Source organism: Rhizobium aouanii (assembly GCF_037002925.1).
In the GTDB taxonomy this organism is placed as follows: domain Bacteria; phylum Pseudomonadota; class Alphaproteobacteria; order Rhizobiales; family Rhizobiaceae; genus Rhizobium; species Rhizobium aouanii.
Map to the genome: position 1 here is coordinate 1 of NZ_JBAMYD010000020.1, position 115343 is coordinate 115343.

Sequence of the window (115343 nt, forward strand, 5' to 3'; positions counted from 1 at the left end):
CCAAACCTTAAATCGTCACCACGACCTAAAGCATGTCGCGCAAAAGTGTGCGGCGGTTTTGCGACAACGACATGCGTAAAAACAAAGACCTAAAGCGCGAGGAGCGAATCTGAAAGATCGCGACGCGCTTTAGAAGAAATCGAAGTCGCCGGCTGCCTTGCTCAACGGCTGGGAATGGCCGTGGCGTGTGGCGCCGCCCAATGCCTTCTGCATCTCCGCCAGCTTGACGAGGCTGAGCGCGGTTGCGACGTCGACTGCCCAGCCGTGCGGGATTTCGCCGGTGATGGTGTCGATGAATTCGGCAAGGCCGCGTGATTTCTGCACGGCCAGATCGATGCCCTGCATGACCTTCATGGCATCCGGCGAATTCAGGATTTCGGCGCCGCCGATTTCGAGAAGCTGCGGCTCGATGCGCTCGATGAGATAGGCGACATCGTGCAGTTCGGACACGATGCGCATCAGGATGTCGCTCAGCGCTTCGATAGGCGCGGGCGGCTCCGTCATCTGGGTAAATGTCATATGAAAATCCTCGCCATCAAAAAAATTCGATACTGGTTTCGACGGGCTTCTGCGGAGCGGCGGGACGCTGCTCGAGAGCGACGGTTCTCTGCGTTTCGGCGCCGGTCAGGGGGTATTGCCGGGCACGACCGGAGACCGGCCAATATTCAAGCTTGCGTCCATGCTCTCCGCCGGTCGAGGAACCGACCACCGGAATGCCTTCATCCCTCAGGAACTGCACGGCGAAGGCCGCGTTCTGCTCACCGACATTGGAGAATGTCGAGATCGTCTTCGCGCCGCCGAAGATCTTTGCCTCCAGCCGGTCGCGCCGGGCGCCCTGCTTCAGGAGACCGTTGATCAGCAGTTCCATCAGATGCACGCCGTACCGCGTGGCATCGCCGCCTGATGTCGGCGACGTCGCCGAACCGGGCAGCAGAAAGTGGTTCATGCCGCCGACACCGGCGACAGGATCTCTGAGGCACGCAGCCACGCACGAACCGAGAATGGTCGAGAGGACCGCATTCGGATCGTTCAGAACCTTGTACTCGCCCTGAATGATATGTACGCGGCGGGCTGCCCCCTCAGTGATCATTTCAGGGCTCCAAACACGGCTTCGATGGCCGCTTTCATCTTCTCGATCGTGAACGGCTTGGCGAGCACGTTGTTGGCGCCGAGCTGGGCCGCCTTCTGCACCAGTGCGCGGTCGCCCTGGGCGGTCAGGATGATGAAGGCCGCTTTCTTGGTGTTGGGGTTGGTGCGCACCGCCTGAAGGAAGCCGATGCCATCCATCTTCGGCATGTTGAAGTCCGAGATCACCAGGTGGTGCGGCTGCTCGGACATGATCTTCATGCCCTGCTCACCGTCGCCGGCCGACGTGATCTGCTTGAAACCGAGCTGCGTCAGCGCGTCGCTGAGCAGCAACCGGCTCGTTACCTGATCGTCGACGATCAGAACTTTGATTTTCTCCGCGATCGACATTTATTCGGTCCCTTCCTTTCGGGCGGCTGTCATTTTCAATATTTCTTCACCGATGGCAGACAGCGGCAGCTGCTGCTCAACGGCGCCAAGTTCATGAGCAACCCTTGGCATTCCGTAAACGACACAGGTTTTTTCGTTCTGGCCGAGCGTTCTGGCGCCGGCGTGGCGCATTTTCAACAATCCGGCGGCGCCATCGCGGCCCATTCCGGTCAAAATCACGCCGACAGCGTTGCGGCCCGCCAGTTCCGCGACCGAATCGAACAGCACGTCCACCGAGGGGCGGTGACCGTTGACCGGCGCGCGGTCAATGAGACGGCAGCACGGTGCCGAGGCACCGCTGACCTGCAGGTGACGCTCGCCGCCGGGCGCCAGATAGATCTTGCCGATTTCGAGTCGGGCGCCGTCGGTCGCTTCCTGCACCACCGGCGCACAGAGGCGGTTCAGCCGTTCGGCGAAGCTTTTGGTGAAGGTGGGCGGCATATGCTGGGTGATGACGGTCGGCGGGCAATTCGCCGGAAATTTCTGCAGTACGGCAATGAGTGCCTCGACGCCGCCGGTCGACGAGCCGATCGCGACGATCTTGCGGCCGACGCGGAAGTCGGCGACCGAGGGTGGGGGCGCGACGGCGGCGGCGGGCTGGGAATACTGGCGTTGCGTGCGCGCGGCGGCCTTGACCTTCTCGGCGAGGTCGCCGAAAGGCCTGAGCTCGCCCGGCGCGGGCTTGCCGACGCAGTCGAACGCGCCGATCTCCAGCGCCGCAAGCGTCGCCTCGGCGCCGCGATGGGTCATCGTGGATACCATGATCACCGGCATCGGACGCAGCGTCATGATCTTTTCGAGGAAATCGAGGCCGTTCATGTTTGGCATCTCGATGTCGAGCGTCAGGACGTCGGGGTTCAGCCGCTTGATCGCCTCGCGCGCTTCCAGAGCGTCGCCGGCCTGGCCGATGACGTTGACCTCGGGATCGGAACTCAAGACGGCGGTGATCAGCCCCCGCATCGTCGGCGAGTCGTCAACAACGAGAACCCTTGCCGGAGCGCTCATGCCTTCCTCCCGAGACCTTTGGCCGTATAGCGATAGGTCGTGATCCCGATATTGTCGAAGACGTGTTTTGCCTCGCCCGAAACACGTTCGGAATGGCCGATATAGAGATGACCACCCTCCGGCAGCAGACCAGCGAAGCGCTGCCAGATCTTCATCTGCGTCGGCTCGTCGAAATAGATGACGACGTTGCGGCAGAAGATGACGTCGAACTTGCCCTTGAACGGCCATTGCGCCATCAGGTTCAGCTCGTTGTAGGTGATCAGCCGCTTCACGCGGTCGTCGACCTGGAACTTCCGGCGGCCCTGCACCTCGACTTCGCTGAACCATTGCTTGCGCATGGCGGGCGATACTGTTTCGAGCGCGCTCTCGTCATAGGCGCCGGCCCGGGCGATCGCGAGGATCTTCGGATCGATGTCGGTTGCCAGGATCTTGAAGTCATAATCCGCGACATTCGGCATCAGCGACAGCACCGTCAGCGCGATCGAATAGGGTTCCTGCCCGTCGGAAGAGGCGGCCGACCAGATGCGCACCCTGCCGCCCGATCTCGCCCGCTGCAGAAGCTCCGGCAGGACATGGTCGCGCAGATGGTCGAAATGATGGTTTTCGCGGAAGAAGCGGGTAAAATTGGTCGTCAGATGCGAGAGCATCTCGCGGCGCGGCGCAGCACCCGCCGGCGAAGCGACGAGGTCGCAATACTCCCGGAAGCCGGACAGGCCGAGATTGCGGATATGCTTCGACAGGCGCGAATAGACGAGCGACGCCTTCGTCTCGTTGAGGAAGATGCCGGCATCCGAATAGATCATCGCGGCGATCTCGGTGAGGTCGCGGCGCGTCAGCGGATATTCTCCGCTCGCCAGGACCTCGTCGGATCCCTGCCTCTGATCTTTTGCGCCCATTACACTCATGCAGCTTCGCTTTCGGTCTCTGGAAAGAGGGATTCGAGTTCGATCAGGCAGATCATGCGCTTCTCGATGGCGAGAACGCCGCGGGCAAATTGACGCTCGAGTTCGGAGGAGATCTCAGGCGTCGGCTGGATGGTTTCTTCGGTCACCGTCAGGATATCGGAAACGGCATCGACCAGCAGGCCGACGACCTTACGCCGGACCTGGGCGACGATGATGACATGACGGGCAGTCGGATCGGCCGGCTTCATGCCGAGCCGGGCCGCAAGATCGATGATCGGCAGCACCGCGCCGCGCAGGTTGATGACACCCAGCATATAGCCAGGCGAATGCGGCATGGCGGTTGCCGGGGTCCAGCCGCGGATTTCGCGAACCGACATGATGTTCACGCAAAATTCCTGATCCCCGATGCGGAACGCGATCAGCTCGCGATCCCCTTCGTTCAGATTTTTTACAGTGTACGACATTCCCTTATCCCACCGCTGCTAACGACATTTCCGCTTTGAGCGACTGGCCGCGCGAGGCACCGACGACCGCGTCGACATCGAGGATGAGAGCGACGCGCCCGTCACCGAGGATGGTGGCGGCGGCAATGCCCGGCACATGGGTGTAGTTCGCTTCCAGGCTCTTGATGACCACCTGGCGCTGACCCTGGATGGCATCGACCATCAGGGCGCGCTGTCCGCCGCCTTCGGATTCCACCAGAAGCGCCACGCCCTCGACCGGATTGGCCTGGGTGGCGCGGAAGTTCAGGATGCGGCCGACATCGACCAGCGGGCAGAAGCTGTTGCGGATCGAGATCAGTCGGTGGTTCGCACCGAAGGAGTGGATCGCGGCCGCTTCCGGCTGCAGGGTTTCGACGATCGCCGTCAATGGCACGACCAGCGTCTGGCCGGCGACGGTGACCACCATGCCGTCGAGGACGGCGAGCGTCAGCGGCAGGCTCATGGTGAAGACCGAGCCGTGACCCGGTTTCGAAGTGATGTTGATGCGGCCGCCGAGCGCCTGGATCGAACGCTTGACGACGTCCATGCCGACGCCGCGGCCGGAGATGTCGGAGATCTTGTCGGCCGTCGAGAAGCCCGGCAGGAAGATCAGGTTGTCGATTTCTTCGTCCGACAGGTTTGAATCGGCCGGGATGAGGTCGTTGTCGATCGCCTTCTGGCGGACCTTCTCGCGGTTGATGCCGGCGCCGTCGTCGGCAAGCTCGATCAGGATGCGTCCCGAACGATGCTTGGCGGTCAGGCGGACCGTGCCTTCGGTATTCTTGCCGGCGGCGGCACGCTTTTCGGGCGTTTCGATGCCGTGGTCGACGGCATTGCGGATCATGTGGGTCAGCGGTTCGGCGAGCTTGTCGATCACCGTCTTGTCGACTTCGGTGTTTTCCCCCTCGGTGATCAGGCGGATCGACTTGCCGGTCATGTCGGCGATTTCGCGGACGATACGCGACATGCGCTGGAAGACCGGCTTTACCGGCTGCGCACGGATGGCCATGACCGAGTCCTGGATCTCTCGGGTGAGCTGCTGCAGCTCCTCGAGGCCCATATTGATCGAGGAGGTGCCGGTCGTGTCGTTCTCGATGACGCTCTGCGACAGCATCGCCTGGTTGATGACCAATTCGCCGACGAGGTTGATGAGGCGGTCGACACGGTCGAGATCGACGCGGATCGTCTGGCCGGCGCCGGCGGCATTGTTCTGGGCGGCGGCACTTGCTGCGGCCGCTGCGGCGGCTGCCGATTCCTTCTTTTCGACGCGGGCGGCGACCATCTGCGTGACGTTGGAGGCGGTCTCGGCGGCGGCAACGGCTGCGGCCGTCTCTTCGGCGCGCGCGTCCGAGGCGGAAAACTCTTCCATTGCGCCCGTTTCGTCCAGGATCGACAGATCGAAGGGAACCGGCACCATCGGCAGTTCGTCGTTGCTGGTCGCGTCAGCCCTTGCTTCTTCGACCGGCTTCACTGTCAGTTCGCAATCCCACTCGGCGAATTCGAAGACAGTGCGGATGGCGTCCTCACCCTTGTCCGTCTTGATCGTGACGTTCCAGAAGAAATAAGCGCCTTCCGGATCGAGTTCCTCGAGGCCCGGCAGGTCATCCGTATTGCAATAGATCGTCATTTCACCCAGGCGCGAGAGATCACGCAGCAGCAGGGTGGCGTCATTGCCCTTGGAATAGAGTTCGTAGCGCGGCTTGAAGATGACTTCATAGGTCGGCATGCCGCCCGCATCGTCTTCGCCGCCAAAATCGTCGAAGGAAAAGGGGACCGGCTGGAAGCCGCTGTCGTCAGTCGGCTTGGGGGTCGGCGCCGGAACGGCCGGAGCAGCCTTTGCGGCGGTCTTCGGCGCAGGCGCCTCGGCTGACGCAGAGGGAGACGGCAATTCGCCGTTGGCCAGCGCCTCGAGCTCCTTGACGAGGCCGCGGCTGCGGCTTTCATCGACGCTGCCGCCGTCGCGCGCAGCATTCGTCAGGTCGGCGAGCACGTCGGCCGACTTCAGCATCACCTTCAGGACGTCCTGATTCGGCTCAAGCTTGTTGGATCGAACGCAATCGAGAGTGGTCTCGAAGACATGGGCGAAGGCGACCAGATCGTCAAGGCCGAAGGCGCCGGCGCCACCCTTGATCGAATGCACGGCACGGAACACCGCATTGACGGTTTCCGGATCGCGATCGCCATCATTCAATTTCAGAAGACCGGATTCCAACTCGGCGAGCTGTTCCTCGCACTCCTGGAAAAAGATCTCTTTGATTTCGTTCATATCCATAGGAGCAAATCCTGGGTTTAAGCGGTTACACGCTCAATGGCATCGATCAGCTTGGCCGGGTCGAAAGGCTTGACGATCCAGCCCGTGGCACCAGCCTGGCGGGCGCGGTTCTTCTTTTCCGCGTCGCTTTCGGTGGTCAGGACCAGGATCGGGATCGCCCGATATTTCTCGTTGCGGCGGACACCTTCGATGAAGCCGAAACCATCGAGGCGCGGCATGTTGATGTCGGTCACGATGACGTCAGGATTGGACTCTTCGAGGATCTCGAGGCCCTCGATGCCGTCTTCCGCCTGGATCGTCTCGAAGCCGGCATTGTTCAGCGTCACGAGAAGCATGTTTCGGATGGTGCGGGAATCATCCACGGTCAGCACTTTTTTCTTCATTGCCGAATCTCCTTGGCAAGCAGGTGGTCAATATTGACGCCAACCAGCTGCATGGTTTTCTGAAATGCGTCGGACACCTTGGAGAAGGTGAACGGCTGCTTGTCCTGCTCCCAGGTCTTCTCGGCGGACATCAGAACCTGGGCGCAAAGAGCACCGATCCGTTCGACGCCGGAAGCGTCTATCGAAAGACCGCTACCCCGGAGAGAGAGGAGTTTATCGCGCAAGGCGGAAGCCTCGTTGAGGTCGAGCACCGCTGTCAAATCCAGCGTCTTGCCACTCTTCTTTGCTGCCATCAGCTTTTCCTTGTCCCCTTGTCCCCGGCCCGAAAAGACGAGCTGAGGTAATCATCCGATAGGTTAGTAAACATTCCGCCCACCTCCGACGCTTGCGAACGCCTGCGGAAGGCCAAAATCGTCATTTTCGTATTCGTCGACGACCGGTGCCGGGCGGGTAGTGCCCTCAAGGGCGCGCGGCGGTGTCACGCGCACCGGCGCCGGGCGACCGGCAGTGGCGTTTTCCCGGGCGATGCGGAATTCGCGAATCGTCTGGCCGAGCTCGAGAATGACGGTGTGGAGGTGGTCGGCGCCTTCGGCCGAGCGCTCCGCAAGGCCGGCGCTATCGGCCACCTCATGACCCAGGCCCTTGACGTCTGATGTCACGCTGTCGAGGCTTGCGGCATGTTCGCCGGTTCGGATGGCGATGCCGGATATGGCGGCGTTGATGTCGGTGACCTGGCGCACGATGCTGCCGATCGAATCCTGTGTGCGGCCGACCATCTGCACGCCGGCATCGACCTGCGCCTTGGTCGTCGTCACCAGGGTCTTGATCTCGCGGGCGGCTTCGGCCGAACGCTGGGCAAGGGCGCGGACTTCCTGGGCGACGACGGCAAAACCGCGGCCGGAATCGCCGGCGCGAGCGGCCTCGATGCCGGCATTCAGCGCCAGAAGATTGGTCTGGAAGGCGATCTCGTCGATCGCACCGATGATCTGGCCGATCTTTTCGGCCGACTGCTCGATATCGGCCATGGCGCTGATCGCGCGGCCGACCACCTCGCCGCTTTCCTCGACGGCGGCGCGCGTCGTGGCGGCCGCCTGTTCGGCAGCGCGGCTGTCGGCGGCGCCATCGCGAACACTGCCGGCGATACCGGCAAGGGCAGCGGCGGAAAGCTGGAGCCGGTCGGCCTGTCCGGAAGCCGTGCCGGCGAACTGCCGCGACAGGCCGGCAAGCGAGCCTGTCGCCGCTTCGGCCTTGACCGTGCGCTCGGTAATAGCGGTGAACTCGGCCTGGAGGCCGTCCAGCGCGCCGTTCAGCGCGACGGCGACGCCGCCATATGCGCCGTCGCCGTCAACCGGCGCGCGGCGCGTCAGGTCGCGTGCGGACAGGCTTTCGATGACATCGCCGAAGATCCTGATGATCTCGGCCTCATTGTCGGCGCGCTGATCGGCAAGCGCGCGGCTCTGGGCGGCGCGCAGCGCATTGAAGCGGAGCGAGACGGCAATTTCCACGTCGACCATGACGATGCGGATGATCGCCGTCATCAGATCGGAGATTTCGCGGGCGCGGCGCTTGGCCGACGGCAACAGCGGACGGCCGGCGATCTCCTCGGCGAGGCCGGAAACGACATGCTCCAGCATGACGCCATGGCCGGCCACGTGCCAGCGCGGGTCGAGGCCCATCTTGCTTTCGGTATCGGAGAGGACCTTGACGCGCTCGGCATAGAGGCTGTCGAACCGCGCATCCGTCAGCACGTCCCAATGCGAGGACTGCAGATCATGCAGGCGCTCGACCTGGCGCTCGCTCTCGAAATTGCGCGAGGCGTCGGGGAATGACTGGAACCTGTGGAAGAGATCCCTGAGGCCTGCCTTCAGATGCGCTTCGAGCGCCGGCCGGTTACGGCGCACCAGCTCGCACTGGTCGCCATCGAGACCGGCAAAGCGCAGGCGGTCACGCAAGCTGCCTGCCTGCGCTCCACGAGCCTGATCTGATGGCATGTCCTGCCTCAACGCCTGTCCCCAACCACTTTCCGGGCGAAGGCCCGGCCAAAAACTTGCGCAGCATCCGTTGAACGCGAAGCGTGGAGACGGTCCTCACCACCGGTTACAACCGGCGGATCGAAACCCCCTGATCAGCTATGTTTCGGAGCTGTCTGAAGAGATGGATACCGGATCAACCCGGTACGGCGGGACGGCGTCATGCCTGGTGGGAACGAGTGCATCTTCCCATTCCGACGTGTACACCAATGTTTATGGTTAATTCCTTGCTTGAAGGTTAATAAGCCTTTCGGAGGACAGGCTTTTGAAGCAATTCAAGACCCTTCGCAGCAAATACTGTTGCGGAGTTGCATGGCTGCTACAAGGCACACGCAAGCTCCGTGTTATATGCCGGTCGATAACCAAGACATGACGTCGACAAGGACAGAGCAATGATTGTTCTCGGATTGGGTGCCTGCTTGATTGCAATGACGCTGCTTGCAGCCGTCGCCCGCCTCGATTCCCTCGCCGCAAACCGCGACATCCGCGCCCTTCGGGTGTTCTAAAACCCATCCTTCCCCGTTGGCAGTCCGGCGCCTTTGGTGTATCGCACTCGCGCCTTTCATGTCAGCGGAACTATCGGTTCATGTCCCCCAGATCTGGTCTCCTCATCGTTCTTGGCTTCACGCTCTGGCGCGTGGTCATGCTCAATTTCGATGCGACGGACCTTTTCGTCGACGAGGCGCAGTATTGGTTCTGGTCGCAAAACCTCGACCTCGGCTATTATTCCAAGCCGCCGATGATTGCGTGGGTGATCCGGGCGATGACCGAGCTTTCCGGCTCCAACGCCATCTATTGGATCAGGCTGCTCGGACCGCTGATCCACATGGCAGCGGCACTGGTATTGATGAAGACGGCAAAACGTTTCGTCGGGCCGGAGATCGAAGGCTGGACGGGCGCCACCTATATCACGCTCCCCGGTGTGGCGCTTTCTTCGGTGTTCTTCTCGACCGACGTGATCCTGCTGTTCTTCATCGCGATCGCCTTGCTTGCCTATTTCGGCTTGACGCAGCGGCGCTCGGTCGGGCTGGCGCTGGTCATGGGCCTTGGCGTCGGCCTCGCCTTCCTGACGAAATATGCCGTGCTGTTCGTCGTTCCGGGCGGCGCGATTGCCCTCCTCCTCATTCCGGCGGCGCGCATCGCCATTCGCGATTTCATCATCGCGGTCGCGGTCGCGGCGGTCGTCGCCCTGCCGAACCTCTGGTGGAACCTGCAGCACGACAACACGACGGTGCGGCATACGCAGGACATCGCCCATTGGAGCGAACTTGGCATCAATCTCCGTCGCGGGCTTGAATTCTTCGCCGCCCAATTCGGCGTCGTCGGGCCGATCATCTTCTTTGCGATGCTCTGGGCGGTCTATCGCATGATCAAGGGTAGGAGCGACGATCGCGAGAAGATGCTGGTCTGGCTGTCGATGCCGGTGGTGGTTCTCATCACGCTGCAGGCAACGGTCGCCAAGGCCTATGCCAACTGGGCGGTGACTGCCTATGTCGCAGGCACCATCCTTGCCGTCTGGCTGCTTTACCGGATGTGGCCGAAGGGGATCAGGCTGTCGCTGACCATCAACGGCATTGCCAGCCTGCTCTTTCCGCTGGCGACGATCTTTCCGCATCAGCTGCTGCTGCCGAACGGCGACGCGCTGATGAAGCGCTATCTCGGCCGCGCCGAGGTCAGCCGCGAGGCCGCCGCGCTCGCAGCGCAAGCCGGCACCGATATCATCGTCACCGACAATCGCGATATGGTCGCCGATCTTTTCTATACGCTCCGCGATGCATCCTACAGGATCTACGCGCGGGCGCCCGCCGGCCTTCCGGAAAGCTATTACGAGCAGGAATTCGCTCTGCCCGCAGACATCAGCGGCAAGGTGCTTTTCTTGACGGACGGGGCCTTCACCTGCGCCACCGAGACGCCGGAAGTGCTGAAGAGCTGGCAGCCGACGGAGGGCAATTACAAGGGCAAGACGCTTTCCATCTACAAGGTCTCTGCCACCTGCCTGGCGCCCTGAGCGTGTTCAGCCTGCCCGACGACAGCGCCAAACCTCTTTTCAGAGGTGCGGCGCGGTAACACTTTGAATGGCTGCATCATTTTATGCAGTGGGCAGGCAGAGGCCGGTGCCCGTCCCTTCGATCTCCACGAATTTGACGCCGCCTTTCTCGAAGGCGAGGCGCAGCTGCGCCTCCGTCGCGCGATGGATGTCGTGGTGCCGGCCTTCGTAATCGCGGATGGTGCTGCGCGAGACGGCGGCCTTTTCGGCAAGGTCCGTCTGGGTCCAGTCCAGCAGGCCGCGCGCCGCGCGGCAGAGAGCGGGAGTGAGAGTTGTTTCCCTTGCGCCTTGACCCATGATTTCAAATTGCCCATATTGGTCGATATAGACCATATATGTCATATTACGAACAGGATTTCCAGAGCGGGAGACAAAGATGCCACACGATAGGCCCTTGATTTCGACAATCGTCGGCGGCCTCGTGCTGGCTTTCATCTTCGGCGCCTTCGCCCATCGGCTGCAGATGCCGCCGCTCGTCGGTTATCTGATCGCCGGCGTGCTCGTGGGGCCACATACGCCGGGTTATGTGGCGGATCAGAGCCTTGCGCCGCAGCTTGCCGAAATCGGCGTCATCCTGCTGATGTTCGGCGTCGGGCTGCATTTCTCCCTGAAAGACCTGCTGTCGGTGCGCGGCATCGCCGTGCCCGGCGCGATCGTGCAGATCGCTTTCGCGACATTGCTCGGCTGGGGGCTCGGCGCCTTCATGGGCTGGCCGACCGGCGGCAGCCTGGTCTTCGGCCTGGCGCTTTCGGTCGCCTCCACCGTTGTGCTGTTGAAAGCGCTGCAGGAGCGGCGCTTGGTCGAAACCGAGCGCGGCAGGATCGCTGTCGGCTGGCTGATCGTCGAGGATCTCGCCATGGTGCTGGCGCTGGTGCTGATCCCGGCCGCAGCCAGCATCGGCGGTGAGGGTCACGCTCCTGTCGAGCCGCTCTCGGCCGCGCTGAGCCGCCTGTTCGGCCTCGATCTCGGCATCGGTGGCATGATCGCCATGACGCTGGTGAAGGTGGCATTGTTCGTGGCGCTGATGCTGGTTTTCGGCCGCAAGCTCATTCCCTGGACGATGCACCGCATCGCCCATACCGGTTCGCGCGAACTCTTCCGGCTCGGCGTGCTGGCGATCGCGCTCGGCGTCGCCTTCGGCGCGGCGAAGCTCTTCGGCGTGTCGCTGGCGCTCGGCGCCTTCTTTGCCGGCATGGTGCTTGCCGAAAGCGAACTCAGCCATCGCGCCGCGCAGGAAAGCCTGCCGCTGCGCGACGCCTTTGCCGTGCTGTTCTTCGTCTCGGTCGGCATGCTGTTCGATCCGAACATCCTGATCGACAAGCCGCTGCCGATCCTCGCCACCATCTTCATCATCGTCATCGGCAAGTCCGTCGCCGCCTTCCTGATCGTGCTCGCCTTCAAGAAGCCGCTCGGCACGGCGCTGACGATTTCGGCAAGCCTCGGCCAGATCGGCGAATTCTCCTTCATCCTCGCCGCCCTCGGCGTCGAACTCGGGCTGCTGCCGGAGGAGGGCCGCGATCTGATCCTTGCCGGCGCCATCATCTCGATCATCCTCAATCCGCTGCTGTTCTTCCTCTGCGACCGCATGCGGCCGCTGCTGGATGGTGCAAAGCGCGAAGACGTCGTGGCAGACCCTGCTCCCGCTGCGGATGCGATAGCAGCGCAGGAGGAGATACCGCCCGAAGACGACGAGGTGCACCCGACCGCCCTCAGCGGCCACGCCATTCTCGTCGGCTACGGGCGGGTTGGCAGCATCGTCGGACAGAATCTCAAGTCGTCAGCCACACCTTTTCTCGTCATCGAGGACTCCGACAAGCGCATCGGCGAACTGAAAGCGCAGGGCATCGAAACTCTGGCGGGCAATGCGGTGATGCGGGAAACGCTCGACCTTGCCAATCTCTCTGGCGCCCGCAGCATTGCCATCGCCATCCCGAACGCCTTCGAAGCCTGCCGCATCGCCGAGCAGGCGCGCAGCGTCAATCCATCTATCCTCATCGTCGCCCGCGCCCATTCCGACGCCGAGGTCGATGAGCTGAAGCAATATGGCGCCGACACAGTCATCATGGGCGAGCGTGAAATCGCGCTGGGCATGGTTGACCGGCTCGCCCAAGTGCATCATGAGAGTGTGCCCTATGAAGACGGGCATGGGCCTGATACAATTATGCCGACGGATGACCCTCCGCCGGAAAGAGAATGAGAGATTGGCGCGCTTTTGAGCCGATACGGGAGTGACATCGCCGGGACGGAGAAGATGGAGCTGGACCAGCGCCGTCTGACGAGCCGTATCGCCGCTTCCCTCCTCGTCGCCGTCCTTGCCTATCTCGGCCTGCTTTTTGGCGGCAATCTGGTGATCTCGCCGGCCGCCGTCAATACGCTTTCCTCTTCCGATCGGGATTCGCAGCCGCCGCAGCTGACTGCGCGCGATGCCGTGCGCGGGCTGCTTGCTACTGAACGCAAGCTTGCGCCGAAGCAGGCGGCGCATGACGCCGGACCGCTTGCCCTTGCCGCCGCCCCGGCTGTCGATTTTTCCGGCTGGACCACGGCCGCCCCTTTTCCGGCATTTGAAGCGTCGCTTCATGCCGCAGTCTCCAGGACCCATCAGCCGCGCGCACCGCCGGTCGCTGCCTGACGCTCGCGCCGATCGGCGCTTCCGACCATTGACGACATGCCGCCAGCGCCCGAGCGCCGGCCCTCGATATCAAGGAATACAACATGCGTACTTCACGATGGCTGGTGGTCACCTACACGGTGATCATCCTAATCGGCCTATTGATCGCCCTGCCGAACGTCCTACCGCAATCCGTCCTCCAGCGCCTGCCGGCCTGGCTGCCGCATGAGCAGGTGTCGCTCGGCCTCGACCTTCGCGGCGGTTCGCACCTCGTTCTGGAAGTCGACGAAGCCGACCTTACCAAGGAGCGGCTGCAATCGCTGCTTCAGGACGCGCGCCGCGTGCTGCGCGAAAAGGGCATCCAGCCGAGAGCCGTGGTCCGCAGCCAGAACCAGATCGTCGTGACGCTCGCCGATGCCTCACAGAGCGATGCTGCCGTCACCGAACTCAAGACGCTTGCCAACCCGATCAGCACCGGCCTCAGCGCCGGCCAGGCGGATCTTGATGTCACGGCGAACGGAGCGACCATCACTGTCGGCTTCTCGCGGGCCGGCATCTCCGCCAATGTCGACAACGCCGTCCAGCAGAGCCTTGAAGTCATTCGCCAGCGTGTCGACCAGGTCGGCGTATCCGAGCCGACCATTCAGCGCATCGGAGCCAACCGCGTGCTCGTCCAGCTTCCGGGCGCGCAGGATCCGTCGCGCCTGCGCGAACTTCTCGGCTCCACCGCCAAGATGTCGTTCCATATGCTGGCGCCGAACAATGCGCCCGGACCCGGCGTGACCATGCTGAAGGACGATGAGGGCAGGTCCTATCCGGTTCTCGACCGCGTCGAAATCTCCGGCGACCGCCTTTCGGATGCCCGCGTCAGCTTCGATCCGAATACGCGCGAGCCGATCGTCAGCTTCCGCTTCGACAGCGCCGGCGCCACCCGCTTTGCCGAGATCACCCGCCAGAACGTCGGCAATCCCTTCGCCATCGTCCTCGACAACAAGGTGCTGAGCGCGCCCGTCATCCGCGAGCCGATCACCGGCGGTTCCGGCCAGATCTCCGGCAGTTTCTCGGCCGATAGCGCCACGACGCTGGCCGCCATGCTGCGCGCCGGCGCCCTGCCCGCCAAGCTGACGGTCATCGAAGAGCGCACCGTCGGCGCTGACCTCGGCGCCGACGCCATCAAGATGGGCATTTATTCCGGCATAGTCGGTTTTGCCCTCGTCGCCATCTTCATCTTCGTTCTCTATGGCTCCTGGGGCTTTCTGGCGAATATCGCGCTGTTGATCCACACGATCCTGACCTTATCGGCGCTAACGCTGGTTGGTGCGACGCTGACGCTGCCGGGCATTGCCGGTGTCGTTCTCGGTATCGGCCTTGCGGTCGACGCCAACGTTCTCATCAACGAGCGCATCCGCGAAGAAACGCGCAAGGGCAAGAGCGCCTTCGCCGCCATCGACACCGGCTTCCGCCGTGCCTATTCGACCATTATCGACGGCAACATGACGGCCCTGATCGCTGCGGCCATCCTGTTCTTTTTCGGCTCCGGACCGGTTCGCGGCTTTGCCGTGACCATGGCGCTCGGCCTGATCATCTCGATGTTCACATCGGTTGCCTTCGTGCGTGTGGCGATGATCGAGATCACCCGCCGCAGCAAGCTCAAGGTGCTGAACATCCGGCCGTTGATCCCGTTCAGCCCCTATGACAAGCACATCCAGTTCATGAAGGCGCGCTTCTTCGGCATCACCGTTTCGGCGCTGCTGTCGATCGCCTCCGTGGTGCTGTTCATCTATCCCGGCCTCAATTACGGCGTCGACTTCCGCGGCGGCATTCAGATGTCGGTCAAGACGAAAGACGCGGCCGATCTTTCGAAATTCCGCGAGGGTCTCGATAGTCTCGGCCTTGGCGAAATCACGCTGCAGACCTTCGGCGACAACAACAGCATTCTCGTTCGAGCTCAGCGGCAGGAAGGCGGCGAAGAGGCGCAAACGGCGGCGGTGACCAAGCTGAAGGCCGAAGTGGTCAAGATCGACCCGGGCGCCACCGTCGAAGGCACCGACGTCATCGGTCCGAAGGTTAGCGGCGAGCTTGCCTGGGCCGGCATCCTGTCGGTGGTGATTGCAAGCTTCGCGATGCTGCTCTACATCTGGGCGCGGTTCGAATGGCCATTTGCCGTCGGCGCCATCGTCACACTGGTGCTCGACGTCACCAAGGCGATCGGCTTCTTCGCGATCACCGGCCTCGACTTCAACCTGACAGCGATCGCCGCCATCCTGACGCTCGTCGGCTACTCGGTGAACGACAAAGTCGTCGTCTATGACCGCATGCGCGAAAACATGCGGCTCTATAAGTCGATGCCGCTGCGCGAGATCATCGACAAGTCGATCAACGAGACCTTGGCGCGAAGCCTTTACACCAATGCGACGGCCTTCCTCGCGCTGGTGCCTATGGCGATCTGGGGCGGTAGTGCTGTCTCGAGCTTCGCGATCCCGATGGTCTTCGGCATTCTCGTGGCCGGCGCCTCGTCGATCTTCATCGCGGCACCCATCCTGCTCTTCCTCGGCGACTGGCGCCGCCGCCATGCCAAGGCCGCACCGGCAACCGATGAGGCAGTCGAGATCATTCCGCCGGAACAGGGTCGCCCGCGCAAATCCGCGAGCTAAAATCCCGTTAACGCATCCTTGATAGGGCGCCGGTTGCAGAGCCGGCGCCCTCTTTCTATTGTCGGCTACTGCATTATTTGCCATTTCAAGGAGTTACAGCGTTCCTTCGCGCGTCCGAAAAGATGCGCGGCGCTGTAAAAGATCGGGGAAACCACCAGATGTCATCTTACCCGACGAAACCCACTTTTGCCGGAGACAGCGAGGAGCGCATCAAGCGTTTTCTCGCGACCGCTTCGCACGACCTGCAATCGCCGCTTCGCCATATCGCCATGTATGCCGAGCTACTGCTCGACGATCTCGAGGAGACGCTCGACGGTGAACAGCTTCAGAGCCTGCGGATGATCATGGAAAAGGCGCAGACGGCGCAGCGCCTCACCAAGGCATTGATGAGCCTTGCCGGTGGCACACCCCAGGTGACGCCTGAAGAGGTCGATCTGCAAGCGCTCGCCGAAAATGTCTGGGGCGAACTGACCGACGAGACGGCGGTCGGCGAGGCGACGCTCGAAAGCAACGGCCTGCCCTCCATCCGGACCGACCCTGCCCTCTTTGGTCTGGTGCTGCGGCACTTGTTGACCAATGCCCTCATGTATCGCAGCGAAGCGGCGCCGCATGTGGCCATTGCCGCAGAGCGCGAGGGAACGGACTGGTTCATCCGGATTTCCGACAACGGGGCGGGCATCGATCCCGCCTATCGGGAGCAGATATTCGAGCCTTTCTGGAAATTGCCGAAGCCGGGAACGGTCCAGGGCGCCGGTCTCGGGTTGACCACGGCGCGGGAGTTTCTGACGGCGCTCGGCGGCGATATCAGCCTCGAACATTCGGATGAAAGCGGCAGCCGCTTCATCATCCGCCTTCCGATTGCCTGAGACTGGAGCAACTCCAGCAAAAGTGTGCAGCGGTTTTGCGTCCGGAATTGCGAAAATACAAAGACTAAAGCGCGACAAGCGAATCCGAAAGATCGCGACGCGCTTTAGATGCTGTAATCGTCCTTCCAGAAATCCGGGACGTCATAGGTCACATATTCGCGGATGATGTGCTGCAGTGCCTGGGCATCGATTTCGTCCTTGCCGATGCGGAAATCGACGCCGTAATCCGGGAATTCCTGGAAATAGCCGCCCGATATATCGCTCGAGACGACGCCGATCGGACCGGTGTAACCGATGCCGCGCAGCTCCGGCACCGTGTCGCGGAAATCGGCATTGGGCAAAAGGCGATTGTCGAGCAGGATGAGATCGAAGCGCGCCGAGCGGATCTTTTCCAGCGCGTCACCGATCGATTGCGAATATTCAACCTCGACAGCCGGCTCGGAGAGATCGGCGATCTTCTTCTTGAGCGCGCGGAATTCGATGAATTCGTCGTCGACAAAGAGGACCTTTACGGCATTTCTTCGGCTCGTTTCGGTGATCATCGTCTCATTTCCCCAATCCGAAACCATCTTCACGAAACCAAACCATTCCTCAAGGCGATCGCCACCATATGAACGCGGTTCACAGCGTCAAGTTTGCGCGCGGCCGCGGTGATGTGCGAATTGACCGTATGTTCGGAAAGACCGAGAATGATCGCGATTTCCGCCGACGTCTTGCCTTCGCTCGTCCATTTGACAATTTCCGATTCGCGCTGGGTCAGCCGTCCGGACATTTCCGGCGTCAGGATTTCCTCGTAGAGCTTGTCGAAAATACGCATGGCGTCGAGAAGCATGTCGGCGATCTCACTCTGATCCGGCTCCTGGCGCTCGCCGCTGAGGACGAGGCAATATCGCCGCCCTTCCGGCGTGAACAGCGGGATGAAGAGAAAGACGCCGCTCAGGAACTCGTTGAAAACAAGATCGGACGGATAATCTGCCGGCTGTGCGTTCCGGCCATGGACCGGCGTTGCCAGGAACTGGGCAGTCTTTGCCCGAACGGTGCCCAGCGCTTCCTTCAACGTCGTGATGAAAAGGCCGACACGCCGCTCGGCAACATTGGTGATGACGATATCGCGTTCGCCGAAAGGAGCCGAAGCCTCGGAAATGCGGGCAAGCGCGAAATTGTCGAAGTTGTAATGCTGCGCCGCCGATTTCAGCAGACGGAAAAAATCGGTGCGGTTGATCGCCCGGCTCAGCTCCGGTCCGGCATGAAAGGGAATTGCCTGGGCATTGTTCATTCCCACTCTTCCTCTCCTCCCGCCAATGCCTCTAATCCCGAAATCTTGGGATATACGTCTTAAACGCGAAGAGCTACAAAAATTGCGAGACAGGTTGATGAGAGATATCGAAAACGGGGACTTTCGATATGTAAGGCGGAAATCATCAATTATCTCAACTAAAGGTGATGCACGGGCAGATTTTACTGAGGGGCAGTAGTTCTTACCTGGGTATCGTATTCTTCCTGCATTCAACATCCATGAATGCGAGAAGGCAGTGCCAGACGTAAGCGCGAGAGAGCCGATAGACCCATTCAGCTAAGGGGTTGGCTGATGTTCGTGGCGGCGAACGCGGGTTGATCGGTTCTCTCAGCGCTTATTTTGCGTTCCATATTCTTCGCTTCGGTTGCATCTTGTGATGCGTCCTCGCCCTTGTCAATTGCGGTTTGTCATATGGTTGGGACGAATGAGGAGGAACAGGTCATGCGGCTTTCGCCGTTTTCTACATCTCAAGATTGAGAATGACCGTGGCAAGGTCAAGTGGCTTTTCCAGATAGACATCGGCGCCCGCATCGAGTGAGCGCGCGCGGTCCTCGGCAGCATCCGATCCGCTGCAGATAGCAAGCCGCATCGCCTTGAAACGATCATCCAGGCGCAACCGAGTGATCAGGCCGATGCCGCTATCGAGCGGCATGTAGAGATCGGCGACCAGCAGATCAGGCGAGGTCTTGCCTTCCGCCGCGCGCGTCTCCAGTGCCTCCAGCGCCATTTCGGCGGTCGAAAAACAGAATAGATCGACGTCTATCTGCTGCTTTTTGCTCATATAGTCGACATAGAAGAGGTCATCCTTGCTGTCGTCGACATAAAATAGGGTGGTCATCTAGCACCGTGATTTGGATATTGTTCGAATGAACCTCGCTGTCCTTCGACATCACGATACCGCGGTTCCACTAAAATTCGATATACCTCATCGCGGATCATTTCGCAAAAAGCGCGGCACCGCCCTGCCTTTGCCTATTGAGTATTCCTCGATTTCGGAAAAGATGGCCGCGCAAACTGAGGGAGGACACACGGGTGCGGGATCAGGGCAACGTGGACCTGCAGGACCAGCCAAGACGGCACTACCGAGCCTTTGCGATTGCCGTCGGCTGCCTGATGTTCCTTCTCGGCGTGACGGCGCTTACCGGCTGGCTGCTGCAGGTCGAGATTGTCATTTCGCTGGTTCCCGGCTTTCCGTCGATGGCCTTCAATACCGCGCTCTGCTTCGTGCTTTCCGGCGTAGGGCTTGCCGCTTCGACACTCGCCGCCCGCCGTTTTCGAGCAACGGCGGCGATCATGGCAGGGCTTGCGGCGGCGATCGCCGCGGCCCGGCTCGTGGAAATCGTCATGATCGGGCGGAGTTTTCACAATGTCGACGTGTTGATCTCGCGCTTCCTGGTTTCGCCGGATTTCATCACTGAGATCGGCGGTGGCATGGGGCCGAACACGGCGCTGGTCTTCCTGATCGCCAACCTTTCGCTGCTGCTCTCGCTCCAGGTGGAGAGGTCGAGAAGCCAGGTGGTACAGGAATTGACGAGCTATGTCGTTATCACGCTCGGCATGATCGCACTGGCCAGCTATGTCACTGATGCCGAACAGGGCTACCGCTGGGGGCCCTATGCGGCGATGGCGCTGCATACGGCGGTCGGCATGGTGATCTTCGGCTCCGGGCTTCTCGCCCGCTCCTGGTGGATGCAGCCGGCAAACCGGGCGCAGATCCCACTCTGGATCCCGGCTGCGGTCTGCTTCACCGGCCTTCTCGTCGATCTCTATACGCCGCTGGGTGTCGCCAACGGCATTCTCTATGTACCGCTGGTGCTGACGGCGCTCTGGTTCGGCAACAGAAATGCGCCGCTTTTTTTTGCCTTTGCCTGCACCGTGCTGTTGATGCTCGGCTTCTTCGCCGTCAAGCACGACGAGGCAACATTCTGGCAGGAGATCGCCAACCGCACTATTACGGCTGCCACGCTTTGGCTGATCGCGCTCCTCGTCTTCTATTTCATGCGCAACAATTATAACCTCGAAAGCGAGCGCGTCCGCTTCGGCGCGTTGGTGCGCGGCACGCCTGATGCCGTCATCGTCATCGACGAGCGTGGAACGATCAGGAATTTCAATCCGGCGGCTGAAAGCATGTTCGGCTACTCCCCGCAGGAGACGATCGGCAAAAACATCAAGATGCTGATGCCCGAACCCTACCATTCCGAGCACGACGGCTATCTCGCCCATTACCGACAGACTGGCGAGGAGCGCATCATCGGCACGACACGCATGGTCTCCGGGCGACGCAAGAACGGCATCGTCTTTCCAATCGATGTTTCCATCAGCGCCGTCGTCACCGGCCATACGAAGACCTTTGTCGGTATCGTGCGCGACATCAGCGAGCGCGTCCGGCAGGAAGAACGGATGAAAACGACGCTTTCCCAGCTCGAAGCCTATACGGCCGAGCTCGAGCGCAGCAACCACGACCTCGATGAATTCGCCTATATCGCCTCGCATGATCTCAAGGAACCGCTGCGCGGCCTGCACAACCACTCCCGCTTCCTGTTGGAGGATTATGAAGACAAGCTCGATGCGGACGGCGTGCGCCGGCTGAACCGGCTCGTGCGTCTCAGCCAGCGCATGGAGAAGCTCGTCAACGAACTTCTTTATTTTTCCCGGCTCGGACGTCAGCAGCTGGCGGTCAAACGCACCGATATCGGCCTGATCGTCAAGGATGTCGTCGCGACGATGGAGTTGCTGCTGGAGGAACGGCACGCCAAGGTCATCATCGACGGCCGGCTGCCGGAGGTGGTCTGCGATGCGCCGCGGCTGACCGAAGTGTTCCGCAATCTCATTACCAACGCAATCAAATATAACGACAAGCCGGCTCCGCTCGTCTCGATCGGCTATCTTGACCGGTTCGTCGGCAAGGACGGCACGGTTGCCCGCAACGTGTTTTTCGTTAAGGATAACGGCAAGGGTATCCCGCAGGAATTCCACGAGGATATTTTCCGCATTTTCAAACGGCTGGAAAAGTCGCAGGATTCCGACGACGGGACCGGAGCAGGCCTCACCTTCGTTCGCAAGATCATCGCGCGGCACAATGGCGATATCTGGCTGGAATCCGAGGTCGGCACCGGCACGACATTCTACTTCACTCTGGGAAAAAAGCGCGAGGGGCAGAATGCAGCAGCGTGATACGCAACCGATCCTGATCGTCGAGGACAGCGAAGACGATTTCGAAGCGACGATGCGCGCCTTCAAGCGCACCAACCTGCGCAACTCGATCCGCTGGGCGGCCTCCGGTCAGGAAGCGCTCGACATGCTCGCCGAGATGGCGCCGAAACCGGGGCTGATCCTGCTCGACCTCAACATGCCGGGTCTTGACGGCCGCAAGACGCTGGAGGCGATCAAGTCGAACGCCGGCTTGCGCAAGATCCCGGTGGTGATCCTCACGACCTCCGACGACGAACGTGACATCGAAGGCTGCTATGCGCTCGGCGCCAATACCTATGTGCAGAAGCCGGTGGATCTCGACGGGCTCTTCGCTGCGATCCAGCGGCTGAAGGAATACTGGTTCGAAATCGCGATCCTGCCGCTCGAGGACTGACAGATTGGCGGAACACTGCTCTATTCTCATCATCGACGACAACATCGACGATCTCGAAGTCTATCGCCGCATATTGGGCCGTGTTTCCAGCACTGCCTATACCGTCGTGGAGGCGGAGACGGGCGAAGAGGGTCGTGCGCTGAACGGCCGGAAACGGCCGGACTGCATCCTGCTCGACTATTCGCTGCCGGGGCGCGACGGGCTCGGCGTACTTGCCGATATCCTGGAGGATGATCCCGCCGCCAACGTCATCATGCTGACCGGCCAGGGCAACGAAACCGTGGCCGTCGAGGTGATGAAGAGCGGCGCGCGCGACTATCTCACAAAGGATTCGCTATCGCCCGAGACACTGCATCGCTGCATTCAGAATGCCATCATGCACGGCATGCTGGAAGCAAAGCTGGAGCAGAAGCGACAATCGCTTGAGATTTTCACCCGCGCCATGGCCCATGATTTGAAGGAGCCGCTCCGGACGATCAAATCCTTCAGCCGAATCCTGCACGGGTCTGCAGCGCTTCCGGCCGAAGACCGGGAATTGCTCGATTACGTGCTCAGCGCCGCCGACCATATGGAAGACCTGATCGTCAAGGTCTCGGGCTTCACCAAGCTCGAGGCCTCCGGCGGGCTGGAGCTCAAGCCGGTCTCGCTCTCCGATGTGCTCGACCAGGTGGAGGACAATCTGCGCCAGCAGATCGAAAGCCGCGGCGCTGTCATCATCCGCGGGGCGCTGCCGGAGGTCATGGGCGACGCGACGCTGCTGACCCAGCTCCTGCAGAACCTGGTGTCGAATGCCATTCGCTATTGCGAGCAGAAGGTTCCGGAGATCAGCATCACAGGCGAAGCGCAGGGCGATACCTGCCGCCTCACGGTGCATGATAACGGGCCCGGCATCGACCCCGAGCACCGCGAGCTGATCTTCCAGCCGTTCAAGCGTCTCGTCGGGCGCGGCATCGAAGGCACCGGGCTCGGCCTTGCCATCTGCCGCCGCATCGCGCAGATGCATGGCGGCTCGATCTGGTGCGAGGCAGAAAATGGGCCGGGCGCCACCTTCATTCTCGAAGTGCCGCTCGCCGAGGCGAGGCCCGCGCCATCAGCCGCATCGGCCGTGCCGCACAGCTCAAGGCCGGCGGAGCAGCCAGGCGAAGGTTCGGGCAGGCTCGCCGAAGTGCTGCTGGTCGAAGACAGCCCGGCCGACATCCAGCTTCTGAAGATCAAGCTGATGCGGCGGGACAAGGTCAATTTCAACCTGCATGTCGCCACCAACGGACGCGAGGCGATGCGGCTGCTCGAAGACCGCGCCGGCATCGCAAATGTGCCACAGATTGACCTGATGCTGCTCGACATCAACATGCCGATCATGGACGGCTTCGAGGTGCTGCATGCGCTTTCCGTCGATGCCCGCCTCAAGCGAATCCCCGTCTGCATCCTCAGCACATCGAGCGACGAGACCGACATGCGCCGGGCCAAAAACCTCGGCGCACGCGCCTATATGGTCAAGCCGCCGACCCTGCAGCAATTGGAAGAGGCGCTCGAAGATGTCGAACATTTGGAGTTGTTGCAGCGCGGCGATTCGCTTGCGCTTTGTGCGGAACAAAATTAAGCGATGGTCATTGGCAACGGTATGACCTTCGCAGCTCTCATACTCGCGCTCCTGACGACGCCGCTTCAATCAGGACTGCTCTCGATGGTATCAGGCATACATCACGTTACGGCCATCACCCGAAAGGTGCAGGCGAACGTGGACTTCTACGCCGGATTTCTCGGCATGCGGCTCGTCAAGCAGACGGCCGGTTACGAGGACGCGACGCAACTTCATCTCTTCTACGGCGATGCGGCGGGAACGCCGGGATCCCTCCTCACCTTCCTCGCTTGGGAAGATGGCGCGCCCGGCCGGGCCGGCTATGGCCAGATCAGCGAAATTTCGTTGGCGATCGACCCCGCCAGCATCGGCTATTGGCTGACGCGGGCCATGAGCTTCGGTCTGAGATCCGAGGGACCGGCCGACGAATTCGGCGAGCCCGTCCTGCGGCTGAAAGACCCTGACAACATCATCCTCAAGCTCGCAGGCGCAAAGAACCTGACATCGCCGTCCGCCTGGGACGGCGCCTCGATCCCGGCCGAGCACACCATCCAGCGCGTGCGCGGCGCCACCATGCTGACGGAAAAACCCGCCGAAAGCCGCAGCTTCATCGAGAGCCATTTCGGCTACCGCTTCCAGACCAACCGCGGCACAATCGACAGGCTGGTTTCGGAATCGGGCGACGTCATCGACGTGCGTGATGCACGCGGCTTCTGGTCCGGTGCGCCAGGCACCGGCACGGTCGATCACGTCGCCTTCCGGGCCCCTGATGAGGACGCGCTGCGTTCGGTATCCAAGGCGCTGGAGACGATCGATGCGTCGCCGACCAACATGCACGACCGCAAGTATTTCCGCTCGCTCTATGCCCGCGAGCCGGGCGGCACGTTGGTGGAGCTTGCAACCGACAAGCCCGGCATGACTGTTGACGAAGAGCATGCATCCCTCGGCACCAAGCTCTTCGCGCCGCCGGAAACAATCACCAATCTCGACGATCTGAAGGTGATTCTGCCGCAGTTTTCGATGCCCGGCCAGCCCCGCATCAACTACCGCGAACTGCCGTTCGTCCATCGCTTCTATACGCCGCCGAATCCCGACGGCAGTGTCTTCGTGCTCCTCCACGGCTCGGGCGGCAATGAGACGACGTTGATGCCGCTCCTGAACAAGGCGGCGCCTCGAGCAACCCTGATGGGCGTGCGAGGGCGCGCGACGGAAGAGGGTTTTCCGCGCTGGTACAAGCGCATTACACCCTTCTCCTTCGATCAGAACGACATCAAGACTGAGGCCGAAGCCTTCGCGGCCTTCATCGAAGGCGCTGTCAAATCCTACGGCCTCGATCCCAAGAAGGTGGTCTATGTCGGCTATTCCAACGGCGCCAACCTCTTGAACTCGCTGCTCTACCTGCACCCGAACCTTGTTCACAAGGCGGTGCTGCTGCGCTCCATGCCGGTGCTCAGCGCCTATCCGCATGCCGATCTCAAGGGCACCGACCTGCTCGTCATCAGCGGCAAGACGGATGCCTACGGGAAATATGCGAGCGACTTGGAAGAGAGGCTGAAAAGTTCGGGTGCCACCGTCGATTCCGACGTCATCCCCGGTGGTCATGACCTCGGCGATGCCGATGTACCGATCATCCAGAAGTGGCTGCTGCAGAGGATGGGTGATGATCCACAGCCGCTGGAGCAGCAAGCGGTTAAGCCGGCGCGCGAGACGTCCGGGCAACCATGATGCCGGCGAGCACCACCGCGGCGCCCAGCGCCTGCATCATCCCGATCGCCTCATTGAGCAGCGCCCAGGCAAGGATTGCCGCAACGACCGGCTGCAGCAGCAGCGTCAGCGATGAAAAGGCCGCCGGCAGATAGGCGAGCGCATAGGTGATCGCCACCTGTCCGCCGGCATGGCTGATAAAGGCGAGGCCGAAGACGATCGACCAGCCATAGACGGTCACGGGCAGCATATGGCCCTCATAGATCAGGCCGATCGGAAAGATGCAGACGGCGGCGCAGGCCGTGCTCCACAGCATGATGCGGATCGTATCGAAGCGGCTGCGCAGCCTGCCGATCGCCAGAATGTAGCAGGCATAGAAGAAGGCGGCGATCATCGCGAGGCCGTCGCCGCGGAGGTCGCCATTGCCGATGGCTGCTGGTCCACCCTTCAGGATGACGACGCCTGACAGCGCCAGGACAAGCCCAAGCAGGAAGATGCGGCTGATCCTCGCGCTGAAAAAGACGAAGGCGATCAGCGTGACGAAAACAGGCGCGAGGTTGGCAAGCAGCGTCGCATTGGCGACCGACGTCATGGTGAGCGAAAGGTGCCAGGCGGCGAGGTCGAGCGCCAGCATCACGCCTGGCAGAATGAGCATGACATAGTCGGAAAGGCTTTGCGGCTTCGGCCCTCTTTCCTTCTTCATGAGCGAGACGATGACGATCGGGATCAGCGCTAGCGCCACGCGCCAGAAGGCCGTCGCCATCGGACCGACTTCGGACAGCCTGACGAAGATCGGCGAGCCGCCGATTGCCGCCCCGCCGAGAAGGAGCGCCGCAAGGGCGAAACGGTTGGAAGGCGAGGCTTCGGAAAGGGTGGGAGCGGCCTGCGACATGATCTCGATATTTCTGGTCGCCCAAATGCCGGGCTGGCGGGATATTACAGCGCCGCGCGTCTTTTCAGACGCGCAAAGGACGCTGTAACACTTTAAATTGCTGCATAATTTTATCCTTAAATCGATTTGGATTTAAGGAATTATGCAGTGATGGCCGAGGGACTATCAGAAGTCGATCACCGGGGACAGTCGAAGAGCGACATATTGGTGGAAAATCAGGCAGAACGCTTATTCGTCGCGCTGGTCCGCAGCTTTTCGGCGATCTCGGTCGCGACGAAGAAGGCATGCTCGGTTACCTGCGGCAGTCCCATCAGTTCGCCGAAGGTGCCGCGCGCCAGCGGCCCGGAGATCAGCAGCGAGGGATCTGCCTTTCCTGACAGGCCGATCGCCTCCGAACGCTGGTTACAGGCAAGGCCGAGGCCGGTCGGGTCGAGCGACAGGTGGCCGCTTGCCGCGAGTGCGGCGAGCCAGGGCTGGGTTTCGAGAATGCCGCCATGCGCCGGGCCGGTGGTGATAACGACGGCGTCATAGCTTCGCTCCAATGGCTGGCGCTGATGACGCGGCTGTAGTGTGCAAAGAATGAACTCCCCTTCGATGCGCGCATCGGCGACCGAGCCGGCCAGGATATCGAGGCGGCCCGAGGCAATCGCCGCGTCGAGCACGGCGTCGACCTGCGGGGCGATCCGGAAACGATGCACATCCCAATAGGGACGCAGATGGCGGACGAGACGGCGTCGCTCGGCAACCGGCAGCGCCTGCCAGAGATCGTATCCCTGCGCCCGCACCTGGTCGATCACCCCGTGCCAGCTTATGCCCTCTTCCTTCGCCGTACCTATGGCGGCGCGGATCCCTCTTAGCAGCGAGACGGCAGAATGGGCCGGATCCGAGACGAAATCGCCGAAGAGCTCCTGCGGTACCGGCGCATGGCCGCGAGATCGCAGACCGCGGCGCGAGATCGCGGTCACTGGACCGTCATGCCCGCGCTCAGCAAGCGAGGCGATGACATCGGCGGCCGTCAGGCCGTTGCCGATGACCAGCAACCGGTCCTGCGGGCGGATCACGTCGAGCGCGCCCAGTTTGGTGCTATCGGCGACGAAACGCGGATGGGCGGCAAGCCGGGTCGCAAGCCGGCCGGGGGCTGCCGGCGGCGGATGACTGGTGGCGATCGCGATGATATCGGCCTCCGTCACGCCGCCTCTGTCGTCGAGGATCGACCAGCGGCCGGCACGGGCTTCGACAGCCGTCACCGCAGCGCGGCAATGACGCACGGTACCGTCTTCCAGCAGCGGCTTCAGCAGCGAGGCGACATAATCGCCGAACAGCCTGCGCCGGGGGAAGAGCGAGCCATCGGGCTGCCTGGCCTCAGGGTCGCCGGCGACGGCGTCGCGGGCTTCGATCCAGGCCAGGAATTCGCCCAGGTCATCGGGCTGCAGGCTCATCTTGGCGGCTGGAACATTGATGCGGTGGGCCGGATCGGCCGTGTCATAGGCAAGGCCGTGGCCGAGTTCGGCGCGCGGCTCGAAGACCACGATGGCAGGGCGCTCGCCGCAGTCGGCTCTGGCGAGATGATAGGCGACGCCGGCGCCGGAGACACCGCCGCCGATGATGGCGACGACGGGCTGTTCAGACGTCGGGAGAGGCTTGGGCTGCATGGTGGCCGGGATCATTGCTTTCGATGCCCGAGCATAGAAGCAGGGCAGTAGTCACGCAATCCTCCACTTTCGATTGTCTATAATTATTATGTAGATTTAGCCTTACCCCGATATCGTCGTCGAGAACTCGGGATTGCCGCGGATGGTGTTGCTCACCGTGCAGATCTCGTCTTCGGCGGCATGGGCGATTTTCTGTCGGGTTTCTTCGTCGATATCGCCCTTGATCGAAAACGCGATATTGAACTTTGCAACGCGCGAAAGGCCTTCCGTCGCCTTCTCGCCGGTGACCTCGGCAGTGATCTCGCTGATCTTGTCGAGAACGCCCATCTGGCTGGCGGCGATACGGGCGCTGAGCACCAGACAGGCCGAGAGCGAGGAATAGAGCAGATCGAGCGGATTGAAACCCGGCTGCGACGGCGCGGTGACGATATCGATCTCGCCTTTGGTGGCGGAGGTGACGTGCGGAAAACCGGTACGGCCGAGAACGGCGGTGGCGCCGGTCGGGCGGGGACGAGCCTTGAGATCGGCCATGTTGAAATCCTCTCACGAACATCTTGCAGATGGTGATTTCCGCCTGAGGCGGCAATGGCAAACGCCGCCCATGGGTTTCGGAACCTTTCCATCCGTCATCAGTTGAATACACCTGAACGAAATCAGTGACAAAGGTGGATTGCGATGCCTGACGTCCGCAGCATGGATGACCAAGGCCGGCGGATGGATGCTCGCGATCGGCTGATCGTTGCGCTCTATGCGCAGCTGAAGGCCGAGCGGGAAACCCGCGAAACGCTGGAATGGGCGATCCGAAATGGCGCCGTCTCACAGGAGGTGCTGGAAGCCATCGCTGCCGATCCGGTTCCGGTCGTCACTAGCGAGGATATCGCGTCGCTAGAAAAGATCATTGCGCTCGATGAACGGCGCAAACCAAATCGGAACTAGCCGACGACATCATGCACCCTATTTGAGTGAGAAGAGGAGATCCGAAATGGCCGATATCACCTATCAGGTCGTGCCGCATGACAATGGCTGGGCCTATAAGCTCGGCGATACGCTTTCGGAAACCTATGCGACAGCGGATGAAGCGATCATCCATGCCAAGGATGCTGCATCGCGCCAGAAGATCGGCGATGGCGATGCGCTGCTCGCCTATCCCGCGCCCGACGGCCGCGGCTGGGCATTTCAGGAACTCGAAACCGACAAGAGCGGCAGCCGGCTCTGATTTGCGACGGAGGATGGAATGGCCGCTCGGGCAAGCTGGAAGGGTCATCTGAAGGTGGGCGACCTTGCCTGCGCCGTCGGGCTCTACACCGCCGTTTCCTCCTCCGATCGCGTCTCCTTCAACATCATCAACCGCAGGACCGGCCACCGGGTGGAACGGCAATTCGTCGACAGCGAGACCGGCAAACCGGTCGAGCGGGGCGACCAGGTCAAGGGCTACCAGATGGAGAATGGCGACTACATCGTCATCGAGGGTGAGGAGATTGCCGAAATCATGCCGGAAAGCGACAAGATCCTCAATATCAAGGCTTTCATCGCCTATGACGATATCGACAAGCTTTATTTCGACCGCCCTTACTATCTCGCGCCCGTCGACGAACATGACGAGGAGGCGCTGTCGCTGATCGCCAGGGGCATGCGTGACGGCAAGGTCGCGGCTCTGGCCGAAGCCGTGCTTTTCCGGCGCAACCGGACGCTGCTGATCCGTCCGCATGACGACTACATCGTCGCGACGATGCTGAATTTCGACTACGAGGTGCGCTCGGCCGATACGGTTTTCAAGGACATTCCCGACATCAAGTTCGACAAGGAAATGATCGCGCTTGCAGGCCATATCATCGGCACCAAGCAAGGCAGCTTCGAACCGAGCGAATACGAAGATCGCTACGAGGCTGCCCTCGTCGAGCTGGTGAAGGCGAAGATCGAGGGCCGGGCGCCACCGAAGAAGAAACCGGCCCAGGAACGCAAGGTCGTCGACCTGATGGAAGCGCTGCGCCAGAGCGCCAAGATGAGCGGCAACGCTCCAGCAAAGAAGGCCATGGCGAAGAAGAAGGCACCGGCGCGCAGCGACAGCCGCAGCAAGAAGGCAAGCTGAGATGGCCTCGCCCCCGGCGGGCGATGGGCAATCTCAAGCGCACCCGACCTCGCGCGAATGTATCGGTTTATCGCGCCGACGAAGCCGGCTGGACCTGAAGCGCGTCAAAGTGGATTCCCGCGGTGCGCTTTAAGTCTTTGATTTATGTATGTCGTTTCCCAAAATCGCTGGCCACTTTTTCATTGGCGCGGCTTCTCGCCACCTTCGGCCGCCAGGCTCTTTTTCAGCGCATCCATGATATTGATGACGTTGCCGGTCGATTTCACCGGTGCAGGTTTTTGCGCGGGCGCCGCCTTCTTCAGGCTCTTCTGCTTGCCGCTGATCATCGACTTCAGGCGTTTCTGGATCGGATCCTGCACCATGGCCGGGCTCCAATTCTTCGTCTCTTCCTTCACCAGTTGCGTCATCAGCGTCAGCAGCTTGCTGTCGATTTCAGTTTTGCTGTCGAGTTCGGCCACGGGATCACGCACCTCGTCGCCATAGCGCAGGGTCCAGAGAACGATGCCTTTGCCCAGCGGTTCCAGCAACACCGCACGCTCGCGGCGATAGAGAACTAGGCGGGCGATGCCGACGACGTCATTTGCCTTCATCGCCTCGCGGATGACGCAGAAGGCTTCCACCCCCACCTTGTCCTCGGGCGCCAGAAAATGCGGTTTGTCGTACCAGATCCAATCGATCGAGCCGCGCGGCACGAAAGTGTCGATCTCGATGGTGCGGGTGCTTTCGAGCCCGACCTCCTCGATCTCCTCGTCCTCGAGAAGCACATAGTCGTCCTCGCCGCGCGGATAGCCCTTTACCTGGTCCCTCTCGGCCACCGGCTTGTGGGTGACGCTGTCGACATAGCGGCTTTCGACGCGGTTCTTCGTCTGGCGATTGAGGACGTGGAAACGGACCTTGTTGCTTTCGGTCGTCGCCGGCGTCAGCGAGACGGCGGCGGTGACGAGCGAGAGCTTGAGATAACCTTTCCAGAATGTCTGACGTGCCATGTCTGTCCTGTCTCCCCGACACGGTTGGGCATGGCAATCAACGGTGGGTTCGGTCTTTGGTTCCGGCAATTGAAGATTTCGTTGATCAGATACGGTCGGTGCATTTCCATTTCATGGATCCGCTGCCATAGGCCCGAGCATTGCGGGCGGAGAGACCAGAGCCACTCTTTCCTTGCCACCGCCATTTTCCTCTTCAATAATGAAAGCCCCAAGACGTCAGGATATCGGTAATCTGAATGTTGCGACTTTTCGCCAACCTCGTCATCGTCCTCGCATGCTCTTTCTTTCTCATCGTCGGCAATGCTGGCCCGTCCTTCGCACAGGAATGCCCTGACCCGACACAAGCGACGAATGCCTCGGTCCAACCAAAACAGGCAAGCAAGCGATTTAATCGCGCTCTTCCCAGTTATCGCGCCAGATCGGACCGATACAATCTGGCTCTTGTCGGCGATTCGCTCGTCGAGCTCTGGCAGCCCTGGATCAAGGACAGCTTTCCCACCCGCCCGGTGATGAACCTCGCGGTCGCCGGCGACACCACGCAAAATACATTGTACCGCCTCGAGGGTTTAGACCTCCCGGATTTCCATCCCGCGGATGTCGTCGTGCTGATCGGCACGAACAACCTGGGTGCGAAAACTGCGCCATGCGCAGTGGCAGCTGGCGTCGTGGCTGTTGTCAGCAAGGTTCGCGCTCTTTGGCCGGGCGCCCATATTTATGCGTTGTCCATACCGCCTCGGGGCAAGCGCTATGCCTTCTACGAGGATGTCAGAATTCCGGCCAACCAACTTGTCGCATCGTCATTGGCTGAAATGCCGGGTGTCACCTTCGTTCAAATGAACGATGATATGTTGCGGTGCGGTAAGCCAAGCGATAAGGATTGTTCCAACTACAAGCCTGACCATCTTCATTTCAATGAAGGGGCATATAAGCTGATCACGAGCTTCCTCGCCGCAGCGGGTCTACAGCTTTGATTTTTGCCGCTCAGGTGGTTACCAAAACGTAAGGCGGAATGTCATGAGCACCTCATTTGACAGCTACCAACCGATTGGCCTGCAAAGACATAGACCCAGAGCTCGCGCGCAATATCGCATTCGGCGTGAAACCCTCGTTCGGATCGTCCTTTCGGCAATATTTTATATTTCCCTCTGGAGAGCGACCGGCATGTGGTACGGGCTGCCCGCCGACTTCCAGGAGGGTGTCGGCAAAGATCCCATGCCAATGCGACTGTTGCTTATATCGCTCGTTCCACTCATTGGCCTCTACTGCTTGCTGGAGCCCAGGCGAGTCGTTGAATTGCTCCGCAGCGCCTCGCCGCTGCTCGGCATAGTCTGCTTATGCGTCTTTCTCTCGATCGCTTTTTCCGTCAGCGTTACAGCCTCGATCCGAGCTCTCGTGGCCGTCGCATTGCTGACAGCTGGACCCCTTCTTTACAGAGCCCGTTATGGAGCCGTTGACACATTTGAAAGCCTGGCGAAATTTGCCATCGCGACGGCTTTCATCAATATTCTTTACACGGCAGCCTTTCCCCGGTTTGCGGTGATGAGAGGCAGCTATGCCGGGATGGTGAAAGGGGCGTTCTACCACAAAAACATGCTCGGCCAGTTTTCGGCAATAAACTTCATCTTGCTGCTTCCAGCCCTGCCGATGTGGCGTCTGCGCTATTATGATCTCCTGCGATGGGCGGCAATGCTGCTCTACCTCGTGCTCATCGTGCTGGCGAAATCATCAACGGCGATCATCCTGCTTTCAATTGGAATAGCTGTATACTACGGAATGAGCTGGATTCAGCGCTTTCCAGGCCGCATCTTCAGATCCTTCGTCGTTCTTCTTGCATTCGCTCTGCTGGGCTTCGTCGTCTCCGTCGCGTTGATGGGTGTGGCACAGGCGATTGCCGAGTCATTCGGGAAAGACCTTACGCTCAGCGGACGTACCAATGTCTGGGAACAGCTGCTGCCGCTGATCTACGAGCGGCCGCTTACAGGCTGGGGATTTGCCTTGTTCCGACAGCCAGATATCATGGAGCAATATGTTCGCCTTACGTGGGACGCTCAATCCACCCACAACACCTATATCGAACTTGCGCTGAACATAGGCATACCCGCAACCATAATCTGGACGTCGTTCGTCGTAGTGCGGCTCGTGGCGAAGATGACGTCGTCGCCCCTCAATCGAGCGCTCGCCATCACCAAGAGAAAGGAGGTTGTCATTATTCTCCTGATCCTGATCGGCGCATTCACCGAAGCCGGAATGATGCTCGCTCCCTTCATCTTATGGCCCCATACCGTGATCGCACTTTCGAGCCTTGGCCCGGAGTTCCTGTCCCGCTTCCGCAAACCGACCCAGGCAGGCGCGCAACATGCATCAGGCTAAAAAGATGACTTCAAATAATCGTAGACTGGTTGGCCTCGATGGGATTCGTGGCTTGGCGGCTATTTGTGTGGCCGTGCATCACACCGAAGGTTTTGTCGGATTTGATGCAGCACCTGCTGCCTATCTCGCCGTCGACCTGTTTTTTTGTCTCAGCGGCTTCGTGATCGGCCACGCCTATGAGAGGAAACTCATTCAAGAGTCTTCGCTTTCTGCCAATGATTTCGCCATCAAGCGTCTCATCCGCTTATATCCCCTCTATCTGCTCGGTTTGCTGCTCGGCGTCCTCGCCTATGCAGGCATGTCGCTCAGCAGAAATCAGCAAATGGACCCGATGCTGTTTGCCACCTCGTTGATTGCCTCGATGTTCTTCCTGCCGGCGATCGGGGGAACATCGCTGAAGGCGCCGAACCTGTTCCCCTTCAACGGTCCGTCATGGTCCCTATTCCTGGAGATCGTGATCAACCTCGCCTACGGCTATACGGCGAGATTGCTGTCCAACGGTGTGCTCGCTGTCATCCTGCTTGCGTCATGGGTTTGGCTGGCGGCGCAAACGCTGGCCCATGGAAGCGCAGACCTGATCCCGCTCGACGGCGCCTTGCTCTCCGGATTTCCCCGCGTTCTCTTTTCTTTCAGCCTCGGTATCCTGATGTACCGCTACCGTCAGCGGCTTTCCCCTTCAGGCATCGGAAAAGCAGCCGCAGTGACAACAATCGTCGTCGCGACTGCTCTTCTCGTCTTCCAGGCGCCAGCCGCCCTGGTTGGCATAAAGGACCTGATTGTCATCACTGCTTTATTTCCTCTCGCCGTGCTTGTCCTTTACACAGCCAACTTCGACGGAGTGCTGCGGCAGCCCCTTCTTATTGCGGGAGAGGCGTCCTACGCGCTCTATGCAATTCATGTTCCGCTGCTGGGATTGCTGTTGGGAGCCTGGAAAGCCGCTGGCCTGGGACAACCGCCGGCCTGGGCGATCTTTGCCATCGTTCTTCCGCTGATCGTCGTATTGGCCATTGTCGTCACCCGCCTCTACGATGAACCGGTTCGCAAAGCGCTCAGCGCAGGAAAGGCCATGAGGCTTCGCTGGCGTCGATCCTGATTTTGGCGCGATCCTCGTCCCCGTCGCACCGCTTAAATCGAGAGATAACGCTTGCGCCACGGCAGCATGTGTTCCTGCCATGCGCGCGGCGTGAAATCGTCATAGGCAGTCTCAGCGATCGCCAGCATCCAGTTCTGCGCCTTGCGGGCCAGCAGGACGCATGACAATTCCATGCCAGGCTCGACCGCGATCGAGGGCCGATTGGCGCCTGGGATATCGATGCCCTTGTTACGCCACTGGATGCGGATTTCGTCGGGCTCGGATGTCCATTCGCCGGAGGCAACGGACGCGTTACCATCGGGCTTGAAGCGAAGCGGCGGCGGGGTGACATTCAGAAAGCTGCCATCGTTGCGATAGTTGCCATCGATATCACCCGCAGTCGCTTTGCCGTTTCCCTTGAGAACGATGTCCTGTTCGCACCGCAGAAATATGTTGCGCCGAAAGCTGCCGGACCACCGACGATTGACGAAGAACGCGATGTCGCATTGGCTAATGACGTTGTCGTGGATATCGATGTCTTTGCGAAATGCCAGCTCTTTATCCGAAAAACCGCTCAGGCTGACGCCACGATTGGTGTTCTCGATCCAGTTGTCATAAATGTGATGGCCGGCGTGGTCGGCCTTGTCGCCAATGCCGTAGCCGAAGGAATAATCATTCATCCTGCCATCGCGCATGATGTTGCTGCGTACCACGGCGTCATCCCCCAACGACGAAAAGGAGAAATTCTTGCCGCCGATGAAATTGTACTCGACCAGGTATTTTCGCGTTTTGTCGCAGACCAGCGCGCCCTTGTTCGATGCGCTCGCCGGCGACTGCAGGAAGAGGTTGCCGCGGATCACGATATCGGAGCTGATATTGTCGTCGCTGTTTTGATAGGCGAACTGGCAGCAGTCTGCTCCCTCGCCCGGCGCCGCACCGATGCGATTATTCTCCAGCAACACGTGCGTCGTCTTCGTCAGGTAGATGCCGTCGCCGTTCACATTCTCCGTTTCACAGCGCCTGACGGTGAGATTCCTGCCATTGTGAAATTTGAAGCCTCGAGGAGAATTCTTGACGATAACGTCTTCGATTACCGTATCGGAAAACACTTGATAGGCGACGCCGACATCGGGCGCACCATCGATGACCTGTCCGCGTGTAGACGCGCCGTGAACTTTCTTTCGCAGGATGGCGGTCATTACATTTCCTTCGATACCGGTGCCGCGGGGAATTAAGCAGAGGGCATGTGGCGGATGTTTGAATATTTGGAAATTCAGCTTGTAAACCGCCCATCTTTCAGAAACGACAGGGTCTGGCTCCACATAATCCTGTTGACGGGCAAGAAAGTGTGGTTTGCAGGAATGACGATATGCGCCGCCGCGCCGTCGAGACGCGTGCTCTCCACCGAAACCTTTCCATCATTCGGAACCCTGAGGCCAATGATAAGGGAGGAGACCGGATCGATGGTCCGATTCCCGGCGATGATGCCAAGTTCATAATCCACAGTGCCGAACAGCTCGGTCATGACGGTTCGATCGGTAATCAGCTGCTGTCCTGCCGGTCCATAGACCTTCCTGTATAAGGGCCAGTTCTTGAGGAAATCGGCAATCTGACTGCCGTTGTTCGGCGTTCCGACCATCACAACTCTCCCCAGGTTGGCTGGGCGATAACGCGCGAGAAAAGCACGGATGATCAGCCCACCCATCGAATAACCGACGAAATGGACCCGGCCGTCGCCTGCCTCCTTCGCAGCGTCATCGACCTCCGGCCGAACGAGGTCGACGAGGTCGCTGATCGAAAATTTGGTGGAGGGGTAACCGACGTTCACAACTCGATAACCGTGGTCGGACAGGAAGCCGGCGAGCTTCGCCATGCTTTTCTTCGTCCGGGCAATGCCGTGAAAAAGGAGGACAGTGTCGTTCATCTTGTGTCCGCTCAACGGGCTGCTATCGATCAGGTGCCTATCCTCTAGCTCTCCAGGTGAAGCTTGTCACGACGGCCGGCGTTCTCGAATAGCGGCGCGCTTGATGCGGCGTCCCGCTAGTGATCTAGTGGATGATGAAATGAAAGTGAACTTCAGCAGCCCGTCTCATGATGTTCGACCGCTCCTATGCTAGCGTCCTTTGCGCGTCCGAAAAGACGCCGGCGCTGTAGAGAAAGAAATGCGTGCACGTGACGACCAGCATCAGACATATCGCTAAACTTGCAGGAACATCGGTCTCTTCGGTCTCGCGCGTGCTCAACAACAGCGGTTATGCCTCACCTGAGCTCAGGGATCGCGTCGAGGCGGCTATCAGAACGCTGAACTACACACCCAGCAAGGGTGCCCGTATGCTGCGCGGCGCACCAAGCCGGATGATCGGACTGATGCTGCCGTCGATTGAAGTGCCTTTCTTCGGCATCCTCGCCCATGCGATCGAACAGGAATTGTTCCAGCACGGCTATCAGACGCTGATCTGCAGCACGGCGGAAAATATGGACCACGAGGTGCGCTATATCTCCATGCTGCTCGCTCAGCGCGTCGATGGTGTGATCGTGGCAAGCGCCTTCGGCAGCATCGAGCATTTCGCGGTGCTGCGGGACGCTGGCATTCCGATCATTGCCATTGACCGCGAGCTGAGCGGCATTGCCGACGACGCTGTCATGGCCGATCACGAGGAAGGCGGGCGGCTGATGGCGCGCCATCTGATCGATCTCGGCCACCGGGCAATCGCCATCGTCGGCGCGCCAGCCCACAGCCAGCCGATCCAGCTTCGCCTTCAGGGCATCACGGCGGAGATGGCGAAAGATGGCATCGCGCCCGCCATCGTGGCGATGGCGGAAGAGCACAGCTTTGCAGAGACCTACCGGCTGGCGCAAGAGCTGCTGGCGTCTCGACCTGAGGTCACGGCGATCATCGGCACGACCGACATTTCGGCGATTGCCGCAATCCATGCCATCCAGGATCGCGGATTTTCCGTTCCGAACGACTATTCGGTCGTGGGCTTCGACGATCTGCCGGAGGCCGCTTACGTCTTTCCACGGCTGACAACGGTCGCACAGCCGATCCGCGATGTCGGACAGCAGGCAGCACGGCTGCTGGAAGCGCTGATCGAGGAGCACCAAACAGGAGACGAATCTCGGCAAGGCGCGATCGTAAAAGTGCCGGTCACCCTGATCGAGCGCGATTCCACCGGTCTCGTCCGCAACTGAGGTGGGACCCCGAAGCTAGGGCCGGACGATGACCTTGATCTCGCCTGGCAATGGCGCGTTGCCCACCACGTCGGCGACCTCCTCGAGACTTACGGTTTTGGTGACCAATGCGTCCAGCTCCAACACTCCGCTCGCGACCATTGCCGCAGCGCGCGAATGGGTGAAGGGGTTGAGGTAGGCCGGCCTGATACCGACTTCGTTTACGAGCAGATCGAAAGGCAGAACCGGCACCTCGACACCCGCCGGTGTGACCCCAAAAAGCACGAAGCTACCGCCGCGCCGCGCCATCTTCAGACCGCTTTGAAGCGTGTCGCTGACGCCGGCGCACTCGATGACCACGTCGGCGCCGCCTTTGGTGACCTCTCGAACGGAAGCGATTGTGTCTGAACCGGCCGGGTCGAAGGCGTGCGTCGCCCCTAGGCGCAGAGCGGTTTGGCGTCTCGATTGCTGCCGCGTGATCAAAATAATCTCGCCTGCCCCAGCCAGGCGGGCCAGTTGCACCATGAGCAGGCCGATCACTCCCCCGCCGAGGATAGCGACGCTGTCGCCCGGACGGATCTTTGCCTTGTCGATGGCGTGGATACAGCAGGCCAGCGGTTCACTGAAGGCGCCGTGAACGGGATCGAGGTCAGCCGGCAGGACGAAGGCCTGGGCCTGTGGCACCGCCACATATTCGGCAAAGCCGCCATCCCGTGTCACACCGATGGCAGTCAAGCTCTCGCACAAGTTCGGCCGCGCCTGCGTGCACGCCCGACAGGTGCCGCAGGCAATATTCGGGTCCACCGTCACAAGCTCACCACCGGTAAAGCGGGTAACGGTATCGCCGATCGCTTCGACTATGCCGCAGAATTCGTGGCCCAGCGTCACGGGGATAGCCGTCGGATACTCACCCTTGTACATGTGGCGATCGGAACCGCAGATGCCGGCCACGGCGACCCGGACAAGCAACTCGCCTGGCCCGGCAACCGGCTTCTCGACACTGCGCATGGTCAAAGACCCGATCGACTCCAAACGTACAGCTCTCATTCCACTCCTCCAGACATCAAGTTCGATTGCCTATTCCGGCTGATGAAGCCAAGCGCTCAGCTCATGACATTGCCGCCGTCGACATTGTAGCACTGCGCCACGATGTATGCTGCATCGGGCCCGGCCAGGAAGGCCGCCATGGCAGCTTGTTCTTGGGGGGCGCCAAATCGTCCGGCGGGCACGGCGGCGGCCACGCGGCGCTTGACGTCGCCGGGTTTCAAACCTTCCCGGCTGCCGAGTTTTGCATCGACGACGTCCCACATCGGCGTATCGACGATGCCGGGAGCGATGGCGTTGACGTTGATCCCGTAACGGATCAGCTCCAGAGCGCAGCTTTGGGTGATGCTGATGACGGCCGCCTTGGAAGCGCAGTAAGCCACTGCCGGTCCTTCGCCCCGACGCCCAGCCTGGGACGAGAAGTTGATGATGCGGCCACCTTCCCCTCTTTCCACCATGTGGCGGGCAACGGCCTGCGTCATGAAGATCAGGCCTTCGATATTGACCTGAAATACCCTAGCGGTCCGTTCCCGGGATATTTCCAGGATGGACTCGACGTCGTAAATGCCTGCGGCGTTGACCAGGATGTCGATCTGACCGGCGGTTGATATAGTGAAGCGTACAGCTTCTTCGATGCTGTCCTGGCTGGTCACGTCAAGCGCCACACCCCAGACATCAAGGCCGATCGCTTCGGCCACCCGTGCGCATCGTTCACCGTCGAGGTCCGCCACGACAACCCTGGCGCCTTCGGCGGCAAAGCGTTCGCAGACCGCCTTGCCGATGCCGCTCGCTCCTCCCGTAACCAATGCCACCTTGCCGGAGAGCCGCGCCGTTTCCGTATGGGTCATCGCACTGCCTCCCCGGTCGCGCCTAAATCGGCAAAGGCGCCGTGCGCGGCTGCCATAATGAATAGCTTCATGTTTGCTCCTCCCCTTTTGACTGAACGATAATCGGAGCCGCCCTCCTGAGGCGGCGCCAATGGGCTAAGCGGATTCCGGCTTCGTCTCCTTCGCCTCGTGAAGAAGGACGGACATGTCGGGGATGCCATCGGTGGCCGTCGCCCCCTTGAGGCAACGCGCAGCTGCGGCATGGGCGACGGCGCAGATATGCTCGACCGGCCAGTTCTCATGCAGCCCGTAGAGCACGGCCGCACAGAAAGCGTCTCCTGCGCCGACGGTACTGACGATGTCATCGGGATCGACGGGTCGTGAACGCGTCATGATCGGAGAAGCGCCGGGCGAAAACCAGAAGCAGGTTTCCGGCGCATGGATGATCGCGCCCTTGGCGACACCAGCCGCAAGCAGGCGCTCGCCCGCTTCCAAAAGCCCCGGCTCGATCAAATCTCCCTCCGCATCGCGAACGATAACGCCGGTTGCCCGCCCTGCCTCCATCTCGTTGATGATCAGGAAATCACAGAAGGGCAGAGCGACGCCGACCTTGGCCGCAAATTCCGGGTCTTCGCTCGATACGAAATCCACGCAGGTCGTCAGGCCGGCGCGGCGCGCGGCTTCCAGCAGGCGCGACGCTCCCGAACGGCCGTCGGGACCTATTCGGTCGAGACCCGGCAACAGCATGAGATAACCGAGATAGAACAGCCGATAGCCGGCCGTGGCGAAGACCGCGGGTGAGACAAGCTCATCCGTGACGGCATCGTTGGCGCCGCCATGATAGAAGAAGGTCCGGTTCTGGCCGGGCACATTCATGACATGCGTATGCGCCGTCACCCGGTCGGCAAGCGCGGTCAGCCCCCCGACATCGACGCCGGCAACCGCAAGGCGCGCCTTGACGATCTCTCCGTCCTGATCGGCGCCGATGCATCCCGCTGCCGCCAGATTTCCGGGAAATCCGAGCGAGGCCAGATCGGTGACGACATTGGCGGCCCCACCCCCCACGCCCAGATCCTGGTGCAGAATATGCGCGAGATTGCCCTGTTCTGGCCAATAGGACAGGGTGTGGACGCGATCGACGATGAAGTTTCCGGCGCAGACGATGCCGCCCTGTTTCCGAATGTCGCGATCATGAACCTCCTCCCCGGCTCGCATCAGCTGACTCCTTCGTTCCACAATGGTCTGAGCGGCGGCTCGTCTTCTTCGATCGCGGCAAAACGTGCGATCGGCTCCAGAAAGAAATTATCGCTGTTGTCGTCGTTGACCTGACTGACCTCGCCGACAAGCACAGGTCCGCCGCCTTTCCTGCCGTAAAAGCGGTGGTAAAGCCCGGTGCGGATCGTTACGCTCTGGCCAGGCTGGAGGATCAACGGCTCCCATGCCGCGAGCCGGTGCGGCAGCCCGTCTACCGGCACCGTCACATCCTCCGCCAGCACATTGCCATCGGCATCGGTTGCGGCGAATTCGATGACGAGATCGCCGCCGGCGCGATTGATGATGTCTTCTATCTTCGCCGCATGACGGTGCGTCGGCGTGACCTGCCCTTCGCCAACGAAGAGCAGCTTTTCGGCATAGGTCCGTTCACCCCTGATATCAACGATGCCATTGCGCAAGCAGAAGAGCACGAGACCGCATTCAGCGAAGCGGTCCGAGCCGAAATCGGTGACATCCCAACCCAGCTGATGAGCGTGCAAATAGGCCGATGCCTCGGGATGAGAGGCAAAATCCGCCGCCGTCCACAAGCCCCATGCCGGCAGCGACCAGTGCCAGCGCTCGAGGGTCTCGGTTGCCCTGAGCAACGCGGCGTTGATCTCGGAGCGCTTCATCAGGCCGACGCCTCGTCATACTCGACCGGTACAACGATGTCCTCGCGGCCGGATTTGAGGGCTGCCGTCAGGACCGCATGATGCGCCTGCGCCTCGGCCGGTGTCGCGCAGCCGAAACCGTTGGCATTGCCGCCGGCAAGCTCATCGACGAAGGCCGCCCACATCTGCTGAATGGCGTCGGCAAAACCGAACTCGAAAATCTTGCCTGTTATGGCTGGAAACAGGGAGCCATAGCCGAGATCCTCGGTGCTCCAGGCCTGGGCACCGCCATTATAGTCCATCCACTGCCATTGGCGCGGCGACTTCGTGCTGAAGAACGCGCTCTTCTTCATGCCCAGAATGCGGATGTACCAGGTGTTGGATTCGCCGGGCGCGATGCGCCAGGTTTTCAGCACCATCGGGAAATCCTGATCGCCAGTGCGCACGCGGCTGCTGATCGTGGCATTGTCCCAAGTGGTGCAGGGCAGCATGCCGCCCTTGCCGTCAGGACGTTCGGTGACCTTCTTGACCAATTGCGCATGCAGGGTGGTCGGGCGCCAGCCGAGACGCAGCGGCACGTGCAGCACATGCATGCCGAGATCACCCATGCAGCCATAGTCGCCATTGATATCGGCCATGCGCTTCCAGTTGATCGGCTTCTGCCGGTCGATATCCGAAGAATGCAGGAAACCCGCCTCGACTTCGATTATATCCCCCATCTGGCCGCTTTTTGCGAGCGCGATGACCTTTTGCGCGCCGGGGAAGAAAGGCATTTCCGACGAGCAGCGGACCAGAAGTTCGGGATGCTCGGCGAGAACCGCCATGATCTCCCGGTTCTGCGCGGCGTCCATGCCGAAGGGCTTTTCGCCGAGATGGTGTTTTCCGGCCTCCAGGATGTCGATGTAGAATTGCTGGTGCAGCACATGCGGGACAGCGCAATAGACCGCATCGATCTCGGGATTGGCCAGAAGCTCCTTATAATCGGCGGTGAACTGCCGGACGGTCGGCACATGATCCCTGAACCAGTCGAGCAGCGTCGCGTTGGTGTCACAGACGGCGACGATTTCCGGTCGCGCCTTCACATCGGCCAGATGCAGCCAGCGCGCCGCAGCACTCGCGAACTCGCGCCCCATCAGACCGCAACCGATGACGCCGAAGCGGAATATTTTCGTCATGACATCTCCTCCCAGACGCGCGTCAGCCAATATGCAGCAAGGCTTGCTCGACGGAAGCCTTGTCATGGACGATCGCCATCAAGGCCCGCGTCATGCCGGCGGGATTTTGATGCTGGATGACGTTGCGGCCATAGACGATGCCACGGGCGCCCTGCTCCATCAACTGCTTGGTGCGGATCAGGATTTCCTGATCCGAAACGCGACCGCCGCCGCGCACGAGCACCGGCAGGCCTTGGGCGATCTCGACCACGCGGTGATATTCCTCGACATTGTCGCAGGGGTCGGCCTTGATGATATCGGCGCCGAGTTCGGCCGCCTGGCGCACAAGCGGCAGGATCTTGTCGATCGCGCCGTCGACCATATAGGCGCCCTTGCTATTGTCCTGCATGACGAGCGGCTCGACCATCAGCGGCATGCCATAGATCTCGCATTCGCGTTTCAAGCTGTTCACATTGCGCACGCAGGCGCGGTAGACCTCCGGCTGGTCCGGCAGCATCAAAAGGTTGGCGACGACACAGGCGGCATCCAATGCAACGCCCTGTTCCACCGCCCTGTCGATCATTTCGGAGAACAGCTGAGACGGCAGGGGATTGCCATAGATGTTGGCGATGTCGGTGCGCAGCACCAGTGCCGGACGCTGCTTGCCGGGGATCGCCTGTAGAAGGGGTGCGGTCCCCGGCGGCAGCTGAATGGCATCCGGCGCCGCTTGCGCGATCACCTCGATGGCCGTCTTCATGTTTTCGATGCCGGCGAGGAAGGTTCGTTCGTTGAACATGCCGTGATCGATAGCAACGTCAAAACAATTTCCAGACACGCCGAAAAGTCGGTTCAACCGCGCGGATTTCATCAAGCTTCCTCCCAATATGGCAACGTTTCCACATTTGGATAAACACAGCCGGAATGCGAGTCAAGATAATGTGGTAACGTTTCCATACTGGCCTTTCCGATACGGACGAAGCGCCGCTCGCGCCTCGTCCGGGACCGACTACCAGCAGGTAAATCCTGCATCGACGTTGACGATTGCCCCGGTCATGAGGCTGGCCGCGTCCGAGGCGAGGAAGAGGACCGCGCTGGCAACCTCCTCCGGCGTTCCCATTCTTCCCATCGGCGTATCGGCGAGCCAGAGCGGAATACGCTCGCGATTGGCTTCGACGGCCACCACCATCGGTGTCTCGATATAGGTGGGTGCGACGGCATTTACCCTGATGCCGTGCTGCGCCCACTCGGCGGCCAACGAACGCGTGAGGTGATGGACCGCCGCCTTGGAGACGTTATAGGCCGTCTGAGGCTGAGGCCGGTTGCAGATCGTCCCCGACATCGAGCCGAGGTTGACGATGGCGCCCCTTTTCATTGAAATCATCGGACGACCAAAGGCGCGCGAGCACCAGAAGACGCCGTTGAGATTGACGTCCATCATGCGCAGCCAATCGGCGTCGGTGAGATCCTCCGCCGGAATGCCGCTCTGGCCAATTCCGGCATTGTTCACCAGGACGGTCGCCGGCCGGCCGCCATCGGCGAGCTCAGCCGCGATCGCCTCCATTCGGGCCGCGTCGGTGACGTCGCCCACCCGGACTTCGATGTCGTAGCCTCTGTCGCAGAGAGCAAGCGCTTGCTCGGCGTCGGCCTCGCTGCGTTCGATGACGACGACGGCGGCGCCCGCCTCCGCCAGTGCCTCGGTGCAGCAGAGACCGATCGCACGCCCTCCGCCTGTGACCACCGCCCGTTCGCCGTCGAGGCGAAATTTCTGCTGGTAGCTCATCTCACGTCTCCTCAAATGTCAAAGGCGCTTGGCAGCACGACGATATCGCGGATGGTGACGTTGCGCGGCCGGGTCAGCATGAAGATGATCGCGTCGGCGACTTCCTTCGGCTCGATCAAGGCTCCGGCCTCCTTGGCCTTGCGAAGGTTTTCCTCCGGCCAATCTGCAAGCAAAGCGCTGATCACCGGCCCTGGAGAAACCGACCCCACGCGAATGCCACTTTTCAGAAGCTGGCGTCGCATCGTCTGGACGAAGCAGGTCATCGCCCATTTCGACGACGAATAGACCGGTTCCCATGGAATCGCCGAGTGTCCGGCGACAGAACTCGTGACGACAATGTCGCCGGTGCCGCGTTCGATCATGTGCGGAATGACGTTTCGAACGTTCTTGATGACGACATTGACATTGAGATTGAGCATCCGGTCGATGGTATCGAGATCGGTCTCCATCAGGTCGCCGCCGATATAGGTGCCTGCATTGGCATGCAGGATATCGAGTTTGCCCGTCTTCGACAGGATGCCCTCGAGCAATCCCGCGCATTGGTGCGAATCCAGCAAGTTGATCACCAGCGGAATAGCGCGCTCGCCAAGCCGGGCACAAACCTTCTCAAGGGCCTTCTCATCGCGGTCGACCAGCACGACCGTCGCGCCTGCGGCGAGCATTGCCTCCGTCGAAGCGAGTCCTATTCCGGACGCAGCACCCGTGACCGCCGCGATCTTCCCATTCAATTCCGTCATCGATTTTTCCTCCTGTCTTGATGCTGATTGTTAATTCTTCCCGACGCCGCAGGCGGCGTGATAGTCCGAGAGACTCTTCGTCACTCTCCAGATCAAAAGCTGTTCCGGATCGAGCGGCGCATCTGCGAAATCCTGTGCGGCCGGCAGGTGCTGCCACAGCAATGGCAGCGGTACGATTTGCCCTCGAAGGGCCTCGCACAGCTGCCGGACGGCATCTTGTGCTTCAGCCGACGCCCAATAATAGCGGATGCGGTCAGACAGCGAGTAATGCCGCAGCCAGCGCATCTCGGCGTTTGTGCCGTGGTAGTGGCGGCTCCAGTTGCCCGGCTGATCGAGCATCAGCGCCTCCATCGCCTGGTAGAGAGGACGCTGGCCGTAATCGGGCAAGAGGTCCGACGCGATCGCATCCAGTGCGTAGAGCGCCTCGCGCAGGACGAAGGTCAGTTCGGGACCGACCTTCAGAATGGGAAAGCCGTCCTCGACCAGTGCGGTCAACGGCCGGGTCCCCTGATAGTCCGTCGAGTGCGCCTCGAAGACGAACTGCGGCTCCTTGGTGAGCACCGATTTCAGCGCGTCTATCTTGCTCCGGTCGTACAGGATGACATTCTGATTGCCGAACTCGACGCCCGGCTGAACGACCAGCCCGATGGCCCGTCCAAACGCTTGCCCGAGTCCGGCCTCCGCAAAGATCCGGCGGTGGACTTCGATCGTCTCCAGCGCCGCTGCGGCCGCCGTCGGTTCGATCGTTGTCAGGGCGTGGTCGGCCCCTCCCGGCGGCGGCACTTCAGTGCCGATGACGTAAACCGGCATTGCGCCGCCGGTCTTCTTCGCTGAGGCCTCGGCGACCGCCGCAAGCCGGGCGGCGCGATGGGCGGTGGTTTCGTCGTCGAGCGCCACCGGCTCGCCCTTGCAGCCCATCGAGGCATCGAGGTGAATCTTGCGAAACCCCGCCTCGACATAGGCGGCGACCATCTTCTCCGCCTCGGCCATGGCCTCTTCTGCCGAGCGGTCGCGCCAGGGATTGGGGCCGAGGTGATCGCCACCGAGAACGATCAGATTTTCGGGGCACCCCTCCTCGACTGCTATTTTGCCGACGAGGGACGCGAAGTCGCTTGGCGTCATTCCGGTGTAGCCGCCGAGGTGGTTGACCTGGTTGCAAGTCGCTTCGATCAGGACGGTGCTTGCCTGTTGCCGCCCGTGTCGGAGCGCGGCCCGAAGCACGATCGGGTGGGCCGAGCATACGGAGGTCACGCCTCTCGGGTGGCCTTCGATCCTCAGCCTGGCCAGTTCGTTGAGATGCACCTGCATCACGGGTGCCTTTCCGTTGAAGCGATAAACGCATCAAGTTCTTGCTGAGTGCCGGCGCCCTCCATCGGACCGAGAACCGTCACGTTGCGGGCGCCGGCGGCCGAGGCATAGGTCAGAGCTTGCTGCGGAGACATTCCAAGCCGCCGGCAGGTGAGATAGGCACCGCCGAAGCAGTCGCCGGCGCCGGTGGGGTCGACCTCTTGAACGACAAATGCCGGAGCGTCGATGCGGTCTCCGCCCCTGCCGAAATAGGTCGCGCCCTCGGCTCCGCGCTTCAGCACGATCTCCTTGACGCCCACCTCGAACAAGCGGCGGATCGCTTCTGCCTCCCCTTCGACACCGGCGGCACGCTCAAGCTCCTCTCCGGACGGCAGAAGCAGATCGGCGGCAGCGACAAGCTTGGAAAAGCGACGCTCGGTGTCCTCGTCCAGCTTCAATTCCTTGCGAATGTTCGGATCCACCGAGAGCGTTCCCCCGCGTGCCTTGACGATGTCGACCGCCTTGTCGATCACCTCGCGCGCGCTGGGGACCGACAGGGCCGAACCCATCACGTGAAGATGCCCGCTCCGATTGATGAGATCACCGACCGCTTGAGACCAGCCGAAACGCGCAGCTGCTGATGTGGCGATGTTGTAGACGAAATCCCGGGAGCCATCCTTGCGGTAGCGGACAAAAGCGCTTCCTGTAGGATAGTCCGGATCGATCGAGATCGTCGAAACATCGACGCCGTCGCGTTTGAGGCGATCCGTATTGACACGACCGAAATCGTCATCGCCGACGGCGCCGACCATTGCGGCCTTGCCGCCGAGGCGCCCGCATTGCGAGATGAAGATCGCCGGCGCTCCGCTCGCGAACGGACCGACGAGCGGCTGGGCTTTAAGAAAACCGTCTCCAACCGTCGTAGCGACGATCTCGACGAGGATCTCCCCTACGCAAACGGTGGGACCAAGCGGGTCCGGAGCCAGTACTGAAGTCATTTGCAATCCTGCTTTCGATCGTTCTTGTCTTCAACTCGTCGCCGACTGGACCGGCGCACCGTCCTCGCCGCCGAACTCCTCGCTCTCCAATGACAGAAAGCGCTGGTGCAACATGCACGCCGCCCCGAAGGCGGAACCGAACTCCGCATCATCGTCCACAACGATCTCCGGCGTGGGGAAAGCGATGTTCTGGCCCTCCGACATGTGGACCGCCACGCGGGCCGCCACCATCGGGTAGAGGGTTGCCACGGAGCCGCCCAGCACGATCCTGTCGGGGTCAAGCAGACGACAGGCCTGCAGCAATGCGTATGCGAGATGGCGCGACCAGGTTTCGGCGATATTGACCGCGGCCGGGACACGGTCATGAACGTCGCCAACGAACTCCTGCAGATCGACGTGCTTACGTCCAATAGCCTCGCGATACTGCCTGATCAGCACTTCGCGACCGATCAGCTGCTCAAACTTCTGACCGCCGCTTCCCGGCACCAGGGTGTGGCCGATTTCTCCCGCCAGGCCGTGGCCGCCCCGGAACAGCTTGCCATCGATCATGATGCCGCCGCCGACGCCGGTTTCCATCAGCAGGAACAGGGTCACGCCTGAGACGCCGTGACGATAGCTGTCGCCAATCGCAAACGCGTTGGCGTCGTTTTCAACCGCGATCGGGACGGCGGCCGGGAAGGCGGATCGGCCAATCTCCTTCAACGACACCTCTCGCCAGCCGATGATGGGTGCGAGGGTGACAGTTCCGTCCGGCCGGATGTGGGCCGGCGCCGATATGCCGAGACCTTTGCACCGTCCGATCATCCCCTTCGTCATCGCGCCGACAATGAGCTCGACACCCCGCGCCACGGCCGCCTCCACGGTCGAAGACATGGTGTCGAACGCGATTTTCCGACATGCCCGGACTTCGGCGGAGAGATCGACAACTGCAGCCGATATATGCTCGACGCCAATCTCGATCCCGACGAAGAATGCGGCATCGGGGACCAGTTCGAGCATGATACCAGGACGCCCGGCACGGGAATGCTCCAGGCGCTGCTTGCCGCTCTCATCCGACTCCTGAACGAACCCACCTTCCGTCAGTTCGGCGACGATCTCTCCCGAGGATGAGCGATTCATCCCGAGCTTGCGGGCGAGATCCGCCCGGCTGAGGCTTCGGTGGGCATAGATCGTCTGCAAGGCGGCGACGATATTGTTCTGCCGTATCCTGCGCGGCGAACTTCCGATGGAGACGGTGTCGTTCATATTTCAATTCCCTTCAGTCGGCCCAACCCTTACACGACTGGAACAGGCTGTCAGAAGGATAATCAGGGCCGCGCGTTTGTAGCGCGGCGGCGCTTGGCCTCGTCATATTTCAGCTCGATATAGCGCTTCGCGTGCGCCGCAAGCGGATCATTATCCTCCCAGGTGTCGCGCCAGATCGCGCAGGCGAGCGACAGACCTTCGTCCACGACCGTCGTCGAGAAGCTTTCGAACACGATGTCGCGCTTGTAGTCGATGTCGAGCAGAGCGTCGAAGATCAGATCGAAGTTGATGACGCCGTCGCCGAGGTAACCGCGGTTGCTCTCGCCGATGTGGAAGTAGCCGATCTTGTCGCCGGCCAGGCGGATCGCCGCGGCCGGATTGGCTTCCTCGATATTCATGTGGAACGTGTCGAGGTGGAGACGGACATGCTCCGATCCGGTCTCGGCGATGAACTTCAGTCCCTGCGCCGCCGTATTCAAGAGGTTCGTCTCGAACCGGTTGACAACCTCCAGCACGAGGTCGACGTTCGCTTGTCTCGCGACTTCCGCAGTTGCGGCAATCGCGGCGACGCTGTTGTCCCAGCCCTTCTTCGTCGGCTGGCGATTGTACTTGGTGTGCGCGGAATAGAGAATTCCGCCGAGCTTGTTGCCGCCGATATCACGGACCGCACGAACGGCGTCGGCCAGCGTCTGCTTGCCGGAAGACACCGCAGACATGTCCTCGCTCGATACGTCCCTGTCGAGTGGCAGGCCCATCGTCACGCCAATCTCCACGTCAAGCGACTGCGCAAGCTTTGCCAATCGATCGAGATTGAATTTCTCGGGGCGCAGATAGGCAAATTCGATGGTGCGATATCCGTGTTCGGCCGTCTTGTTGAGGGCCATTTCCAGCCCTTCCTGCGTTTGGCCGCCTGTCCATACAAATGAATGGATACCCAATCGACGCATAGCCTTTTCCTCCAAAAATGCCTTTGGCTGCGGACAGTGCTATGCCATTTAGTTTGGCAAGACAACAAATAATTTTGGCTGTAATTTTTTTGCTGCTTTGCAAAATTACCTTGCAATGCAATATATTATACCTCTCACCATTGCATTCCGTCCTCCGCCGGAAATTACTTTCTGCAAAAATCAATGGGATAGATCCCCCATTTGCATGTTTAGACAACAAATGTTGCGCCGGTGGATTTTTTGGCCTACACAAAGGACCGGCGAAATGATCTCGCTGCATTTTGGGAGGATTGAAAATGAACTATGCTTTGAAGGCTAGCGCGCTTGCGCTGACGCTCGGCCTCGCCACGACTGCTTCGCCGGCCTGGGCTGATTTCTGGTCCGACGCCGGCGCCAAATTCAAGGGCGTGACACTGCACGGCGTCACCGAAAGCACCCCGCCATCGAACTACATCAGGAACGTGCTGGCTCCGGAATTCGAAAAGAAGACCGGCATCAAGGTCGACATCGAGACGACGTCCTGGGATCAGATGTACGACAAGGCCATCAAGGACATGGAAGCCAAGACCGGCATCTATGACATGGTCTACATCGAGCAGGACATCATCTACTCCTATCTCGCCAGGAATTTCCTCGTCGACATCACGAAGACGCTGAAAGACCAACCGGATCTGAAGGCGCCGACCTATGACGACGCCAACTTCACCAGCTTTGCCGACTACTTCAAGGACTCGAGCGGCGATCTCTTCGGCGTTCCGATGGAAGCCTTCCTGAAGGCGTATCTCTATCGCAAGGACCTCTTCGACGATCCGAAGATCAAGGAAGCCTTCAAGAAGGAAACCGGCAAGGACCTGAAGCCGGCGGCCACACACGCGGAATACACCGAGATCGCCGAATTCTTCACGAAGTACGGCAAGGACAACGGCATGGAGCTCTGGGGCACCACCGCTCAGGCACATACAGGCCATCCGGCGTCCTGGTATGAATTCTTCGAGTCCATCGCGCCGACCTTCGGCGTCTACAATTGGGGCATCGACGCGAAGAACAACTATGCGGCGACGGTCGAACATGGCGGCGCGATGAACGGCGACAAGGCAAAGGCCGCGTTGAAGTACTGGCTGCACCTGCGCGACATCGCTCCTCCGGAATCGACGCAGTCGACCTGGACGGAAACTGCAACGACCTTCGCCGCCGGCCGCGTCGCCCAGGGACTGATCTACGGTGAGAATGCCGCGTGGATCGCAAGCGATCCGGCGCAGTCGAAAGTGGTCGGCCAGGTCGGTTTCGCTCTGCCGCCGCTCGAGCCGGGCGTATTGGACGACGCGAAAGCCGGAAAGGGCTATATCGGCTACTACGATGGCGGCGCCTTCGGCGTGCCGGTCACGTCCAAGAACAAGGAAGCGTCACTGCTGTTCCTCGAATTCATCGGCCAGAACGAAGTGCAGCCCGATTGGGCCATCGCCGCACCACGCATCACCAATACGGCGACGTTCGACGATCCGAAAGTGAAGGAGATGGACGTCAAGCTCGGCGGCTTCTACACGATGCTGAAGGACGACGGCAAGCTCTTCGCCGGCGCTCCCCCCTACCCCTTCCATGCGCAGGTGCGTGAAGCGACCGCTCCCATCTTCTACGACATCCTGACCGGCAACATCGGGCCTGATGAAGGCCTCGACCAGATGGCGGCCAAAGCCGAAGAAGAGCTCACCTCGCTCGGTTATCGCAAATAAAGCATCCTCCCCAACTGACGGGTCGTTCCGACGACCCGTCATCTTTCGCTCCTGATGGAGCGGACGTCCACATAGTGTTCAATGGGGGATAGGCGATGCATTCGCAGAAGCTCGGGTGGCTGTTGCTGTCACCGACCATAGTGATCCTCGGACTGTTCGGGATATTTCCGTTCATTTACGTCCTCTGGGTCTCTTTCCATTCATGGAACCCGTTCGCTGCCAATCCGGGCATGATCTTCAACTGGGCTGAGAACTATCGGCGGCTCGTCTTCGACCCGCAGTTCCTGGCATCGCTCGGCATAACCCTGGCATTCGTCTTCTTCGCGGTCGTGTCGGAGTTGGTCCTCGGCTACATCCTCGCCCAGGCGCTGCTTAAGGACTTTCCCGGAAAAGCAGTGTTTCGCACGATCCATACTCTGCCGCTGATCATGGCGCCGATCATCGTCGGCTCCGTCTGGAAGCTGATGACCACGCCGTCGATCGGCATCATTCCCTATCTTCTCAGGAGCTGGTTCGGCTACGATCTGAATATCGGCCAGAGCGCCGTTGCGGCCTTCACCGTCACTGTCATCATGGATATCTGGCACTGGACGCCGCTCGTCACCCTCTCGCTGATCGCCGCACTTGTCTCGCTTCCATCAGACCCGTTCGAGCAGGCGCAGATCGACGGCGCCGGCAAGAGCCAGATCTTCTGGCACATCACGCTCCCCCTGATCCGCCCGGCCCTGCTCGCCACGGTGTTCATCAGGCTGATGGACGCGCTGCGCACCGTCGACGAAGTCCTGATGCTGACCGGCGGCGGCCCGGGCTCATCGACCCGCTACATCGGCGTCCATATCTTCAGGGAAGTCTTTCCCAAGACGAATTACGGCTACGGTTCGGCGATCTCCGTCATCGTTCTCTATCTCACCATCGTCGTCTGCTGGCTGCTCTATGTCGGCCTGATTGCACCCCGCGTGAAGAGAGGTTGAAGCGATGAAGACCAAAAATCCCTGGCTTCCGGTCCTCCTGTGGACCTTGATTAGCTTCGTCACCCTATTCCCGATCTATTGGCTCTTCGTCATATCGGTGAAACAGCCCTTCGACCTGTTTTCGACGCCCGACGTCATTCTCCGGAGCTTCTTCTGGAAGAACTACCAGGACGTGCTGACCAATCCGACCTTGCGCGGATACATGCTCAACTCGCTGATCATTTCGTCGGGCAACGCGCTGCTCGTCACCACGCTCGGCTTCCTTGCCTGCTACGCCCTGACGCGCTTCGACCTCGCCGGCAAGGAAAGCATCTTCTTCTGGACGATTACCAACCGCATGGCGCCGCCGGCGGTCTTCCTCCTGCCGCTTTTCCTGCTTTTGACGCAGGTCTACAAGATCGGCGACTTCTCGCTCGCCGATTCCAAGCTGGGCATGATCCTGGTCTATTGCTCCTTCAACCTTCCCTTCGCCATCTGGACGCTGCGCCCGACCGTGGAAGGCATTCCGAAGGAATTGGACGAGGCGGCCTACATGGACGGCGCGAGCCCATGGACCGTGCTCTATGATATCATCTTTCCTTTGGCACGGCCCGGACTTGCGGTGACGCTGATCCTGACCTGGGTGTTTGCGTGGAACGAATATCTGCTGGCGGCGACGCTCACCAACTTCCATGCCCGCACTCTGACCACCGGCCTGTCGGAATATGTGACGACGACGGGGACGGCCTGGGGCATCATGGCTGCGATCTCCATGCTGACCTTGGTTCCGGCGCTCATCGTCTTTTCGGTGGTGCAGCGTCACATCGTCGCCGGCCTGACCTTCGGCGCCGTGAAAGGATGAAACGATGACGTCTCAATCAGGAAATAACGAACCCAAGCCGGGGTTTCTGCCGATCGAAACGAACTGGTTCGACCGGCTCTTCATCTCGATCGTGATCTGGGTCGCGCTCTCACTGTTCTGGATGCGGTTCATCGAACCGATCGGGCTTTCGGTATGGTTCGCGGCGGCAATCTCGGCAGTGCTTGGCGCCTATATCGTCTGGAAGGGATGAGAGATGATGAATGCCGTCAACAACATCAAAACAAAAACTGCGCTGCTTTAGGGGGAACGACATTGGCAAACGTACAGGTTAGCGACGTCACCAAGAAATATGGCTCTCTTCAGGTCATGCACGGCGTCAGCGTCGACATCGAGGACGGCGAGTTCGTCGTGCTGGTCGGTCCATCCGGTTGCGGCAAATCCACCCTGCTCCGGATGATCGCCGGGCTGGAGACGGTCAGCAGCGGAGATATCCGGATCGGCAGCCGTGTCGTCACCAACGCTCCCCCCAAGGAGCGTGATATCGCGATGGTGTTTCAGAGCTACGCTCTCTATCCCCACAAGACGGTCGCCGAGAATATGGGCTTTCCGCTGAAGATGGCCAAACGCCCCAAGGCGGAGATCGCCGAGAAGGTCGGCAGGGCAGCCGAGATCCTCGATCTGACGCGTTATCTCGACCGCTATCCGAAGCAACTGTCGGGCGGACAGCGTCAACGCGTGGCGATGGGCCGTGCCATCGTTCGCGATCCGCAGGTCTTCCTGTTCGACGAGCCGTTGTCGAACCTCGACGCCAAACTCCGCGTCACCATGCGCGTCGAGATCAAGGAGCTTCACCAGCGGCTGAAGACCACCACCGTCTACGTCACGCACGATCAGATCGAGGCGATGACGATGGCCAACAAGATCGTGGTAATGCGCGATGGCAGGGTCGAGCAGATCGGCAAGCCTCTCGATCTCTACGACTTCCCCGTCAACCTCTTCGTCGCCGGCTTCATCGGCAGCCCATCGATGAACTTCCTTCAGGGCCGCATAGCCACCCAGGACGGCAGGAAGATCGTCGTCACTGACCAGGGCATCACCCTTCCGATGGCGGATACAAATGCGGATGACGGACGAGCCGTTACCTACGGCATCCGGCCGGAGCACATCACGATCGGCGAAGAAGGCGTTCCAGTCGAAGTATCGGTGTTCGAGCCGACGGGTTCGGAGACATTGATCTTCGGCCGCACGGGAGGCGTGCCGATCGACGCCCTGATCCGCGAGCGTATCGAGGTCGACCCCGGACGGACGATGTACTTCCACATCGACCCTCGGCGTGCGCATATCTTCGATCGCGAAACAGGCCAGAGACTGTAGGAGGACGACCCATGGAGTTCAAAGGAAAGACTGTCATCGTGACCGGCGCCGGCAAAGGCATCGGACGCGAAATTGTAAGGATGCTCGTCGAACGGGGTGCGCAGGTCGTCGCCCTGACCCGCAGCGGCGCCGACGTCGAAGCGCTGCGAGGGGAATTCGGCTGCCGGGCAATCCAGGTCGATCTCGCGGATGCCGATGCGACCAAAGAGGCGGCGATCGCTGCCCTTCCCGCAGATTTCCTTATCAACTGCGCCGGCACGACCGAGCTTCAGCCGTTCCTGGAGACAACCGTCGAAGCATTCGACCGTCTTGTCGCGGTCAATACGCGCGCTCCGATGATCGTCGCCCAGGAATATGCCCGTTCGCTGATCAAGGAAGGCCGTCCAGGCGCCATCGTCAATGTCTCGTCGGTCGCATCCTTCGTCGGCATCCCCGATCACGCCGCTTATTGCGCGTCCAAGGGTGGATTGGATGGCTTGACGCGGGTCATGGCAAAAGAGCTCGCGCCTCACGGCATCCGCGCGAACGGCGTCCACCCGACGGTGACGTTGACACCAATGGCGGTGAAGGCATGGAGCGATCCCGAAAAGGCCGCGGGGATGATGAAGCGAATTCCGGTCGGACGCTTCGCTGAGCCGGCAGACATTGCCGAGGTTGTTCTTTTCCTGCTGTCCGACCAGGCTGCCATGGTGAACGGCATATCGATGCCGGTGGACGGCGGTTACATGATCGCTTGAGGTTCTGTAGCGCCGGGCCTTTTTCAGACACGCGCCCGAGTCAACGGTTTGAGCTGTATTGATCGCGAATATATGTGTTGTAATAGGTGCCGGCCGATGAAGCACGAAGAAGGCCATGATAGATGGCTTCGGGTACTCCATAGAAATCGTATGGCCCTCCGCTTTCGACGAACCAAATCGTCAAGGTGCGGCTGCCGGGATTGTATTCCGCCCGGCTAATGGCGGACGAATGAAGAAGTGGCATCGCTACTTCTTCTTGTTAGGACGCTGCGTAAGAGCCGAACCTGCCGCCGTCTTCGAATTCTTGCCCGTGCTTTCGGATTTTAGAACCTTCGAAGCGGCGCTGCCCGCCTTCTTTGACGTTGTCTCGCTCTTTGCCATTGGACACTCCTCGAATCACAATTTAGGCAAATAAGATATAAACCTATGTTGTGCTTCGCTGTCAATTCGACACTACATGTAGTGCAGGCCTATCATTGCGATACGGGAAGCGGCGACGTTGACCGCCGCACCAATCGGCGCAGCTCATCTTGATCAACGAAGTGATCCGTCACTCCTGCCTCTTTATCCGGATGGCTGAAGACAAGACCGTCGGAATCCTCAAGCTTCAGAGCTTGCTCCGTATTCATGATCCCCAGTGCCTGGCGCTCGTACTCGGACTCGAGCGCCGCCTCGACGATGGCTTTTTTCCTGCGCATGTCCATTTCCTCCGTTGCTCAATGGTAACGGACGGGCGGAGTCGCGGTTCCCATCAGGCCATCACGATATGAGACCCGTTGAAACGAACGCCCCGTCGATACACGGCTATCCATCGCGCCGGCCACGCTGTTTTTATGCCCTCGCTGCGAGGTTTGGCGCTGCCATCAGCATGCCACTACGGCCGCCAAACACGAAAGCGGCCACATTTACCGCGACCGGCGCGATGAGTGTTCATGCCCCGAGGAGCTTCAACGCGCTGGCTCAGGCGCACCCCTTGAGGCTCCGGAGCAACGCCGGCAGATGGGTAGAGGAGCTGCGATCGTTTTGACGGGTCTTATTATTCGTCAAGCAGCTCCCGCAGCGAGAAATATTTTTGACAATTAGCAAATTCTCACGAATTCGACCTCCAACAGCTTTCCTAATTTTTCGATGCTGCTCCCAATGTGTCCGACGCCGACTGCGCAATGATGCGCCGGTCCTTCGGCGTTCCAATTCTCGACGAACGCGCGCGCCCCGATTGGAAATTGATAGCGGCTGTTGGTGTTTCCAATTTCCAGGATCGGCCCGGGCACCGATTGTCCTTCGGCGCACAACAGCTTCACTTTTCCGGCGCACTCCGCCACGGAGAGCAGTGTGACCGGGCCATTCTTAACCGACATTTCGACGCTAACGCCGGAGCCGACCTTACCGTGATAGACCTCCAGAGGACGGATCTTGGTTCGACCCTCTGCAATTTTGGTATGGCCTGGGCCATCATGGCCCATCAGGACCACATCTGCATCGAAATCCATTGCATAGTATTCGGTGAAGGAACCCCCGGTGCCGAAGCTGTCCATGATCTTCATGGCCTGCGCGTTCTTGATCTCATATTCGCCAGCAACCGGTATGCCTTCGGCGGTGAGCATCGAACAACCAACGATTACCGACGTGATGACGTCCTCATATTCATGCCCGGACACCGATTCGTAATAATAGGCGAGCGAGCCGAGACGCTTTGCGTCGACGAGTTTGCGTAGCGCGACGGCAGTTCTTGCCGCCCGCGCCAGTTCGTTCGGATCGCAATCCGGCTGCACGTCGAATTCCGTTCGGATTCTGTCCAAGCAGGCCGCCACTTCCGCCTCGCCAACATCGCGTCTGAGGCGTGCTAGCTCGTCAATCTCCACCACTTCGATGTGTGTCCCGAATGCCGTGCTTTGGGCTGTGAGATCGGAATAGATATCGAGCATGCCGTTGTAATAGCGCCCCATGACGCCAAGGCGATTATGCGACATGACGTGGGCTACCCGTGCAGCCTCGATCCACTCCTCGATCTCGTTGTCGACAAACGGGTCATCGTTGAGAACGCCTGTTACTTGGTGGAACCGAATGCCCGCTCGAGTGAACACATTGGCAATCTCGGGCACCGGGCATGCAGCGCAGTGCGCCAGCCACTCGCCGGTCATGGCAGTCCTGTTGCCGAGTGCGTTGAAGGACGCGTAGTCGATCGCACCAGCCGGCTGCAGATTCAAAATAATGACCGGCACCTTTGCACGCCGAACGACCGGCAAGACGGTCGACGATAGAGCGTAGGTGGTGATGTAAAGGAAAATGATATCGACATCGGCCTGACGAAACAGATGGCCGGCATCGACGGCCTTCTCCGACGTATCGACGAGGCCAAGATTGACGACTTCGACCCCGGGCCGTTCCAGCTTGGACGCGACGACGTCCACGTATCCACGCAGCCTTGCTTCGAGACCGTCAAACTGCGGCCAATAGGCCTCCAGACCGATACCGAACAGGCCGGCCTTCAAAGGGCGATCAGACATTCCATTTTCTCCTGGAATTATGGCGGGGTCAGCCCTGCAGGCGGACACGAAGCTGGTCGAGGCCCACGGCCAGAAGCAACACGACACCGCGCGTGACATCCTGCCAGAAACTGGACACGTTCATGAGGGTCAGGCCGTTGTTCAGAGTTCCGAGGATCAGCACCGCAATCAGCGTACCCCAGACGCTTCCCCGCCCGCCAAAGAGGCTCGTGCCTCCAAGAATGATAGCGGCGATGATCGTCAGCAGATGCTGACTTGCTGCATTCGGGGCTGCCGCGCCGAGCATTGCTGCAAGAATGATACCAGCGGCAGCGCCTGAAATGCCTGAGATCACGTAGAGGATCATCTGGGTGCGCTCGACAGGCACGCCGAGAAGGCTGCTGGCCTCGGGATTGCCGCCGGTTGCGTAGACAAACCGCCCGAACGGCGTCTTGGCAAGCACGAGCCAGAGGACGGCAAAGACGATCAGCATGACGATGACGGGAAACGGCACGGACAAGATGCGGCCTGAACCAAGCCAGTTGAAGGCCGGCACGAAGAGCGGCTTGCTCAAGCCACCCGTCATGACCATCGACAGGCCCGAGAAGATGCTCATCGTCCCGAGTGTCACGATCAGGGGATTGAGGCGCAGCTTGGTGACGATCACCCCATTCGAAATTCCGACCCCGGCGCCGACGACCAAGGCTGTCAGGCATCCAAACCAGATATTGATCCCGTTGGAATGCATCAATGCGACGATGACGCCGGCCAGTCCGGCAACGGCAGCCACCGACAGGTCGAGTCCACCGCCAATGATCAGTGGCGTTCCGGCTGCGGCCATGAGCCCGATGAAGGCCATGTTCGTGCCGATATTGGCAAGATTGCTCACCGAAAGAAAGAACGGCGACAGCATAGCGAAAGCCGCAAGAAGGATGACATAGAAGCCCAGCAGAACCACGATACCGGCGGCCGGTCTGGCAAGGATCTCCGTCATCGACTGGCGTTGGCTGGTTGTCTTGGGTTCGCTTGCAACGATCGAGTTTGACTTGTTCATGCTTTCTCCAATTCGTTCGCAGCAGACACGGAGTGCGACTCCGCCGCCTGCATCAGCTCGGCGGCCGATGCATTGGCTCCCAGTGCGGCCACGGCGCGGCCCTCTTCGAAGACGATCGCTCGGTCGGCAAGACCGGCGACTTCCTCAGCGTCCGATGAGACGAGGAGTATGCCCAATCCGTTCGCTGCGAGCCGGCGGATCTCCTCATAAATCTCTCGTCGAGCGCCGAGGTCGACCCCGCGGGTCGGTTCCTCGAGAATGAGCAGCTTGGGGTCGCCGAGCAGCCATCGCGCCAGGCACACTTTCTGCTGGTTGCCGCCGGACAGGAGTCTTATCTCCTGCTCCGGACCCGTCGTCTTGACGCGCAGGGTGCGGATCCAGTGTTGCGACATTTCCCGCTCCCGATTGTCATCGACGAGCCCGAAGCGCGTAAAGCGCGTGAGGTAAGGGAGGGTCGTGTTGGTACGGACGGTGAGGTTGGCGATCAGGCCTTGCCGCTTGCGCTCGGCTGCAACGAAACCGATACCGCTTCGAATGCTTGCCCGCGGGTTCGACAACGCCATTTCGGCTGTCCCCATCCGGATTGAACGGACCTTCGCCTTGGGCTCCGCCCCATAAATGGCTCTGCCGACCTTCTCAATCCCGGAGCCGATCAGGCCGAACGCACCCAGGACCTCGCCGCGGCGCACCGAAAAGGACACGTCGCTGAGCCAGCCTGGCAGCGACAGTCCTTCGACAGCCAGGATCGTCTCGTCCGGCAGGGATTGCGGCTTTGCCGGAAAAAGATCGCCGAGATCGCCTCCCAGCATCGCCCGCAGCACCTCGTCGTGACTGGTGGCGCTCGTCTGGAACTGTCCGCGTACCTCGCCGTCCCGCAACACGACGATCCGGTCGGAGAGGCGAAACACCTCGTCGAGGTAGTGGGAGATATAGATGATCGTGACCCCGTCGGCGCGAAGCGCATCGATCACCCCGAACAGCGTTTCGGCATCTGCTTCTCCGAGTGCAGCAGTCGGTTCATCCATAATCAGAATACGAGCCTCGCCGGCCAATGCCCGGGCGATCTCGACGATCCGCTGCTCCGGAAGCGATAGCGATCCCATTCTCCGGCTCGCAGAGACATGACCGAGCTTCAGTCGGCCGAGCAGCGTCGTCGCTTGCCTCTGCATGGCGGCACGGTCGACGAAACTTATGCCGGCGATCTTGCGCTTGGGCATCGATCCCAATGCGATGTTCTCCGCAACCGACAAGTCCGGATGCACGGATAGTTCCTGCGGCATCAAGCGAATGCCCGATGCTATGGCCGCACGTGCCGACGTGATGTCGACTGCGGCCCCATCGATCTGTATCTGTCCGGCGTCGCAGGAATAGACGCCGGACAGGATCTTCATCAGCGTGGACTTGCCTGCACCGTTAGCCCCGAGCAGCGCCACGACCTCGCCGGCATCGGCCGAACAGGTGACGTTTTTCAAGACCTGCACGCCGGAGAAGGACTTGGTCACGTTGGTGATTTGGAGCCGCGCCACGCGGTTCTCCGTGCTCGATACGGTCTGCATCAGAATCGCCTCCGACCCCAGATCATTGCCTGGGGAGAATTGCCTCGTACCCCTTCAACCAATCCTCTTTTTTCAGACCAGAGAGATAGCTTGCGAACTCTGCCTCGGGAAACATGTAACCGTCGGCTTCGCCGGCGCAGGCGAATTCCTTGTAGAATTTGCAGATGTTTGCCTTGGTTACCATCTGATGGGTGACGAAGGTAGCCTCCGGCACGGCCTTGCCGGCAAGCGCAGACAGTGCAATCGGAATGAGATAATTCCCGTAGCTGCCTGGAAACGAACCCGTAGCCGCCACGAGTTTCGGGTCCGTGGCAAGCGCCTCGGCTTCATCCGCGCCGTTGCCGACGGCGATGGCCTGATCGACGCGCCCGGCTGCCCGGACGGCCTGCAGCATGCCCATGGTCGCCTGGTCGTTGATCGCAATGATCAAGATCGGCGCGCCCGGCGGAATGCGGCCGAGTACGTTGTTCATCTGGGTATAGGATTCCTGCAGCGTGTTCTTCGTATCGATCTCGATGATGTGGTCGGCCGGGAAATCCTTGGTCAGGGCCAGGAAGCCGGCGCGCTGACCTTCCGTGCGCATGCGCGGGATAACGCCCGACTGGGGCAGTGCGCCGATGACGAGATAGCCGCTTTTCACCGTGTCCGCGCCAAACTGTTTTGCCGCAGCCGTTGCAAGGTAGGACCCGCCCATGAAACCGGACTTCGGATTGTTCACGCCGAAGAAACTTGCACCGGGCATAGGGATATCGATTGCCGTGACCTTGGTGCCGTCTTGCTTGAACACGTCCATCACGGTCTGACCGAAGTTTGCGTCGGTCTGAAACTCGATGACGTAGTCAACCTTGCGTTCGGCAAAAGATTTGGCATTGGCAAGCGCGGTCGGCCCATCGAGGCGGTTGTCGGCGACAACGAGTTCCACGCCGGCAGCATCGGCGTTTGCCTGAATGCCTTTCTCCACGAGCACGCCGAAAGCGATGTCACGCTGAAGATTGGCGAAGCCGATGCTGTACTTGCTGCCGTTTTTCGGAGGCGTCACTTTGGACGCGTCGGCGGCCATGGCCTTGAGAGCCTCGGCCGAGAGCATATTGCCGTCGAACTTCGCGGGATCGAACCCGTGGAAATCATCGGCATAGGCAGCAGATGCGGCGAGGCAAGCGGCTGCGACCAGCAGTCTGGCGTGAGTTTTCATATCTATTCTCCTCCCAGCCGCTACCCTCCCCGGCAGCGGCGATAGCTGATGCAATCAGCGTTTCGGCAAAATTCGATCAACTTTGCCCTGACCTGATGACGGTACCATCGGCCATACCTGTTGACACGACGCCAAAATCCACAAAAGTGATCATTTGCATACAAAAAATGATCCTAAAAAGGCGACGTCAAATGACGGAAAACTACTTCGTCTACATGCCTGACAACAGAATTTCTGCAGCATGGGGCTGCACCGCTGTCTCGACGGGCTATTCGGTCATTGTGCCACACTCCAACTACCCTCCGAGCCGTCATCCGGACGACCATCATTTCAGCTGGTCTCGAGGCCGCATCCTTCAGGCCTATCAGGTCGTGCTGATCAGCGCCGGCAACGGGAAGCTCGAATTCGGCAACCTGCGCCGACAGGTGCGCGTCACGGAAGGATCGATTTTTCTCCTGTTCCCGGGCGTGTGGCACAGGTTCGCGCCCGATCGGCGAACCGGCTGGACCGAGCACTGGATAGAGTGCCGGGGAACCGCTTTCGATTTTGCAGTGGATGCTGGCCTCCTGCATGTCGAACGCCCGCTCAACCCGGCAAGCGAAGAGATCAATCATGTGTTCGCCGCCATCCATGACCTGGCGCGGCAGGATCCCGTGCTTCATCAGCTGGTGATATCCACGCTTGGGTTGCAGCTCCTTGCGCTGCTCTGCCGGCCGGACGATCTGGCAACCGGCGCCGGCGCGCGCCTCGTCGATCGGGCGCGCATGACCCTGATGGAGCGCTGCGGAACTTCACAATCGGTCGAGGATCTCGCAGCAGAGATGGGGGTGAGCTACCCCTATTTTCGCCGGTTGTTTCGTGAGCAAACCGGGATGTCGGCGAAACAGTACCAAATGAACGTCCGCGTTCAGCGAGCACGCGACTTCCTGGTAAACACCGACAAATCGGTAAAAGAAATCGCCGGCCTGCTCGGCTTTCATTCCGCCTTCCATTTTTCCAGCCAATTCAAAAATGCGGTTGGCTGCGCACCGACGGAATATCGTAAGACCTCTGAGAATTGAGACGTCTGCCGATCCGTGGCACCGCGCGACCCCAGACGTCCCTCAGTCTGTCTTCGATGTCAGGAACCAGCGGCCGCGTGCTTGATATGGTCCGACAAGGCTGCACGCCGTTTCGCGGCGTAGAAACGAGAGCGGCTCGACGCTGCAATCAGTGGAGAAGCCGCATGTCTGCCAGTCGCTGAAGAGGCGGCGCGTCGGGCAATGGGAACCACAGTTTTCGGAAGACCTCTTATTTCATTGAAAGCTAATTTGAACTTCGTTAGCTTCCTTTGCGGGAGGACTACAATGCAACACATTGATTCGATTACTGCCGAGCCTATCGTAGCGGCGAAGGTCTGGTGCATCGCGGAGTTCTGCTCGCAGCACCGTTTGGATGGCAAGGAGCAAGCCAAGCTTACCGCTTTGTTCGGTGAGTTCGCGACCATCAGCGAACTCGTCCACAATGTAACGCGTAGATCAAGGTCAAGGTGAAGAGGCCGATCCGGCGAAACGGCTGACGTTCCATGTGCTCACCTGGCCGACGGCACCAGCGAGCGTGCGATATCGATGATGTCATCACGCGAGGTGGTCGGGTCTTCCCTGTCCAGGCCATCACGATATGAGACCCGTTGAAACGAACGAACGAACGCCGATGCTGGCGACACCGCCTAACTCGGCGAGACGTCAGGCCCACCGGCGGCTCTTTGAATTAAGCGGGCAACCACTTCAGTGCGGTTCTGCGCCTGCAACTTGCGCATGATGTGTTGCAAATGCATCTTCACCGTATGCCCCGACAAATTGAGTTTTCCTGCAATGACCTTATTTGAGCAGCCGCATTGCAGCTCTGCGAGGACATCCGCTTCCCGGGGAGTGAAATCAGCAATCGCCAGGTACTGCGTCCTATCATCCAAGCTCTTTTCGGCCTCATTTCTGGCCGGACTATGCTCGCTTGAGCCTGCTGTAACAGCTCCCAATAGCTGCGGGAAAAATGTTCCTCCTGCCAAAACGAGACGAAGACCGGCAAGAGCAATGTCAACGGGAAGTGAAGTCGAGAAAAAGCCGCGGATGCCCATCTTGAGTGCCTGACGGGCTATGATGGCGTCATCCGTACCTGAGAGCAACGTGACAGGGGCCTCAGGAAAACGTGCAGCAATCGCCGCGAGATCATCACGCAGGCTGGTGCTCTCAACACTTCTGCCGGCCAGACCCAATACAATCAAACGCACCTCAGCTCCAAGAGCACTATCGAGACTCTCGGTAGAGATCAAATCTGTAACGTTCCACCCGGCGAGTTCACGCTCAAGAAGCTTCACCACGGTGGTGCGCGCCAATGTAGAATGCTCGATGATGATCACAGTTGGTGCATTGCGCCCCATACGGCGCCTAGTTCCAGTAATGTCGGACACTTGCGTGCTCCCCCAGAATATTTGCAACGCAACAGCCATTCATATTATTCCTGTTCTCACTACATGTCATGATAAAAAGTGAGTGTATCTCAGGTATCAATAGTCTGATCTTTCATCATAATTCTTATAGTCTATAAGATATCAACGAGATGTAACTTCACCTGCAGAGCATATTGAACAGATTTTTCATGAAGGCCTGCTGGTTCGACTTGTCGCCGTAGACTTTCCAGCCTTCGCCAAATTCACGTACGGCAAGCGGATCAACAAAGCTTTCAAAGGCGCTGAAAAGGCAAGCAATCTGCTACAGACCCATTTCGGAAAGCGCCATTGGATATAACGAGCTGCCGATCGGCTCGGCTTTGTTTCCATATCTCAATTCAAAGCAGTCACGGGCCTCGACAGCAAAACGGCAAACGCGAAAAGCAACAAAAGTACAAGATCGCTGATTACCCGTTATGATTAGTGAAAACTGCGCTCTATCGACGCATTAATACCAGTTGGCACCGTTTTCACTCCGGCAGCACTGTGCCGGCACTGCCAGATGCCGGTCAGAGGTCACGGCTCTGGCGGCCGAAATAGGCGACAATGCGGATGAGGTCATGTTGGAATGTTCGGGATCTCAGTGAGCCCGCCGTTCAGTGCCATGTCGGCATAAGGAGCCGAATGCCGGGCGGAAGGAAACAATTCAACATATGGCTTGAAAGATCGCACGAAGAACGGTTTCGTGCAGTTGAGCCACCGCAATACAACTGGGGAGTCCATCCGCGAGAACAGGATGTCCTCCGAAAACCGCTCACACTTTTCGGCATCATGCTAGCTATGCATGAAGCTCAGAATGTCGTCTACGAGAGCCGAATGGGCGTCCGTGAGGTTACCGTCTCCGCCGTGGCCCGCGATGCCGGCCAACTGAAGCGCTTGCTGATCATAGAGAACATGATCGACCTGTTGGGCGTCCGCCGTCCCACCGGCGGGAACGGCAATGTTGATGGGATGGAAATAGCCGAAATTGACATCGACCATGCTGCCGGTTGACGATCCGACGCCGTCACCGCCACCGCCGAGCGCATGGTTGCCGGTAAAAATCGTATCTGACGACAGGTTGAAGCCACCGCCATTGCCGCCGATGCCTGCGATCTGCACAGTGCCCTGATCGAAAATGACATTGTTTGTCTGATGAGCCTCCGCCGATCCGCCTGCGGCGCCGATGGCGATGTTGATCGGCGAGAAGATGGCGATACTCACGTCGACCATGCTGCCGACGAAATATCCATCGCCGCCGTGGCCTGCATAAAAATCGCCGGTCAATGTCAGCGCAGTTCCTGGGCTCATCGCCGGGCCATGGCCCGCGACGTTATGGTCTCCGCCCGAGCCGCCCATGCCGCCGATCTGGGTTGCGCCCTGCAGGAACAGTGCGTTGTTCGATTGCTCAGCGTGAGCCGTCGCGCCAGGGCCTGCAGCCACAGCAGTATTCACGGGGGCAAACAGCGCGACTTCGGTGCTTACGAGTCCACCGTAGAAAAGCCCATTGCCCCCGCTGCCGGCATGATTGGCGCCATCGCCGCCGCCGATGGCAACATTGCCGCTTCCGCCATTCCCGCCTATCCCGGCCATTTCGGTGGGATGCTGATTGATGAGCGCATCATTGCCCTGGAAAGCGTCGGCACCCGAATGAGGTCCCGCAATAGCGGCATTGGACGGCATGAAAACGGCCAACGCGTTGCTGCTGATCACGCCTTCGCTTATCCCGTCACCACCGCTGCCGGCTGAATTAGAGCTTGGACCGGAAGCGACATCCAATGGAAGCCAAGTCGGCACCAGCGCCAGATGTCCCGCGGCCACATTGGAGGCGAGGTGTTGATCGGTGCCCGCCTTGGGCAAGTCTTCCAATAAGGAACGAGTTTCCGCCATTACCGTCTCCATCCGCGGTCAACCGCACGTACACCGAGCGTGCGGCGCCATGCAGCCTGAATTGTTCAGGCATTGTGCCTCTAAACGGAAGAAAAGCAGAGCCTGCAATTCGTCTACAGCCCCTCGGCTAGGACTGTAGCCATGTGGCTGTCATGACCGCAGCGCCCGTTGTGCGAGTTTGCGAGCACCAATCCGCCTTCGGATCAGAGGTCCTGCATCTTTCTCGCGGCTGAACATATACGTTTTCAGCCCCGAACAGGATCGTCTTTGCCAAGCGAAAACCGGATGAGAACCCCGGATACAGGCGGTTTTCTTGGGCGGGCGTTGCTTCAAAAGGCAGCGCTGCTTCGACGAGGTCGCAGCCATGATCGTGGGCATACCATCCGACGCCAAAGCACTAAGTACCAATCCAAATAATGCTTCGCCGTCTCGAAGTACACATCCAAATGAATGTCACCGAATATCTAGATGGTTTGCATATTAAATCGCAGGCAGTATTTGTCTGCGGTTGTATTGTCTGGCGGTGACATGCTAGATACTTACGCCGTAAAAGTAACACTGATGAAGCGAAGTAGAAGGAGTGACATCAATGCCTATTCCACAGATATCCGACACGATTCATCTCAACAACCCGGATGCGGGTGACGCGAATGCCGGCAACGGCGGAGATGGCCACAACGATGGGAACATCAACTACAACCCGGTTGCATATGTAGACCCCGTGCAAACGGTCTACGGGGCGACGACCGATCTGCACAATGGCGATCACGTTTGGCAGAAGGCAGGTTGGGACGCCGGCAGTGGCGGAGACGGTGGCTTTGCTCAGGCCAAGAACGGCTTCCTGGCGGCGGTCACGAACAGCGGCGACGGCGGCGCGGGGGGAGATTCAAACTCCAACGGCAGCCAAGGAAACTCGAGCGGCGGCGACACGGCTACCGTGAATGCGGCTACGACCGCGACACAATATACGCAGCTTGTGGCCGATCAGCACGCGACCATCCTCGCAGGCGTCGGCGGCAATGGCGGCAACGGAAACAACGCTCTGGGCGGCGATATCTCGTCAGCTCTGGTTCACACGGATCCCGAAACGACGACGGTGAACAATTCTCTCGATCACTTCATAAACGCCTTCGGCCATATCGACGTCGACCATCTCGGCTCCTGAACTCAGACCTCAAGGGCCGCTGGTTTCGGCCGGCGGCCCTCAAAGTAAGCAGCCTCTTCTTGTCAGTATCAAGTGCAGCGAGATCTGATAATGACAACGATTTCCATAAAGCCACCGCGCCCGCAAACACAGCTTGTTGTTGCGCTCCAGGCTTGTGCCGGAGCCTTCGGGTTGGTCTTCCTCTACAGCTGCGGCTACAATCTCTTTCTTCTCGCGCCTTCCATCTATCTCCTGCAGATCTATGACAGGGTCCTGTCGAGCCGAAGCGCTGACACGCTCCTGATGCTCACAATGATCATCGCCATCGCCGTGGTGGTCGGGTCCACGCTGGATATCGTGCGCAGGGCAGCTCTTTCGCGCATCGGCAGTTGGCTGGACCACAGGCTGCGGCCCATGGTGCTGACAGCATCGTTCGAATATGCGGCTCGCGCCGATACGGGAGCCGCCACGGAATGCTACAGGGACCTAGCCGCACTACGCCAGTTCCTCGATTCACCGGCTAGCTCGCTCTTTTTTGATGTTCCTTGGGCACCGGTATTCCTGTTCCTGCTCTTTCTTGTTCATCCGCTGCTTGGGACCATCGGTCTTCTGAGCGCGCTTGCACTTCTGCTGTTTGCGTTCCTGACGGAACTGGCGACGAGAGAGCCGCTTGCCTACGCCAATCTTGCCCTTTCGAGGAGCTATATCCGATTTGCGACCGCCCTCAAGAACATCGAGGTGATCCGGGCCATGGGAATGCAGGAAGGCGCAGCGCTGATCGTCTATCGCGATGCGGAAATGGCAAGAAGGGCGCAGGACATCGCGATGCATCGAACGGAGATCATTCTTGGTTTCTCCAAATCGATCCGCACACTCGCGCAGATCCTCATGATGGGATCCGCTACCTGGCTGGTGCTCGCAAACAATGGCAGTGCCGGGATCATCTTCGTTGCGAGCCTGCTGCTCGGGCGCGGCCTCGCACCGATCGAGGGCGCAATAGGTGCATGGCGCTCCTTTACGTTTGCGCGCAATGCCTTCAATCGCTTGAACAGAATGCTGATATCAGTTGCATCGGAACACGATGCCCGAATGGTGCCGCTACCGGAACCCAATGGCCTCGTTCTCGATAACGTCAGCTATATCAAGCCATTCGCCGATCGGCCGATATTGACAGGCATCACATTGCGCCTCGCGCCCGGCGATTGCATTGCGCTCATCGGTCCTTCGGGATCGGGAAAATCGACACTCGGTCGCGTCATAGCAGGCGTTGTGCAAGCAACGAGCGGATGTGCTCTTCTCGGCGGCGTCGATATCTCGGCTCTGAGCCTTTGCGGGGGGACCCGCCACGTCGGATACCTGCCGCAGGACATCGAACTTTTCGGCGGAGCGATCAAGGATGTGATCGGCCGGCTGGACGGAGGAGATCCCGGCAAAGCGATCGACGCCGCAAAGCTGGTTGGCTTGCACGACGCGATCATGCGGCTGCCCCAGGGCTACGAGACCGATATCGGTGAAGGTGGAAACCTGCTCCTTCGAGCGCAGCGCCAACAGCTGGGCTTGGCACGGGCGGCCTATGGAAATCCGTCCCTGATCGTTCTCGACGATCCGAATTCGAGCCTGGATTATGACGGCGAACGGATGCTGTTTGCGGCAATCGAGCGCATGAAATCCAGGGGGATGACCGTCGTTATCATAACGCACCGGATGGGGATCCTGCCGGTCACCAACAAGATTGCCATCATGCGTAACGGGACTGTGGCTGCCTTCGGCGACAGCGAGCGGATTTACGAAACCTATCTTCAACCACCGTCTCGAACCGGAAAGTAGGGGAAACACTGCCATGGCCCTTGTTCAACTGGACGCAACGCCGGCGAGATCTTCAAATTCGTCACGGACGGGTAGGCAGTTGGTTCAACGATCGACAGCGACAGCCAGGCAACAGACGGCCTATTTGCCGGTGATCGGCTCGAAACAGCGCGGACCCGCCCCCCCTTCGCCCATGCCGGGGCTCAGAGGGGTTGTTTGGACGGGGAACCTGTTGATCCTGGTTTTCATAGTCGGATTGGGAATCTGGTCGGTTCTGGCGCCGCTGAAAAGCGCTGCGATCGCATCGGGCGTCATCGAACCAGAGTCCAGCCGCAAGACCATTCAGCATCTGGAGGGCGGAATTGTTCGACGGATACTCGTCAAAAACGGCGATGCGGTCATGGCCGGGCAAATCGTGATAGAGCTCGACGATACGAAGTCTCGCTCGGAGCGCGACAGCATTCAAGGGCAACTTTGGGACGCCGAAGGAAGCCGCGCCCGCCTGCTTGCGGAGCAGACGGGCGGCGACCATGTCGCCTATCCTGAGGATCTCAGGGCAGCAATGGACAAATATCCTTCAGTCAGCGCGATTCTGATCGGGCAACAGAAAATCTTCGAAGCCCGTCGCCGCGTCATGCAGGCCGAAATTCAGATCGCCAATGAAAAGATCGCGCAGGTGCGGCAGGAAATCGTCGGACTTGGCGCGCAGAAGGCAGCACTGGCCGACAGAGCGACAATCTCGAGCCAAGAACTGGATCAGGTTACGATCCTCAGCGCCAAAGGACTGGAAAGAAGGAGCAGACTTCTCAACCTCCAGCGGGAAAGAGCAGACCTTGATGGCCAGCAGGGTCAAGTCGAGGCACAGATCTCTCGCGCCTACCAGGTGATCAGCGGATCACAGGCCGATCTCGCAAAGCTTGAGAGCGACCGGTTGAGCGAAGTCGCCCAAGGCATGCGCGATACGGAGAGCCGGATCATGCAACTGCGCGAGCGCTTGCGGGCGATCGACGACCAATTGTCCAGGACCGATATCCGTGCTCCCGAAGATGGAACAATCATGAACCTGCGCATCCACACATCAGGTGGGGTGATCGGCGCGGGTGAACCGCTCGTCGATCTTCTACCACGCACCGATCGCCTTGTCGTGTCTGCCCACGTCAGACCGGAAGACATTCATCTCGTCCGTCCGGGGCACAAGGCACAGGTCCACCTCCTTCCATACAATCAGCGGCGCGTTCCACTCCTGAACGGTCGGGTCGAGTATGTTTCAGCGGACCGCCTCATGGATCCGCAGAGCGGCCAGCCCTACTTTGCCGCGACAATCCGTGTAACGGACGAGCGGCTGGCGAAAATGCGTGATGTCGAACTGGTCGCGGGCATGCCCGCACAGACACTGATCGAAACGGGCAAAAGCAGCGTGGCGCTCTATGCCGTCAGACCACTCCTCGACAGTTTCAACAGAGCATTTCGCGAGGACTGAGGCGGTGATGGGCAAGCGAAAATTCGACGACGACCAGATTACGGGTATTCTGAAGGAGCACCAAGCCGGAGTGACGGTGGCAGATGTTTGCCACAAACACGGTATCAGCGAGCCGACCTTCTATCGGTGGCAATCCTTGCAGTTTGGAAGCGCCGGTCTCCATGCCAAAAGATTGAGAGCACTGGAGGAAGAGAACCAGAAGCTCAAGAAGCTTCTGGCCGAATCCATGCTCTCGGCGGCAACACTGAGCGAGATGCTGGCGAAGACATCGAGAGGGCGACACTAACTTCTAGAGGGGTTTGTTGGCCGCCTTCTGGCCCTGCATATCAGGAGCTCGGCATCATATTTTTGGACGAGGAAGCCTCCCGAAGAGGGGGCAAAGGGATACGGCTCGCAAAGTAGCAAGCTCGATCACAACGTGGCCGCCTTGGGATGCGTATACATCAAGCCACATCGTCAAGGTCGACGTCCAGCGCGCTGGCGATCGACCTGAGTGCGTCCAGGGAGCCCTCCTTCTTTCCGGTCTCGATTTCGGAAAGATAGGGCTGGGAGAGTCCGGACTTTTCAGCCAGCTCCTTAATGCTCATGCCGCGATGCTTACGGAACACCCGGACAGGATCTTCGCCGGCGATCAGCGCCTTGACGACGTCTTCAGGCCAGGTCTCTTCGCCAGCGTCGATACGCGCCTTTGCGGCACGCGCGTCGCTGACGTCGACAAGGTCCCGATAGTCGTCTTCGGAAAGCAGCACCTACCCCTTGCCGTCGATGGTCAGTTTCTGGATTTCACCCATGGTGGTCTCCTATTCGTTATAGATGTCGCCGCGTGGGCCGGCCTTGATGTGGAGCGGCAGCTTGGTGCTGACATCAGGATCCAGCAGGCGCCGCGCCTCCTTCTCGCTCTTGCCCATACGGCGGGCAAGTTCGCTGTGTGAAATCCCGGCTCGCGGAATGTCTCGATGACGGCGACGTGAAAAAACTGTCAAACCGCAAATACTTTAGAGAAACTGCGGATATGAAAAACGCAATAAAAACAAGAATGAGAATGATGGTGCCCAGGACCGGAATCGAACCAGTGACACGCGGATTTTCAATCCGCTGCTCTACCAACTGAGCTACCTGGGCTAACCTGCTTCCGATGGCACCTTTCAGAAAAGGAACCGCGGGGCCTTGGTTCACCCCGGAAGCGAGCGGGGTTATAGCATCTTGTTCGCCCATGGCAAGCGTCAAATGACTCTTTTTTGACGGTCTTGCCGGCTTTGCGGATTCATGAGGAAAAATAAGAGCTTCGCGGGCGAGACTCTCTAGTTTTCCTCATCGGGATACTCGGCCTTCGTCTCGTCGTCGGCAACCGGGATGGCATAGGCGCCGGTCAGCCAGCGGGAGAGATCGGCCTCGCGGCAGCGGTTGCAGCAGAAGGGGTAATGTTCGCGGTGGGAAGGTTTGCCGCATTCGGGGCAAGGGCGCGTCTTGCGCAGCGGTTCGACCTTGGCGGCCGCTTTCTTGTCTTCAGGCATATCGGTCCGTCCTAAAGCATGTCGCGCAAAAGTCTGTCGCGGCTTAGCGACAACGACATGCGAGAAAATAAAGCCTTAAAGCGCGACGCATGGATCTGAAGGATCGTGACGCGCTCTAAGCATCGGCCGTCGGGCTCAGCCCTCGGGCCACCGGCTATGCACATCGAAGCCTTCGCCGGTCAAAAGCAGAATGGTTTCATAAAGCGGCAGGCCGACGACATTGGTGTAGGAGCCCACCATCTTCTGCACGAAGGTGCCGGCAAGGCCCTGGATGCCGTAGGCGCCGGCCTTGCCGCGCCACTGGCCGGAGGCCAGGTAGTTTTCGATCTCAAAGCCGGAGAGCCGCTTGAAGCGTACCTTGGTCTCGACGATCTTCTGACGGATCTTGCGATCCGGGGTCACCAGGCAAACGCCGGTATAGACCATATGGTTGCGTCCCGACAGGAGATGCAGCGAACTCAGCGCCTCGTCAGCGAACTCGGCCTTGCCGAGGATGCGCCGGCCGACGGCGACCACCGTATCGGCAGACAGGATATAGCTGCCCTTCCAGGTGATATCGCTCTTGATGGCGGCAAGAGCCGCTTCGGCCTTTTCCGCCGAAAGCCTGCGGGCAAGCGAACGCGGATGCTCCGACTTCTTCGGCGCCTCGTCGATATCCATCGGCATCAGGCGCGAAGGCTCGATGCCGGCCTGGTTGAGCAGGTCAACGCGACGGGGCGAGCCCGAGGCCAGAATGAGCTTGTATTTCAGCGCCATGGAACCTCGACCATCGGCAGACGGGAGCAAGAACCCTTGCAGGACCTTCGGGCAAACTTACTTGAAACGGTAGGTGATGCGGCCCTTGGTCAAATCGTAGGGCGTCATTTCCACAAGCACCTTGTCGCCGGCGAGAACGCGGATGCGGTTCTTGCGCATGCGGCCGGCAGTGTGGGCGATGATCTCGTGTTCGTTTTCGAGCTTCACGCGGAACGTCGCATTCGGCAGAAGTTCGGTGACGATACCGGGGAATTCGAGGACTTCTTCTTTCGGCATATAAGTGTTTTCTTCCTGTGCGTTGAATAGGCAGCGCAGCGCGCGCCTTGAAATTTGGGCGGAAACTACACAATCAACGAAGGTTTGTGAACCTCGTAGATCAGGCTTTCCTTTATTTGTTTTCATGCCGATTGCGCGGCAATGCCATTTCGTTTGAGTAGCCGGCTTTCAATGAGGCCGGCCAGATGATCGCGGACCTCGCGGTAGCTCTCCAGAATCTGGTCGCGCGTCCCGCTGACCACTGTCGGATCCATGGTCGGCCAGTAGACCACATCGACTGCACTCGACCGCGTCAGCTCGAGGGCTGCATGATGGGCCTGCGGCGACAGCGTGATGATCAGATCGAAGAAATCGTCCTCGAGCTCTTCCAGCGTCTGAGGCTGGCGGCGCCCGAGGGAAAGCCCGATCTCCTCGAGCACGGCATCGACGAAGGGATCGCGCTCGCCGGCGCGAACGCCGGCGGACCTGATATAGGTATTGGCCGGCAGAATGCTACGGGCGATCGCTTCGGCTATCGGCGAGCGGATGGCATTCATCCCACACATGAAGAGGATGGCGCCCGGCCGCTTTCCCTCCTCGACGTCGGCGGAGAGCTCCATTTCCGTCATCCGCGCCAGTAGAGCACGCAGACCAGCGTGAAGAGGCGCCGGGCGGTGTCGAAATCGACCTCTATCTTGCCGGCCAGCCTATCCTTCAGCGTCTGCGAGCCTTCATTGTGGATGCCGCGCCGGCCCATGTCGATCGCCTCGATGCGGCTCGGCGTCGACGAACGGATCGCTTCGTAATAGCTCTCGCAGATCATGAAGTAATCCTTGACGATCCGCCGGAAGGGCGTGAGCGACAGGATATGGGTGGCGACGCCGCCGCCCTCTTCGGTGGTGATGGCGAAAACCAGTTTCGAATCGACCAGCGAGATGTTCAGCCGGTAAGGTCCGCCGACATGGCCGAGCGGCTCGAACCTGTTCTCCTCGATCAGATCGAAGATGGCGACGGCGCGTTCATGCTCGACATCGGGCGTCGAACGGCCGATCGTATCGTCAAGGACGACGTCGCAAAGCCGGAATTCGCCCTTCGCCATGCCCTCACCTTTCGAGGTTGAGGCGGATCGCGACCGATCGCGCATGGGCATCGAGGCCTTCGGAAACGGCAAGGGCGATCGCCGCCGGGCCGAGGGTGCGGAGCTCCTGGGGACCGAGGCGCAGGATCGAGGTGCGCTTGACGAAATCAAGCACCGAAAGGCCGGAGGAGAAGCGCGCCGAACGCGCCGTCGGCAGCACATGGTTCGAACCGCCGACATAATCGCCGATGACTTCAGGCGTATGGGCGCCGATGAAGATCGCGCCGGCATTGCGGATGCCGTCGAGCAGCCGGTCCGGATCGGCGACGGCGAGCTCCAGATGCTCGGCAGCGATACGGTTTGCCAAGGGAATGGCCTGTTTCAGATCGGTAACGAGGATGACCGCGCCGAAATCGCGCCAGCTTGCCGCCGCCGTCTCGGCGCGGTTCAGCGTCTTCAGCTGGCGTTCGACCGCCTGCTCCACCGCCTTGCCGAATGCGGCATCATCGGTGATCAGGATCGCCTGGGCGCTGACATCATGCTCGGCCTGGGCCAAGAGGTCGGCTGCGATCCAATCCGGATTGTTGTCCTTGTCTGCAATGACAAGCACCTCGGAGGGGCCGGCGATCATGTCGATGCCGACGGTGCCGAAGACATGGCGCTTGGCGGCGGCGACATAGGCATTGCCGGGGCCGGTGATCTTGGCGACCGGGGCGATGGTCTCGGTGCCATAGGCAAGAGCCGCGATCGCCTGGGCGCCGCCGACACGATAAATCTCCGTGACACCGACAAGCTTGGCGGCGGCAAGCACCGCCGGATTGACGGCGCCGCCGGTGGCAGGAACGGCGATGACGATGCGATCGACGCCGGCGACCTTGGCCGGCACCGCATTCATCAATACCGAGCTCGGATAGCTCGCGGTGCCGCCCGGAACATAGAGCCCGACCGCTTCGATCGCCGTCCAGCGCGAGCCGAGACCGACACCCATATCGTCCTCGTAGATATCGTCCTTCGGCAGCTGCCGGCGATGATGGGACTCGATGCGCAGTGCGGCGAGCTTCAGCGCCCCCAGCACTTCCGAAGGCACCGCCTCGACGGCGGCGTCGATCTCTTCAGCTGTGACGCGCATCGGGACGGTGGCGTAATCGATGCCGTCGAATTTCAGCGAATATTCGGCCAACGCCACATCGCCGCGGGCGCGCACGTCATCGATGATGGCGCGAACGACCACGTTCACATCCTCGGAGACTTCACGTTTCGTCGTCAGAAAGGCGGCAAAATGCTGCTCGAAACCTTCCGATGCCTGATCCAGCCAGATTGCCAAGGCCGATATTCCTTCTCAACTCGAAACTGCGATGTTCAAACTTTAGGGCGTCAAACACTCATTGTTTTATGCATGTCGTTATCCCGGAACCGGTACACTTCCGGGCGACATGCATTAGCGGTGGCGAGGCTTGGAGGAAGCCTCCCAGGCTCCGCCGATATCGGCCAGCTGGACCTCGATGCATTCGACATCGAGCGCAATCGAGGCCGTGCCGGACAGCGACAGCTCGACCGTGCCCTCCGGCCCCTCGCCCTTCTTTTCGAAGCGTAGCGCCAGCAGCGACAGCACTTCGTCGCGTTTGCCGCGATCGATGCCAAGCGAGCGGACGGCAAGCACACGCTTGAAGACCAGGGCAGCACGACGGCGCTCGAAACCCTTGCGCTTGCGCTCGGCACCTTCCCAGACGAAACGATTGGCGGCAAGCGCGAACTGCGCGCCGCGCGGCGACCAGTCGATGTCGCCGACCTTGAAGACGCTGTCCTGCATATGCGCCGAAATGATCGCAAGGTCTTCATCATCGAGCGCAACAAGTTTCAGGTCGGTCATTCAGCCTCATCCCATTACCGGTCAGTACCGGGCATCGCCGGAATGGCGATGCGTCAGACAAGGGAAATAAGGCGCGACGACCGAATACGCAACCGGGATGAACGGTGCTTACTCGCTGATGCGCTCGACGATGGCGCCGCAGCGGGTCAGCTTCTCCTCGAGCCGCTCGAAACCGCGGTCGAGGTGATAGACGCGAGACACCGTGGTTTCGCCCTCGGCGGCGAGGCCGGCGATGACGAGCGAGACGGAGGCGCGCAGATCGGTCGCCATAACAGGCGCGCCGCGCAGGCGTTCGACACCCTCGATCTTCGCCGTCTGGCCGGACAGTGAGATCCTGGCGCCGAGGCGGGCAAGCTCCTGCACGTGCATGAAACGGTTTTCGAAGATGGTCTCGGTGACATGCGAGACGCCGGAAGAACGGGTCATCAGCGCCATGAACTGCGCCTGCAGGTCGGTCGGGAAGCCCGGGAAAGGATCGGTGACGATATCGACCGGCCTGATGCCGGCGCCGTTGCGCTTGATGCGCATGCCGTTGTTGGTCGACGAGATTTCCGCGCCGGCGCGGCGCAGCGTTTCCACCGCGGTTTCGAGCAGCGCCACATCGGTATTTTCGAGCACGACGTCGCCGCCGGCCATGGCGACGGCCATGGCGTAGGTGCCGGTCTCGATGCGATCCGGCAGGACGCGGTGGCGGGCGCCGGAGAGCGAGGTGACGCCTTCGATGGTGATCGTCGCCGTGCCGGCGCCCGAGATCTTGGCGCCCATGGCGTTCAGGCAGTTGGCGAGATCGACGACCTCAGGCTCGCGGGCGGCATTGCCGATGACAGTCGTGCCGCGGGCAAGCGTTGCGGCCATCATCAGCACATGGGTGGCGCCGACGGAGACCTTCGGGAAGGTGTAGCGTGCGCCGATCAGGCCGCCGGCAGGCGCCTTGGCGTTGATATAACCGGCATCGATCTCCATGGTGGCGCCGAGCGCCGTCAGGCCCTCGATGAAGAGATCGACCGGGCGCGTGCCGATGGCGCAGCCGCCCGGCAGCGAAACGCGGCAATGGCCTTCGCGCGCCAGCAGCGGGCCGATGACCCAGAAGGAGGCGCGCATCTTCGAGACCAGTTCATAAGACGCGGTCGTATCGACGATGGTGCGGCAGGTGAAATGGATCGTGCGCGAATAGGCGTCTTCCTGGCGCTCGCGGCGGCCGTTGACGGCGACGTCGACGCCGTGATTGCCGAGGATGCGCATCAGCAGTTCGACATCGGCCAGATGCGGCACGTTTTCGAGCGTCAGCGTATCGCTGGTCAGAAGCGAGGCGATCATCAGCGGCAGTGCGGCATTCTTGGCGCCGGAAATCGGAATGATGCCATTCAGCTCATTACCGCCGACGATTCTGATACGATCCATGTGCGCTTACGGGCAGCGCCCGCCTTTCCTGAAAGTTCTGCCTTGGAATAAGGAGTGAGGTGTTTAGGGGATTTATCGACACGCTTCAATTCGCGACGGACGGAACATTACGATTCGTCCATTTTTGCGGCGGGCAGCCCATTTGTTTCGTCGGCTTGGCCCGAACGGCGGGCGCGGACCTGCTGTTTGCGTCGCCCCAGATTTTCCCTGAGCTTTTCGGCGGCGCGCTCGCGGCGCAGTTTCGCCTGTGCCTCGATCGCCTGTTTGCGGCTCTGCTGGCCGGTTTCGGTCTTTTCATTCATGCGACAGGATTAGCCGAATTCGCGCCAATCCAAAAGTCCCTTCATCCCAATCGACGCGAAGTTGGAATTTGCGGCTTGCGCTTACCGCCAAGCTGTGGCAATAGCCCCCCGTTCTCGCGATTGAGCCACATGGCTCGCACGGGTCCTGGTCCTGCTGCCGTAGCTCAGTGGTAGAGCACACCCTTGGTAAGGGTGAGGTCGGTGGTTCAATCCCACTCGGCAGCACCAGTTTTCTCTAGTAGAACCAGAACGATACGCCAAGGCACACGCCTTCACCCCCACGCGCAATTCTGCTCGAAATCACAGAGCAAAACACGAATTGCGTGGAAATCTATGCAGTTCGCGAACGGTCCACGTCTGCCGCTTGCGTTCGCGGCCTCTGCCGCATCGTTTGAATTTGTCTTTAGTCTCGCAAAATTAATCAGTTAGTCTCTTGGCAAAATAAAGTTTGGCACCCTTAGGGTCGCAGGTCTGGCAGCAGCTTTTGCACGCTTTGTCACCTTTCGGTCCCGCTCCCCAATAAGATCTAGCCGTGTCGTAGGCGCCATAGCAGATTTTCTCTCCAACGTTGCACTGAACCGTCAAGTCGTGAGGCGCTGAATTTTTGAGTGCGTAGGCACCGTGAGCGCCGGGCCAAACCACACTCCTGTCTTGCGAGAAAAAACGAACGTACACTATGTATTTGTATTCGCTCGTTATCCTGAACGTGGCTTCGCCCTTCCGTTTACCTTTAGCGCCATGTACTGCAGGGCGACCGATCGGCGGCGATTTGCCAGCCGCTCGTTCATTGATCGTGTTTCCGGTATATTCCCCAACCGTCGCGCCAGTGACAGGCGCGCCTAGCGCACCTCCGACAACGGTTCCAACGGCTGTTGTAACCGCGACCGTCGCACCTTTCGCGATTGGTGTGGTAATTGGTTCCTCGATCGCATCGTTACACCATTTTCCTAGGTCTCCACCAATAAGACCCCCGTCACCACACAATCCGCCCGCATGCGCGCTGCTGCAAGCGACCAGTACGATGCCCGAAAAAAATAGGGGTCTAGCTACGGATGTCATGACGCCCTCCCATTGCAGTTGTATATTAGCAGATTTGCACGTTCCTGCAATCTCGATCTAAAAGCCCCATCTATCCAATCCTACTGATACCCACTGGTGCCATGACATTAGTCCTCAACTAAACCTTCTAAATTCAAGTTCGAACTGCTCCAAAACCAGCGTCAACGAGCGCGCTCAGCCTTGGCAGCGTCCTGCCGTCTAAACGGGAGACCCTGCCGACCTGCTCTCCTTCGCGGCACAGATCCGGCATCTCAATAGCGTCTGCTCGGCTTTCGAGAATGGCTGCGCGCGTACATCGTCGGCACGGGCGATTTCAGCACCCCTGGAATTGTTCGCGATCATGGGGTCTCCCTTGGACTAGATATGATGAAAAATCTGCAATGGCGCGTCGACCCTTGTCAGCCAGTCAGAGAGCAACAGCCTCGTTAGCTCCAAATGTGAGCGCTTCGATGTCCCGAATAGCCTGCCTAGCCATCGCCCTGTTCCGTGCCATGGTGGACGCGAAAAACTCCCTAAATTGCCGATGCACGCCTGGATCTTGTCTTTGACCTCAGCCGGCAGCGCTTCGTATGCGTTGCCGTCAGCCTTAGCGGCTCGGCTGCGGGTGAATATCTACTATTACACGGGTAAACTTCAATCGCATATTGAAGTTGATAACAAACTCAACTTTTCGTAGAATTTAGCCGCTGATATTATGTCACACCTAAAAGAGAATTAGTCAAAACGTCGTCACCATTGTTGCGCCCGACTCACGAACGGCTAGAACGAGGTAGACAGTGGGGCAAAACAAACGTGCAAGCGAAAGTCGAAGTGTTCATCTCCCGATGGCAGGGGCAGGAAGGTGGACAGGAAAGAGCAAACTACGCGCTCTTCCTGACAGAGCTGTGCGACCTCCTTGGCCTTCCTCATGCAGATCCGGCCACCTCCTCCACGGACTTAAATGATTATGTGTTCGAACGTGTTGTTAGAGAAACCAGTCGCGATGGTTCGATCTCAAACAAGCGCATAGACCTCTATCGTCGAAATTGCTTCGTACTTGAAGCCAAGCAGAGCCGTTTTATCGGCGAAAAAAAGCTAGTAGATGCACCACAACTCCCTGGCTTGAACTTGCCAGTGCGCGGAAGACGATCCGAGGCCAATCGCGCTTGGGACGTTCTGATGATGAATGCGCGCGTTCAGGCAGAAAATTATGTTCGCCTGCTTCCAACAACGCACGAGCCTCCGCCGTTCATCTTGGTTTGCGACGTCGGTCACTGCATTGAAGTATACGCAAACTTCCGTCGCGATGGCAAAGCCTACGACCAGTTTCCGGACCGTCGATCGTTTCGTATCTACCTCGAAGACCTCCGCCAACAGGAGGTTAGGGATAGGCTTATTGCAATCTGGTCGAATCCGATCTCGCTTGATCCGTCGAGACACGCAGCGAAGGTCACGCGAGAGATTGCTGGGCGAATCGCTAAGGTTTCTCAGGCTCTGGAGAAATCTGGGTATGCGACCGAGGAGGTTGCGATGTTTCTCATGCGCATGCTGTTCACGATGTTCGCAGAGGACGTCGCTCTCCTGCCCAGGGACTCATTTAAGGCGCTTCTAAAAGATTGCGCCGAAAAACCGGAGATTTTTCCCGGCATGATGGAGGATCTTTGGAGAGCAATGGACGAAGGCGGCTTTACCGCGACGATCCGAGAAAAAGTCAGGCGCTTTAATGGTGAGTTCTTCAAGAATCGAAGAGCCCTCAAACTCGCAAAAGAGGAGATCGGAGAACTCGCTGCGGCCGCGAGTTATGATTGGAAGGATGTCGAACCCGCTATTTTCGGCACATTCTTAGAACAGGCGCTAGATCCGCTTGATCGTCGGCGTCTTGGTGCGCATTACACTCCCCGTGCATATGTGGAGCGTCTTGTAATCGCGACAGTCATTGACCCTCTCCGATCTGAGTGGGCGAAGGTACTAACAACAGCAGAGCGTCAGAAAGCTGAGGGCCGGAACCAAGCGGCAATTGATTCCGTGCAGGCTTTTCACGAAAAGCTTTGCGAGACAAGGATACTCGATCCGGCATGTGGCACCGGAAATTTTCTTTACGTTTCATTGGAGCTGATGAAGCGCCTCGAAGGCGAGGTTCTCGAAGCACTCGTCGATCTTGGCGGCCAGGAGGCACTGGGGCTCGAAAGCCACTCTGTCGACCCTCATCAGTTCCTCGGCATGGAATTGAACCCGCGAGCGGCTGCAATTGCTGAACTCGTGCTATGGATCGGACACCTGCAATGGCATTTTCGGAATCGTGGTGTTGCGCCATCAGAACCGATTTTGCGGGCATTCAAAAACATTCAGTGCATGGATGCAGTGCTGAAATGGGATGGCTATCCGTTGCCTCAGTTTCAGGATGGCAAGGAGGTTTATCCCAATCCTCGTCGCCCTGATTGGCCGCAAGCGGAGTACATCGTTGGCAACCCGCCGTTCATCGGCGGCAAAGATTTACGAACTCGTATAGGCGGCGGAAAGGCGGAGGCAACCTGGAAAGCACACAAACACATGAACGAGAGCGCCGATTTCGTCATGTATTGGTGGGACCGGGCTGCTGAAATTCTGCTGAGGCCGAAAAGTGAATTGAAACGTTTTGGCTTTGTGACTACCAATTCTATTAGCCAGATTTTTCAGCGGCGTGTCATGGAGCCGCACCTCATTGCTAAAAAACCTCTTTCGCTTGTAATGGCCATCCCTGACCATCCCTGGACCAAGTTGACGAGAGACAGCGCCGCCGTTCGCATCGCCATGACGGTAGCGGAGGCCGGTAAGCACGACGGTCGCCTGCTCAACGTGACGACGGAGGAGTCGGTTGATACCGATAGCCCCGTGATCCTGTTTGTCGAGGAGCAGGGAAAGATCAATTCGGATCTGACCGTGGGCGCGGATGTCACCTCTAGCGTCGAGCTGAAGGCAAACATGGGACTAGCCTCACGAGGGGTTACTCTCGGAGGACAAGGTTTTGTCCTTGAACCTCGATGGGTAGACGCCGCCATCCCTGTTCATGAGCAGAAAGTAATCTTCCCATATCTGAATGGCCGAGACCTCAACCAGAAATCGAGACAATTGACCGTCATCGATCTTCTGCCGTACGCGGAAGACGAGGCTAGGCGGCTCTATCCGCATGTTTACCAACATCTTAGGCACCACGTTTTCCCAGAAAGGCTGCGTAACGCCCGGAAGACTTACCGAGATAACTGGTGGATCTTTGCGGAACCCAGACGTGAAATTCGTCCAGCTCTGAACGGACTTTCAAGGTACGCCATCACAGCTAGGACAGCAAAGCATCGTATTTTCTCTTTGATTGCCGGCGGTTCAGTATGTGAAAGCGAAATCGTTGTTGTGGCTGTTGAAGATCCTTCGCTGTTCGGCGTTCTGTGCTCCTATCATCATACCGCTTGGTCGTTGCGTTCGGGTGGATGGATGGGCATTGGCAATGACCCCCGGTATTCCAAATCTCGCTGTTTTGATCCCTTCCCGTTTCCTGCCATGACCCAACAACAAAACCAAACGATCGGCGCCATTGCCGAAGAGCTCGACGCTCATCGAAAGAGAGTACTTGAAGAACACCCTCACCTGACACTAACCGGCCTGTACAATGTGCTGGAGCGGGTGAAGGCCGGCGCGAAAGCGGACGATCTCGATGCCAAGGAGCGTCGCATCTTCGAAGACGGGCTGGTCCTGATCATCAAGGAACTGCACGATAGTCTGGATGCCGCAGTGGCAAAAGCTTATGGCTGGCCGGCAAATTTATCTGAAGAAGATGTATTGGCTCGGCTCGTTGAGCTCAACAGGGAGCGAGCGGTCGAGGAAAAAAACGGCTTAGTGCGCTGGCTGCGCCCAGAATATCAGATCGGGCGGTTCGGATCCGAAACCGAGAAAGCCAAACAATTGGAAGCTGATCTCGGCGGTTCGGTTGTGCAGCTTCAAACGAAGGCAAAACCAACATTCCCCTCAGGAGACGCGGAGCAGACCGCTTTCGTCATAGATGCTCTGATAGAGAGCGGAGGAGTGGCGGACGCGTCTGTCCTAGCCAGCCGTTTCAAGCAGGGGCAGAAGACTCGGCAGGCAATCTCATCTGTTCTCACATCGCTTTATCGACTTGGCCTAGTTTCCACGAGCGACGGCAAGTCCTTCTCATGGCGTAGGGCGGCATGAGCTAGGATATGTTGAGCCTGCACCCTGCCGCCGGTTTCTTCAGAAAGTTTTGCGGAGTCTCGCATGGAAAATGCGACTATCATTTGGAACTGGATAACTGGCCCTAACGGGTCTGCCGTTGGCACTTGGGTAGGTGCAATAACTGCCTTGATAGGTCTACCTAGCGTTTTTCGGCAAACGAGGATGGCGAGAAATGCGGCCGCTGGAGCCAAGATTGCTGCTGACTCGGCTAAGACGGCAGCGGATGCTGCTGCTAAGGCCGTTTCGGCCTTGAGTTCGAAGATCAATCTTTCTAACGCGTCATATGCCAGCGGCCAGCTCGCAACATTACATTTTATGGTGCAGCACAAGCATTTCGGGGAAGCGCACACCTACTATGTAACGGTGAAGCGGACAATTTTGCAGGCTCATCACTCAAAGGCCAAAGTTCCGGAGGCGGCTCACGTTGCTATGAGCGCCATTGAGAAACAGCTATCATTGGCAAATCAGCAGGATTCAAGCTACAGGCCAAGCCGGCTTAATAAAGCCATTCTTGGACTGCTTGAACAGCTCAATGAACTTGAAAAACAATCAATGAATTCGAGAGCGGAGGCATAGTGTGCGTACGATCGACGACATACTTCCAACGGTGCAAGAGGCGACCGCAGACGGCAAGTTGCATTGGAAAGATTACGACATGCCGGAAAGCTACGAGGCGCAGATCGGGCCCTTCTTAGTCCGCATCTGGCAGTGGCAAGATAATGACGATGATACGTCAGGGTATACTGTTCAACTGTTAAGAGGTTCCAAAGTGATGGATACCGCTCGGGCTTCGCAATACGGTTCAAAGTTCGGGCTGCTGGAAGCAGTGTTTGAGGGTGCTCGCCGCTCCTATCTTAATGTGGATGAAGTTATTGCTGATTTGGAAGGAGAGCTTGCGAAGCTGATGAAGTAAGAATCTCTCCACAATGGCAACGCGATCAGACTGAGCGTACGGCGGGACGCTTGCACAATGGCAGCCCGCATAGAGATCGACTGCACAAGGGGACACAATCAGGTCGCTTCAGGTCTCATTTTGCGTCACAGTGCACGGCGAGGCGCGCTGAGCCCAGTTCGTAAATATTCCCGCTGTAGTCTTAGGACGGTTTCGATCGATATATGCGCTAGGAGAGCGTTTTCAGCGGATAATCTCTCGCCCGCGGGCGACGGTCGGCATTGCCAGCGCCCCACAGAGAAAGCAGCCTGGATCAGATTTCGACCTAAACCCATTTTGAGCCTCTCCGCTTGCGGAGCATGGTAGCGATGATACCGTGCCGGCGCCACATGACTTGGTTGTGGCTTCTAAAAATTCCTCTTGGCGCATCGTTCGCATTACGCAAGCTGTCATTTCGCCTCACCAGCCGCAACCGATCCACCATTGCTGACGGCAAAAATCACGCTAGAGTAACTATCGCAAAGTCTCCCTGGAGGAACTGGGAGATGCTGCATTCGTTACTGTCGAAAATCGTGGAGGAGCGTCGATGGCAACTGAAAGATGGAACAGCCCGGTCAAGGTTGGTTTCGAAGGTGCCGATGCGCGAACGGTCAATGGGCCGTTCGATGCGCTGAAGTGCCTGGCGGATCTGTGGCCGAGTATGCGTGGGCTTCGTTATATCAAGGCCCGCAGCGCCTGCCGGGCAGCGCTCGATGGGCGCAAGAGCCTGGAAGAAGCGAGAGCCGAGTTTCTGGCGGCGGCCGAAGAGGCGAAGCTGAAGCTGCATTAGCACTTCGGCAAGGAATTTCGGGCGATTTTCGCCTTCTGGGCGCGCAAGCGTGCCGGAACGGGACAATGCTTTAATTTTGGGCTTTAATTTTGGTTTAACCCTGCAACAAGTGCGTGCCGGGTTTTGGTGCAAAGGGCGTTGCGCCCGATACAGGTGCATCAATAGAAGATGACCAGCCATCATGATGATGGTTAGAGGCTCGTACCCTCTGCGGAAACGCAGGCGAGCCTCGTCCGAGCAGGACCGCCTTTTTTCAGCAATCCGCGCCGCTCTCATTCTCGATCTCGACATAACCGACGCCGATGATCGTGCCGTCCGCCGCGCGGATGAAGGACGGGAGATAGTCCGGTTCTATCGGCTCGCAGGCGACGGTCCCGGTATATTCGTTGAGGGCGATCTGGTCCTTCGGCAAAGCGGAATAATTCGTGCCGGTTTCCAGCGAGCCGTGGGCGGAGCCGGCAAAGACACCGCAACCCACGATCAAGGTCGTTGCCCAGAGGCGAGGAAGCAACTGCATGAGAGTCTCCAGCGTTTAGGTCCGGCCTTTCAACACGCGAGAGAGCAGTTTGGTTCCCTTCATGCATCGCAAAGAGATGAGCGCGAGCCGGCGTAGCGTTTCCTTCGCCGGCCTTTTATTTGATGGATGTCGCTGTCCCAAAACCGCTGCACACTTTTAGGCGACATGCATTAGCGTCGCAGCAAGCGAGCACGCACATAGCCCCGGCCGACGACGCCCTCGGCGATCTCGATCGCCCGCTCGACGTCGCCCCGCCGGCGCACGACACCCTCCAAGATGGTATAGGAGCCCGATATGCTGACGGTGATTTCGCCGGCTTCGATGTCGGCGGCCGCATGAAGGGCGCTCTCCACCGAGGCGCGCGTCGCGGCATCGCTGTGGCCCTGCCGGTCGGGCTCGTCATGCCCCGTGAATGCTGGAAAGCCGAGCACCGTGAATGCTGGAAAGCCGAGCACCGTGAACGTTTCCTGATGTTGGTTGATGTCTGTTAACGCGACAGCGACGCACTTCGTTGCGTCCCCCGGAAAAGAAGAGCCTGCTCGACAGCGATACCTGCGCGGTGGCATGGGCTACCCTTGGCGAAAGGCGCCGCGGCTTCCATATCTGGCTGCAGTCAAAAGAGGGATGATGACGATGAAAGCGCTTCTGTCCGCCTTGTTTGCCGGGGCAATGCTTGCCGGCTGCTCCTCGGCCGATGCGCCAGCGCTGGAACCCATTCCCGGCAGCATTACGTATGGCGGCCAGCCGCGAACGAAGCTCACCAAGTCGCCGGTCGGCAGCGCCGTCTACAACCAGTTCTACAACGGGACGGGCCAGCGCGTGGAGGAAACCTATATCCTTCAGCCCGACAGCAGCCTGAAGCTGGTGCGGCGCGAGATCGGTCCGGATTTCCCCGACTGAGATGTTGCTCGCGCGCCGCAGCGCTTGACAGAGGCCGCAATCGCGAACATTCAAGGAACATCTAATCTTTCCGCAGTGATTCTGCGGGAGCCCAACCGGACGGCTGGATGTATCTCGAAAAGCTCAATCCGCAGCAGCGCATGGCCGTCGAGCACGGCACGCTCATCGACGGCAGCCATATTGCCGGGCCGCTGCTGGTCATTGCCGGCGCCGGCTCGGGCAAGACGAATACCTTGGCGCATCGCGTCGCCCATCTCATCGTCAAAGGCGCTGATCCCCGCCGCATCCTGCTGATGACCTTTTCGCGTCGGGCAGCAGCCGAGATGGCGCGGCGTGTCGAGCGCATCTGCCGCGACGTGCTTGGTTCGAATGCCGGCGTCATGGCGGATGCGCTTTCCTGGACCGGCACCTTCCACGGCATCGGCGCGCGGCTGTTGCGCGATTATGCGGAGCAGATCGGTCTCGATCCTGGGTTTACCATCCACGACCGCGAAGACAGCGCCGATCTGATGAACCTGATCCGGCATGACCTCGGCTTCTCGAAGACGGAAAGCCGTTTTCCGACCAAAGGCACCTGCCTTGCCATCTATTCCAGGGCTGTGAATTCGGAAACCGCGCTGGACCTCGTGCTGCGCGACGTCTTTCCCTGGTGCGCAACCTGGGAGAAACAGCTGCGCGAACTTTTCGCCTGTTATGTCGAGGCCAAGCAGAGCCAGAACGTGCTCGATTACGACGATCTGCTGCTCTACTGGGCGCAGATGGTCGGCGAAGCGATGATTGCCGAGGATATCGGCAGCCGCTTCGACCATGTGCTGGTCGACGAATATCAGGATACCAACCGGTTACAGGCCTCGATCCTGCTGGCGCTGAAGCCCCAAGGCCAGGGGCTGACCGTCGTCGGCGACGATGCGCAGTCTATCTATTCCTTCCGTGCCGCGACGGTGCGCAACATCCTCGATTTTCCCGCCGCCTTCAGCCCGGCCGCCAATATCGTCACGCTCGACCGCAACTACCGCTCGACGCAGCCGATCCTCGCCGCCGCTAACGCCGTCATCGATCTCGCCTCGGAGCGCTTCACCAAGAACCTCTGGACCGAGCGGCAATCGTCCGAGCGGCCGCGCCTCGTCACTGTGCGCGACGAGGCCGAGCAGGCGCGCTACATCACCGACATGGTGCTCGACAATCGCGAGGAAGGCCTCACGCTCAAGCAGCAAGCCGTGCTCTTCCGCGCCTCGCATCACAGCGGGCCGCTGGAGGTCGAGCTGACCCGGCGCAACATCCCCTTCGTCAAGTTCGGCGGGCTGAAGTTTCTCGACAGCGCGCATGTGAAGGACATGCTGGCCGCCCTTCGCTTCGCGCAGAACCCGCGCGACCGGGTGGCGGGCTTCCGGCTGATGCAGATCCTGCCGGGCGTCGGGCCGTCGACGGCGCAGAAGACGCTCGATCTGATGGCCGAGGATGCCAGCCCGATTACTGCTCTTGGCGCCATGCCGGCACCGCCGCGCTCCGGCGAGGACTGGACAATGTTCGTTTCGATGCTGCAGGAGCTGAAATCCGGCAAGGCCGGCTGGCCGGCGGAAATCGGCCTGGCACGGCAATGGTACGCGCCGCATCTGGAACGGCTGCACGAGGACGCAGCGACGCGGCAGGCCGACCTGCTGCAGCTCGAGCAGATCGCTAGCGGTTATGCCTCGCGCGAGCGCTTTCTCACCGAGCTAACGCTCGATCCGCCGGACGCGACCAGCGACCAGGCGGGCGTGCCGCTTCTCGACGAAGACTATCTCATCCTGTCGACGATCCATTCCGCCAAGGGCCAGGAATGGACGAAAGTCTTCATGCTGAATGTCGTCGAGGGCTGCATACCGAGCGATCTTGCCGTCGGCACCACCGCCGAAATCGAAGAGGAACGCCGCCTGCTCTATGTCGCCATGACGCGTGCCAGGGATGGTCTCGACCTTGTCGTGCCGCAACGCTTCTTCACCTATGGGCAGAATTCGCAGGGCGACCGGCATGTCTATGCCTCACGCAGCCGCTTCATTCCCGCGACGCTGCTGCAGTTCTTCGAAGCTTGCAGCTGGCCGCAGGGAAAATCGGAGGCCGCTCAAGCGCAGGCGCGGCAGGTGCGCATCGACGTCGGCGCCCGCATGCGCGGCATGTGGCGATAGGCTGGAGCGTTCAGAGTGAAAGCGGCGGTTCGGCCGGTTTCAGGAAATGCTCGACCCTTGCTGACTCCACAGCCTCGACTGACGCCGGCGACCATTTCGGATTACGATCCTTGTCGATGACGGCGGCGCGAATACCCTCGAAGAAATCGGGATTATCCAGCATCTGCAGACAGACGCCGAGTTCACGGCCGAGGCATTCGGCAAGCGAGGTACTGCGGCGGCCGGCTCTCAGCAGCCACAAAGCGAGCTTCAAGCTGGTCGGTGAACGTGTCAGCAGCACCCGGTGTGTCTCGGCGGCGAATTCGTCTTCCTCTTCTGCGAGTACTGCCAGGATCTCCTCGACGCTGTCGAAACCAAATGCGCGATCGATCATCGCCGCGTTCTGCCTGAGCCGGCTTTCTCCCTGAGGCTCAGAAAGCGCCTGCAGCACGGCATCGACATCGCCGGATGAGCTGGCGCGCGGCAGGCCGGAGAGAGCATCGATCACCTCGCCGAGCCGCGACGAAGCGATCTGAAGGTCGGCCAAGCGGGCGTGGATCGCATCGGCAGCACCAATATCGAGCCCTGTCAGGCCGAGCCATGTTCCGGCCTCGCCGGGGCCGCGCGGCAGAAGCCAGGTGGCGCCGACATCCGGGACATAGCCGATGCCGGTTTCGGGCATGGCAAGCCGTGTGCGCTCGGTGACGATGCGGTGGCGGCCGTGCGAAGACAGGCCGACGCCGCCGCCCATGGTGATGCCGTCCATCAGCGCGACATAGGGTTTGGGATAGGAGGCAATCAGATGGTTGAGGCGGAATTCCTCGCGCCAGAAGCTTGCCGCTAGGCCATCGCCGGCGCGTGCGCTCTCATGCAGGGCGCGGATATCGCCGCCGGCACAGAAGCCGCGTTCGCCCTCTCCCGTCGCCACGACGCTCGCCAACTCGGGATCACCGGCAAAGTCGTGAAGGGCCGCAGTGATCGCCCGGATCATCGGCAGGGTCAGGCTGTTCAGCGCCCGCGGCCGGTTGAGGCGGATGATAGCAGCAGTCCCTCGCCGCTCAATGATGACTTCGCCGTCTTGCATGGTCCACCTCATCTGTTGAGACCATGAATAGACGACGGTGAAGCATCACTCCAGTCGATTTGCGGCGGATCGAGATCGATCGTTCAGGCAGACAGCGAATTACGGGCGGAGGCAACGGCCTCGCACCTTGCGGCGTAATCGATGGCAAGTTCGAGCGGCAGCGGCCGCGAGAAATGATAGCCCTGCGCCAGACGAACGCCCATCGCCTTCAATCCCTCGGCGATCTCTTCGCTTTCGACGCCTTCGGCGACGGAGGCGATTCCGAGATTCTGGCAGAGATTGGCGACCGAGCGGGTGATGTTCATGCAACGGGCGTCGCGATCGAAATTCATCACGAAGGACTTGTCGATCTTCAGCTTGTCGAAGCCGAGACGATGAATATGGCTGAGGCTCGAATAGCCGGTGCCGAAATCGTCCAACGCAATCGAAATGCCGGCGGCGCGCAGCATAGTGATCACCTGGTCGGCGGTGTCGAAATCGGAGAGCAGTGCGGTCTCGGTGATCTCGAATTCGATACGCCTGGGATCGATGCCGGAGCGGGTGATCATGGCAAGCAGCGCCATCGAGGTCTCGTGGTCGCAGATATCGCGCGCCGAGAGATTGAAGGACAGCCGGAGATGCCGTGGAATGATCGCCAGCCCTTCGAGCGCCTTGGCGAAAAGGACGCGCGTCATGCGGCCGATGACAGCCGTGCGCTCGGCCGCCGGGATGAAGGCGTCTGGGCTGATGCGGCCGAAGCGGGCGCTGTCCCAGCGGGCGAGCGCCTCGTAAGCGACGACGCGGCCGCTTCTCAATTCGACGATCGGCTGATAATCGAGTTTCAATTCCTTGGCGAAATCATTTGCCTGCAGTTCGAGTTCGATCAGGTGGCGCTGCGTCAGGATCTTCTCGTGCTCGGCTGAAAAGAATTCGACGCCGCTGCTGCGCTTGCTCTTGACCTGGTAGAGGGCGAAATCCGCTTTCTCGTAGAGATCCTCGGCGGTGTATGTGCCGATATCGGGGTAGACGATGCCGCAGGAACCGAAGACGCGGACCGAGCCGTCGGGGATTTCGAAAGGATCGCGGACGGCTGCACAGAGCGCCTGGCCGAGATCGGCGATCGCCTGGCGTGTCATCGAGCAGGGGAAGATGATCCCGAACTCATCGCCGCCGAGACGGGAGACGATGCCCTCTTCGCCGACCAGCGCGACGAAGCGGCGGGCCGTCTCCCTGAGAACGAGATCGCCGGCGGCATGGCCGAAGACGTCGTTGACAGGCTTGAAGCCATCGAGATCGAGAATGCCGAGGACGGGCGGCGAGGACGGATTCTTCTGCAGCCGTTTTTCCAGCGAGAGAAAGAAGCTGCGCCGATTGGCAAGGCCGGTCAGCTGGTCATGCAGCGCATTGCGGCTGTTGACGAGGTTCAGCTCCTCGGCTTCCGCCTGCTTCTGCTTCAGTTCCTCGGTCAATTGCACGAGACCGACGAAATTCTGGAAATAGCTGTTGATCACCCTGAGGAAGGGCAGGATCAGGAAGAGGCCGCTGACGGCGGTCGCGACGAAAACGGGATTGCCCGAGAACAAGAAGGTCGCGACCATGGCCGCGAAGGTGATGACCGTGGTCAGCGCCGCTGCCATCGGCAGGTGCATCAGGCAAAAGATGCAGGAAATGCCCGTCACGACGAGAAAATAGGCAATCTGACCCTGCTGGGAAGCATCGCCATATTGGTAAAGCGCGATCGCCCAGCCGCCGAAAGCGACGGCGAGGATGCCGGCGCCTGATATCGTCACCTTCATCAGCCTGTGGGCCCGCTCGGCGGTGACGTTTTCCTTGCCGCGGATCTCCCACCAGCAGAGACGGAAGACACAGACGACGCTCAAGGCCACGGGAATGTAGAGCGAGAGCCAAAGGGGGGCGGATTTGAGGTGGGTGATTGCCACCGCAAGGGCGTTGATGATCAGCAGGACATAGAGAATGGGGATCTGCGACGACAGGGCCCGGAACTGCGCCGTCAGAAGCGTCGGATTGTCTTTTTGCAGCTTCAATGAGGCGAGAAAGCTCTTCATCTTCTCTTTTCCGTCGGCCCGAGCCAGCCAGGAAAGCTTGATTTTTCCTTATTCACGTCGCGGCATACAGACCCCCGCAGGCGCGGGATGGTAAACAGGCTCCTGCATCAGAAAGAAGCGGCGGCGAGTGCCCGGTGGATGCTGTGCAGGTCGTCGACATTCTTGTTCGATAGGAACAGTTCCCAATCGAGTGAGCTCTGGACGATGGTTTCCAGCGAATCGTATCTGGGCTTCCAGTCGAGCACCTGCCGGGCGAGCGAAGCGTCGGCGACGACGCTTGCGGAATCGCCGGCGCGGCGCGGCGCCATGTGGATCTTGAAGGAATGCCCGTGCAGGCGGGTGACCATGTTCAACACGTCGAGCACGGAATAGCCGCTGCCATAACCGCAATTGGCGACGAGCGAACCCTTGTCCCTGCGCAGGTGCTGCAGCGCTTTCAGATGTGCATCCGTGAGATCGCTGACATGGATGTAGTCGCGCACGCCGGTGCCGTCATGGGTGGGATAGTCGATGCCGTAGACATTGACGCTGTCGCGCCTGCCGAGTGCGGCCTCGCAGGCGACCTTGATGAGGTGCGTGGCGCCTGAGGTCGACTGGCCGGCACGGTGGTGCGGGTCGGCGCCGGCGACGTTGAAATAGCGAAGCGCGACATAGTTGAAATCATAGGCGGCGGCGGCATCGCGCAGCATGAATTCGGTCATCAGCTTCGACTGCCCGTAGGGATTTTCCGGATTGAGGGGGGCCGTCTCCTTCACCGGCAGATCCGTCTTTTGCTGGCCGTAGACGGCCGCCGTCGAGGAGAAGACGAAGTTGCGGATACCGGCCTTGACCGAAGCGCTCAGCAGCGCCCGGGTCTTGCCGGAATTGTTGTCGTAATAGGAGAGCGGATCGGCGACCGAGACCGGGACGACGGCGGAGCCGGCGAAATGGATGATCGCCTCGATGTCGTTTTCGATGAAGACCTTTTTCAATATATCGGGATCGGCAACGTCGCCGAGATAGAAACGCGCCGCCGGCGCCACGGCCCAGCGAAAGCCCGTGGAGAGGCGGTCGAGGACGACCACATCCTCGCCCGCATCGAGCAGCGCCCAAACCATGTGACTGCCGATATAACCGGCCCCGCCCGTCACCAAAATCGCCATGTCCCGCATCCCTGCTTTCGTTTTTATAAGCAGAGGCATCAGGCGCCGGTTTTTCTTTCCAATTTTCTTATCGAACGGCCTTTGGAAGGCCTTTGAACTTGTATGTTTGGAGTCGTGGTTAGAGGCCGATTTCGGGCTTTGCTAGAGTTTTATCGATCCGGCGATTTCGGCACAAAATCGCGACATTCGCGGCTGATGGCAGCCCCTCATCCGCCTGCCGGCCCCTTCTCCCCGCTCGCGGGGCGAAGGGGGATCGCCGCAACCTCTCCGTTTCTCGCTTCCCTCTCGCAGGGCACGTCCCCTCGCCCCGTTTACGGGGAGAGGGTTAGGGTGAGGGGCAGCCCTCGCCGATCTCCTGGGCCGTGGATGACGCTGATGTCAACGCTTGAGAATATAGTCGCAGAGGCGCTCGGCGGCGATCGCCACCTGCGCGGGGTCGCGCAGGAAACAGGCGCGCAAGAAGAGTTCGCCGCCCGGTCCGAAAGCGGTGCCGGGAGCAAGGCCGACGCCTGTCTTGTCGACGATGTCGAGCGCTGCCCTGCGGCTGTCGGCGACGCCATCGATCTTCAGGAAGGCGTAGATCGCGCCATCCGGTTTCAGCGTCTCGACGCGGTTGGTAGCGACAAGCGCATCGCAGAGGATATCGCGGGAGCGGGCCGCCTTGGCAATATTGGCAGCGACGAAATCGTCGCCTTGATCAAGGGCTGCGACGGCGCCCTTCTGCATGAACTGCGCCACACCCGATGTCGAATACTGGATGAGGTTTTCGAGCACCTGGCCCATTTCAGGCGGTGCGACGATCCAGCCGACGCGCCAGCCGGTCATCGACCAGTTCTTCGAGAAGGAATTGACGAAGATGATCTTGTCGCCCTCGTCCATCACATCGAGGAAAGAGGGCGCGCGGCCGCCGGCAAAGGAGTAGCGGGCGTAGATTTCATCCGCCAGGATCCAGAGGTCGTGCTTGCGGGCAAGCGCCAGGATATTGCCAAGATCCTGTTTCGTTGCCGTCCAGCCCGTCGGGTTCGACGGCGTGTTGATGAAGATGCCCTTGGTCTTCGGGGTGATGGCGGTTTCGATGCGGTCAAGATCGACCGCCCATTTGCCGCCTTCGAACTGCAGCTCGACACTGAGCGAACGCGCACCTGCTATCTCGAGGGCGGCGGCAATGTTCGGCCAGGAAGGCGAGAGGTAAACCAGTTCGTCGCCCGGCGAGGTCAGCGCCTGCACGGCGATCTGGATCGCCTGCATGCCGGAACCGGTGACGTAGAAATGCTCGACCGGAAGCCGGATTCCGAAATGTCTGTCGTAATAATCGGACAGCGCCTGGCGAAGCTCCGGAATGCCGCGCTGCCAGGTGTAAAAGGTCTCGCCGGCGGCAAGCGCATCCATCGCCGCTTTGCTGATGAAATCAGGCGTCGGCAGATCGCCCTCACCCACCCAGAGCGGCAGCAGGCCTTCGCGGCCACGGGCATAGTTGACGAGTTCGACGATCCCGCTTTCGGGCGCCGCCAGGGCGCGCGGGCTGAGGCTGCTGACGATCGACATGCATATCTCCGGTTTCCGCCTTCATAGCGGATTTGCGCCGGCAAATCTCATGATATCCAGTGATGGCATATCGATTTTGATGATGAATGAGCCCGGCCGGAGCGGACGGGATCAAGCCGTCGGGCGCGTGGCGAGAAGATCGCGGATTTCCGTCAGCAGCTGAACGTCTGCAGGCGGCGGGGGCAGCTCTTCCGGTGCCGCCTTTTCCTGGCGCTCGACCTGGGCACGCAGGGTGTTCACGCCCTTGACCATCAGAAAGATGATCCAGGCGAGAATGAGAAAGTTGATGAGCACCGTGAGGAAGCTGCCATAGGCAAAGACCGCTCCCTGGGCGCGGGCGGCGGCGAGCGACTGCGCGTTGACGGCCGACGAGAGTGGGAGGAAGTAATTCGAAAAATCGAAGCCGCCGAAAATGGCGCCGACGATCGGCATGATGAGGTCATCCACCAAAGATTTGACGATGCCGCCGAAGGCGCCGCCGATGATAACGCCGACTGCAAGATCCATGACATTGCCGCGGGCGATAAAGGCCTTGAACTCATTGAGCATCGGATCCGTCTCCCTCTGATACAATTGTTTTTATTAGCTACATCTTCATTGCAATTAATCAATCGGCAATCGCAATTATTCGGCAATACCTCCCCTGCGGTCTTTGACTTAAGGCCTAGACGGCCAGGAATTTTCAAAGCGCCTGAAATGACTTAAGCTGGCCATGTGCGGGAGGTCCGGCGGGTTTTCTGCCGGCGGAGGGTCAATGCTTCCAGGCTGGGTCATATTCGCGTCTGCCTTCGGCTATCTGCTCCTGCTTTTCGCCGTGGCAAGCTATGGCGACCGCAAGAACCGCAGCCAGGGCACGCTCGGCCCGGGCACGCTCGACCGCGGCCAGGGCACGCGGCAAGACGGCCCGGGCACGCTGGGCGGATGGCCGGTGGTCTATGCGCTGAGCCTTGCGATCTACTGCACCTCCTGGACCTATTTCGGCAGCGTCGGGCTTGCCGCGCAGCGCGGTTTGGAGTTTGCCGGCATCTATATCGGCCCGATCCTGGTCTTTACCCTCGGCATGCCGCTGCTTCGCCGCATCATCGAACTCGCCAAGGCGGAGAAGCTCACCTCGGTCGCCGATTTCGTTGCCGCGCGCTACGGCAAGAACCCGACGGTCGCAACGATCGTCGCACTGATCTCGCTGATCGGCGCCATTCCTTATATCGCGCTGCAGCTCAAGGCGATCTCCAGCACCGTCAGCGCCATGGTCAATCCTTCCGATTACGGCATCGGCAGCGGCAACCTCTATTTCCTCGACCTGCCGCTCGCCGCAACGCTGGTGCTTGCCTGCTTCGCCATCATGTTCGGCACGCGGCATACCGATGCGACGGAACATCAGGATGGCCTCATCCTCGCCGTCTCGATGGAATCCGTGGTCAAACTCGTCGCCTTCCTGACGGCCGGCGTCTGCGTCGTCTGGTTTCTATTCGACGGTCCGACCGATCTCTGGCGCAGGACCGTCGACAATGAGCTGGTCATGTCGGCGCTCAGCTACCATACGCCGATCAGCCGCTGGATCACCCTGATCATCTTGTCGGCGTTTGCGATCATCCTGCTGCCGCGGCAATTCCATGTGACGGTTGTCGAAAACCGAACCCCGAAACAGCTGAAACTCGCAGGTTTCCTGTTTCCCACCTATCTCATCGCCATCAATCTCTTCGTGCTGCCGGTGGCGATCGGCGGGCTTTTGACCTTCGGCGGCACCGGCAATGCCGATTTCTACATGCTGTCGCTGCCGCTTGCCGGCCAGATGCCCGTCATTTCGCTGATCATCTTCATCGGCGGTTTCTCCGCCGCGACGGCGATGGTCATCGTCGATTCCGTCGCACTGTCGATCATGGTGTCGAACGACATCATCATGCCGATCTTCCTCAGGCGCAAACTCGCCGGTCGCGCCGGCCAGCGCGACAATTTCGCCAAGACGCTGCTGAACATCCGGCGCAGTGCCATTTTCGCCGTGCTGCTGTTCGGTTATGCCTATTACCGCTCGACCGACAGCACCGCCGGCCTTGCCTCGATCGGCCTTCTTTCCTTTGCAGCGATCGCGCAAATCGCCCCAGCGCTTTTCGGCGGGCTGATCTGGCGGCGGGCGAATGCGCGCGGCGCGATCCTCGGGCTTACCTCCGGCTTCGTCATCTGGATCTACCTGCTGTTCCTGCCCTCGCTCGGCGGCCCCGATTATTCCTATGTGGCGAGCGCCGTGCTCGGCTTCATCTTTCCCGGAACGACGTTGTTCACCGCAGCCGACGCCGATCCGCTGGTCAATGCGACGGCGATGAGCCTGCTCGTCAACACCGCCTTCTTCGTCGTCGGCTCGCTCACCCGCAACGCCAAGCCGCTGGAGCGCATCCAGGCCGGCATTTTCGTCAAGCGGCATTCGCGTTCGCAATTTGCCACGCGCGGCTGGAAGACCCGCATCAGCGTGGGCGATCTCAAGGCGGCGATCTCGCGCTATCTCGGCGAAGAGCGCATGCAGCGCTCGCTCACGACCTACGAACAAAGCTCCGGCCGTAAGCTCGAAGACGAGCAGCCGGCCGACATGGCGCTCATCCACTTCAGCGAACAGCTGCTCGGCAGCGCCATCGGCTCGTCCTCGGCCCGGCTGGTGCTGTCATTGATCCTGCAGAAGATCGAGGATGCCTCTTCCGACACTGCCTGGCTGCTCGACCAGGCGAGTGAGGCGCTGCAATATAACCAGGACATGCTGCAGACAGCGCTTTCGCAGATGGACCAGGGCATTGCCGTCTTCGACAGTTCCAACCGGCTGACGATCTGGAACCGGCGTTTCCGGCAATTGCTGGATCTGCCGGAAAGTGCCGGCCAGGTCGGTTTTCCCTTGTCCGAAATCGTCACCACGCTCAGCCAGCGCGGCGATATCGCGCCCGGCGATCTCAGCCAGACTGTGCGGCATTTCCTGACGCTCGACAAACCCTTTTCGCTGGTGCTCGGCGGCGGCGAGCGGATCATCGAGGTGCGCTCCAACGCCATGCCCGACAAGGGCATCGTCGCCACCTTCACCGACATCACCCAGCGCGTGAGTGCCGACAAAGCGCTGAAACAGGCGAATGAGACGCTGGAACAGCGTGTCGCCGAACGCACGGCCGAGCTTACCCGCGTCAACCGCGAACTCGGCGAGGCGCGCGCCGCCGCCGACGAGGCGAATATCGGCAAGACACGCTTTTTCGCCGCCGCCGGCCACGATATCCTGCAGCCGCTCAATGCCGCCCGGCTCTATTCCTCGGCATTGGTCGAGCGCATGGCGCAATCCGACAACAGCCCGATCGTGCGCAACATCGATTCCGCGCTGGAATCCGTCGAGACCATTCTGGGAGCGGTGCTCGATATCTCCAGGCTCGATACCGGCGCCATGCGGCCGCGGCTCGCCTCCGTCGCGCTCTCCGATCTGCTGGAGCGTATCCAGACCGACTTTGCGCCGATCGCCCGCGAAAAGCGGCTGAAGCTGGTGGTCATGCCGACGTCGCTCAGGGTCCGCTCCGATCCCAACCTGCTGCGCCGGCTGGTGCAGAACCTGGTTTCCAACGCCATCAAATACACGATTACCGGCAAGGTGCTGGTCGGGGCGCGGCGGCGCGGCAACCAGGTGATCATCCAGGTGATCGATTCCGGCATCGGCATTCCGCCGTCGAAATTCCGCACCGTGTTCAAGGAATTCGCGCGGCTGGACGAAGGCGCGAAAACCGCCTCCGGCCTCGGGCTCGGCCTGTCGATCGTCGACCGCATCGCCCGGGTGCTCAACCATCCGGTCGAGCTGCAGTCGACGCATGGCAAGGGCACGGAATTCCGGATCGCCATGCCCCTCGACGTGTCGCGCCCGGCCGCGGCTGCGGCAGCGGTTGCGCCTGCCGACCGTGCCGGCCAGCCGCTGAGCGGGTTGAAGATCCTCTGCATCGACAATGAGCCGAAGATCCTCGAAGGCATGCGGCTCTTGATCAGCGGCTGGGGTTGCGAGGTGGAGTCGCTCAATTGCCTCGCCGAGGTCACCGCCCTCGATGGCCGGGAGGGATCACCTGACATCGTCATCGCCGATTATCATCTCGGCGACGGCACCGGTATTGCCGCGATCCTGCATCTGCGCCGGCGGTTCAGCGCCGATATCCCCGCTTTGCTGATCACGGCAGACCGCACGCCGGAGGTGCGCAGCGAGGCCGAGCGATACGGCATCGCCGTCCAGCACAAGCCGGTGCGGCCGGCGGCGCTGCGCGCCTATATCACCCAGATTTCCGGCCTCAAGCGCGCCGCCGCGGAGTAACACAAAACTTAGAGCATCTCCGTTTTTTTCCGAAACACGGAGATGCTCTATCTTCTTGTTTTCACGCAATTCCGGACGCAAAACCGCTACGCACTTTTGCTGGGATTGCTCTAGTCCGTCGCGCTCATGACACGCGCAACAAGATCACGTACGCGCCTTGTCGCCGGCACGTCGCCAAACAGGATGCGGTATATGATCGGCGCCACGACCTGGTCCATGACGCGCTCGACATCCGGAAAGACCTCGCCGCGGGCCTTTGCCCTCTCGGCGATGACGCCGATCTGCTGGCGGGTAAATTCAGCGCATTTGCAGGCGTTCGCGCCCGCCTGCGCCGCCAGCACGTCGCGGATCATCTCGCGGCCCGGCCCGGAGGACATTTCCTCGGCATATTGCTCGGCCCAGGCTTGAAGATCGGCCTTGCCGCTGCCAGCATCGACCGGCTGCATATCCGGCCGCAGCCGATCGACGGCGACATCGGCGAGAAGCTGTTGCAGGTCGCCCCAGCGGCGATAGATGGTCGACGGCGTCACCCCCGCCTTGCCTGCAATCAGCGGGATCGTCACGTCGGCGCGGCTCATCTCGGCCATCAGCTCACGGACCGCCTTGTGCACCGATGCCTGGACTCGGGCGCTTCTGCCGCCCGGACGGAGATTCTCTTTCACTGTCATGCACGAAACCCGACTTTCTCTCCCTGGCACCGATGGTTCAAAATCTTTGACAGAACTATTAACGCAAATAATTTGCTTTTATAAAGCCGCGGCTCTATCTAAGCTAACGCAACGGCTTAGCTTTAAGGGGCTTATATATGTTCGCCGCAGCCAAATCCACCGAGAATTCGTCGCGCCCCTCGATCGGCTTTCATGCGCTGACGCTCGCGACCTTCTTCGCCGCCTCCGCGGCGCCGACGCCGCTCTACCGGATCTATCAGGAAAACTTCTCCGTCTCACCGGTGCTGATCACGGTGATCTTTGCGGTCTATGCCTTCGCGCTGCTGGCGGCGCTGCTGATCGCCGGTTCGATCTCGGATCATCTCGGCCGCAAGCCGGTGATCTTTTTCTCCCTGGTGCTCGAAATCGTCGCCATGGGCCTTTTCGTCGTCGCAAGCGGTCCCGGCTGGCTGATCGCAGCGCGGATCGTGCAGGGGCTGGCGACCGGGATCGCCGGCGCCTCGATCGGAGCGGCGCTCGTCGATGTCGACCGGGCAAAGGGACAGATCGTCAATTCGATCGCGCCCCTTTGCGGCATGGCGGTGGGGGCGGTCGGCACCAGCGCCCTGATCCAATACGGCCCCTTCCCGATGCATCTGGTCTATGCGCTGTTGCTCTTGGCCTTCACGCTGCAGGCCGCCGCCATCTGGCTGACAGGCGAGACCGGTGGCACGCGGCCGGGCGCTCTCGGCTCGCTGATACCGCGGGTCACCATTCCCAAGCAGGTGAAGCGGCCGCTCTCGCTGGTGACGCCGATCAATATCGCCAACTGGACGCTTGCCGGGTTCTATCTCTCGCTGGTCCCGTCCTTGGTCGCCAGCACGACCGGCAGCCAAGCGCCGCTGACAGGCGGGGCCGTCGTCACCGCGCTGATGGTGAGCGGGGCAATCGCCGTCTATCTCAGGCGCAGCAAGACGGCATCGGCCAATCTGGCTTTCGGCGTGTCGGCCAAGGCGATCGGCATCCTGACCGTCGTTGCCGGCGTGCATCTCGCCAATGTGCCGCTGCTGCTGATCGGCACGATTTTCACCGGCGCCGGTTTCGGCACCAATTTCCTCGGTTCGATCGGCACCATTATGCCGCTCGCCAAACCGGACGAGCGGGCCGGGCTGCTGTCGGCCTTCTACGTCCAGAGCTACCTCGCCTTCAGCCTGCCGGCGATCCTGGCCGGGTTCCTGGCAAAGTCGGCCGGTTACGCATTGACGACGGATATCTATGCGACGGCGATCCTGCTTTTGATGGGCGTCGGATTGATGAGCATTCGCGCCGACCGGCGGAAGATCGCGGAGAGTGCTGCCTGACATTCCTCACGGTTTGAGATCGAGCAGCGCCCGGCCGCTGCCATCCATGGCGAAGGGCACAGAGGCGTGCTGATGGGCAACCAGCCAGCGGCCATCCTGCTTGACGAGGCCGAGGGTCTGGCGAAACCAGAGATCGACGACGGCGCCATCGGTCTTAGTCCCGGTCATGCGCGTGAGGCCGCTCCAGAAAGCCACATCCTCACCAACCGTCAGCCTGGCATCGCGCACATCGCCGCCGATCGGGCCTTCCCAGGTATCGAACCAAGCCTGAAGGCCCGCCTCGTCCTTGCCGTAGTAGACCAGCGGCGGCGCCAGCGAAAATTCGATCTCATCCTCGGTCTCGTAGGAAAGCGCATCCTTGGCGTTTTTTTCGCCCAGCGCCTTGGCCCGCATCATCAGCATGGCGATGATCGCCTCTTCCTCGACCCTGACATTCGCTTCGTCTTTCACGATCGTTCTCCTTTTCCGTTATGGACATAGGACGAATGGGAGGACGGCAATTCGACATGGATGCATTTCCGTTTGCGCAATCCAGCAAAACTGCTGCACAGTTTTGCTGGATTGCTTCAGAGATAACTCGTCACCGCCGGTTCGTTCCACCAGGCATCGTGCCTGCCATCGGCATAACGGACCGGCAGTGCTGCCAGTTCCTCAGGGGTGATATCGTCGAGGCAGGCGATGTTGATCGAGACATAGGCGCCGCCGATCGCTTCGACATAACCGTCGCCATAGGCCGGCACACCGCAGGTGCGGCAGAAGCGGTGATGACCGCTCATGGTGTTGAACTGATAGTCGGACGTTTCCGCCTGGTCGCACATCAGCCGGAAATCCTCCGGCTTGACGTTGGCGCCCCAATAGCGGCGCTTGGCGCAGATCGAACAATTGCAGCGGCCGGTGCCTGCCTCGAGATCCATGTCCACCTCGTAGTGCACTTTGCCGCAATGGCAGCTTCCTCTGTAGGTTTTCTTCACGGCGCTCTCCTCCGGCGTTGCGTTCGCTATCCATATATGACAATATGTTGTCATTATGGATGAGATACAAAATCGACAACATATTGTCAAACAAAATCGGCCGGAGCGGACGATGGAGGGGGATGCCTTTTCCGCTTTCGCAATCACCGCCCTTCGCCTCGCCGGTCATCTGACGGCGGCGGGCGACCAGTTGGCAAAGCCGGCGGGACAGACGAGCGCGCGCTGGCAGGTGCTGGCCGCGGCACGACGCGGCGGCATGTCGGTGGCGCAGATCGCCCGCGCGCTCGGCCTCGCCCGCCAGGGCGTGCAGCGGCTTGCCGACGTGCTGGAGAGTGAAGGGCTGATCGCCTATGCCGACAACCCGCAGCACCAGCGCGCCAAGCTGGTCCGCCTGACGGAAGAAGGAGCGGCGCGGCTGGGTGTCATCGAGATCGCGCAAGCCGGTTGGGCCGACGGGCTGGGCGCCGCGTTCACGTCAGCCGAGCTCGATGCGGCACGCTCGGTGATGACGCGAGTCATGGAGATGCTGGAGGGTGGCGAGGCGGCAGGCGGTTGAGGGATTTGTTGTCGTTAGCTACGCACTCGGCTTGGCGAAACGAACGATTCTCTAAGGTCATGCCGTGGCCGCCCCCCTCTGCCCTGCCGGGCATCCCCCCACAGGTGGGGAGATTGGCTGGGCTCACTGGCTTCCCCAAACAATCGGCGTCCAGCACGACGAAACGATAGATGGATACGAAGTTCAAGCCACTGTGATCTCCCCACCTGTGGGGGAGATGCCCGGCAGGGCAGAGGGGGCTTACACGGCACGATCTATTTCCCAAGGCGATGCCGGCTACTCCGCCAATCGGGCACAACATCAGCCAACCAGACACAAAAAAAGGCCGGGGTTACCCGACCTTCCCTGCTATCTCAACGAACCGTGCCAGTACATCCGTGGTCACGATCCGGAGATGATATTTAGAGCCTTGAAGGCTCAGGCCGCCTGGAGGCGGTCTGCCGACATCTTGCCGGATTTGTTGTCGCGGACGAGCTCGTAAGACAGCTTCTGGCCATCCTTGAGATCGCGCATGCCAGCGCGTTCAACGGCGGAGATGTGGACGAAAACGTCGGCTGCGCCGTCATCCGGCTGAATGAAGCCGAAGCCCTTGGTTGCGTTGAACCACTTTACGGTACCTGTGCTCATGACGATATCCTTTTCGAATCGTTCATAGAAGATTGCAGCTCAAATAAATGCCGAGCGGCGATGAAAACCGATTTTGGAGGAAGTTCGCCAGGAACGACACAAAGGCCGTTTCAAAGTTCATCTAGCAAGATCGATGCGCGGATATGTAATCGGAAATTGTGTCCGTGACAAGGCCGCAGCAAGGGAAAGTCGACTCGGGCTGATGGGGGAATCTTTGACGTCGTGCCGTGGCCGCCCCCTCTGCCCCGCGGCAGGATAGTAAAGGCAACCTAAGCCGCCTTCCCCATCTTCGCATAGGGGTCGAACCGACCGTAAAACGTCTCGCCCTTGGCGGCCATGTCCTTCAGCAGCGGCGTCGGCTTGAAGTGACCTCCGTAAGCAGCGGCTAACTTTTCAGCCAGTTCCACGAAAGCCTTCGCACCCATCCCGTCGATATAGCTCAGTGCCCCGCCGGTATAGGGCGCGAAGCCGAATCCGAGGATTGAACCGACATCCGCCTCGCGCGGATCGGTGACGATGCCCTCCTCCACAGTGCGGGCGGCTTCCAGCGCGATGGTGACGAGGAAACGCTGTTTGAGGACGTTGACGTCAACCTCATCCGCCGGCTTCTGCGGATAGAGGGTCTTGAGGTCGGGCCAGAGGGACTTCTTCGCCGGTTTCGGCGGGTAGTCGTAGAAGCCCTTGGAATTCTTGCGGCCGAAGCGACCCTCCTTTTCCACCATGCGGGAGATGAGTTCCATATGCCTGGGGTCGATGGCTTTTTCGCCGAGATCGGCGACCGTCGCCTTGAGGATCTTCAGCGAGAGGTCGATGGCGACCTCGTCGTTCAGCGCCAGCGGACCGACCGGCATGCCGGCCATCTTGGCGGCATTCTCGATCATTGCAGGCGGCACACCCTCGATCAGCATGTCGTAGCTTTCCGACATGTAGCGCAGCACGCAACGATTGACGAAGAAGCCGCGGGTGTCGTTGACGACGATCGGCGTCTTCTTGATGGCTGCGACATAGTCAAGAGCAACAGCCAGCGCCCTGTCGCCGGTGTCGCTTCCGAGGATGACCTCGGTCAGCATCATCTTCTCGACAGGCGAGAAGAAGTGGATGCCGATGAAATCGACCGGGCGTTTCGAATTCTTGGCGAGACCTGAGATCGGCAGGGTCGAGGTGTTGGAGGCAAAGACCGCACCTTCCGGCAGCACGGCTTCCACCGCCTCGATGACCGCTTTCTTCACCTCGCGATCCTCGAACACCGCCTCGATGACGAGGTCGGCATTGGCGAGGTCGGCATAGTCTGCCGAGGGCGTGATGCGGGAGAGCAGTGCAGCTGCCTCATCCTGCGTAAGACGTCCCTTACCGACAGAATCCTTGACCAGACCTTCGGAGACGGTCTTGCCCTTGGTCGCCGCTTCGATGTCGCGATCAATCAGCGTCACTGGAATGCCGGCGGCGGCGGTGACATAAGCAATCGAGGCGCCCATGAAACCGGCGCCGACGACGCCGACATGCTTCAGCTCGGTCTTCGCATGACCTGCCGGGCGGCGGGCGCCTTTTCCGAGCTCCTGCATGGAGATGAACAGCGAACGGATCATCGAGAAGGCTTCGCGGGTCTGCAGCACCTCGGTGAAATAACGCTGCTCGATCTTCAGGCCGGTGTCGAAAGGCACCTGCAGGCCTTCGTAGACGCATTTCAGGATGGCAAGCGCTGCCGGATAATTGCCCGATGTTTCCCTGCGCAGGATCGCCGGAGCTGCCGGCCAGAGCTGGGCAGAGGCCGGCGTCCAGATGCCGCCGCCGGGCGCCTTGAAGCCCTTCTCGTCCCAGGGGGCGACTGGCTTGAGGCCGTCCTTGATCATCTGCTTGGCGGCGGGGATGAGCTGATCCGGCTCGACCACCTGATGCACGAGGTTCATCGCCTTGGCGCGGGAGCCGGTCAGCGACTGGCCCGTCGTCATCATCTGCAGCGCATCCTGGGCGTTCGCCAGCCGCGGCACACGCTGCGTGCCGCCGGCACCGGGGAAGATACCGACCTTCACTTCGGGCAGTGCGATCTTGACGCTCTTGGCATTGGAGGCGACGCGGCCGTGGCAGGCGAGCGACAGTTCGAAAGCGCCGCCCATGCAGGTGCCGTTGATGGCGGAAACCCAGGGCTTGCCCGATGTTTCGAGCTTGCGGAACAGGCCGCTCATGCGGCCGACCAGACCGAAGAGGTTCTGCACGGCCGTTTGCGGGCTCTTTTCCTTTTCATCCTGATAGGAGCTGAACATCGACTTGATCATCGACAGATCGGCGCCGCCGGAGAAGGAGGATTTGCCGGAGGTGAATACGACACCCTTGACGGCGGCGTCAGCCGTGGTCGCGTCGATGATCGCGTTCAGCTCTTCCATCACCTCGGCGGTGAAGACGTTCATCGATTTGCCGGGCATGTCCCAGGTGACGAGAGCGATGCCGTCGGCGTCGGTTTCGAGCGTGAAATTGGTGTAGGTCATTGGGTTTCCTCCCGATCAGGCCGGCAAATGGCTGCGCTGCGCGTCTAAGGTCTTCGTCTTTTCGGTGACGACATCGCCGGTATGCTTGGTCAGCGACGGCTCGAAAAGCATGATCCAGCATTCCTCCTCAGCAACAGGATTATGCTCGACACCCCTCGGCACGACGTGAAAATCGCCGGCCTTGAGATGCACATGCGGGCGGTCGCGATATTCGATGGTCAGCGACCCCTTCCAGATGAGGAAAAGCTCGTCCTCGTCGCGGTGCGAATGCCAGGCGAGCTGGCCTTGGACCTTGGCGAGCTTGACGCTCTGGCCGTTGAGATCGGCGATGACGCGGGGCGACCAGTGCTCGGTGACCTCGGCATATTCGGTTTCGATCGTGCCGGTGTTGAAGCCCATCGTCAGACCCTTTCGATAACCGTTGCCGTGCCCATGCCAGCGCCGATGCAGAGCGTCACCAGCGCGGTGTTGAGGTCGCGGCGTTCAAGTTCGTCGAGCACCGTGCCGAGGATCATCGCGCCGGTGGCGCCGAGCGGATGGCCCATGGCGATGGCGCCACCATTGACGTTGATCCTGTCATGGTCGATGTCGAAGGCCTGCATGTAGCGCAGCACCACGGCAGCGAAAGCTTCGTTCAATTCGAAGAGGTCGATATCGGCAAGGTTCATGCCTGATCGTTTCAACAGCTTCTCGGTGACGTCGACGGGTCCGGTCAGCATCAGCGCCGGATCGGAGCCGATATTGGCGAAAGCCTTGATGCGGGCGCGCGGTTTCTTGCCCATGCTCTCACCGCCCGCCTTGGAACCAAGCAGGACGACGCTGGCACCATCGACGATGCCGGAGGAATTGCCGGCATGATGGACATAGTTGATGCGCTCGATCTCGGGATGGGCCTGGATGCCGACGGCCTCGAAGCCGCCCATCTCGCCGGGCATCTGGAAGGACGGATTGAGGGAGGCGAGCGCCTGCATATCGGTGCCGGGGCGCATATGCTCGTCCTTTGCCAGGATCGTCAGGCCGTTCTGATCCTTGACGGGGATGACTGACTTGTCGAACCAGCCCTTTTCCCAGGCATGGGCGGCACGCTTCTGGCTCTCGACCGCGTAAGCGTCGACATCGGTTCTGCTGAAGCCGTATTTGGTGGCGATCAGATCGGCCGAGACGCCCTGCGGCATGAAATAGGCCGGGAAATTCACCGAAGGATCCATGAACCAGGCGCCGCCGGACATGCCGAGGCCGACGCGCGACATGCTTTCGACGCCGCCTGCAATGACGATATCGTCGGCCCCTTGGGCGATCTTGCCGGCACCGAAATTGACGGCGTCGAGGCCGGAGGCGCAGAAGCGGGAAATCTGCATGCCGGGCGCCTTCGTGGAGTAACCGGCTTCGAAGGCAGCAGCCTTGGGGATGACGGCGCCGGCATCCATGACCGGATCGACGCAGCCCATGATGATGTCGTCGACCGTGCCCGTATCGAGCCCGTTGCGTTCGCGGATCGCCTCCAGCGTCTTTGCCGCGAGGCGGACGGAGGGCACCTCATGCAGGGCGCCGTCCTTCTTACCGCGGCCGCGCGGCGTACGCACGTGGTCGTAAATGAAAACCTCGGTCATTGTCTCATCTCCCTGATGGCAATCTATCTTGCCTCAAATCTTGGAAGGAGGAGATAAGACCCCTCCCCAGCCCTCCCCACAAGGGGGAGGGAGAACCGGCTCAAAACGCTTCGGCTGCCAGTTCCATCATCGTGTCGGCGCCGGCTTCGATGCGGGCCTTGCGAAGCGCGGTTTCCGGCATCAGGCGTTCCATGAAGAAGCGGGCGGTGACCAGCTTGTTCTTCAGGTAATCCTCGCGGGCGGCATCGCCTGACGCAAGGCCGTCCTCGGCGGCTTTGGCCATCTTCGCCCACATATAGCCGAGAATGACGAGGCCGAAGAGGTGCATGTAGTCGGTCGAGCCGGCGCCGGCATTGTCGGGTTTGGCCATGGCGTTCTGCATGAACCACATGGTCGCGCCCTGGGCGTCGTTCAAGCCCTTCTTCAGATGCTTGGTGAAGAAGGAGAGCTTTTCGTTGCTGCGGTTCTCCTCGCAGAAATCGCCGATCTCCTTGAAGAGGGCCATGGCGGCGCGGCCGCCGTTCAGCGCCAGCTTGCGGCCGACGAGATCGAGCGCCTGGATGCCGTTAGCGCCTTCATAGATCATGGCGATGCGGGCATCGCGCACATACTGGCTCATGCCGTGTTCTTCGATATAGCCGTGGCCACCGAAGACCTGCTGGGCCATGACGGCATGATCGAAGCCCTTGTCGGTCATCACACCCTTGAGGATCGGGGTGACGAGGCCGAGAATATCGTCAGCCGTCTGGCGCTCCTTCTCGTCGCTAGCGCGGTGGGCGATATCAGACTTGAGCGCGGTCCAGAGCAGGAAGGCGCGGCCGGCCTCGTTGAAGGCGCGGATGGTCATCAGCGTGCGGCGAATATCCGGATGGACGATGATCGGATCGGCCTTCTTGTCCGGCGCCTTAGGACCGGACAGCGAGCGACCCTGGATACGGTCGCGGGCATAGCTGGCGGCGTTCTGATAGGCTATCTCGGAAATGGCGATGCCCTGCAGGCCGACCATCAGGCGGGCCTCGTTCATCATCACGAACATGGCGTTGAGGCCGCGGTTTTCGGCGCCGATCAGGAAGCCGGTCGCCTCGTCGTAATTCATCACGCAGGTGGCGTTGGCGTGGATGCCCATCTTGTGCTCGATGGCGCCGCAGGAGACAGCGTTGCGGGCGCCGGGCGCGCCATCCTTGCCAACGAGGAATTTCGGAACGATGAAGAGCGAGATGCCCTTGGTGCCCTCAGGCGCACCCTCGATACGGGCCAGCACCAGATGGATGATATTGTCGGTGAGGTCGTGCTCGCCGGCAGAGATGAAGATCTTCTGGCCTGATATTTTGTAGCTGCCGTCAGCCTGCGGCACCGCCTTGGTGCGCAGCATGCCGAGATCGGTGCCGCAATGCGGCTCGGTGAGGTTCATGGTGCCGGACCAGGTGCCGTCCACCATCTTCGGCAGATAGGTGGCCTTCTGCTCATCGGAGCCGTGGACGAGGAGTGCGGCGATCGCGCCCTGCGTCAGGCCCGGATACATCATCAGCGACATGTTGGCGGCCGAGGTATATTCGCCGACGGCGGTATGCAGCGTATAGGGAAGCCCCTGACCGCCGAATTCCTCCGGCACCGCAAGACCGATCCAGCCGCCGTCGCGATAGGCTTTATACGCTTCCTTGAAGCCCTTCGGCGTCGAGACGCTTGCATCCTCGTGACGCGTGCAGCCTTCCTGATCGCCGGAATAGTTCAGCGGAAAGAGAGCTTCTTCGGCAACCCTGCCGGCCTCGCCGAGGATCGCTTCGATCATATCGGGAGTCGCGTCGGCAAAACCCGGCAGATTGTTGTAGCGCTCGAGACCCAGTACGTCGTTGAGGACGAAAAGCGTATCGTTCACCGGGGCCTTGTAGACTGGCATCTCTCAAATTCCTCCCATTCGACTGACCGGATCGCGACGGCCTTGCGACTGTCTTACAAAATATTGACGTTTGCGTAAACGTCAAATTTTGCGCTTGTGCCGTCTTTTCTTAAAAATTCGAGAGCACGAATCCGCCGCGATGAACCGCTGGAGGAACAGACGCCATCTCATCTTCCTTGTCCATCGCAGAACGAAGTGTCGGCCGAGCAGTAGCGCAGGTCGTTCCGACGTCCTACGTCTGTGGGACGATCCATCGAGGAAGACATCATGACCGACTTTCCCTATGAGAGCGCGCTTATCGTCGGCGCGGGCTCCGGCATCAGCGCATCGCTTGCCCGGCAATTGTCGGCGCAAGGCGTCAAGGTCGGGCTCGCCGCCCGCAATATCGAAAAGCTCGAGGCGCTGGTGGAGGAGACGGGCGCAAAGGCATTTGTTGCGGACGTCTCGCAGTCGGCGAGCGTCGCGGCACTCTTCGAAGAGGCCGCTGGCGCAATCGGCGGGCCTGACGTGGTGATCTTCAATGCCAGCGCGCGTCAGCGCGGCCCGCTCGCCGAACTCGATCCCGCCGAGGTCGAGAAGGCGATTGCGACCACTGCTTTCGGCGGTTTCCTGGTGGTGCAGCAGGCGGCGCGGCGGATGATCCCGCGCGGCCGCGGCGCCATCCTCATGACAGGCGCGTCGGCAAGCGTGAAGGGCTTTGCGCAATCGGCCCCCTTCGCGATGGGCAAGTTCGCGCTGCGCGGTCTTGCCCAGAGTGCCGCCCGCGAACTCGGGCCGATGGGCATCCATGTCGCGCATTTCGTCATCGACGGCGCGGTGCGCTCGCAGATCCGGCCGGACCGGGTGGAGAAGCCGGATGGCACGCTGCTGCCGGATGCGATCGCCCAGACCTATCTCGATGTGCTTCGCCAGCACCGCAGCGCATGGTCGCTGGAAGTGGAAGTTCGGCCCTGGACGGAGAGCTTCTGAGCCTCCGCTGGAGGCGGACAAAGTAACTTTCTCTGAAAGCTCAACGGGCTAGGCTTTGCCGGCAACGCTGGCTGGGAGGACACTGATGCCGCCCTGGACCATGTCACGATCGATCCACGCGATGCGCCTCAGATGATCGGTTTCCTGGAAGAGTGCATCAAGGCGGGCGGCTATCGCTACTTACGATATTCCCGACACCGGTCTCGGCCAGGTCTTGGTCTACGGCCCTGAAGGGGTGAAGACCGAGCTGCAATATCCGCGTCCGGCCTGATCGCGCGAGCGGCATTCGATCTGACGAACTGAACGGCAATTGCCGCCAAAAACGGCGTTTGGAACACAAACGTTAAAAAATTCTCATCGGCATTAACGGCTTGTTTACCACGTTTCGTGAAAGGTGCGGATTGAGCAGTAGTGATCCGCATCCTTTCCCCCGTCTCGCGTTCCCTTAGGATGCCGCTACACGTTCAGCTTGAGGAAAGTCTAATTGACTATCGTCTTATGAATGGTGCGCTCCCGTCCGCGCAAACACGCGGGCTGCAGAGGAAAAGCCAAAGATCGAGCTCTGACGAGAGGTCGAGCAGTCGAAGCGAGCAAGAAGATGAACGGATCGCGATCAAATCCTTCCCGACAGTCCGACAGGACCTCGCTCGATGCGCTGAACCGCACGATCGAAGGGCTGGAGGCGCGAATCGAAGGGCTGATGGGCAGCGGGCGCGAACAGCGGCCGCGCACGGCAGCGGCCGAGCGCGATCCTTATGCCGCTTCCCATGCTCCCCGGCCCACAAAGGTCCCGTCCGAGCCTCGGCCGGATCCGCTCGCCGAAATCCGTCAACGCCAGCGCGCGCTCGAAGCCAGCCGCGAACGGCCTTACGCACGCGAGCAGGCCCCGCAGCTTCGTGAATCGACGCCGCGGGGCGCCGCCCCAGTACCCGCACCCGCCTTGCGCGCCGGCGACGACACGATGACGGAGATCGCCCAGGCGCTCGTCAATCTGCGGCAAGACCTGAAGCGCGACATTTCCGAGGGCGTCACCCGCGAGATGAACGCGCTGCGCGCCGAGCTGCGCGACATCAAGACAAATGCCGGAGACGGCCGCTTCGCCGACGACATGCGCGCCGATATGGGCCGCCTGGCCCAGAGCATCACCCAGCTGACCGGCCGCTCCGCCGCACCGGAGGCCGCCGGCCTGCGCGAGGATTTCGAAGAGCTGCGCTCATTGATGGACGGGCTGGCGCGCGAAGATTCGCTGCGCCATTTGGAAAATCGCTGGGATGGCTTCGAAAACCGGCTTGCGGCGCTCGATACCGAGGGGTTGCAGGAAGAGCTCGTTTCGCTCGCCTATCGGCTCGACGATATCAAGCGCCATATCGGCGGCATGGGCGAAAGCCCGGCTGTTCGGGCGTTGGAAGACAAGCTCATCTCGATCGCCACGGCGATGGAGCATTTCGGCAATATGATCCAGCCGCACGACCGGGTCATGTCCGAACAGTTCGCGGCCATGGACATACGGCTCGACGAGATCAGCCGGGCAATCGCGGCAAGCGGCCGCACCGCCACTGCGAATGATCCGGGCCTGATGCAGCGGCTGGAAAGCCGGCTTGCGGCGCTCGCCGACCAGATCGACCTGATGAGCCATGATGCGGCCAGCCGCGTGAACCCGGCCGACGAGCTGGCGATGCGGCTGGAGGCGCTGACGGGACGCGTCGAGGAACTGACGAAGGCGGAATCGACGTCGCGGCTCGACGAACGGCTGGAACATCTTTCCTATCTGCTGGAGCGCACGCAGGAGACGGCGCCGCAGCCCGACCTTACCGGCACGCTTTCCGACATTTCCCGCAAGATCGACGCGCTTGAGAACGGCGCCGTCAACGACGTGCTGGCGCAGCGGCTCGACCATCTCGCCCGGCGCATCGACGAGATGGCCGATCAGCAGCAGGCGCCGGCCGCGGTGGCCGACGACGGCGCCTTCCGGCGTCTCGAAGGACGGCTGAGCGACATTGCCGCCCGGCTCGAAGAGAGTACATCGGCAGCGCCGACCGATCCGCACGCGCTGAAGAACCTCGAAGACCAGATCGCCAATCTTTCGGCACTGATGAGCGCGCCGCGCGAAAGCGCTGCGATACCTCCCGAATTCGACCGGCGCATGGGCGCGATCGAAGATTATATGGCGACGAGCGACGAATATATCATCGAGGCGGCACGCCAGGCGGCAGAGGCCGTCGTCGAGGCCTATTCACGCCATGGCGGCCCGCAGGGTGTCATGCCTGCCGCCGACATGTCGGCGCTGACGGCGTTGGCTGAGGATCTTCGTCACCTCGAGGATCTTAGCCGCGACAGCGAGGAGCGTACGCACAAGACTTTCCAGGCGCTGCACGAGACGCTGGTGCATATCGCCGACCGGCTCGACGGCATGGAAGATCGCGGCCGGCCGGCCGCCCAGATGCCGGTCGCCGACGTCGATTTCGATGTCGATCCCTATGCGCTGATGGTGGCCGAAGCCGAGATGAACAGGACGCCGGCCCCTGCCCCGGCAGCGAAGGCTTCTCCTGTTATCCGGACGGCCGAGGTCGCCGCCGAACCTGCCGCCCCGGCGCAAGCCGCCGCCATGAGCGGAACGAGCGCGATCGCCATCGAAGCCGCGACCAGGACAACGGAGACAGCAGCGACATCGGCAGGGACACAGACACCGGCAAAGGCCAGCCTGCTCGCCAGCCTCGGCAAGCGGCTGCTGCCCGGCAAGAAGGCCGAGAGCCGGGCGACCGAACGTCCGATGATCGACCCCGCGCCGTCGATTGACCCCACCGACGTGGTGCCGACCGATGCGGCAAACGAACTGCTCGAGCCCGGTTCGGGCGCGCCTGACGTAAAGAAGATCCTTGAACGGGTTCGTGCCAGCCAGAGTGCGGCACGCGGCAAACCTGCCGGCGAAACCGATCGCGCCGATTATATCGCTGCTGCGCGCCGTGCGGCGCAAGCAGCCGCGATGGAGGTGGATGCCAATCCGAAGCAGGCAGTCGGCAAGGCCGACAAGAAGGGCGTAAAGGCCGGCAAGGCTTCCGACAAAACGGGCAAGACCAGCGCCTTTTCGCGCTACCGGCGACCGATTCTGCTGGCGGTCGGCGCCGTGCTGCTCGCCATCATGGCCTTTCCGCTGGCCCGAACGCTGACAAGCGGCGAGCGCGCGCCGCAGCCGCAAGCAGAAGTTTCGGCGCTGACCGGCGCGGAAAATCCGCCGCCGGCCTTGCCTGACGCGACACCTGCCCAGCCGGATGCCGCCGCTCTCGGAACGACCGCTCCGGCAGCGGAAGCTGTACCGCCCGCCGCCGAACAGGCGCAGCCGGAAGCAACCCCACCGATCGGCGGCGACCATCTGACCGATATGACGCCGCTTGACGGCGAAGGGGCTGCGACCTTTGCCCCTCCCGGTCCGTCGGGTGCGGCACAGGAGACATCGGGCTTCGTTGCGAACGCCCCGGCTGCGGCAGCGCCCGCACCGGCCATCGCCATTCCCGACACCGTCCAGCCGAAATCGCTTGCCGATGCGGCGAGCGGCGGCGATGCGCTGGCGCTGTTCGAGATCGGCGCGCGTTATTCCGACGGCCGCAACGGCATGACGGTCGATCAGAAGCAGGCCGCAGGCTGGTACCAGATTGCGGCCGACAAAGGCTTTGCGCCTGCGCAATATCGGCTCGGCAGCATGTACGAAAAGGGCAACGGCGTCGAACGCGACATTGCCAAGGCGAAGGGTTTTTACGAGCAAGCGGCAAACCAGGGCAATGCCAGCGCCATGCACAATCTTGCCGTGCTCTACGCCTCCGGCGCCCTCGGCCAGCAGGATTATGCGACGGCCGCCTCGTGGTTCACCAAGGCCGCGAACCTCGGCATCACCGACAGCCAGTTCAACCTGGCGATCCTCTGCGCGCGCGGCAACGGGGTTCCGGCGGATCTCGAAGAATCCTACAAATGGTTTGCGATCGCCGCCAAGGGCGGCGACAAGGATGCGGCGCAGAAGCGCGACGAAGTGGCCAAAGCCATGAAGCCCGACCAGCTCGAACGGGCGCGCGCCAAGGCCGATCTCTGGAAGGCGGAGCCGGTCGACCACCGCACGAACGCCATCGACATCCCCGACGAATGGGCCGGCACCGGCTTGAAGACGGCGAGCGTCGACATGAAGAAGGCGATCCGCAACATCCAGGCGATCCTCAACAATAACGGCTTCGACGCCGGCGTGCCGGATGGCGAAATGGGTGCCAAGACCGTGACCGCGATCAAGAACTTCCAGAAGTCCGTCGGCCAGGAGCCGGACGGCAAGGTGACCGACGCGACCGTGAAGGCGCTGCTCGAACGCAACAAGCAGGGCAGCAAGGCAATCTGAGGCGTAGCGGCGTTATCGTCGACATAGGAGATCGCCGCCTGCCCCTCATCCGGCTGCCGCCACCTTCTCCCCGTAAACGGGGCGAAGGGGATATGCCGCACCCTCTCCGTCCCCACCAACCTTGCGCGGGGCACGTCCCCTCGCCCCGTTTACGGGGAGAGGGTTAGGGTGAGGGGCGGCCCAGCCATGGCGCGAGCCGGACTACGAGCCCAAGCGTGGCGAAAGAGACGTCGGCCGATTTTGTCAGCAATCCGGCCTGGCGGCACTATGCCGCAAGGCTTTTTTCAATTTTGCCCTCGCCTGTCACAAAACCTGAAAAAAGCCGGATTATGCCCGGACATATCGATCCGCGCATCCGGCGAATCCTCTGCCACCGATCTCTCCGTCAATCTCTATGGCTAATCACGGGGCCGATCGAAAGCCTCTGGCAACGATTTCACAGTATGGTGCGCATTCGAACGGGGACGTGACAAGAAACCGCCCGGCAGGAGCGGTCATCATTCGGGGTCGGCTGTGACAATCTATCTGCCCATCGCAGAATTGTCGGTGAACATCTTCATCATTCTCGGCATGGGGGCGGCCGTCGGATTCCTGTCTGGAATGTTCGGCGTCGGCGGCGGTTTTCTCATAACGCCGCTGTTGATCTTCTACAACATTCCCCCGGTTGTCGCAGTTGCGACCGGCGCCAACCAGGTGGTGGCGTCGTCGATATCTGGCGCGATCTCGCATTTCAGGCGCGGCTCGCTCGACGTCAAGCTCGGGACGGTGCTGCTGGTCGGTGGCCTCGCGGGTGCGACGGTCGGCATCTGGATCTTCTCGCTGTTGCGCCGCATCGGCCAGCTCGATCTCATCATCTCACTGATGTATGTCATCTTCCTCGGCACCGTCGGCGGACTGATGCTGCTCGAAAGCATCAATGCCATGCGACGGGCAGCGCGCAACGAGCCGCCCGCACCGCGCAAGCCCGGCCACCAGCACTGGGTGCATAAGCTGCCGCTGAAGGTGCGCTTCAAGAAATCAAAGATCTTTCTCAGCGTCATTCCGATCGTGGCACTCGGGTTTGCGATCGGAATCCTCACCTCGATCATGGGTGTCGGCGGCGGCTTCATCATGGTGCCGGCGATGATCTACCTGTTGCGCATCCCGACCAATGTCGTCGTCGGTACCTCGCTGTTCCAGATCATCTTCGTGACCGCCTATACGACGATCGTGCAGGCGGCGACGAACTTTTCCGTCGACATCGTGCTCGCCTTCATCCTGATGGTGGCGGGTGTGATTGGGGCGCAATACGGCGTGCGCGTCGGCCAAAAACTGCGCGGCGAGCAGCTGCGCGCCCTACTCGGCCTGCTGGTGCTCGCCGTCGGCGTGCGTCTGGCAGTCGCGCTGGTGGTGACGCCGGCCGACGTCTATTCGGTGGTGATGGGAGCGGGCAACTGATGCGCATGGTTGCCGCCGTCATCGCCTTGCTTTTCCTGCTGCCGGCGGTAGCCGCGGCGCAGTGGCTACCGGGGCAGGCAACGGAAGCGGTGCGTGAAGGGCTGGAAATCGGCACGTCGACCAGCGAAATCGCGATCACCTCGGATTTCCACGGCGCGGATCTGACCATCTTCGGGGCGCTCTCGAACACCGACCAGTTGCTGCTCGCGGTCGGCCAGTATGACGTGGTCGTGGTGCTGGAAGGCCCGCGCGAGGATGCGACGGTGCGCAGGAAGGAACGCGTCTTCGGCATCTGGGTGAACACCCGCTCGATGACCTTCGAAGCGGTGCCGCATTCCTATTCGATGTCGAGTTCACGTATGATCGACGACGTGGTGACGCCGCTAGACCTGACTGATCAAGGGATCGGCATCGACCACATTCCGCTGACGCCGGTCGGCTTCGTCGGCGACGGCAGCAATCTCGGCGAGTTCCGCGAGGCTTTTCGGCGGCTGCAGCAGGGCGGCGGGCTCTATGACCGCAACCCGAGCGGCGTGCGGTTCGTTTCCTCCAACCTGTTCAAGGCGAGCCTGCGCCTGCCGGCAAACATTCCAAACGGGGTGCACACCGTACGCGCCTACCTCTTCAAGAGCGGCCTTTTCGTCACCGAAAAATCGTTGCCGCTGCGGGTCATCAAGACCGGCATCGAGCAGACGATCACCGATGCGGCGCATGAGCAGCCGATCCTCTATGGCTTTGCGGCCGTGCTGCTCGCCGTCATCACCGGCTGGGGTGCCAGCCTGATCTTCCGCAAGGACTGATCGCCAAGGGGGCGGTACTCCATTTCTTCC

The 115343-nt window shown here is 60.5% G+C and carries 105 protein-coding genes, 2 tRNA genes and 1 pseudogene; 42 read left to right on the top strand and 66 right to left on the bottom strand.

Going from position 1 to position 115343, the window contains the following annotated elements; all coding sequences use genetic code 11:
* Nucleotides 1-129: 129 nt before the first annotated feature.
* The 10 genes from cheT to V8P77_RS28790 all read right to left on the bottom strand — a co-directional run bounded on the left by cheT (nt 130) and on the right by V8P77_RS28790 (nt 8553).
* Nucleotides 130-519: a chemotaxis protein CheT gene (cheT, locus tag V8P77_RS28745; protein ID WP_335915485.1), complete on the bottom strand. Its 390-nt coding sequence runs from the start codon at nt 517-519 to the stop codon at nt 130-132.
* Nucleotides 520-535: 16 nt separating this feature from the next.
* The gene (cheD, locus tag V8P77_RS28750) at nt 536-1090 is read right to left on the bottom strand and encodes a chemoreceptor glutamine deamidase CheD (protein WP_003545509.1); all 555 of its coding nucleotides are present in this window, start codon (nt 1088-1090) and stop codon (nt 536-538) included.
* Nucleotides 1087-1476 (bottom strand): response regulator, encoded by a 390-nt coding sequence (locus V8P77_RS28755; protein ID WP_062942457.1) that lies wholly within the window; start codon nt 1474-1476, stop codon nt 1087-1089. Before V8P77_RS28755 ends, cheD begins: the two co-directional genes overlap by 4 nt.
* Nucleotides 1477-2520, bottom strand: a complete 1044-nt coding sequence (cheB, locus tag V8P77_RS28760; protein WP_335915489.1) for a protein-glutamate O-methylesterase CheB — start codon at nt 2518-2520, stop codon at nt 1477-1479. It abuts the gene before it with no gap.
* On the bottom strand, nt 2517-3425 hold the full coding sequence (cheR, locus tag V8P77_RS28765) for a protein-glutamate O-methyltransferase CheR (RefSeq protein ID WP_018072553.1): 909 nt from the start codon (nt 3423-3425) through the stop codon (nt 2517-2519). Before cheR ends, cheB begins: the two co-directional genes overlap by 4 nt.
* On the bottom strand, nt 3422-3889 hold the full coding sequence (locus V8P77_RS28770) for a chemotaxis protein CheW (RefSeq protein WP_335915490.1): 468 nt from the start codon (nt 3887-3889) through the stop codon (nt 3422-3424). Before V8P77_RS28770 ends, cheR begins: the two co-directional genes overlap by 4 nt.
* Before the next feature lie 4 nt (nt 3890-3893).
* Complete coding sequence (locus V8P77_RS28775) at nt 3894-6179, bottom strand: chemotaxis protein CheA (RefSeq protein ID WP_335915491.1); 2286 nt, start codon at nt 6177-6179, stop codon at nt 3894-3896.
* 17 nt (nt 6180-6196) lie between these two features.
* The gene (gene cheY1, locus V8P77_RS28780; RefSeq protein WP_017958972.1) at nt 6197-6562 is read right to left on the bottom strand and encodes a chemotaxis response regulator CheY1; all 366 of its coding nucleotides are present in this window, start codon (nt 6560-6562) and stop codon (nt 6197-6199) included.
* The gene (locus V8P77_RS28785) at nt 6559-6855 is read right to left on the bottom strand and encodes an STAS domain-containing protein (RefSeq protein ID WP_003545491.1); all 297 of its coding nucleotides are present in this window, start codon (nt 6853-6855) and stop codon (nt 6559-6561) included. Before V8P77_RS28785 ends, cheY1 begins: the two co-directional genes overlap by 4 nt.
* A gap of 63 nt (nt 6856-6918) precedes the next feature.
* Nucleotides 6919-8553 carry a globin-coupled sensor protein gene (locus V8P77_RS28790; protein ID WP_335915497.1) on the bottom strand — a complete coding sequence of 545 codons (1635 nt, stop codon included), beginning with the start codon at nt 8551-8553 and terminating at the stop codon, nt 6919-6921.
* Nucleotides 8554-9178: 625 nt separating this feature from the next.
* Here V8P77_RS28790 and V8P77_RS28795 point away from each other — a divergent pair.
* Nucleotides 9179-10600 (top strand): ArnT family glycosyltransferase, encoded by a 1422-nt coding sequence (locus V8P77_RS28795; protein ID WP_335915499.1) that lies wholly within the window; start codon nt 9179-9181, stop codon nt 10598-10600.
* A gap of 81 nt (nt 10601-10681) precedes the next feature.
* Here V8P77_RS28795 and V8P77_RS28800 read toward each other — a convergent pair whose 3' ends face one another.
* Nucleotides 10682-10981 (bottom strand): helix-turn-helix transcriptional regulator, encoded by a 300-nt coding sequence (locus V8P77_RS28800; protein ID WP_335915501.1) that lies wholly within the window; start codon nt 10979-10981, stop codon nt 10682-10684.
* A gap of 34 nt (nt 10982-11015) precedes the next feature.
* Between V8P77_RS28800 and ybaL the strand changes: the two genes are divergently transcribed.
* The 4 genes from ybaL to V8P77_RS28820 all read left to right on the top strand — a co-directional run bounded on the left by ybaL (nt 11016) and on the right by V8P77_RS28820 (nt 16767).
* The gene (gene ybaL, locus V8P77_RS28805) at nt 11016-12836 is read left to right on the top strand and encodes a YbaL family putative K(+) efflux transporter (protein WP_335915502.1); all 1821 of its coding nucleotides are present in this window, start codon (nt 11016-11018) and stop codon (nt 12834-12836) included.
* A gap of 54 nt (nt 12837-12890) precedes the next feature.
* A complete protein-coding gene (locus V8P77_RS28810) occupies nt 12891-13268 on the top strand; it encodes a hypothetical protein (protein ID WP_335915504.1) in 378 nt (125 codons plus the stop codon).
* An 83-nt stretch (nt 13269-13351) separates the two neighbouring features.
* Nucleotides 13352-15901 carry a protein translocase subunit SecD gene (gene secD, locus V8P77_RS28815; RefSeq protein WP_335915505.1) on the top strand — a complete coding sequence of 850 codons (2550 nt, stop codon included), beginning with the start codon at nt 13352-13354 and terminating at the stop codon, nt 15899-15901.
* A 158-nt stretch (nt 15902-16059) separates the two neighbouring features.
* A complete protein-coding gene (locus V8P77_RS28820) occupies nt 16060-16767 on the top strand; it encodes a sensor histidine kinase (RefSeq protein ID WP_335915506.1) in 708 nt (235 codons plus the stop codon).
* A gap of 104 nt (nt 16768-16871) precedes the next feature.
* On the opposite strand, the gene V8P77_RS28825 is transcribed toward V8P77_RS28820, so the two are convergent.
* The 3 genes from V8P77_RS28825 to V8P77_RS28835 all read right to left on the bottom strand — a co-directional run bounded on the left by V8P77_RS28825 (nt 16872) and on the right by V8P77_RS28835 (nt 18902).
* On the bottom strand, nt 16872-17309 hold the full coding sequence (locus V8P77_RS28825; protein WP_335915507.1) for a response regulator: 438 nt from the start codon (nt 17307-17309) through the stop codon (nt 16872-16874).
* Nucleotides 17310-17338: 29 nt separating this feature from the next.
* Entirely contained in the window at nt 17339-18043 is a 705-nt protein-coding gene (locus tag V8P77_RS28830) for a response regulator transcription factor (RefSeq protein ID WP_168264629.1), read from the bottom strand.
* Between the two features lie 481 nt (nt 18044-18524).
* Nucleotides 18525-18902 carry a response regulator gene (locus V8P77_RS28835; protein ID WP_025393133.1) on the bottom strand — a complete coding sequence of 126 codons (378 nt, stop codon included), beginning with the start codon at nt 18900-18902 and terminating at the stop codon, nt 18525-18527.
* A gap of 194 nt (nt 18903-19096) precedes the next feature.
* Here V8P77_RS28835 and V8P77_RS28840 point away from each other — a divergent pair, with 194 nt between their 5' ends.
* Genes V8P77_RS28840 through V8P77_RS28855 form a run of 4 tightly spaced genes read left to right on the top strand, consistent with a single transcriptional unit; the run spans nt 19097 to nt 24954 of the window.
* Nucleotides 19097-21238, top strand: coding sequence for a sensor histidine kinase (locus V8P77_RS28840; RefSeq protein ID WP_335915510.1), 2142 nt, complete (start codon nt 19097-19099; stop codon nt 21236-21238).
* The gene (locus V8P77_RS28845) at nt 21225-21650 is read left to right on the top strand and encodes a response regulator (protein ID WP_335915511.1); all 426 of its coding nucleotides are present in this window, start codon (nt 21225-21227) and stop codon (nt 21648-21650) included. Before V8P77_RS28840 ends, V8P77_RS28845 begins: the two co-directional genes overlap by 14 nt.
* A gap of 4 nt (nt 21651-21654) precedes the next feature.
* Nucleotides 21655-23250 (top strand): response regulator, encoded by a 1596-nt coding sequence (locus tag V8P77_RS28850; RefSeq protein WP_335915513.1) that lies wholly within the window; start codon nt 21655-21657, stop codon nt 23248-23250.
* A 21-nt stretch (nt 23251-23271) separates the two neighbouring features.
* On the top strand, nt 23272-24954 hold the full coding sequence (locus tag V8P77_RS28855) for a VOC family protein (RefSeq protein ID WP_335915515.1): 1683 nt from the start codon (nt 23272-23274) through the stop codon (nt 24952-24954).
* Here the strand turns inward: V8P77_RS28855 and V8P77_RS28860 are convergent.
* From V8P77_RS28860 to V8P77_RS28870, 3 genes are all read right to left on the bottom strand, one after another.
* On the bottom strand, nt 24920-25825 hold the full coding sequence (locus tag V8P77_RS28860; RefSeq protein WP_335915517.1) for a DMT family transporter: 906 nt from the start codon (nt 25823-25825) through the stop codon (nt 24920-24922). The genes V8P77_RS28855 and V8P77_RS28860 overlap by 35 nt on opposite strands.
* Nucleotides 25826-26040: 215 nt before the next feature.
* Nucleotides 26041-27492 carry an FAD/NAD(P)-binding protein gene (locus tag V8P77_RS28865; RefSeq protein ID WP_335915518.1) on the bottom strand — a complete coding sequence of 484 codons (1452 nt, stop codon included), beginning with the start codon at nt 27490-27492 and terminating at the stop codon, nt 26041-26043.
* Between the two features lie 87 nt (nt 27493-27579).
* Nucleotides 27580-28008 carry an OsmC family protein gene (locus V8P77_RS28870; protein WP_062942443.1) on the bottom strand — a complete coding sequence of 143 codons (429 nt, stop codon included), beginning with the start codon at nt 28006-28008 and terminating at the stop codon, nt 27580-27582.
* A gap of 144 nt (nt 28009-28152) precedes the next feature.
* On the opposite strand from V8P77_RS28870, the gene V8P77_RS28875 reads away from it, so the two are divergent.
* From V8P77_RS28875 to ku (V8P77_RS28885), 3 genes are read left to right on the top strand one after another with little or no spacing between them, the layout of a single operon-like run.
* Nucleotides 28153-28413: a hypothetical protein gene (locus V8P77_RS28875; RefSeq protein ID WP_131619363.1), complete on the top strand. Its 261-nt coding sequence runs from the start codon at nt 28153-28155 to the stop codon at nt 28411-28413.
* A gap of 46 nt (nt 28414-28459) precedes the next feature.
* On the top strand, nt 28460-28693 hold the full coding sequence (locus tag V8P77_RS28880; protein ID WP_012756027.1) for a DUF2188 domain-containing protein: 234 nt from the start codon (nt 28460-28462) through the stop codon (nt 28691-28693).
* A gap of 18 nt (nt 28694-28711) precedes the next feature.
* A complete protein-coding gene (gene ku / locus V8P77_RS28885) occupies nt 28712-29566 on the top strand; it encodes a non-homologous end joining protein Ku (RefSeq protein WP_335915524.1) in 855 nt (284 codons plus the stop codon).
* A gap of 179 nt (nt 29567-29745) precedes the next feature.
* Here ku (V8P77_RS28885) and ku (V8P77_RS28890) read toward each other — a convergent pair whose 3' ends face one another.
* A complete protein-coding gene (gene ku / locus V8P77_RS28890) occupies nt 29746-30552 on the bottom strand; it encodes a non-homologous end joining protein Ku (RefSeq protein WP_335915525.1) in 807 nt (268 codons plus the stop codon).
* 236 nt (nt 30553-30788) lie between these two features.
* Between ku (V8P77_RS28890) and V8P77_RS28895 the strand changes: the two genes are divergently transcribed.
* Genes V8P77_RS28895 through V8P77_RS28905 form a run of 3 tightly spaced genes read left to right on the top strand, consistent with a single transcriptional unit; the run spans nt 30789 to nt 34015 of the window.
* A complete protein-coding gene (locus V8P77_RS28895; protein WP_335915526.1) occupies nt 30789-31523 on the top strand; it encodes a GDSL-type esterase/lipase family protein in 735 nt (244 codons plus the stop codon).
* A gap of 43 nt (nt 31524-31566) precedes the next feature.
* The gene (locus V8P77_RS28900) at nt 31567-32922 is read left to right on the top strand and encodes an O-antigen ligase family protein (RefSeq protein WP_335915527.1); all 1356 of its coding nucleotides are present in this window, start codon (nt 31567-31569) and stop codon (nt 32920-32922) included.
* Nucleotides 32909-34015 carry an acyltransferase family protein gene (locus V8P77_RS28905; RefSeq protein WP_080685770.1) on the top strand — a complete coding sequence of 369 codons (1107 nt, stop codon included), beginning with the start codon at nt 32909-32911 and terminating at the stop codon, nt 34013-34015. Before V8P77_RS28900 ends, V8P77_RS28905 begins: the two co-directional genes overlap by 14 nt.
* A 32-nt stretch (nt 34016-34047) precedes the next feature.
* Here the strand turns inward: V8P77_RS28905 and V8P77_RS28910 are convergent, their stop codons facing one another.
* Together V8P77_RS28910 and V8P77_RS28915 are read right to left on the bottom strand one after the other, a co-directional pair.
* Nucleotides 34048-35193: a right-handed parallel beta-helix repeat-containing protein gene (locus V8P77_RS28910; RefSeq protein ID WP_027666351.1), complete on the bottom strand. Its 1146-nt coding sequence runs from the start codon at nt 35191-35193 to the stop codon at nt 34048-34050.
* Nucleotides 35194-35267: 74 nt separating this feature from the next.
* Nucleotides 35268-35918, bottom strand: coding sequence for an esterase/lipase family protein (locus V8P77_RS28915; protein ID WP_335915529.1), 651 nt, complete (start codon nt 35916-35918; stop codon nt 35268-35270).
* A gap of 248 nt (nt 35919-36166) precedes the next feature.
* On the opposite strand from V8P77_RS28915, the gene V8P77_RS28920 reads away from it, so the two are divergent.
* A complete protein-coding gene (locus V8P77_RS28920) occupies nt 36167-37186 on the top strand; it encodes a LacI family DNA-binding transcriptional regulator (protein WP_335915531.1) in 1020 nt (339 codons plus the stop codon).
* A 15-nt stretch (nt 37187-37201) separates the two neighbouring features.
* Here the strand turns inward: V8P77_RS28920 and V8P77_RS28925 are convergent, their stop codons facing one another.
* From V8P77_RS28925 to V8P77_RS28980, 12 genes are all read right to left on the bottom strand, one after another.
* Nucleotides 37202-38212 (bottom strand): zinc-dependent alcohol dehydrogenase family protein, encoded by a 1011-nt coding sequence (locus tag V8P77_RS28925; protein WP_335915532.1) that lies wholly within the window; start codon nt 38210-38212, stop codon nt 37202-37204.
* A gap of 56 nt (nt 38213-38268) precedes the next feature.
* Nucleotides 38269-39057 carry an L-iditol 2-dehydrogenase gene (locus tag V8P77_RS28930; protein WP_335915534.1) on the bottom strand — a complete coding sequence of 263 codons (789 nt, stop codon included), beginning with the start codon at nt 39055-39057 and terminating at the stop codon, nt 38269-38271.
* A 135-nt stretch (nt 39058-39192) separates the two neighbouring features.
* Nucleotides 39193-40251, bottom strand: a complete 1059-nt coding sequence (locus V8P77_RS28935) for a carbohydrate kinase family protein (protein WP_335915535.1) — start codon at nt 40249-40251, stop codon at nt 39193-39195.
* Complete coding sequence (locus V8P77_RS28940; RefSeq protein WP_335915536.1) at nt 40251-40922, bottom strand: D-lyxose/D-mannose family sugar isomerase; 672 nt, start codon at nt 40920-40922, stop codon at nt 40251-40253. The genes V8P77_RS28935 and V8P77_RS28940 overlap by 1 nt, the downstream gene beginning before the upstream one ends.
* A complete protein-coding gene (locus V8P77_RS28945; protein WP_335915537.1) occupies nt 40922-42076 on the bottom strand; it encodes a Gfo/Idh/MocA family protein in 1155 nt (384 codons plus the stop codon). Before V8P77_RS28945 ends, V8P77_RS28940 begins: the two co-directional genes overlap by 1 nt.
* A 22-nt stretch (nt 42077-42098) precedes the next feature.
* A complete protein-coding gene (locus tag V8P77_RS28950) occupies nt 42099-42923 on the bottom strand; it encodes a class I fructose-bisphosphate aldolase (RefSeq protein ID WP_335915539.1) in 825 nt (274 codons plus the stop codon).
* Nucleotides 42924-43061: 138 nt separating this feature from the next.
* Nucleotides 43062-43835: an SDR family NAD(P)-dependent oxidoreductase gene (locus V8P77_RS28955; protein ID WP_335915540.1), complete on the bottom strand. Its 774-nt coding sequence runs from the start codon at nt 43833-43835 to the stop codon at nt 43062-43064.
* An 11-nt stretch (nt 43836-43846) separates the two neighbouring features.
* Nucleotides 43847-44572, bottom strand: a complete 726-nt coding sequence (locus tag V8P77_RS28960; protein WP_335915542.1) for an SDR family oxidoreductase — start codon at nt 44570-44572, stop codon at nt 43847-43849.
* 30 nt (nt 44573-44602) lie between these two features.
* Nucleotides 44603-45880, bottom strand: a complete 1278-nt coding sequence (locus V8P77_RS28965; protein WP_335915655.1) for a D-tagatose-bisphosphate aldolase, class II, non-catalytic subunit — start codon at nt 45878-45880, stop codon at nt 44603-44605.
* A complete protein-coding gene (locus V8P77_RS28970; protein ID WP_335915543.1) occupies nt 45880-46857 on the bottom strand; it encodes a tagatose kinase in 978 nt (325 codons plus the stop codon). The genes V8P77_RS28965 and V8P77_RS28970 overlap by 1 nt, the downstream gene beginning before the upstream one ends.
* 30 nt (nt 46858-46887) lie before the next feature.
* A complete protein-coding gene (locus V8P77_RS28975; protein WP_335915545.1) occupies nt 46888-48102 on the bottom strand; it encodes an ROK family transcriptional regulator in 1215 nt (404 codons plus the stop codon).
* Between the two features lie 62 nt (nt 48103-48164).
* Nucleotides 48165-49049, bottom strand: a complete 885-nt coding sequence (locus V8P77_RS28980) for a sugar phosphate isomerase/epimerase family protein (RefSeq protein WP_335915546.1) — start codon at nt 49047-49049, stop codon at nt 48165-48167.
* A gap of 296 nt (nt 49050-49345) precedes the next feature.
* Here V8P77_RS28980 and V8P77_RS28985 point away from each other — a divergent pair, with 296 nt between their 5' ends.
* The 6 genes from V8P77_RS28985 to V8P77_RS29010 all read left to right on the top strand — a co-directional run bounded on the left by V8P77_RS28985 (nt 49346) and on the right by V8P77_RS29010 (nt 54663).
* A complete protein-coding gene (locus V8P77_RS28985) occupies nt 49346-50779 on the top strand; it encodes an extracellular solute-binding protein (RefSeq protein ID WP_335915547.1) in 1434 nt (477 codons plus the stop codon).
* Nucleotides 50780-50874: 95 nt separating this feature from the next.
* Nucleotides 50875-51750 (top strand): carbohydrate ABC transporter permease, encoded by an 876-nt coding sequence (locus V8P77_RS28990; RefSeq protein ID WP_017958930.1) that lies wholly within the window; start codon nt 50875-50877, stop codon nt 51748-51750.
* 4 nt (nt 51751-51754) lie between these two features.
* Entirely contained in the window at nt 51755-52591 is an 837-nt protein-coding gene (locus V8P77_RS28995) for a carbohydrate ABC transporter permease (protein WP_335915549.1), read from the top strand.
* A 4-nt stretch (nt 52592-52595) separates the two neighbouring features.
* Nucleotides 52596-52802 (top strand): DUF2160 family membrane protein, encoded by a 207-nt coding sequence (locus V8P77_RS29000; protein WP_335915550.1) that lies wholly within the window; start codon nt 52596-52598, stop codon nt 52800-52802.
* Nucleotides 52803-52864: 62 nt separating this feature from the next.
* Complete coding sequence (locus V8P77_RS29005) at nt 52865-53926, top strand: ABC transporter ATP-binding protein (RefSeq protein ID WP_335915551.1); 1062 nt, start codon at nt 52865-52867, stop codon at nt 53924-53926.
* 11 nt (nt 53927-53937) lie between these two features.
* Nucleotides 53938-54663, top strand: coding sequence for an SDR family oxidoreductase (locus tag V8P77_RS29010; RefSeq protein WP_132613080.1), 726 nt, complete (start codon nt 53938-53940; stop codon nt 54661-54663).
* Between the two features lie 40 nt (nt 54664-54703).
* Here V8P77_RS29010 and V8P77_RS34845 read toward each other — a convergent pair whose 3' ends face one another.
* Nucleotides 54704-54847, bottom strand: a complete 144-nt coding sequence (locus tag V8P77_RS34845; RefSeq protein ID WP_373694618.1) for a KTSC domain-containing protein — start codon at nt 54845-54847, stop codon at nt 54704-54706.
* On the opposite strand from V8P77_RS34845, the gene V8P77_RS29015 reads away from it, so the two are divergent.
* Nucleotides 54779-55078: a hypothetical protein gene (locus tag V8P77_RS29015; protein WP_335915553.1), complete on the top strand. Its 300-nt coding sequence runs from the start codon at nt 54779-54781 to the stop codon at nt 55076-55078. The two genes, V8P77_RS34845 and V8P77_RS29015, sit on opposite strands and share 69 nt — an antisense overlap.
* A 58-nt stretch (nt 55079-55136) precedes the next feature.
* Here V8P77_RS29015 and V8P77_RS29020 read toward each other — a convergent pair whose 3' ends face one another.
* From V8P77_RS29020 to V8P77_RS29040, 5 genes are all read right to left on the bottom strand, one after another.
* Nucleotides 55137-55367, bottom strand: a complete 231-nt coding sequence (locus tag V8P77_RS29020; RefSeq protein WP_335915555.1) for a hypothetical protein — start codon at nt 55365-55367, stop codon at nt 55137-55139.
* Nucleotides 55368-55742: 375 nt separating this feature from the next.
* On the bottom strand, nt 55743-57170 hold the full coding sequence (locus V8P77_RS29025) for an L-arabinose isomerase family protein (protein ID WP_335915557.1): 1428 nt from the start codon (nt 57168-57170) through the stop codon (nt 55743-55745).
* A 28-nt stretch (nt 57171-57198) separates the two neighbouring features.
* The gene (locus tag V8P77_RS29030; protein WP_335915558.1) at nt 57199-58203 is read right to left on the bottom strand and encodes an ABC transporter permease; all 1005 of its coding nucleotides are present in this window, start codon (nt 58201-58203) and stop codon (nt 57199-57201) included.
* Entirely contained in the window at nt 58200-59759 is a 1560-nt protein-coding gene (locus tag V8P77_RS29035) for a sugar ABC transporter ATP-binding protein (protein WP_335915560.1), read from the bottom strand. The genes V8P77_RS29030 and V8P77_RS29035 overlap by 4 nt, the downstream gene beginning before the upstream one ends.
* 22 nt (nt 59760-59781) lie before the next feature.
* Nucleotides 59782-60951, bottom strand: coding sequence for a sugar ABC transporter substrate-binding protein (locus tag V8P77_RS29040; RefSeq protein ID WP_335915561.1), 1170 nt, complete (start codon nt 60949-60951; stop codon nt 59782-59784).
* Between the two features lie 191 nt (nt 60952-61142).
* Between V8P77_RS29040 and V8P77_RS29045 the strand changes: the two genes are divergently transcribed.
* Nucleotides 61143-62012 (top strand): helix-turn-helix domain-containing protein, encoded by an 870-nt coding sequence (locus V8P77_RS29045; RefSeq protein WP_335915563.1) that lies wholly within the window; start codon nt 61143-61145, stop codon nt 62010-62012.
* A 647-nt stretch (nt 62013-62659) separates the two neighbouring features.
* Here V8P77_RS29045 and V8P77_RS29055 read toward each other — a convergent pair.
* Together V8P77_RS29055 and V8P77_RS29060 are read right to left on the bottom strand one after the other, a co-directional pair.
* Nucleotides 62660-63424, bottom strand: coding sequence for a LuxR C-terminal-related transcriptional regulator (locus V8P77_RS29055; protein ID WP_335915657.1), 765 nt, complete (start codon nt 63422-63424; stop codon nt 62660-62662).
* A 786-nt stretch (nt 63425-64210) separates the two neighbouring features.
* Nucleotides 64211-65305 carry a hypothetical protein gene (locus tag V8P77_RS29060; protein ID WP_335915565.1) on the bottom strand — a complete coding sequence of 365 codons (1095 nt, stop codon included), beginning with the start codon at nt 65303-65305 and terminating at the stop codon, nt 64211-64213.
* Nucleotides 65306-65894: 589 nt separating this feature from the next.
* Here V8P77_RS29060 and V8P77_RS29065 point away from each other — a divergent pair.
* The 4 genes and pseudogenes from V8P77_RS29065 to V8P77_RS29080 all read left to right on the top strand — a co-directional run.
* Complete coding sequence (locus tag V8P77_RS29065) at nt 65895-66470, top strand: hypothetical protein (protein WP_003545387.1); 576 nt, start codon at nt 65895-65897, stop codon at nt 66468-66470.
* Between the two features lie 90 nt (nt 66471-66560).
* A complete protein-coding gene (locus V8P77_RS29070; protein ID WP_335915566.1) occupies nt 66561-68276 on the top strand; it encodes a type I secretion system permease/ATPase in 1716 nt (571 codons plus the stop codon).
* Between the two features lie 13 nt (nt 68277-68289).
* Nucleotides 68290-69735: an HlyD family type I secretion periplasmic adaptor subunit gene (locus tag V8P77_RS29075; protein WP_335915568.1), complete on the top strand. Its 1446-nt coding sequence runs from the start codon at nt 68290-68292 to the stop codon at nt 69733-69735.
* A gap of 7 nt (nt 69736-69742) precedes the next feature.
* Nucleotides 69743-70000, top strand: a pseudogene (locus tag V8P77_RS29080) (transposase); the annotation flags it as partial.
* Between the two features lie 178 nt (nt 70001-70178).
* Here the strand turns inward: V8P77_RS29080 and V8P77_RS29085 are convergent.
* The 11 genes from V8P77_RS29085 to V8P77_RS29135 all read right to left on the bottom strand — a co-directional run bounded on the left by V8P77_RS29085 (nt 70179) and on the right by V8P77_RS29135 (nt 76911).
* A complete protein-coding gene (locus tag V8P77_RS29085) occupies nt 70179-70484 on the bottom strand; it encodes a helix-turn-helix domain-containing protein (RefSeq protein ID WP_335915569.1) in 306 nt (101 codons plus the stop codon).
* A gap of 297 nt (nt 70485-70781) precedes the next feature.
* A tRNA-Phe gene (locus tag V8P77_RS29090) sits at nt 70782-70857 on the bottom strand.
* A 179-nt stretch (nt 70858-71036) separates the two neighbouring features.
* Nucleotides 71037-71249, bottom strand: coding sequence for a DNA gyrase inhibitor YacG (yacG, locus tag V8P77_RS29095; protein ID WP_168276719.1), 213 nt, complete (start codon nt 71247-71249; stop codon nt 71037-71039).
* A gap of 135 nt (nt 71250-71384) precedes the next feature.
* The gene (locus V8P77_RS29100) at nt 71385-72005 is read right to left on the bottom strand and encodes a Maf-like protein (RefSeq protein WP_017958918.1); all 621 of its coding nucleotides are present in this window, start codon (nt 72003-72005) and stop codon (nt 71385-71387) included.
* 57 nt (nt 72006-72062) lie between these two features.
* Nucleotides 72063-72281 (bottom strand): translation initiation factor IF-1, encoded by a 219-nt coding sequence (gene infA, locus V8P77_RS29105; RefSeq protein ID WP_003545338.1) that lies wholly within the window; start codon nt 72279-72281, stop codon nt 72063-72065.
* A 122-nt stretch (nt 72282-72403) separates the two neighbouring features.
* Entirely contained in the window at nt 72404-72889 is a 486-nt protein-coding gene (locus V8P77_RS29110; protein WP_335915598.1) for an arsenate-mycothiol transferase ArsC, read from the bottom strand.
* Complete coding sequence (locus tag V8P77_RS29115; protein ID WP_018493697.1) at nt 72886-73359, bottom strand: UPF0262 family protein; 474 nt, start codon at nt 73357-73359, stop codon at nt 72886-72888. Before V8P77_RS29115 ends, V8P77_RS29110 begins: the two co-directional genes overlap by 4 nt.
* Before the next feature lie 4 nt (nt 73360-73363).
* On the bottom strand, nt 73364-74662 hold the full coding sequence (gene hisD, locus V8P77_RS29120) for a histidinol dehydrogenase (RefSeq protein WP_335915601.1): 1299 nt from the start codon (nt 74660-74662) through the stop codon (nt 73364-73366).
* 114 nt (nt 74663-74776) lie between these two features.
* On the bottom strand, nt 74777-75208 hold the full coding sequence (locus tag V8P77_RS29125; protein WP_335915603.1) for a DUF2948 family protein: 432 nt from the start codon (nt 75206-75208) through the stop codon (nt 74777-74779).
* Between the two features lie 108 nt (nt 75209-75316).
* Nucleotides 75317-76609 (bottom strand): UDP-N-acetylglucosamine 1-carboxyvinyltransferase, encoded by a 1293-nt coding sequence (gene murA, locus V8P77_RS29130; protein WP_335915605.1) that lies wholly within the window; start codon nt 76607-76609, stop codon nt 75317-75319.
* Nucleotides 76610-76716: 107 nt separating this feature from the next.
* Nucleotides 76717-76911 carry a hypothetical protein gene (locus V8P77_RS29135; protein WP_003556333.1) on the bottom strand — a complete coding sequence of 65 codons (195 nt, stop codon included), beginning with the start codon at nt 76909-76911 and terminating at the stop codon, nt 76717-76719.
* Between the two features lie 153 nt (nt 76912-77064).
* Between V8P77_RS29135 and V8P77_RS29140 the strand changes: the two genes are divergently transcribed.
* From V8P77_RS29140 to V8P77_RS29160, 5 genes are all read left to right on the top strand, one after another.
* A tRNA-Thr gene (locus V8P77_RS29140) sits at nt 77065-77139 on the top strand.
* 1623 nt (nt 77140-78762) lie between these two features.
* Nucleotides 78763-82149, top strand: coding sequence for a class I SAM-dependent DNA methyltransferase (locus tag V8P77_RS29145; protein ID WP_335915608.1), 3387 nt, complete (start codon nt 78763-78765; stop codon nt 82147-82149).
* Nucleotides 82150-82212: 63 nt separating this feature from the next.
* Nucleotides 82213-82746 carry a hypothetical protein gene (locus V8P77_RS29150; protein ID WP_335915609.1) on the top strand — a complete coding sequence of 178 codons (534 nt, stop codon included), beginning with the start codon at nt 82213-82215 and terminating at the stop codon, nt 82744-82746.
* Nucleotide 82747: 1 nt separating this feature from the next.
* Nucleotides 82748-83083 carry a hypothetical protein gene (locus V8P77_RS29155; protein ID WP_335915611.1) on the top strand — a complete coding sequence of 112 codons (336 nt, stop codon included), beginning with the start codon at nt 82748-82750 and terminating at the stop codon, nt 83081-83083.
* Nucleotides 83084-83648: 565 nt separating this feature from the next.
* The gene (locus V8P77_RS29160; protein ID WP_131663107.1) at nt 83649-83891 is read left to right on the top strand and encodes a DUF982 domain-containing protein; all 243 of its coding nucleotides are present in this window, start codon (nt 83649-83651) and stop codon (nt 83889-83891) included.
* A gap of 253 nt (nt 83892-84144) precedes the next feature.
* Here the strand turns inward: V8P77_RS29160 and V8P77_RS29165 are convergent, their stop codons facing one another.
* Entirely contained in the window at nt 84145-84408 is a 264-nt protein-coding gene (locus V8P77_RS29165) for a hypothetical protein (RefSeq protein WP_335915614.1), read from the bottom strand.
* Between the two features lie 170 nt (nt 84409-84578).
* Entirely contained in the window at nt 84579-84839 is a 261-nt protein-coding gene (locus V8P77_RS29170) for a BON domain-containing protein (protein ID WP_335915659.1), read from the bottom strand.
* A gap of 202 nt (nt 84840-85041) precedes the next feature.
* Here V8P77_RS29170 and V8P77_RS29175 point away from each other — a divergent pair, with 202 nt between their 5' ends.
* Both V8P77_RS29175 and V8P77_RS29180 read left to right on the top strand, forming a co-directional pair.
* The gene (locus V8P77_RS29175; protein ID WP_335915616.1) at nt 85042-85308 is read left to right on the top strand and encodes a hypothetical protein; all 267 of its coding nucleotides are present in this window, start codon (nt 85042-85044) and stop codon (nt 85306-85308) included.
* A gap of 107 nt (nt 85309-85415) precedes the next feature.
* A complete protein-coding gene (locus tag V8P77_RS29180) occupies nt 85416-87473 on the top strand; it encodes an ATP-dependent helicase (RefSeq protein WP_335915618.1) in 2058 nt (685 codons plus the stop codon).
* A gap of 10 nt (nt 87474-87483) precedes the next feature.
* Here the strand turns inward: V8P77_RS29180 and V8P77_RS29185 are convergent, their stop codons facing one another.
* The 5 genes from V8P77_RS29185 to mscL all read right to left on the bottom strand — a co-directional run bounded on the left by V8P77_RS29185 (nt 87484) and on the right by mscL (nt 93817).
* Complete coding sequence (locus V8P77_RS29185) at nt 87484-88536, bottom strand: enoyl-CoA hydratase/isomerase family protein (RefSeq protein WP_335915620.1); 1053 nt, start codon at nt 88534-88536, stop codon at nt 87484-87486.
* Between the two features lie 83 nt (nt 88537-88619).
* On the bottom strand, nt 88620-90581 hold the full coding sequence (locus V8P77_RS29190) for a putative bifunctional diguanylate cyclase/phosphodiesterase (protein ID WP_335915621.1): 1962 nt from the start codon (nt 90579-90581) through the stop codon (nt 88620-88622).
* Nucleotides 90582-90688: 107 nt separating this feature from the next.
* Nucleotides 90689-91723 (bottom strand): UDP-glucose 4-epimerase GalE, encoded by a 1035-nt coding sequence (gene galE, locus V8P77_RS29195; RefSeq protein WP_335915622.1) that lies wholly within the window; start codon nt 91721-91723, stop codon nt 90689-90691.
* Nucleotides 91724-92101: 378 nt separating this feature from the next.
* Complete coding sequence (locus tag V8P77_RS29200) at nt 92102-93268, bottom strand: pyridoxal phosphate-dependent aminotransferase (protein WP_335915624.1); 1167 nt, start codon at nt 93266-93268, stop codon at nt 92102-92104.
* Between the two features lie 111 nt (nt 93269-93379).
* Complete coding sequence (gene mscL, locus V8P77_RS29205; protein WP_222028040.1) at nt 93380-93817, bottom strand: large conductance mechanosensitive channel protein MscL; 438 nt, start codon at nt 93815-93817, stop codon at nt 93380-93382.
* A gap of 205 nt (nt 93818-94022) precedes the next feature.
* Here mscL and V8P77_RS29210 point away from each other — a divergent pair, with 205 nt between their 5' ends.
* Nucleotides 94023-97580 (top strand): PAS domain-containing hybrid sensor histidine kinase/response regulator, encoded by a 3558-nt coding sequence (locus V8P77_RS29210; RefSeq protein ID WP_335915627.1) that lies wholly within the window; start codon nt 94023-94025, stop codon nt 97578-97580.
* A gap of 110 nt (nt 97581-97690) precedes the next feature.
* On the opposite strand, the gene V8P77_RS29215 is transcribed toward V8P77_RS29210, so the two are convergent.
* Nucleotides 97691-98248, bottom strand: coding sequence for a TetR/AcrR family transcriptional regulator (locus V8P77_RS29215; RefSeq protein ID WP_335915628.1), 558 nt, complete (start codon nt 98246-98248; stop codon nt 97691-97693).
* A gap of 137 nt (nt 98249-98385) precedes the next feature.
* Between V8P77_RS29215 and V8P77_RS29220 the strand changes: the two genes are divergently transcribed.
* A complete protein-coding gene (locus tag V8P77_RS29220; protein ID WP_335915629.1) occupies nt 98386-99588 on the top strand; it encodes an MFS transporter in 1203 nt (400 codons plus the stop codon).
* A gap of 6 nt (nt 99589-99594) precedes the next feature.
* Here V8P77_RS29220 and V8P77_RS29225 read toward each other — a convergent pair whose 3' ends face one another.
* Both V8P77_RS29225 and V8P77_RS29230 read right to left on the bottom strand, forming a co-directional pair.
* On the bottom strand, nt 99595-100038 hold the full coding sequence (locus tag V8P77_RS29225) for a YybH family protein (protein ID WP_335915630.1): 444 nt from the start codon (nt 100036-100038) through the stop codon (nt 99595-99597).
* Nucleotides 100039-100154: 116 nt separating this feature from the next.
* Complete coding sequence (locus tag V8P77_RS29230; RefSeq protein WP_335915632.1) at nt 100155-100559, bottom strand: GFA family protein; 405 nt, start codon at nt 100557-100559, stop codon at nt 100155-100157.
* Nucleotides 100560-100614: 55 nt separating this feature from the next.
* On the opposite strand from V8P77_RS29230, the gene V8P77_RS29235 reads away from it, so the two are divergent.
* Nucleotides 100615-101115: a MarR family winged helix-turn-helix transcriptional regulator gene (locus V8P77_RS29235; RefSeq protein WP_335915633.1), complete on the top strand. Its 501-nt coding sequence runs from the start codon at nt 100615-100617 to the stop codon at nt 101113-101115.
* 417 nt (nt 101116-101532) lie between these two features.
* Here V8P77_RS29235 and V8P77_RS29240 read toward each other — a convergent pair whose 3' ends face one another.
* The 5 genes from V8P77_RS29240 to V8P77_RS29260 form a co-directional block, all read right to left on the bottom strand.
* Nucleotides 101533-101742 (bottom strand): cold-shock protein, encoded by a 210-nt coding sequence (locus tag V8P77_RS29240; RefSeq protein WP_003545273.1) that lies wholly within the window; start codon nt 101740-101742, stop codon nt 101533-101535.
* Nucleotides 101743-102011: 269 nt separating this feature from the next.
* Nucleotides 102012-104225, bottom strand: coding sequence for a 3-hydroxyacyl-CoA dehydrogenase NAD-binding domain-containing protein (locus tag V8P77_RS29245; protein WP_335915636.1), 2214 nt, complete (start codon nt 104223-104225; stop codon nt 102012-102014).
* Nucleotides 104226-104240: 15 nt separating this feature from the next.
* Nucleotides 104241-104624 (bottom strand): cupin domain-containing protein, encoded by a 384-nt coding sequence (locus V8P77_RS29250; protein ID WP_335915637.1) that lies wholly within the window; start codon nt 104622-104624, stop codon nt 104241-104243.
* Nucleotides 104625-104626: 2 nt separating this feature from the next.
* Nucleotides 104627-105835: an acetyl-CoA C-acetyltransferase gene (locus V8P77_RS29255; RefSeq protein ID WP_003545264.1), complete on the bottom strand. Its 1209-nt coding sequence runs from the start codon at nt 105833-105835 to the stop codon at nt 104627-104629.
* A 100-nt stretch (nt 105836-105935) separates the two neighbouring features.
* Nucleotides 105936-107732: an acyl-CoA dehydrogenase C-terminal domain-containing protein gene (locus V8P77_RS29260; protein ID WP_335915639.1), complete on the bottom strand. Its 1797-nt coding sequence runs from the start codon at nt 107730-107732 to the stop codon at nt 105936-105938.
* A gap of 267 nt (nt 107733-107999) precedes the next feature.
* Here V8P77_RS29260 and V8P77_RS29265 point away from each other — a divergent pair, with 267 nt between their 5' ends.
* The 4 genes from V8P77_RS29265 (at nt 108000) to V8P77_RS29280 (ending at nt 115313) form a co-directional block, all read left to right on the top strand.
* Nucleotides 108000-108701 (top strand): SDR family NAD(P)-dependent oxidoreductase, encoded by a 702-nt coding sequence (locus V8P77_RS29265; RefSeq protein ID WP_335915641.1) that lies wholly within the window; start codon nt 108000-108002, stop codon nt 108699-108701.
* 598 nt (nt 108702-109299) lie between these two features.
* Nucleotides 109300-113076, top strand: coding sequence for a peptidoglycan-binding protein (locus V8P77_RS29270; RefSeq protein WP_335915642.1), 3777 nt, complete (start codon nt 109300-109302; stop codon nt 113074-113076).
* A gap of 513 nt (nt 113077-113589) precedes the next feature.
* Nucleotides 113590-114513 carry a sulfite exporter TauE/SafE family protein gene (locus V8P77_RS29275; protein ID WP_335915643.1) on the top strand — a complete coding sequence of 308 codons (924 nt, stop codon included), beginning with the start codon at nt 113590-113592 and terminating at the stop codon, nt 114511-114513.
* Entirely contained in the window at nt 114513-115313 is an 801-nt protein-coding gene (locus tag V8P77_RS29280) for a TIGR02186 family protein (RefSeq protein ID WP_335915644.1), read from the top strand. Before V8P77_RS29275 ends, V8P77_RS29280 begins: the two co-directional genes overlap by 1 nt.
* Nucleotides 115314-115343: the final 30 nt, after the last annotated feature.

Bases quoted from the DNA above. Each gene is read 5' to 3' on its own strand.
- cheT (WP_335915485.1), bottom strand. From the start codon at position 519: ATGACATTTACCCAGATGACGGAGCCGCCCGCGCCTATCGAAGCGCTG.
- V8P77_RS29125 (WP_335915603.1), bottom strand. From the start codon at position 75,208: ATGACCGACCTGAAACTTGTTGCGCTCGATGATGAAGACCTTGCGATC.
- V8P77_RS29245 (WP_335915636.1), bottom strand. From the start codon at position 104,225: ATGACCTACACCAATTTCACGCTCGAAACCGACGCCGACGGCATCGCT.
- V8P77_RS28825 (WP_335915507.1), bottom strand. From the start codon at position 17,309: ATGATCACCGAAACGAGCCGAAGAAATGCCGTAAAGGTCCTCTTTGTC.
- infA (WP_003545338.1), bottom strand. From the start codon at position 72,281: ATGCCGAAAGAAGAAGTCCTCGAATTCCCCGGTATCGTCACCGAACTT.
- V8P77_RS29100 (WP_017958918.1), bottom strand. From the start codon at position 72,005: ATGGCGCTGAAATACAAGCTCATTCTGGCCTCGGGCTCGCCCCGTCGC.
- V8P77_RS28845 (WP_335915511.1), top strand. From the start codon at position 21,225: ATGCAGCAGCGTGATACGCAACCGATCCTGATCGTCGAGGACAGCGAA.
- V8P77_RS28830 (WP_168264629.1), bottom strand. From the start codon at position 18,043: ATGAACAATGCCCAGGCAATTCCCTTTCATGCCGGACCGGAGCTGAGC.
- V8P77_RS29165 (WP_335915614.1), bottom strand. From the start codon at position 84,408: ATGCAGTTGCTTCCTCGCCTCTGGGCAACGACCTTGATCGTGGGTTGC.
- V8P77_RS28925 (WP_335915532.1), bottom strand. From the start codon at position 38,212: ATGAGAGCTGTACGTTTGGAGTCGATCGGGTCTTTGACCATGCGCAGT.
- V8P77_RS29015 (WP_335915553.1), top strand. From the start codon at position 54,779: ATGATAGATGGCTTCGGGTACTCCATAGAAATCGTATGGCCCTCCGCT.
- V8P77_RS29185 (WP_335915620.1), bottom strand. From the start codon at position 88,536: ATGCAAGACGGCGAAGTCATCATTGAGCGGCGAGGGACTGCTGCTATC.
- V8P77_RS28955 (WP_335915540.1), bottom strand. From the start codon at position 43,835: ATGAGCTACCAGCAGAAATTTCGCCTCGACGGCGAACGGGCGGTGGTC.
- V8P77_RS28875 (WP_131619363.1), top strand. From the start codon at position 28,153: ATGCCTGACGTCCGCAGCATGGATGACCAAGGCCGGCGGATGGATGCT.
- V8P77_RS28820 (WP_335915506.1), top strand. From the start codon at position 16,060: ATGTCATCTTACCCGACGAAACCCACTTTTGCCGGAGACAGCGAGGAG.
- V8P77_RS28930 (WP_335915534.1), bottom strand. From the start codon at position 39,057: ATGACCCATACGGAAACGGCGCGGCTCTCCGGCAAGGTGGCATTGGTT.
- V8P77_RS28880 (WP_012756027.1), top strand. From the start codon at position 28,460: ATGGCCGATATCACCTATCAGGTCGTGCCGCATGACAATGGCTGGGCC.
- V8P77_RS28970 (WP_335915543.1), bottom strand. From the start codon at position 46,857: ATGACTTCAGTACTGGCTCCGGACCCGCTTGGTCCCACCGTTTGCGTA.
- V8P77_RS28940 (WP_335915536.1), bottom strand. From the start codon at position 40,922: ATGAAGCGCTCCGAGATCAACGCCGCGTTGCTCAGGGCAACCGAGACC.
- V8P77_RS29220 (WP_335915629.1), top strand. From the start codon at position 98,386: ATGTTCGCCGCAGCCAAATCCACCGAGAATTCGTCGCGCCCCTCGATC.
- V8P77_RS29000 (WP_335915550.1), top strand. From the start codon at position 52,596: ATGACGTCTCAATCAGGAAATAACGAACCCAAGCCGGGGTTTCTGCCG.
- V8P77_RS29280 (WP_335915644.1), top strand. From the start codon at position 114,513: ATGCGCATGGTTGCCGCCGTCATCGCCTTGCTTTTCCTGCTGCCGGCG.
- V8P77_RS28900 (WP_335915527.1), top strand. From the start codon at position 31,567: ATGAGCACCTCATTTGACAGCTACCAACCGATTGGCCTGCAAAGACAT.
- ku (WP_335915525.1), bottom strand. From the start codon at position 30,552: ATGGCACGTCAGACATTCTGGAAAGGTTATCTCAAGCTCTCGCTCGTC.
- V8P77_RS28785 (WP_003545491.1), bottom strand. From the start codon at position 6,855: ATGGCAGCAAAGAAGAGTGGCAAGACGCTGGATTTGACAGCGGTGCTC.
- cheD (WP_003545509.1), bottom strand. From the start codon at position 1,090: ATGATCACTGAGGGGGCAGCCCGCCGCGTACATATCATTCAGGGCGAG.
- V8P77_RS29235 (WP_335915633.1), top strand. From the start codon at position 100,615: ATGGATGAGATACAAAATCGACAACATATTGTCAAACAAAATCGGCCG.
- V8P77_RS29150 (WP_335915609.1), top strand. From the start codon at position 82,213: ATGGAAAATGCGACTATCATTTGGAACTGGATAACTGGCCCTAACGGG.
- V8P77_RS28960 (WP_335915542.1), bottom strand. From the start codon at position 44,572: ATGACGGAATTGAATGGGAAGATCGCGGCGGTCACGGGTGCTGCGTCC.
- V8P77_RS29190 (WP_335915621.1), bottom strand. From the start codon at position 90,581: ATGAAGAGCTTTCTCGCCTCATTGAAGCTGCAAAAAGACAATCCGACG.
- V8P77_RS29265 (WP_335915641.1), top strand. From the start codon at position 108,000: ATGACCGACTTTCCCTATGAGAGCGCGCTTATCGTCGGCGCGGGCTCC.
- V8P77_RS28945 (WP_335915537.1), bottom strand. From the start codon at position 42,076: ATGACGAAAATATTCCGCTTCGGCGTCATCGGTTGCGGTCTGATGGGG.
- V8P77_RS28870 (WP_062942443.1), bottom strand. From the start codon at position 28,008: ATGGCCGATCTCAAGGCTCGTCCCCGCCCGACCGGCGCCACCGCCGTT.
- V8P77_RS29045 (WP_335915563.1), top strand. From the start codon at position 61,143: ATGACGGAAAACTACTTCGTCTACATGCCTGACAACAGAATTTCTGCA.
- V8P77_RS29270 (WP_335915642.1), top strand. From the start codon at position 109,300: ATGAACGGATCGCGATCAAATCCTTCCCGACAGTCCGACAGGACCTCG.
- V8P77_RS28895 (WP_335915526.1), top strand. From the start codon at position 30,789: ATGTTGCGACTTTTCGCCAACCTCGTCATCGTCCTCGCATGCTCTTTC.
- secD (WP_335915505.1), top strand. From the start codon at position 13,352: ATGCGTACTTCACGATGGCTGGTGGTCACCTACACGGTGATCATCCTA.
- V8P77_RS29040 (WP_335915561.1), bottom strand. From the start codon at position 60,951: ATGAAAACTCACGCCAGACTGCTGGTCGCAGCCGCTTGCCTCGCCGCA.
- V8P77_RS28935 (WP_335915535.1), bottom strand. From the start codon at position 40,251: ATGCGAGCCGGGGAGGAGGTTCATGATCGCGACATTCGGAAACAGGGC.
- V8P77_RS28980 (WP_335915546.1), bottom strand. From the start codon at position 49,049: ATGCGTCGATTGGGTATCCATTCATTTGTATGGACAGGCGGCCAAACG.
- V8P77_RS29115 (WP_018493697.1), bottom strand. From the start codon at position 73,359: ATGGCGAAGGGCGAATTCCGGCTTTGCGACGTCGTCCTTGACGATACG.
- V8P77_RS29035 (WP_335915560.1), bottom strand. From the start codon at position 59,759: ATGCAGACCGTATCGAGCACGGAGAACCGCGTGGCGCGGCTCCAAATC.
- V8P77_RS29010 (WP_132613080.1), top strand. From the start codon at position 53,938: ATGGAGTTCAAAGGAAAGACTGTCATCGTGACCGGCGCCGGCAAAGGC.
- mscL (WP_222028040.1), bottom strand. From the start codon at position 93,817: ATGCTCAATGAGTTCAAGGCCTTTATCGCCCGCGGCAATGTCATGGAT.
- V8P77_RS29065 (WP_003545387.1), top strand. From the start codon at position 65,895: ATGCCTATTCCACAGATATCCGACACGATTCATCTCAACAACCCGGAT.
- V8P77_RS28810 (WP_335915504.1), top strand. From the start codon at position 12,891: ATGGAGCTGGACCAGCGCCGTCTGACGAGCCGTATCGCCGCTTCCCTC.
- V8P77_RS29175 (WP_335915616.1), top strand. From the start codon at position 85,042: ATGAAAGCGCTTCTGTCCGCCTTGTTTGCCGGGGCAATGCTTGCCGGC.
- V8P77_RS29240 (WP_003545273.1), bottom strand. From the start codon at position 101,742: ATGAGCACAGGTACCGTAAAGTGGTTCAACGCAACCAAGGGCTTCGGC.
- murA (WP_335915605.1), bottom strand. From the start codon at position 76,609: ATGGATCGTATCAGAATCGTCGGCGGTAATGAGCTGAATGGCATCATT.
- V8P77_RS28770 (WP_335915490.1), bottom strand. From the start codon at position 3,889: ATGTCGTACACTGTAAAAAATCTGAACGAAGGGGATCGCGAGCTGATC.
- V8P77_RS29210 (WP_335915627.1), top strand. From the start codon at position 94,023: ATGCTTCCAGGCTGGGTCATATTCGCGTCTGCCTTCGGCTATCTGCTC.
- V8P77_RS28990 (WP_017958930.1), top strand. From the start codon at position 50,875: ATGCATTCGCAGAAGCTCGGGTGGCTGTTGCTGTCACCGACCATAGTG.
- V8P77_RS28995 (WP_335915549.1), top strand. From the start codon at position 51,755: ATGAAGACCAAAAATCCCTGGCTTCCGGTCCTCCTGTGGACCTTGATT.
- V8P77_RS28775 (WP_335915491.1), bottom strand. From the start codon at position 6,179: ATGGATATGAACGAAATCAAAGAGATCTTTTTCCAGGAGTGCGAGGAA.
- V8P77_RS28860 (WP_335915517.1), bottom strand. From the start codon at position 25,825: ATGTCGCAGGCCGCTCCCACCCTTTCCGAAGCCTCGCCTTCCAACCGT.
- V8P77_RS29110 (WP_335915598.1), bottom strand. From the start codon at position 72,889: ATGACGGAAATGGAGCTCTCCGCCGACGTCGAGGAGGGAAAGCGGCCG.
- V8P77_RS28975 (WP_335915545.1), bottom strand. From the start codon at position 48,102: ATGAACGACACCGTCTCCATCGGAAGTTCGCCGCGCAGGATACGGCAG.
- V8P77_RS28755 (WP_062942457.1), bottom strand. From the start codon at position 1,476: ATGTCGATCGCGGAGAAAATCAAAGTTCTGATCGTCGACGATCAGGTA.
- V8P77_RS28855 (WP_335915515.1), top strand. From the start codon at position 23,272: ATGACCTTCGCAGCTCTCATACTCGCGCTCCTGACGACGCCGCTTCAA.
- V8P77_RS29030 (WP_335915558.1), bottom strand. From the start codon at position 58,203: ATGAACAAGTCAAACTCGATCGTTGCAAGCGAACCCAAGACAACCAGC.
- V8P77_RS28800 (WP_335915501.1), bottom strand. From the start codon at position 10,981: ATGACATATATGGTCTATATCGACCAATATGGGCAATTTGAAATCATG.
- V8P77_RS29070 (WP_335915566.1), top strand. From the start codon at position 66,561: ATGACAACGATTTCCATAAAGCCACCGCGCCCGCAAACACAGCTTGTT.
- yacG (WP_168276719.1), bottom strand. From the start codon at position 71,249: ATGCCTGAAGACAAGAAAGCGGCCGCCAAGGTCGAACCGCTGCGCAAG.
- V8P77_RS28910 (WP_027666351.1), bottom strand. From the start codon at position 35,193: ATGACCGCCATCCTGCGAAAGAAAGTTCACGGCGCGTCTACACGCGGA.
- V8P77_RS29180 (WP_335915618.1), top strand. From the start codon at position 85,416: ATGTATCTCGAAAAGCTCAATCCGCAGCAGCGCATGGCCGTCGAGCAC.
- galE (WP_335915622.1), bottom strand. From the start codon at position 91,723: ATGGCGATTTTGGTGACGGGCGGGGCCGGTTATATCGGCAGTCACATG.
- V8P77_RS28835 (WP_025393133.1), bottom strand. From the start codon at position 18,902: ATGACCACCCTATTTTATGTCGACGACAGCAAGGATGACCTCTTCTAT.
- V8P77_RS28985 (WP_335915547.1), top strand. From the start codon at position 49,346: ATGAACTATGCTTTGAAGGCTAGCGCGCTTGCGCTGACGCTCGGCCTC.
- ybaL (WP_335915502.1), top strand. From the start codon at position 11,016: ATGCCACACGATAGGCCCTTGATTTCGACAATCGTCGGCGGCCTCGTG.
- V8P77_RS28915 (WP_335915529.1), bottom strand. From the start codon at position 35,918: ATGAACGACACTGTCCTCCTTTTTCACGGCATTGCCCGGACGAAGAAA.
- V8P77_RS28905 (WP_080685770.1), top strand. From the start codon at position 32,909: ATGCATCAGGCTAAAAAGATGACTTCAAATAATCGTAGACTGGTTGGC.
- ku (WP_335915524.1), top strand. From the start codon at position 28,712: ATGGCCGCTCGGGCAAGCTGGAAGGGTCATCTGAAGGTGGGCGACCTT.
- V8P77_RS29250 (WP_335915637.1), bottom strand. From the start codon at position 104,624: ATGGGCTTCAACACCGGCACGATCGAAACCGAATATGCCGAGGTCACC.
- V8P77_RS28865 (WP_335915518.1), bottom strand. From the start codon at position 27,492: ATGATCCCGGCCACCATGCAGCCCAAGCCTCTCCCGACGTCTGAACAG.
- V8P77_RS28950 (WP_335915539.1), bottom strand. From the start codon at position 42,923: ATGAAATCCGCGCGGTTGAACCGACTTTTCGGCGTGTCTGGAAATTGT.
- cheR (WP_018072553.1), bottom strand. From the start codon at position 3,425: ATGAGTGTAATGGGCGCAAAAGATCAGAGGCAGGGATCCGACGAGGTC.
- cheY1 (WP_017958972.1), bottom strand. From the start codon at position 6,562: ATGAAGAAAAAAGTGCTGACCGTGGATGATTCCCGCACCATCCGAAAC.
- V8P77_RS29075 (WP_335915568.1), top strand. From the start codon at position 68,290: ATGGCCCTTGTTCAACTGGACGCAACGCCGGCGAGATCTTCAAATTCG.
- V8P77_RS28795 (WP_335915499.1), top strand. From the start codon at position 9,179: ATGTCCCCCAGATCTGGTCTCCTCATCGTTCTTGGCTTCACGCTCTGG.
- V8P77_RS29200 (WP_335915624.1), bottom strand. From the start codon at position 93,268: ATGTCGATCGTCAGCAGCCTCAGCCCGCGCGCCCTGGCGGCGCCCGAA.
- V8P77_RS28965 (WP_335915655.1), bottom strand. From the start codon at position 45,880: ATGCAGGTGCATCTCAACGAACTGGCCAGGCTGAGGATCGAAGGCCAC.
- V8P77_RS29060 (WP_335915565.1), bottom strand. From the start codon at position 65,305: ATGGCGGAAACTCGTTCCTTATTGGAAGACTTGCCCAAGGCGGGCACC.
- V8P77_RS29135 (WP_003556333.1), bottom strand. From the start codon at position 76,911: ATGAATGAAAAGACCGAAACCGGCCAGCAGAGCCGCAAACAGGCGATC.
- V8P77_RS29215 (WP_335915628.1), bottom strand. From the start codon at position 98,248: ATGACAGTGAAAGAGAATCTCCGTCCGGGCGGCAGAAGCGCCCGAGTC.
- V8P77_RS29025 (WP_335915557.1), bottom strand. From the start codon at position 57,170: ATGTCTGATCGCCCTTTGAAGGCCGGCCTGTTCGGTATCGGTCTGGAG.
- V8P77_RS29255 (WP_003545264.1), bottom strand. From the start codon at position 105,835: ATGACCGAGGTTTTCATTTACGACCACGTGCGTACGCCGCGCGGCCGC.
- V8P77_RS29160 (WP_131663107.1), top strand. From the start codon at position 83,649: ATGGCAACTGAAAGATGGAACAGCCCGGTCAAGGTTGGTTTCGAAGGT.
- cheB (WP_335915489.1), bottom strand. From the start codon at position 2,520: ATGAGCGCTCCGGCAAGGGTTCTCGTTGTTGACGACTCGCCGACGATG.
- V8P77_RS29020 (WP_335915555.1), bottom strand. From the start codon at position 55,367: ATGGACATGCGCAGGAAAAAAGCCATCGTCGAGGCGGCGCTCGAGTCC.
- V8P77_RS29260 (WP_335915639.1), bottom strand. From the start codon at position 107,732: ATGCCAGTCTACAAGGCCCCGGTGAACGATACGCTTTTCGTCCTCAAC.
- V8P77_RS28790 (WP_335915497.1), bottom strand. From the start codon at position 8,553: ATGCCATCAGATCAGGCTCGTGGAGCGCAGGCAGGCAGCTTGCGTGAC.